We start from the raw sequence: 115343 nt of genomic DNA, 5'->3' as shown, positions 1-115343 counted from the left end.
AGGAAGAGCTTTATTTGTATGAAAAGGATTTCTTGCAAAAGGGGTTTATCACTATGAGTTTTGATGGCCCTGGTCAGGGAGAGACGTTTATGGTGAATGGTGTAATCGGAACAAGAGCCAGATGGGAGAATTTTATTCATCAAGTGATCGATCATGCTAAGAAAACCTATCCTCATCTGCCTATCTATTTATTTGGAACAAGCCTAGCAGCATCATGGGTGCTATACGGGAGCTCTAATAAAAATGTAGATAAAGTTGTAGCTGTTAGTCCAGCAGTAGAACTAGAGCGGATGAATATGCCTAGTTATTTCATGAAACGTATGGAATGTTCATGCATAGTAGATGACAAAGACGAAGAGGAAACAGAAAGATCGATTCCAAAATTCGATGACATCAAGTATAGAGCACCTGTACTTGTTTTTTACGGAAGTCAGGATATGATGATCACCAAAAATGAGTTTAGCAGACTTTATGAAAATATTTCGTCTGAAAAATGGTTGGTTGAATATAAAGAAGAAGGACATGTATGCAATCACAAGCTAAAAGAAATAAGAGACATTGCCTGTAGCTGGTTTTCAGGAGAATTCAACATGAAAGAGGAGCAATGATGAAAGGTAAAAAGATCACCTTAAGGAAACAATTCCTAATAAAAGTGCTTTCCATTTTGTTTATCATCGCCATCATATCTGGACTAGCACAACTTTACTATATGAAAGAGCAAATCGTTAAACAGTCACATATTCAGGCGACAGCAGTAGCAAATACAATGATAAGAGGGTTAGAACAAACGGACTTGGCAACATCTACAATCGAAAACCAGATTGATTCAAAGTTGGTTTCTTATGCGAGTCATATCGGTACTCTTTTAAAGGGGAAAAAGGCAAAAGAAATCAAACAAGATGAATTAAATCGAATTAAAAAAAAGCTCGGATTAGCTGGAATTTCAATTTTAAAAGAGACACCAGACGATTTTGTTGCCATTCAATCGACCCAGAAAGCAGAGATTGGCTTTAGTTTTAAAGAATATGGGTACTTCGAAGTTGGAAAGCTCTTGATGAGCGGTAAATTACCTGAAGTACCGGGAGCTACGTATACCAATCCATATACACTTGTATTGCCAATTGCCAAATCAGCTTCTCACACTGATCAATCAAAGTTTTTCAAATATGCATACTACTATGAAGAGGGAACTGATTTTATTATTAACCCGTTTATAGAAGCGAATGAAGTCAATCACTACATGGAGAATGTGGGACCTGACACAGAAATCAAGAAATTGGTGAAAGACAGTGAATTTGTTGAAGAAATTGGCGTCTTGAATCCCAAAGTAATTGCTAACCCTTCTCTTGAAAAGCAAATATATCCTCCATTAAAAAAAATCGAAGCTGGAAATTTTAAATTTGCCACAGAGAAAGATACGCAAATGCTGACACAATCCAATTTGAAAACGCAAACTTTAATTGAGACTGTGAAAGATAAAAAATTGTATAAAATGTTTATCCCTTTGAATGAAAATCGTGTTATTTATATTGCACTTGACTATAACAAAATGAGTGGACCTCTTTACCGTTATTCAATCATTCTCATTATTTCCGGTCTTGCATCACTTGTCGTGCTCTTCCTTTTAACAGCTAGATTTTTTAACCGAATATATGAAAATATTCAAAAGATTGAAAAGCAGATTGCCTCACTTAAAGAAGGGGATTTGACGGTGAAAAGTGAGATCAAAGACGGCAGTGAACTAGAGGTTTTATCTAAAAGCACGAATCGGATGGTAGATAAACTTAATAAACTGATCACTGACACCCGAGAACAAGCTAACAAGACTCAACGACTATCTGTGATGCTTGAATCGGAAGCGTCTAATTCTGTAGAAAAAATGTATACATTATCGACGGAATCAACGATTAAGTCCAGAGAACAGCTAAATGAAATCATGAATTTCCTTGATGAAATAGGAACTTTTATGAAAAATGCACCTCAACAAGGAAATGTAAAAGAGATACTAGATAAAGTGGATGAGCTTAAGAAAATCGCAAAAGATAAAACGGCAGCTACAACAGATATGACAATTACACTTTCTGACCTTATTCAATCGCTGCATGAACAGGCGAGTGAGTTATCAGATATTTCTAGGTCACTACTTGATTATATGGGCAAATTTAAATTATAAGGAGGAGATACTGGTGACCGGATTACAAATTAAAAAAGAAGTGCATGAATCGACGACTACTTTGTATTTACACGGTATATTGGACATCTCTACGACAGGTTCGATTGACCCTTTCTTAGAGGATATGACAATGGTTAAACTGCTAGTGATTGATTTCAGTGGGCTAGATTTCATTGATTCTACTGGAATAGGTTCAATCATGAATGCGATATATCTATCACAAGAAAAAGATTTTACTTTGCGGCTACAAGGTGTTGATGAACTCACACATCAAGTGTTTGAAATGGTCGGGCTGTATCAGATTCTAGAAGCCCTCAACGGGGAGGTTGTTTAGTCGTATATGAATAAACTAAAAAGCTCCCATAAGAAAAAAGAGCAAGATGCTGAAGATCGAACGCTCCAGCGTGAAATAAATATGGCGCGAAACATTCAATCGACTCTCCTCAATGGGGAGGTTCCTTCTTTCGCAGGAGGAAAAGTAGTTGGTTCAACGGTACCTGCACGGCTAATAGGCGGTGATTATTATGATTTTTATCCGCTATTGAATGGGAAAATAAGAATTGTGATTGGAGATGTGATGGGAAAAGGCATTCCCGCAGCAATGCTCATGATTCTAACTCGTGGTGCTTTTCGAAGTGCTGCCGAAAGAACTCAAGGACCAGGTGATAACCTTACGGCGATGAATCAGGCAATTTATAAGGATTTACGTGCTCTAAAGTCATTTGTTACGTTATTTTGTGCAGATTGGAATCCGAATACGAGAATACTGACGTATGCGAATGCTGGTCATAATATTCCGTTATGGATAAGTGCTAAAACAAAAAAGGTCTCTGAACTTCCGAGAACAAAAGGAATAATGGTTGGAGGCCTTCCGAATCAAGTGTACCAAGAAGAATCTATAAAACTTGGTGACCACGATACGATCTTTTTTTATACAGATGGAATTGTAGAAGCCCAAAATGGTAGCAGTGAGCAGTATCAGATCGAACGATTGATTGAAACGTTAACTGAGAATCAGAAAAAGCCTGTGAGTGAGATAGAGAAATGCGTGATGAATTCAATTCATCAATTTACTAATGGTACGCAGCAGAAAGATGATATCACAATGGTCATTTTAAAAGTTGAAAGAGAACAATCAGACAATCCCAGTCTGAATGCATCTAAATGTAGGAAATAAACGGGGGTGATTTTGTGCAAAACATCATATCAAAAGGGAAAAATATAAAGGAAGCAATATCGATTGGGCTCGAACTAATGGATGCGACAAAACAAGAAGTGAATATTGAAATACTTCAGCAAGAGACCAAGGGGTTCATGGGCATTTTAGGAAAACAAGCTGTTGTCAAATTGACACGGATGACCGCAAAAACCCCGAAACCTGAACTGAATGTGTTGGATGAGTTTGAAAAAATGATTGAAAATGAACAGTCTCCGTTACCGGAATTTGAAAAGGGAATTGAGGAGGAATCATCTCCATTATCTGAGCTTGAGATATATAGAAAGAGAAAACTTCAAATGGAGGAATTATCAGGAAAAGTATGGGTGGAAGAAGGTCAACTTAAATGCAAATCTTCCCCTAACAATTTTCCAATGGTTACCATTGGAGAAGGTATTCAATTATTTAAAGATAATCAACTTGTAAAAGACAAAACACTCATTGTTTCAGAAGCGAACAACTATGCTGTGAAAGTGGAAGATGAAGCAAGAGAAACCCGCTGGTCCATCAAGATGGATGCTAGTAAATTAATAGTAGAATTGAAGATAGATCCTGGATATACGCTTAGAAGATCAATTAAAGATACTGCGCCCGAACAACATATTGATCTTAAGGTAGAAGAAAAGAAAGAGATTGTCAACACTCTACAATATGCTGATATTATGAAGAAGCTTGAAGAACTACGAGTGATCCATGGTTTTTATCAAGATGAAATCATCAAAGCAACTCAGACCAATACTGAAGGAACGTTTCTCATTGCTGAAGGGATTAAAGCACAGCCAGGAAAAGATGGTTGGGTTGAGTTAAAAGTGAATGTAGACGATATAGATGAAGGACCTAAGGAGACAACAGGTGGTCGAGTAGATTTTCGTGAAACCAAGACGCTTTCAAGTGTGGAACGAGGACAGGTGGTGGCAATCATCCATCCTCCTGAACCTGGAAAAATGGGTTATACCGTTACCAATGAGCCGCTTCCGGCAAAACAGACACATCCAATTACCGTGCGTGCGGGTAATGGTATAAACGTGGTAGATGACAAAATAGTCGCGACTTTATCCGGACGTCCTCTGTTAGAAAAACGGGGTAAATTGGTTCGAGTAGCTATTCTTCCAAAACTGATTCATAAAGGGAATGTCGATTTGGCATCAGGGAATATTCGGTTTAAAGGAGACGTTGAAATTTTTGGTGAAGTGGATGAACGGATGGTTGTGAAAGCAGAAGGGGACGTAACGGTTCATAAGACCATCACAAACGCTACAATCACTTCCGCTGGAGCGATCGTCACTTATAGTAACATCATTAGTTCCGAAGTTTCAGCGGGCAAAAACAATCTTTTAGTAGTTGAGCTAGGCGATTTGCTAGGAATTCTTTATCGAGATACAGAACAGATTATTTCTGTCATCAAGCAGCTAACCTTATCACCAGGATTCAAATCAAGTGATTTCGCAAGAGGTGGATTGCAGCCATTGATTCGTATACTGCTCGAAAAGAAGTTTAAGAATTTTCAGTTGAGAGCTAAAAATTATGTCGAGATGGTACGCCAAAATGAAAATGACCTGTTCGATGATGACTGGAAAGAGGTATCTTTGGCGATGACGCAGTTATTTCTGTCAATCACCAAAGAAGTGATATCTATAGATAGAATAAAAGATTTAACATTAAAAATGAAAGAACTCTACGAACAAAGTCAGGACACAGTAGATTCTAACACGTATATTGCGATTCCTAATGTTTTAAACAGCCAATTATATTGTAGCGGCAATATCATGGTACATGGACAAGGAACGGTGAACTCCAAAATTCATTCAGGAGGCAAATTAATGATCAGCGGTAATATTCGTGGAGGGGAGGCCTATGGAAGATTGGGAGTAGAAGTGAATGAAGTCGGTGCAGAAAGTGGAAGACCAACTCTTATTTCTGTTCCAGACGATCAAACAATCATCATCAAAAAGGCCATGGAAGGCACCGTCATTCAACTTGGAACCATGAAACACATTTTTAATCAAACAACTGACAACGTTTGTGCTCGACTGGATAGAGATGGAAAGCTCGTACTACATTATTAATTAGTTCTTGGAGGAATGCGTCATGATTATATATTCAACAGAAGAAAAAAATGGGGATCTTGAAGTCAAAATTCAGGGGGATCTTGACATTGATAGTACCGAAATTTTTGATGAGCAACTTCTCCCGCTTTTAGAAACTTATCAAACAGTTAACTTAAACTTCGAGCAAGTACCTTTTGTTGACTCGTCTGGTATTGGACTTTTAATGAATACAGTCCAATCACTTGGAGAAAAAGGGACAAAAGTTACCATTTCTCATGTTCAGAAAGAAGTGAAAGATATCTTCGAACTTCTTCAAATTCCAGATATTTTTGGTGAAGGTGTCGTTTTATAATGTATTTATATTTACAGAATATAAAAAGCAGCCTCTAGTGAAGTGCACCCCAAATATTAGACACAGTCTAACATTTGGAGGTGCTTTTCTTTTGGCTAAATTTACAATTGAAGATAAAATCAAAGCGGTAAAACGATACCTTATTGACGGCGAACCCCTGCTTGGAATTGCAAAACAGATTGGCGTGCACAAAAGTATACTTCAATATTGGGTCAGAAAGTATCAATATCATGGCGAAAAAGCTTTTTCAAAGTCATATACAAATTATCCAGTCCAATATAAACTAGACGTACTTGATTATATGAATGAACATGGGACGTCTATCCTGGAAACAGCTGCACTCTTTAATCTGCCTTCTGATACCACGCTTTGGAACTGGAAGCGCATCTTGGAAACACAAGGAGTAGACGCCCTTCAATCTAAGAAAAAGGGGCGTCCGTCTATGAAAAAGAAAACCGGAAAACAAGAAATAACGAAAGGATCAATGGAAGCGTTACAGGCAGAAGTAGAACATTTACGCATGGAAAATGAGTATTTAAAAAAGTTGAATGCCTTAGTTCAAAACAAGGAACAATCACCAAACAAGACAAAGCGCAAGTAGTCTATGATTTAAGGCATCAATATCCGGTGAAATCACTTCTTAAGCTCGCATGTATTCCGCGCAGTACCTACTATTACTTGATCAAGCATTTAGATCGTCCTGATCAGGATATCGAACTGAAAAAGATGATTCAAACCATTTATCAGGAACATCAAGGACGTTATGGATATCGCCGGATTCGTGATGAACTAATCAACCGAGGACAAAAGGTGAATCACAAAAAAGTCCAGCGCATCATGAAAGCTCTAGGGCTAAAATGCATGGTTCGAGTGAAGAAATATCGTTCATACAGAGGCACAGTGAACAAAATAGCGCCTAATATTTTGGCTCGTCATTTTCAAGCTGATAGGCCAAATGAGAAATGGGTCACAGATATAACGGAGTTCAAATTATTTGGTCAGAAGCTCTATCTTTCGCCCATATTAGATCTATTTAATGGTGAAATCATTACCTATACAGTCGGTTCAAGACCTGTTTATTCTCTCGTCTCAACGATGCTTCATCAGGCGTTCAACCGTTTAGATGAAGAGGAGAAACCAATGATACATTCTGATCAAGGATGGCATTACCAAATGAAGCAATATAGACAAGCCTTAAAAAAGCGTGGGATTACACAGAGTATGTCCCGAAAAGGTAACTGTTACGATAACGCAGTTATCGAGAACTTCTTCGGTATCTTAAAGTCTGAATTTCTATACCTAAAAGAATTTGAGAACGTCGAACACTTCAAGCAAGAACTTGAACAATACATTGACTACTACAATCACACACGTATAAAGACCAAACTAAAAGGCATGAGTCCGATACAATATCGAACTCATGCCTCGAAAGCTGTCTCATAAAAACCCGTGTCTAAATTTAGGGGGTCACTTCACTAGTGGGTTGTTTTTTTATGATATTGATCAAGTCAGGATAACCTTTTAATTTTTTTTGAAAAGATGTTGACTTCAAATAAGATGATATGATATATTAACTCTTGTCGATACGGAGGAATACCCAAGTCCGGCTGAAGGGATCGGTCTTGAAAACCGACAGGGGTGTCAAAGCCCGCGGGGGTTCGAATCCCTCTTCCTCCGCCATATTGATTTTACCTTAGTTGAATTGAAACGCAAGCATAAAAATTGGAAATTGTCAAACCGCTGCATTCGAAATGCAGCGGTTTTTTATTTTGTTTTAGAACGATTTTTTTGAATAACAGAAGCAATTTCGTGAAGAATGGGATCAAGTGAGCTTTCATCATGAAATAAGTCATAATCTTCGATATTAATTTTAATCACTGGGCACAGATCAAATTGTTCAATCCATTCTGTATATCGAGTGTACATTTCTTCCCAATATGCTCGATCGGTTTGAGTTTCCATTTCTCTTCCGCGCTCTTCGATACGATGCAATATATGATCTAAATCCCCATGCAAATAAATAAGGACGTCAGGATGAGGGAAATAAGGCGTCATCACCATTGCCTCAAATAGACTCGTATACGTTTCATAATCTACCTCTGACATTGTGCCTTTGTCAGCATGCATTTTAGCAAAAATGCCAGTGTCCTCATAGATGGACCGATCTTGTACATATCCTCCACCCGACTCAAAGATTCGCTTCTGCTCCTTAAAGCGTTCAGCTAGGAAATAGACCTGTAAATGAAAGCTCCATCGTTGGAAATCTGAGTAGAAAGGCTCTAAGTATGGATTATCATCTACTTTCTCAAGAGAGGTTTGAAATCCTAGCTTGTCCGCTATTGTTTTCGTCATGGTTGATTTTCCGACACCGACTGTCCCGGCAATTGTAATGACCGCATCTTTTGGAATTTCGATATTTTTCATAGCACTTGCTCCTTTATGTTCTGTAAAATTTGCTGGTAATCTTGCTGTGAGGAAACGAAGTCTGTATGATCTCCTTCAATTGTAATGATAGGAAGCTCTGGCTCAGTTTGTTTTAAATGTTCAATGGCCAGCTCATAATCTTCAATCAGGGTCTTTAAATACGCTGGGTCAATGTCTTCTTCAAAAGAGCGTCCTCTCATCTTTATTCTATTCAGTAAGGTGGGAAGGCTGGCTTTTATATAGATCATGGCATTGGGTTTAGGAAGATCATCTGTTAGCAAGTGATAGATCTTTCTGTATTTATCCATGTGTTTTTTTGATAAGGTTCTTTCTGCAAATATCATATTTTTATAGACATGATAATCAGTGACGATCGGCTGCTGTTTTTTCACATAGTTTTCTTCTATAGATTCTAACTGTTTAAACCGATTGCATAGAAAGAACATCTCAAGCTGAAAGCTCCATTGCTCCATATCTTCATAAAATTTATCTAAGAATGGATTTTCTTCTACAATCTCTTTCACTAAAGGGAATTGAAATTCCTTCGAAAGCATTGTAGCCAAAGTTGTTTTTCCGGCTCCGATTGGGCCTTCCACTGCAATAAAAGGGGCAGGATACATAGGCGTTCTCCTCTATCTGTAAAGTTGTCAAACCAATGTATATTGTACCATACCCCTTCTGAGAGATAGAGCGAATGAATTACGTTGTCGTTCTTTTTTCAATATTAAATTGATCTGATAACAAGAGCCAGTTTTGTGGGAAAGATAGACCTAATTTCCAATAAGCTATCCCATTTAAGTTTAACTCTTTGATGAGATTAAACTTGGCTTGAATGGACCTTGCGTCTTCGAACCAAACCTCATGCTCTTTGTTGTTGGCATCGGTATAGCGGAAATAAGGTGCTTGTGCTGTTTCGTCGTATAGAATGGATACATTATTCTCTCTAGCAATTGCGATTGCTTGTTGAGGGCTGACAGCTTTGGCGATAGGGCCACCCTGAACATAAGGAAGAGTCCAATCATACCCATATAAATTCTGACCCATCACAATTTTATTGGCTGGGATGACAGTCAGTGCATATTCAATGACTTGACGGACAGGTCCAATCGGAGAAACGGCTTGTGCAGGCCCGCCGCTGTATCCCCACTCGTAGGTCATTAACACAACATGATCGACGATCTTACCGATCGCTTCATAGTCATGAGCCTCATACCACTTTCCCTTCTGTTCACTACTTGTTTTAGGGGCAAGTGCAACGGAAATGGTCCATCCCTGTTGGTGAAAACGAGTGGTTGCCTCTCTTAAAAATTGAAGATAGGCATCTTTTTCAGCAGGACGTAAATATTCAAAGTCAAAATGGATTTCTTTTAATTGATACTTTTGAGCAACGCGGACGATTTCATTTAAAAATGTCGTTTTGACAGATTGGTTTGTTAAAAGAATTCGTCCAAGTTCATCACTAAATTTTTCATTCTCTAGATTTGTGACCACCATGGATAATACAGTTCTGTTTTGAGTGGCAATCTGAGGTAGTTGATCTAACGGCGGTTCTCGAAGTGTTCCGTCTCTTTGCGCTTGAAAACTAAAGGCGCCTAGGTGCGTTAAATATGGAGATGCCTCTCTGGCTGCTTGTTTTAAATTCTCGCTCACTTGATTTCCACGTGGTTCAATATAAGCATTAGAATTAATGTTTCTTTTCGGTCTTTGTGGAATATAAAGCAAGAAACGAATAGGCAGTATCGCTTCAGGTCGAATCCGATTCACTCGTGCCAATTCTTCCACTGAAATTTGAAATTTCTTCCCAATTTGATAAAGTGTGTCATTTTGTTTAACTTCGTAGAATTGACCTCTAATTGGAATTACAATTGTTTGTCCAACGACAAGTTGATTAGGTGTTTCGATGTCGTTGGTACGGATAATTTCATTTACTGTTGTTTTATAGCGCATGGCAATTTCATTTAAAGTATCTCCTCTTTTGACAACATAAATTTGAATAGTCAACGCCCCCTTTGTTATTGCTAACAATTTATGAGGGTGATGGATAAATCATGTTTGATTTTCATTCGTGATCTCTTTAGCAGTTGTGATATTTGCAAGAAGAACGTTCTCCATCATCGTTAAAGCGTACTCGTTATCTCTCTCATCGTTTGAAGCAATACAATCTTTAGGTACAATCATGTTATATTCTCGCATGTAAGCGTCATTTGCGGTGAACAGAACGCAAATGTTTCCAGCAATTCCAGTTAAAATAAGATCTTGAATACCTAGTTCATTTAGGAGTGTCTCTAGTGCTGTACCATAGAAGGCAGAGTGTTTAGGTTTTATTAAGAAGTAATCATCGTTTGATGGTGCCATTTGCTCTAAAATAGGGGCGCTTCTTTCGTTTTTACATGTTTGTATGACAGCTTGAATATCAGCCTTCCAGAGTCCGTAGTGATCGTTGATATAGATGATTGGCCAATTTTTCTTGAAAGCGTGCTGTTTAAGGGCTAAAATTTTATTGGTCATATGCTCTGTTTTTTCAGCGAGCACATGTCCCATGTCAAAATCAAAATTATTGATCATGTCGATAATAAGCAGCGCCTTTTGGTGCTTTGACAATATAAGACCCCCTTCAAAAGATTGTGGTAATATGTTAACCTCAATATCCTTTAAAAAAACATGAAAAGAGAGCTGTGCCATGACGAAAGATGAACAGTTTATGCAAGAAGCCATTTCTGAAGCTTTGAAAGCAGGACAAATAGGAGAAGTGCCAATCGGTGCCGTTATCGTTCTTGATGATCAAATTGTTAGCCGTGCTCACAATTTAAGGGAAAGTGAGCAGCGATCCATTGCCCATGCAGAATTACTTGCCATAGATAAAGCGTGTAAAACGATCGGAAGCTGGCGTCTAGAAGATGCTGTACTTTACGTTACGCTTGAACCATGCCCAATGTGTGCAGGCGCTATTGTACTTTCTAGAGTGAAAAAGGTCGTTTTTGGTGCATATGATCCTAAAGGTGGATGTGCAGGTACTTTAATGAATTTATTGGATGATGAGCGGTTCAATCATCAGTCTGAAGTCGTTGGTGGTGTGCTTGAAAATCAATGTGGTGAGCTGTTAAGTCAGTTCTTTCGAGACCTCCGTCAGCGTAAGAAGCAGGCGAAAAGTAAATGAATGGATGTCGTTTGCAATTTCAGCAGTAAGAAGGTATACTTATGTCTGCGTCATTAACAATTTAATATTCATTTTGCCGTGCTAAGCGGGGAGGTAGCGGTGCCCTGTACTCGCAATCCGCTCTAGCGAGGCCGAATCCCTTCTCGAGGTTCGTTTACTTCAAGGTCTGCCTTAAATAAGTGGTGTTGACGTCTGGGTCCTGCGCAATGGGAATTCATGAACCATGTCAGGTCCGGAAGGAAGCAGCATTAAGTGAAATCTCTCATGTGCCGCAGGGTTGCCTGGGCCGAGCTAACTGTTTAAGTAACGCTTGGGGTAGCGAATCGACAGAAGGTGCACGGTAAATCAATATTAAATGTAACTCATCTAGTTTATCTAGGTGAGTTTTTTGTTGCTGTTGAAAGAATACATCTTTTGCTTTGTTTAAACAAATAGCGAAAAAGTCTTTTTTGAAGTGAGCTATTTTTTCAACAACCACAAAGAGAACTGGTGTTCTTGTTGGTCTGACGAGTCATGTCAGAAATTTGGAAAATACGTTTTTCATTCGAGAAAAGTAAAGAATCTTTACATGGAACGCCCTTTTTCGTTTATTAGAAAATAAAGGTGTACTTTTGAATTGATCGTTGCTTCATGTATAATGAAAATGATGATAAATGGAGGAGGGCGTATTTGTGAGTTATCAAGCTTTATACCGAGTGTTCAGACCTCAAGTTTTTGAGGATGTTGTTGGACAAGAACACATCACAAAAACGTTGCAAAATGCCCTTTTGCAGAAAAAGTTTTCTCATGCTTACTTATTTTCAGGTCCTAGAGGAACAGGTAAAACAAGTGCTGCCAAGATCTTTGCAAAGGCAGTGAACTGTGAAAAGTCACCTGTTAGTGAACCGTGTAATGAATGTGATGCTTGTAGAGGAATTACAAACGGTTCGATTTCAGACGTGATTGAAATAGATGCTGCCTCGAATAATGGGGTAGATGAAATCCGAGATATACGTGATAAAGTGAAATTTGCTCCTTCAGCGGTTACATATAAGGTTTATATTATAGATGAGGTACATATGCTCTCTATTGGGGCATTTAATGCACTCCTTAAAACGCTAGAGGAACCGCCAGCTCATTGTATCTTTATTTTGGCTACCACAGAGCCTCATAAGATTCCTCTTACCATCATATCAAGGTGTCAGAGATTTGATTTCAAACGGATTACGACAAAAGATATTGTTGGAAGAATGGAGAAAATTGTAGATGCAGAAAGCCTAAATGTACAAGAGGGTTCACTCGAGATTATTGCTAGTGCAGCAGATGGTGGTATGCGTGATGCACTAAGCCTCTTGGATCAAGCGATTTCATTTAGTGGTGAACAGCTGACAATTGATGATGCACTACTCATTACAGGTGCTGTATCTCAGCATTTCATTAGTCAGCTTGCTGAAGCGATTTTCGAACAAAATATCGCGATAGCGTTAGATACATTAAATGAATTGCTTCAACAGGGGAAAGATGCTGCAAAATTAATAGAGGATATGATCTTTTACTTTAGAGATATGCTTCTTTATAAAACAGCACCAGACCTTGAAGGTGTCCTTGAAAAAGTCAAGGTCGACGAAAAGTTCGTTTCGCTTTCAGAACGTGTGACACCTCAGTTTCTTTATGAGACGATTGAAGTACTGAATAAGAGCCATCAAGAAATGAAATGGACAAATCATCCAAGAATTTTCTTTGAAGTTGCTGTTGTGAAGCTTTGCCAGTCAACGGCTGGTGCGACACCATCTTATGCTGATTCTGATTTAACAGCGTTAACGGATAAAATAGACAGACTGGAACAGGAGCTCTCTAGGCTAAGAGCTGAGGGTGTACCGATGTCTCAGGCTCAAAGCCCTCAAGAAAAAAGGGAAGCCCCTCGACCGCAAACGAGTAACAAAAATGGCTATCGTGCACCTGTCGGCCGCATTCATGAGATTTTAAAAGAAGCGAAGCGGCCGGAGCTAGAAAAAATAAAAGGCAAATGGGGAGAGCTTCTTGCCCAATTGAAACAGCAAAATAAGGTATCTCACGCTGCGCTATTAACAGACAGTGAACCTGTTGCGGCTGCATCTCATGCCTTTGTTTTAAAATTTAAGTTTGAAATACATTGTAAGATGGTGGCTGAAGATAAAAGTGGTGTTCGGACCAACCTTGAGCAACTGCTAGAATCTATGCTAGGAAAAAGAGTGGAATTAGTTGGCGTTCCTGACGCTCAATGGGGTAAAATAAGAGAAGAATTTTTAAGAGATCATCAGCCGGATGAACAGGCAGATGGTCAGGCCGCTTCTGCTGAAGAGGATCCATTAATTGCGGAAGCAAAGAAGTTAGTAGGAACCGATTTGATTGAAATTAAAGATTAACAAATTGAAAGAGAGTGGTGTTCATATGCGCGGTGGAATGGGAAATATGCAAAAAATGATGAAACAAATGCAAAAAATGCAAAAGGATATGGCTAAGGCTCAAGAAGAGCTTGCAGAAAAAGTCCTTGAAGGTACGGCAGGTGGCGGTATGGTCACTGTAAAAGTGAATGGACAAAAAGAAGTCGTGGATGTAGCAATTAATGAAGAAGTTGTTGATCCTGAAGACATCGATATGCTTCAAGACCTTGTGCTTGCAGCGACAAATGATGCATTGAAAAAAGTTGATGAGCTAACAAATGAAACAATGGGTCAATTCACAAAAGGAATGAACATGCCAGGTTTATTCTAGGAGGAATAACTGAAAATGCAATATCCTGAACCAATATCAAAGCTGATTGATAGCTTTATGAAATTGCCAGGAATCGGACCTAAAACCGCGGTCCGTCTGGCTTTTTTTGTTCTTAGTATGCAGGAAGATGTCGTACTAGATTTTGCGAAGGCGCTTGTAAATGCAAAGCGTAATTTAACTTATTGTTCTGTTTGCGGCCATATCACTGATCAGGATCCTTGCTATATTTGTGAAGATACAAGAAGAGATCAATCGGTTATCTGTGTAGTACAGGATCCAAAAGATGTGATTGCAATGGAAAAAATGAAAGAATACAACGGCTTATATCATGTGCTTCATGGTGCCATTTCACCAATGGACGGGATTGGACCAGAGGATATTAAAATCCCTGATCTATTAAAAAGATTGCAAGACGATCAAGTAACAGAGGTCATTCTTGCAACCAACCCAAACATTGAAGGAGAAGCGACAGCCATGTATATCTCTAGATTGTTGAAACCATCAGGAATTAAACTCTCTCGTATTGCTCACGGACTCCCAGTAGGTGGAGATTTAGAGTATGCGGATGAAGTCACACTTTCTAAGGCTCTAGAAGGCAGACGTGAGATGTAGGAAGGAGAAGTACGGTACATGGGTTTTCTTCGCAGAAAATCAATTCGAAAAGAATTCGATGAGAAATTAATTCAACAGCTTTTTAAGCAAAAGGAAGAATGGAACAGACAAAAAAAGCTTGTCGCAAACAGCGTTGAGCCTTCACCGGACATTCTATTCGAATTAAAGCTTGCTCAAGCAAAGTACTTTTTCTATCTTAGAGAAGCGAAAAAGAGGAATATACGTTTAAACAACTGGAGATAGCAGGTCTATTTTACATAGTCCTCTCATATGCTTGTACTATTCATATGAAGAGGAGATGAGAGGATTATGGAACCTGTTATTGTGATTGGTTCAATTCTGCTAGCTGTATTATTGTTGTTTATGTCAGGTGTTCAAGCGAATCCATTCAAATGGTTAGGACTTATCGGAGTTAAATTTGTAGCAGGTGCTCTTTTTTTATTTTGCCTCAATTTATTCGGTGAGAGCTTAGGGCTTCATGTCTCCATTAATCCTGTAACGAGCGGAATTAGTGGTTTATTGGGCGTTCCAGGCGTAGCGGCTTTAGTCGTAATTGAAAAGTTTATTATTTAATGCGAAATATTGTTGACTTTGATTATATATGGTGGTAAATTAATATACGTCGCTGATGACGAAGAAACAAAAAAACATAATAACAAAAAAAGTTGTTGACACTAACAATTTGGAGATGTTAAGATGTTCTAGTCGCTTCTGAAGCGGTAAACAAGTTCTTTGAAAACTAAACAAGACAAAACGTACCTGTTAATTCGAGTTTTAATAAAAAAATCCTATGAAACATCATAGGTAGTCAGTCAAACTGACGAGGCAGGAAATGATCACATGCTAAGTTCGCTACATCGTGTAGCAACGCATGTGTGATATGCATCCTGCATACCTCGGAGAGTTTGATCCTGGCTCAGGACGAACGCTGGCGGCGTGCCTAATACATGCAAGTCGAGCGGACAGAAGGGAGCTTGCTCCCAGATGTTAGCGGCGGACGGGTGAGTAACACGTGGGTAACCTGCCTGTAAGACTGGGATAACTCCGGGAAACCGGAGCTAATACCGGATAGTTCCTTGAACCGCATGGTTCAAGGATGAAAGACGGTTTCGGCTGTCACTTACAGATGGACCCGCGGCGCATTAGCTAGTTGGTGAGGTAACGGCTCACCAAGGCGACGATGCGTAGCCGACCTGAGAGGGTGATCGGCCACACTGGGACTGAGACACGGCCCAGACTCCTACGGGAGGCAGCAGTAGGGAATCTTCCGCAATGGACGAAAGTCTGACGGAGCAACGCCGCGTGAGTGATGAAGGTTTTCGGATCGTAAAGCTCTGTTGTTAGGGAAGAACAAGTGCAAGAGTAACTGCTTGCACCATGACGGTACCTAACCAGAAAGCCACGGCTAACTACGTGCCAGCAGCCGCGGTAATACGTAGGTGGCAAGCGTTGTCCGGAATTATTGGGCGTAAAGGGCTCGCAGGCGGTTTCTTAAGTCTGATGTGAAAGCCCCCGGCTCAACCGGGGAGGGTCATTGGAAACTGGGAAACTTGAGTGCAGAAGAGGAGAGTGGAATTCCACGTGTAGCGGTGAAATGCGTAGAGATGTGGAGGAACACCAGTGGCGAAGGCGACTCTCTGGTCTGTAACTGACGCTGAGGAGCGAAAGCGTGGGGAGCGAACAGGATTAGATACCCTGGTAGTCCACGCCGTAAACGATGAGTGCTAAGTGTTAGGGGGTTTCCGCCCCTTAGTGCTGCAGCTAACGCATTAAGCACTCCGCCTGGGGAGTACGGTCGCAAGACTGAAACTCAAAGGAATTGACGGGGGCCCGCACAAGCGGTGGAGCATGTGGTTTAATTCGAAGCAACGCGAAGAACCTTACCAGGTCTTGACATCCTCTGACAACCCTAGAGATAGGGCTTTCCCTTCGGGGACAGAGTGACAGGTGGTGCATGGTTGTCGTCAGCTCGTGTCGTGAGATGTTGGGTTAAGTCCCGCAACGAGCGCAACCCTTGATCTTAGTTGCCAGCATTCAGTTGGGCACTCTAAGGTGACTGCCGGTGACAAACCGGAGGAAGGTGGGGATGACGTCAAATCATCATGCCCCTTATGACCTGGGCTACACACGTGCTACAATGGACAGAACAAAGGGCTGCGAGACCGCAAGGTTTAGCCAATCCCACAAATCTGTTCTCAGTTCGGATCGCAGTCTGCAACTCGACTGCGTGAAGCTGGAATCGCTAGTAATCGCGGATCAGCATGCCGCGGTGAATACGTTCCCGGGCCTTGTACACACCGCCCGTCACACCACGAGAGTTTGCAACACCCGAAGTCGGTGAGGTAACCTTTATGGAGCCAGCCGCCGAAGGTGGGGCAGATGATTGGGGTGAAGTCGTAACAAGGTAGCCGTATCGGAAGGTGCGGCTGGATCACCTCCTTTCTAAGGATATATGGAGCAGTGTGCGTTTTGGTCTTGTTTAGTTTTGAAGGAACTTGGAAAAGATCCTACAACATCATATCTTCGATATGAAAGATGGGCCTGTAGCTCAGCTGGTTAGAGCGCACGCCTGATAAGCGTGAGGTCGGTGGTTCGAGTCCACTCAGGCCCACCATCTTCTATAAATCGGGGCCTTAGCTCAGCTGGGAGAGCGCCTGCCTTGCACGCAGGAGGTCAGCGGTTCGATCCCGCTAGGCTCCACCAACGTGTTCTTTGAAAACTAGATAACAATAAGTAATACATTCACATTGAATGCAATGCAAAGTTCATCACACATAGTGATTCTTTCTAAAGTAAGAAATGGTTAAGTTAGAAAGGGCGCACGGTGGATGCCTTGGCACTAGGAGCCGATGAAGGACGGGACGAACACCGATATGCTTCGGGGAGCTGTAAGCAAGCTTTGATCCGGAGATTTCCGAATGGGGAAACCCACTGCTCGTAATGGAGTAGTATCCATACTTGAATACATAGAGTATGAGAAGGCATACCCGGGGAACTGAAACATCTAAGTACCCGGAGGAAGAGAAAGCAAATGCGATTCCCTGAGTAGCGGCGAGCGAAACGGGAACAGCCCAAACCAAGAGGCTTGCCTCTTGGGGTTGTAGGACACTCTATACGGAGTTACAAAGGAATGATATAAGCGAAGAGGTCTGGAAAGGCCCGCCAGAGAAGGTAACAGCCCTGTAACTGAAATGTCATTCTCTCCAGAGTGGATCCTGAGTACGGCGGAACACGTGAAATTCCGTCGGAATCCGGGAGGACCATCTCCCAAGGCTAAATACTCCCTAGTGACCGATAGTGAACCAGTACCGTGAGGGAAAGGTGAAAAGCACCCCGGAAGGGGAGTGAAATAGATCCTGAAACCGTGTGCCTACAAGTAGTCAGAGCCCGTTAACGGGTGATGGCGTGCCTTTTGTAGAATGAACCGGCGAGTTACGATCCCGTGCAAGGTTAAGCAGAAGATGCGGAGCCGCAGCGAAAGCGAGTCTGAATAGGGCGCATGAGTACGTGGTCGTAGACCCGAAACCAGGTGATCTACCCATGTCCAGGGTGAAGTTCAGGTAACACTGAATGGAGGCCCGAACCCACGCACGTTGAAAAGTGCGGGGATGAGGTGTGGGTAGGGGTGAAATGCCAATCGAACCTGGAGATAGCTGGTTCTCTCCGAAATAGCTTTAGGGCTAGCCTCAAGGTAAGAGTCTCGGAGGTAGAGCACTGATTGGACTAGGGGCCCCTACCGGGTTACCGAATTCAGTCAAACTCCGAATGCCGATGACTTATCCTTGGGAGTCAGACTGCGAGTGATAAGATCCGTAGTCGAAAGGGAAACAGCCCAGACCGCCAGCTAAGGTCCCAAAGTATACGTTAAGTGGAAAAGGATGTGGAGTTGCTTAGACAACCAGGATGTTGGCTTAGAAGCAGCCACCATTTAAAGAGTGCGTAATAGCTCACTGGTCGAGTGACTCTGCGCCGAAAATGTACCGGGGCTAAACGTATCACCGAAGCTGCGGACTGTTCTTACGAACAGTGGTAGGAGAGCGTTCTAAGGGCTGTGAAGCCAGACCGGAAGGACTGGTGGAGCGCTTAGAAGTGAGAATGCCGGTATGAGTAGCGAAAGACGGGTGAGAATCCCGTCCACCGAATGCCTAAGGTTTCCTGAGGAAGGCTCGTCCGCTCAGGGTTAGTCGGGACCTAAGCCGAGGCCGAAAGGCGTAGGCGATGGACAACAGGTTGATATTCCTGTACCACCTCCTCACCATTTGAGCAATGGGGGGACGCAGGAGGATAGGGTAAGCGCGGTAATGGATATCCGCGTCCAAGCAGTTAGGCTGGGAAATAGGCAAATCCGTTTCCCGTGAAGGCTGAGCTGTGATGGCGAGCGAAATATAGTAGCGAAGTTCCTGATTCCACACTGCCAAGAAAAGCCTCTAGCGAGGTGAGAGGTGCCCGTACCGCAAACCGACACAGGTAGGCGAGGAGAGAATCCTAAGGTGATCGAGAGAACTCTCGTTAAGGAACTCGGCAAAATGACCCCGTAACTTCGGGAGAAGGGGTGCTTCTTAGGGTGTTAAAGCCCCGAGAAGCCGCAGTGAATAGGCCCAGGCGACTGTTTAGCAAAAACACAGGTCTCTGCGAAGCCGTAAGGCGAAGTATAGGGGCTGACGCCTGCCCGGTGCTGGAAGGTTAAGAGGAGCGCTTAGCGTAAGCGAAGGTGCGAATTGAAGCCCCAGTAAACGGCGGCCGTAACTATAACGGTCCTAAGGTAGCGAAATTCCTTGTCGGGTAAGTTCCGACCCGCACGAAAGGCGCAACGATCTGGGCACTGTCTCAACGAGAGACTCGGTGAAATTATAGTACCTGTGAAGATGCAGGTTACCCGCGACAGGACGGAAAGACCCCGTGGAGCTTTACTGCAGCCTGATATTGAATGTTGGTACAGCTTGTACAGGATAGGTAGGAGCCTTGGAAACCGGAGCGCTAGCTTCGGTGGAGGCATCGGTGGGATACTACCCTGGCTGTATTGACCTTCTAACCCGCTGCCCTTATCGGGCAGGGAGACAGTGTCAGGTGGGCAGTTTGACTGGGGCGGTCGCCTCCTAAAATGTAACGGAGGCGCCCAAAGGTTCCCTCAGAATGGTTGGAAATCATTCGCAGAGTGTAAAGGCACAAGGGAGCTTGACTGCGAGACCTACAAGTCGAGCAGGGACGAAAGTCGGGCTTAGTGATCCGGTGGTTCCGCATGGAAGGGCCATCGCTCAACGGATAAAAGCTACCCCGGGGATAACAGGCTTATCTCCCCCAAGAGTCCACATCGACGGGGAGGTTTGGCACCTCGATGTCGGCTCATCGCATCCTGGGGCTGTAGTCGGTCCCAAGGGTTGGGCTGTTCGCCCATTAAAGCGGTACGCGAGCTGGGTTCAGAACGTCGTGAGACAGTTCGGTCCCTATCCGTCGCGGGCGCAGGAAATTTGAGAGGAGCTGTCCTTAGTACGAGAGGACCGGGATGGACGCACCGCTGGTGTACCAGTTGTTCTGCCAAGGGCATCGCTGGGTAGCTATGTGCGGACGGGATAAGTGCTGAAAGCATCTAAGCATGAAGCCCCCCTCAAGATGAGATTTCCCATTCCGCAAGGAAGTAAGATCCCTGAAAGATGATCAGGTTGATAGGTCTGAGGTGGAAGCGTGGTGACACGTGGAGCTGACAGATACTAATAGATCGAGGACTTAACCTATATTTAATGTGAAGCATGAACATTGTTATCTAGTTTTGAGAGAACATTCTCTCCATCAGGTTTGGTGGCGATAGCGAAGAGGTCACACCCGTTCCCATACCGAACACGGAAGTTAAGCTCTTCAGCGCCGATGGTAGTTGGGGGTTTCCCCCTGTGAGAGTAGGACGCCGCCAAGCTTTTCTAAGGATCAGTTCCGTTTGGAACTGGTCTTTTTTGTGTTTTAAAAAAGGAACAAACACTCGATCTAGTATGGATACATATACTAAACTACCATCTAAAACATTCTTAATTTTGTATACAATTGAAAGCGCTAGGGCATACTGAAGCTATAAGTGGAGGTGTCACAATGAGCAAAAAAGAGCGAGAAGCGATTTGTTTGATTTGTGAAGAGAAAAAAACAAAGGGAATTTATTTATATCATCAGTTTTTGTGCCAAGATTGTGAGCGAAAGTTAATTTCTACATCGACCTCGGATCCTAGCTATGCCGACTATGTAAGAAAGCTTAAAAATCTTCATACACCGCCTTTGTATTCATAGACCATTAGATGGTCTTTTTTTATGACCTATGGAGGATGGGGCCTGTTTTTTGGAACTTAGTTTGGACATCAACCGTAATAAATAATAAGATAAACAGAGAGCCTGATTATTCATAGGAGTCGATGAACATGAAATCAATTTTTTATACATTTATATGGGCCGTTCTCTCTACTTTTTTTTCGCTGGTGATTTTAACTGTCAGTATTGCGGTTTTCCATCACCATGTTGGATTGTCGATACTGTATGCGATGATTGGGTGGGGTGTGATGTTTGCAGGGAGTCGATGGGCTGCCTTCCAGTTATTTTTGAAGAAACATGGATTGTCTCGCAGTGATTATGTATATATTAAACAGCACTTGAAAGAAGCAGGGCAAAAGCTGGTTCGTTTGAAGAAAGCTTTATTTGCTGTGAAGAACGTACAGACGATCAAACATAATTATGAAATCCTTCGGCTTGCGCGCCGCATTTATACGATAACCAAAAAGGAGCCGAACCGATTTTATGATGCTCAGCGATTTTATTTCGAAAGTTTGGATTCTGTTGTTGAATTAACTGAAAAATATGCACTGCTGTATAATCAGCCTAATCGCAGTCATGAGCTTGAAATGACACTAAGCCAGACTCGAGTCACACTGACCGAGCTGCAAAAACAATTGACGAATGATTTACAGCAAATTTTAGGAAGAGACATAGAAGCACTTCATATCGAACTTGAAGTGGCCGATAAAATGATCAAAAAATAGATGAAAGGAGTCAAACTCAGATGAAACCAGAAGATCCAGTCACACCACCATCACCATCTACTACAGATCTTCAGTTTCGGGTGTTTGATACCTTATCTGATGAGGAAAAACAGGAGGCTTTACAGCGTGCTGAAAAGATTCCTGATCATCCACAAAAACTGCTTTTCTATGGCACACGTGTGCAGGAACGATTATTAGAACAATCAAAGCAAATGATGCAATATGTTGAGAAAAAAGATATTGATCAAATAGGAGACATTCTTGAGGCTTTTTTACAGCAGCTGCATTTAGTGGAACCAGAGGATTTGCTGCCAAAGAAACGGGGCTTTTTTTTAAGGCTGTTTCAGCGAGAAAGACGTTCTACACAGGAGATCATTTCTCGATATAAACAAGCCGAAGCACAGATAGAGAGATTGTCAGCGAGACTCCGATACGCAAGGGGCGTATTGATTTCCGACCATAAGTTATTAGAGCGTTTATTTGAAGAAAATCAATCATATTTTCAAGAGATGACGTTACAGGTTGCAGCAGTTGAAGCAAAATTGGCACTTTTAGAGCAGCAGCAGGCCCTATCAGGAACGAAACGGTCAAATGATCGGACATTAGAGGAGCAATTGATGAGTCAGGAAGTCAATGAGGAAGAATATATGGAGAGATTGAAAGAAAGGAAGTATGATTTGCTGTTAAGCCGTCAAATTGCTCTGCAATGTAATGCTCAAATTCGAATGATACAGCATACAAACCATACATTAGCCAACCATATTCAATCAACTGTCTCCGCATCGATTCCTTTATGGATCAACCAAATGTCGATTGCGTTTACTCATATTCAGCAGCGAGCCAATTCAGCGCTTGAGCAGCGTATTCAGCAAACGTATGAAAAGGTCTCGAAGCAGCAAGGACAGCTTCTTGAAGACGCATCATTAACGCCGATAGATGCGCTGAAAAAGGTTCAGCTCCAATTAGCCGAAACATTACAGGAAACGTTACAGGTGAAAGAACATGGAAGCCAAGAGCGAGCTCAATTAAAAAATAGCATGTACGAGGCAGAGCAGAAGCTGGTGAATCATAAACCAATAAAGGAATGAGAATCCACCTTTCAGTTCACTTGTTTGAACGTTATAATAGACATAAGATATCGTTTAAGTGAAAAGGGTCGATTTGTTTGAAAACACCTTTATATACAGCATTATCACAACATGCGGAAAAGAAGCCCTATTCTTTTCACGTTCCAGGACATCACAATGGAGATGTCTTTTTTGATGAGGCACGGTCCTACTATGCATCCATTCTTCAGCTGGATGTAACGGAGCTTGAAGGTCTAGATGACCTCCATCACCCGACTGGTGTGATAGAAGAGGCAGAGGACTTGTTGGCAAAGTTATATGGGGCAAAACAAAGTTTTTTCCTTGTGAATGGTACAACAGTTGGAAATTTGGCGATGGTGATGGCGGCATGCCGTACTGGAGACGAGATTTTTGTTCAGCGAAATTGTCATAAGTCTGTTTTCCATGCGATTGAGCTTGCAGGAGCAACGCCTATTATAGTAGAAACTGAGAGCGATCCATACTTGCACGTCCCAACCCATGTTACTGACAAAACAGTCGAAAAAGCCATTGCGCAACATCCTAACTGCCGAGCAATCGTTTTGACATATCCGAACTACTACGGACATGCAGCTGATTTATCAAAGCTGATTCAAATGTGTCATGAAGCGGGCATCCTTGTTTTGGTTGATGAGGCGCATGGCGCGCATTTTGTATTAGGCGGTGCCTTTCCTCCATCTGCCCTTTCCTACGGAGCAGACGTGGTGGTACAATCAGCACATAAAACCCTGCCTGCGATGACGATGGGTTCTTATCTCCATCTTCAAGGAGATCGGATCGATGCGAAGCGTATGAAGACATTGTTAACGATGCTTCAAAGCAGTTCTCCATCTTATCCAATTATGGCCTCGTTAGATCTGGCGAGAGCTTATGTGGAGGAGATCAAGGGAAAAGGGAATGTGGACGGAATCATAAGAGGGCTGACAAGGCTGAAAGAACAGTTTAACAGGATACCTAGTCTCGAAGTGGTCGAGTCTGACTCGTTATCTACTGATCCATTAAAATGCGTCATTCGTTCAACAAAAGGGCTGACAGGCTATGAACTAAAAAAGGTGCTTGAATCGGTGGATGTTCATCCAGAGCTTGCGGATGAACATCAAGTCTTACTCGTTTTTGGTCTAGGACAGACAAAGGATATTCCTTTTACAACCATAAAGCGGGCTCTTCAGCAAAGTGATTTATTGCTTGAAAAAAAAGAGCAGCTTCAAAAGGGATCGGCCTTAATAGACGACGATCAGCAAAAGCAAGGTGTAGAAGTCGTTCCTTTCGAAAAAGCAGCAGGCCGGATCAGTGCAGAATCGGTCATTCCTTATCCGCCTGGCATTCCTTTGATGATTAAGGGAGAACCGATTGAATCAAATCAAATTGCGACGTTAAGCCGTTTGCTAGGGCATCAAGTTCATGTGCAAGCAAGTCAGGTGATTCACCAAAGAAAATTATATGTTTATATAGAAGAGGAGACACTATGAGCGGTATGTTTATTACGTTTGAAGGGCCGGAGGGTGCTGGAAAAACGACAGTGATTCGAAAAGTATACGAAGAAATGGAACGCCAAGGATATGCAGTGATGGCAACACGTGAGCCGGGCGGTATTGACATTGCAGAGCAGATTCGTGAAGTCATTTTAAATGAAAACAATACAAAAATGGACGCAAAAACAGAGGCATTGCTTTATGCAGCAGCCAGAAGGCAGCATTTGGCTGAGAAAGTAGAACCGGCATTGCAGCGCGGGGACACTGTCTTATGTGATCGTTTTGTAGACAGCTCCCTTGCTTATCAAGGCTATGCGAGAGGGCTTGGAATTGAAGAAGTCAAATCAATTAACGAGTTTGCCATTAATGGCACGATGCCGCAAATGACCATTTACTTTTCCATTACACCGGAGGAAGGTCTAAAGCGAATTAACGCCAATCAAGGAAGAGAAAAAAATCGATTAGATTTGGAGACGCTGAATTTCCACCAGCGGGTCAGAGAAGGTTATGAATTGCTCATTGCGCAATCACCAGAACGTTTCCGTGTAGTAGATGCGTCTCGGCCGATACAGGATGTCTTTGAAGAAGTCCTTCAGTTGATTCAGGACACATTAAAGAAAAATCAAATATGACCTGATTCCCAATCGTTGTTATAATATAGAGGAAGACATCGGCATGTCACCTGTGCCTAAAACGAAGGAGGCCAATCAAATGAAATTAATTGTTGCCGTTGTACAGGACCAAGATAGCAGCAAGTTGTTGAAGATATTGACTGAACATCAATTCGGCGTGACAAAATTAGCTTCAACTGGCGGGTTTTTAAAGTCTGGAAATACGACTTTTATCATTGGTTGTGATGATGTCAGAGTAGATAAAGCATTGCAGCTTATCAAGGAAAATTGCCGTAAACGTGATCAAATGATCGCACCTGTATCGCCAATGGGTGGAAATGCTGACTCATACGTACCATACCCTGTTGAAGTTGAAGTTGGTGGAGCCACAGTCTTTGTTCTACCAGTTGAACAATTTCATCAATTTTAAGGATGGGTTGCTGTGAAAATTAATCAAGATATGCGGCTGCTTTTGGAAAAACGTGAACTTCAGGCGATGAAAGGAAGCCAAACTTCCTCTTCATTTAAATCATCTATGGAAACACAAAGCGGAAAAATGCGTTTAGAGCAGCTGACCGTCATGCTGAGTGATATCGAAGTGTTCGGTAAAAAGCTGACAAAGTCACGAAATCTAAAGGATTTAGCCAGATTTAAAGGGCTGGTGAAGCGCTTTGTGAAAGAGACAGTCGATAATGGATTAAATATAGAGACATCAAGGAGCTTTGACCTTTATGGCAACACGCGAACACTTGCTTTAGTCAAAGCATTAGATGAAAAACTCATTGAATTAACAGAGGATATGATGAATCAAGAGAAGCCCTCTCTTGATTTGCTTGAACGTATTGGAGAAATAAAAGGTTTATTGATTAACCTTTACACATAGAGAGTGATAACATGGCAATTAGCTGGGATGACATGAATGATTTGCAGCCGCGCGTCATGCGGCTGATTTTTAATAGTATTGATAAAGACCGACTGGCTCATGCTTATTTATTTGAAGGGAAGAAAGGGACAGGAAAGCTAGATGCTGCGCTGCTTTTGGCTAAGAGCTTTTTTTGCTTGGAAGCAGGAGTGAAACCATGTGAGTCCTGTCAAAACTGCAAAAGGATTCAGTCTGGTAACCATCCAGATTTACATCTAGTGCAGCCTGATGGCCAATCAATTAAGAAAGCGCAAGTGCAGGCTTTGCAGGAGGAATTTACAAAAGCAGGTGTAGAGTCGCACCGAAAAATGTATATCATTCTTCATGCGGACAAAATGACGGTCAATGCCGCGAACAGTTTATTAAAGTTCCTAGAGGAGCCTAACCGGGAAACGATGGCGGTTTTAATCACTGAGCAATCGCATAAAATGCTGGATACGATTATTTCAAGGTGTCAGATGCTTAGCTTTCAGCCGCTTCAGCCACAATCCTTAGAGCAGCAGCTTTTACAGGAAGGTGTATCTCAGCATCTTGCAAGGCTTTTGTCGAATTTAACCAATAATTTGGCAGAAGCACTCGAATTAAGTCGAAATGATCAGTTTGCAGAGTCTAGAGCGAAAGTGATAAAATTGTATGAAGTCTTACACCAGCGAAAAGAACATGCATTTTTTTATATACAAGATCAATGGGTGCCTTTTTTCAAAGAGAAAGACCTTCAAGAAACAGGTCTGGATATGCTTTTATTTATATATCGTGATGTATTGTCGATTCAAATAGGAAATGAAGATAAAGTCATTTATCAAGACTTATTCCAGACAATGAAGCAGCACGCGCTGCATTCCACACAGCAGATGGTGACGAATCAGATCCTCGCTGTATTAGAAGCGAAAAAGAGACTTCAATCCAACGTGAATGCCCAAGGGCTAATGGAGCAATTGGTGTTGATGTTGCAGGAGGGATAAGCTTGTACAACGTAATTGGTGTTCGCTTTAAAAAAGCGGGCAAAATCTATTATTTCGATCCTAATGGATTTCATATAGAAAATGATAGTTGTGTCATTGTAGAAACGGTCAGAGGTGTTGAGTACGGACAAGTGGTCATCGCGAATAAAAAAGTAGATGAACATGATGTGGTGCTCCCTTTGCGTAAGGTGATTCGTGTAGCTGATGAACGTGACCGGCTCATCGTTGAGGAGAACAAAGAAGCAGCGATGGCAGCCTTTGATACATGTCTTCAGAAGGTCAGTGAACACGGCCTGGAAATGAAGCTAGTCGATGTCGAATTTACATTTGACAGAAACAAGGTCATCTTCTATTTCACAGCGGACGGCAGAGTCGATTTCCGTGAGCTGGTGAAGGATCTTGCATCTATCTTTAAGACGCGAATTGAACTTCGCCAGATCGGTGTAAGAGACGAGGCGAAAATGCTGGGTGGTATTGGTCCTTGTGGACGAATGCTTTGCTGTTCAACATTCTTAGGAGATTTTGAACCTGTGTCCATTAAAATGGCAAAAGATCAAAACCTCTCGTTAAACCCTACGAAAATTTCAGGGCTTTGCGGCCGTTTGATGTGCTGCTTGAAATATGAGAATGATGAGTATGAAACAGCAAAAGAACAATTACCGGATATCGGTGAAACGATTCAGACGTCTAATGGCTCTGCAAAGGTAGTAGGGCTCAATATTTTAGAACGAATTTTGCAAGTTGAATTAACCGGGCAAGAAAAAGTGATAGAATATACTTGGGAAGAATTATTACAAGAAGGCGTTGTATCTGCACAAACAACTGAGTAACGAGGTGTGCCACCTTGGATAAAAAGGAACTATTTGATACGGTGATTAATCTAGAAGAACAAATCGGTTCTCTTTATCGACAGCTAGGTGATTTGAAAAATCATATCGGTGAAGTGATTGAAGAAAATCATCAGCTTCAGATGGAGAATCAGCATTTGCGTGAACGTCTGGATCAATCCGATCGAGACAAATCGTCTGAGGCGGGAGATGATCCTGCCCAGAAGCCAAGTCATTCTGATATAGGAGAAGGTCATGATAACCTGGCTCGGTTATATCAGGAGGGCTTCCATATTTGTAATGTACATTATGGGAGCATTCGCAAAGAGGGAGACTGTTTGTTCTGTCTGTCATTTTTAAATAAAAAATGAGAAAAGGCTTCCGCTGAATCGGGAGCCTTTTTCACAGGAAAAGAAAGGATACATCATGGTTTCGTTAAGAGAAGATGAACGTTTAGACTACTTGCTTGCAGAAGATATGAAAATTATTCAAAGTAAAACAGTGTTCGCCTTTTCATTGGATGCGGTATTATTAGCAAAATTTGCGTATGTGCCGATTCAAAAAGGGGAGATCATCGATCTTTGTACAGGAAATGGCATCGTTCCATTGCTGCTCTCGACTCGATCTAAAGCTTCTATTACAGGGGTTGAAATTCAAGAGCGCCTTTTTGATATGGCCAAGAGGTCTGTTGAGCATAATCAACTAGAGCATCAGATTGAATTGATTCATGGTGATTTGAATGATATGCCAAAACGGTACGGAAACCACAAAGTAGACGTGATTACATGTAACCCACCATATTTTAAAACGCCTTCTAAGGATGAAATCAATGAAAATGAGTATTTGGCGATCGCACGACATGAGATTCATTGTACATTAGAGGATGTCATTCGTGTTTCTTCCACGCTGCTGAAGCAAGGGGGCAAACTGGCAATGGTTCACCGCCCTGGACGGTTGCTTGAAATTGTTGAAATGATGAAGAAATACCGAATTGAGCCAAAACGAATTCAATTTGTTTATCCTAAACAAGGAAAAGAAGCCAATACCATCTTAGTAGAAGGCATAAAGGATGGAAAACCAGATTTGAAAATCCTGCCACCGCTTTTTGTTTATGGAGAAGACCAAGAGTATACAGAAGAAATCAGGACGATACTGTATGGAGAAGCATAATCATTACTTCTATGTATTGAAATGTGCAGATGGCAGTTTGTATGCTGGGTATACAAATGATCTACAAAAAAGACTGACTACCCATAATAGCGGAAAGGGTGCAAAGTATACAAGAGCGAGACGGCCGGTCGAGCTTTATTACCATGAATGCTTTCCAACCAAAAGAGAAGCCATGCAGCAGGAATATCGTTTTAAAACTTGGACACGTCGAAAGAAAGACATGTATATAGAGGACATGCGAATGAAAAAGGAGGCGGCACATGAACAAGACACAGAAAAGCTTTGATGGTCAATCAGAGATGGGCATTCTTTATCTCGTTCCAACCCCGATTGGGAACTTAGAAGATATGACGTTTCGAGCGATACAAACGTTAAAAGATGTAGACTATATTGCCGCAGAAGATACGAGACAAACGAAAAAGCTTTGTCACGTCTATGAAATTGATACACCGTTAACGAGTTATCATGAGCATAATAAAGAGAGCAGCGGCCACAAGTTAATCGAATGGTTAAAAGAAGGAAAAAATATTGCACTCGTGAGCGATGCGGGTTTACCGACGATTTCTGATCCAGGAGCTGAAGTGGTTCGAGACTTTACAAGCATCGGAGGCTATGTCATTCCGTTACCTGGTGCAAACGCAGCACTAACGGCGCTCATTGCATCAGGGATCGCACCACAGCCATTTTTCTTTTACGGTTTTCTTGATCGACAAAAAAAGGAAAAGAAAAAACAACTGGAAGCATTGAAGAAACGAAAAGAAACGATTATTTTCTATGAAGCGCCCCACCGGTTAAAAGAAACGCTGACTGTGATGAAGGAAGTATGGGGAAACCGAAATATTGCCATTACGAGAGAACTGACGAAAAAATTCGAAGAGTTTATTCGTGGAGATTTAGAATACGTGCTGACATGGGCGGCGGAGCATCAAATCCGAGGTGAGTTCTGTCTTGTTGTACAAGGGAATGATCAGGATGAAGAAGAGCTGAATGAAGAAGCCTGGTGGAAGTCCTTATCTGAAAAAGAACACGTGATCCATTACATAGAGGAAGGATTAACGTCGAAGGAAGCCATAAAACGTGCAGCAGTCGAACGTGGTGTGCCAAAGCGCACACTATACGATGCTTATCATATTGAACAATAAAGAAAGGTTCTTGCAAACGGTGCAAGAACCTTTTTATATGAAACTTATTTTTGTGATTGAAGTTGATTTTGGATTTCGTTAATGATTTGCTCTGCACCTTCACGGCTAAGAACTAATTTACCATTAGCAAGTTTAAGGTTATCGTCTGATACTTCACCTGTTACTTGGCAAGTCATATTTGGCTTATATTTTTTTAGGATAATTTTTTCATCATCAACATAGATTTCCAAAGCGTCTTTTTCAGCAATTCCTAACGTACGGCGAAGTTCGATTGGAATCACCACGCGCCCTAATTCGTCAACTTTACGTACAATACCTGTAGATTTCATCTTCATTCTCCTCCCAAAAAGTTCTTATTCTTAATATAATATTATCTTCGTCATTATTCGACAAATTCCTTACATTCCTAGCATAACAAGGTTTCCATAAATCGTCAATCATTTTGTTTACTATTGTTTGTAAAATATGACTCTTAAAGTTAAAGGACCGTGAAACTCTTGGTTTATAAGGATTTTTTGAACTTCATCAATAAAAATATGATAAATGACGATAACAGATTAACGAGACTTTTGCCCTAATTTAGACAATTGTAAATCTGGAAATAGATATCATACGACAATATTCGACAAAATGTCGAGCGGTTTGTCGTTTTTTTCGAAAAACTCATCTTTTTCGATCATTTCATTCTCTTCTATGTATATATGCTTGATCTTAAAGGCTAAGATGGTATCATAGAGAAAGCACAAGTTCAAAACATAATGAAATGATCTGCCGCATTTTAATCAAGTAATGATAACCGCTCTCGTCCATTGGGCGGGAGTTTTTGACATTTACACACGCAGGAGGTTCCGACATGCCGGAAAAGAAAAAAACGTTTTATCTGACAACACCTATTTACTATCCGAGCGGAAAATTACATATTGGACATGCCTATACGACGGTGGCAGGGGATGCCCTGGCTCGTTATAAACGTCTTCAAGGCTATGATGTGATGTATTTAACTGGTACAGATGAGCACGGACAAAAAATTCAGCAAAAAGCTGAAGAACAAAATATTACACCGATTGAGTATTTAGATCCAGTCGTTGCAGATATTAAATCTTTATGGAAGAAACTCGACATTTCAAATGATGATTTCATTCGTACAACGGAAAAAAGACATACGAAAATCATTGAACAAGTCTTCCAAAAGCTGCTTGATCAAGGAGATATCTATTTAGATCAATATGAGGGCTGGTACAGTATTCCTGATGAAACGTTCTATACGGAAACACAGCTTGTTGATATTGAGCGAAATGAGAAAGGGGAAGTCATTGGCGGGAAAAGCCCAGACAGTGGACACCCTGTTGAATTGATTAAAGAGGAGTCATATTTCTTCCGTATGAGTAAGTATGCGGATCGTTTACTGGACTATTATGAAAAGAACCCATCGTTCATTCAGCCTGAATCAAGAAAGAATGAAATGATCAATAACTTCATTAAACCGGGATTAGAGGATTTAGCTGTATCAAGAACAACCTTTGATTGGGGCATTAAAGTACCTAATAATCCGAAACACGTCATCTATGTATGGATTGATGCGCTATTCAACTATTTAACAGCGATTGGCTATGGAACCGACCAGGATGAAAAATATAAAAAATATTGGCCTGCCAACGTGCACCTTGTAGGGAAAGAAATTGTACGTTTCCATACCATTTACTGGCCGATTATGCTGATGGCACTTGATCTGCCGCTGCCGAAACAAATTTTCGCACACGGCTGGCTTCTGATGAAAGATGGCAAAATGTCTAAATCAAAAGGGAACGTCGTAGATCCGGTCACATTAATTGACCGCTATGGTCTTGATGCCCTTCGTTATTATCTGCTTCGTGAAGTCCCATTTGGCGCTGACGGTGTGTTTACACCCGAAGGATTCGTGGAACGTGTAAACTATGACCTTGCCAATGATTTAGGCAACTTGCTTAACCGCACAGTGGCGATGGTGCAAAAATATTTTGACGGTACATTAAGCAGCTATAAGGGTCCTATCAATGAGTTTGATGAAGAACTGAAGGCTGTGGCTGAACAAACGGTGAAAGCTTATGAAGAAGCGATGGAGAACCTCGAATTCTCGGTGGCTCTTTCAAATGTTTGGACATTAATCAGCAGAACGAATAAATATATTGATCAAACAGCTCCATGGGTGTTAGCGAAGGATGAAACGAAACGAAAAGAACTACATTCTGTGATGTACCATTTAGCAGAGTCCCTTCGAATGACAGCAGTGCTATTAACACCATTCTTAACAAAAACACCAGAGAAAATCTTCTTCCAGCTTGGAGTTGAAGATGAAAAACTCAAAAGCTGGGAAAGCATTCTTTCTTTCGGTGCGATCCAAAAAACGACGGTGCAAAAAGGTGAGCCATTGTTCCCTCGTTTAGAGGTTGAAGAAGAAGTGGCATACATTAAAGAGAAAATGCAAGGAAGTGCACCTAAGGTAGAAGAAGAGAAGGTTGAAATAGAAGAAACAGAATTACCAGAGCTGGGAGCTGAAATTGCATTTGATGATTTTTCGAAAGTCGATCTCCGGGTCGCACAAGTATTGGAAGCAGCCCCAGTTAAAAAAGCTGATCGTCTCTTAAAGCTTCAGCTTGATTTTGGATTTGAAAAAAGACAAATTGTTTCAGGGATTGCCAAGCATTATCAGCCAGATGAATTGGTAGGGAAAAAGCTCGTTTGCGTAGCGAATCTCACGCCGGTTAAGTTGAGAGGGGAAATTTCCCAGGGAATGATTTTAACCGGAGAAACTGGTGGTAAATTGCAGGTTCTTGAAGTGGATCAATCTCTAGCAAATGGAACAAAAATTTTATAAATCAACAAAGGTGTTCCACGTGTAACATTTCGTCGAACACCTTTTGTTTTTTAGGGGAATTGTCGAAAGGAGCCATCAACGATGTTATTTGATACACATGCCCATTTAAATGCTGAACAATATAAAGAAGACTTAGAACAGGTGATTGAAAGAGCAAAAAGTGAAAAGGTAGAGAAAATCGTGGTAGTCGGGTTTGATCGACCAACCATTACGAGAGCGATGGAATTAATTGAGGCGTATGACTTTATTTATGCTGCTATCGGCTGGCATCCCGTTGATGCCATTGATTTGACAGATGAAGATTTGGCTTGGATCAAAGAATTATCTCAACATGAAAAGGTCGTAGCCATTGGAGAGATGGGTCTAGATTACTATTGGGACAAGTCGCCAAAAGATGTGCAAAAAGAAGTCTTTAGACGTCAAATTGCTCTTGCAAAGGAAGTGAACTTGCCAATCATCATTCATAACCGTGACGCTACGGAAGATGTGGTGACGATCTTAAAAGAAGAGGGAGCAGCGGAAGTTGGAGGTATTATGCACTGCTTTACAGGAAGCCTTGAAATTGCAAAAGCGTGTATGGAAATGAACTTTTATATTTCATTCGGTGGACCTGTGACATTTAAAAATGCCAAAAAACCGAAGGAAGTTGTAAAGGACATACCAAGTGATCGTCTATTGATTGAAACAGACTGTCCGTATTTAACTCCGGCGCCATTTAGAGGGAAACGCAATGAGCCGAGCTATGTGAAATATATCGCAGAACAAATTGCGGAATTACGAGACATCAGCTTTGAAGAGCTTGCTGAATTGACAACAGAAAATGCGAAAAAAGTTTTCCGTATAAACTGACAGTATATGATGTCAATCCTTGTTTAAGCTTGTCCATTGGTGAAACATAACCAAAAAGTTCTACACGTTTGCGCCTCCTCATAGGATAAGTTGTCGATAAGTCTTTCTTCCCTTCCTTCCATAAATCTCCCATAATAGGTTTACAATCGTGCATTTTTGTACAGTGGGTGGAAGGGTTGACAGGTTTTGAGATACTCTATATAATCTCTCCGAGGAGAAGGAGGCGTTTTTCATCGTACAAAAAATGAAAAATCTGTTTTCTGTCAGGCTAGGAAAAAGCAAGGTTTTATTGTTAGTCGCTTGCTTGCTTTTAGCTGGAACTGGGACGGCTTACGGTGCGCATGAGTTCACTAAGCAGTCTATTACCATTTCAATCAATGGCAAAGAGAAGACAATTCGTACACATGAAGAGACAGTAGCACAGCTGCTTTCAGACCTTGGAATAAGGACCAGGGCGGAGGATCATATCTCTCCAAGTCTAAATACAAAGATTAAAGACAACATGAACATTGTGTATGATGCGGCTATACCGGTTCATCTTACCCTAGATGGGAAAAAGAAAACGATATGGACAACAGATCAGACGGTTGGAGCATTATTGAAGAATGAGAAGATAGATATTGGGGAGCACGATCAAGTCACTCCAGGAAAGAATGACAAGATTAAAAAGAATATGGATCTTGTGGTTCAGCAGGCCTTTCAGGTCAGCTTAAATGATGGAGGGAAGGATAAAAAAGTGTGGACCACTTCGACTACGGTCGCTGACTTTTTAAAGCAACAAGAGCTGAGGCTCAAGAAGCACGATAAGATCAAACCTGCGTTACATAGCAGTCTTTCTAAAAAAAGCGCAGATGTTCAGATCACTCGGGTGGAAAAAGTCACCGATGTAGTGGAAGAGAAAATTGCTTTTGATACCAAACATAAAAAGGATCAATCTCTAGAACAAGGAAAAGAGAAGGTACTTGAAAAAGGTGAAGAAGGTAAATTGAAGAAGCACTATGCCATTGTGAAAGAAAACGGCAAAGTGGTGTCTAAAGAATTAATGAAAGAAGTAACTGAAAAAGACAGTAAGGATCGTTTAGTGGCCATTGGTACACAAGTGGCCAAGAAGGAGCCTAAAGCGTCCCCTGCGGTTTCAAGAAGTAATGAATCGTCAGGAAAAGAGTTTTATGTGGCGTCAACAGCCTATACAGCGAGCTGTGCTGGATGTACGGGCAGAACGTCTACAGGTTATAATTTAAAAGCAAATCCAGGTGCAAAGGTTATAGCAGTTGATCCGAGTGTCATTCCGCTAGGCTCTAAAGTGTATGTGGAAGGCTATGGATATGCCATTGCGTCAGACACTGGATCTGCTATAAAAGGAAATAAAATTGATGTGTTCGTCCCAAGTAAGTCGGCAGCTTATCAATGGGGAAATAAACGAGTGAAAATTAGAGTGCTCAAATAAACACATCAAATCATTTATATGAACAGAGGGCTTTGCGCACCCTCTGTTTTTTTGGTTATAATAGAAGCACTGTTTTCTAATTAATTAGACGCAAAAACAGCATGGAAGGTTTCATTTTTTGACAAAAAAATGTAGATTGTTTTTGCAAGCGGAGGAATAAATGAAAATCAAAGAAATTATTGTGGTGGAGGGTCGTGATGACACTGCTAGAGTGAAGATGGCGGTTGATGCAGATACGATCGAGACAAACGGATCTGCCATTGGCGATGCCGTCATTCAACAAGTGCGCCTTGCTCAAAAGACGAGAGGGGTCATTATTTTAACAGATCCTGATTTTCCTGGTGAGAAGATCCGTAAAACCATCGCAGAAGCGGTTCCTGGCTGTAAGCACGCTTTTTTGCCAAAACACCTTGCAAAAGCGAAGCGGGACAAAGGAATTGGTGTCGAACATGCTTCCTTGGACAGTATTCGGGATTGTCTTGCCCATGTCCATGAGGAAATGGAAGAATCCGAGAGCGACATTACATTAGACGACTTATTTGACGCAGGCCTTATCGGAAGCGATGCATCGAAACGTCGCCGTGAACGACTAGGTGTGCTTTTAAATATAGGATATACCAATGCGAAGCAGCTGCAAAAGCGCCTTCACATGTTTCAAATAACCAAACAGGATTTTATTGCGGCCTTAAAGACCGTCATGCAGGAGGAAGCCGATGAATAAAGATATTGCGACACCCATCAGAACGAAGGAAATACTGAAGAAGTACGGTTTCTCTTTTAAAAAGAGCTTAGGACAGAACTTTTTAATAGATACGAATATTTTGGATCGCATTGTCGATCATGCAGAGATTACGGATGAGACCGGCGTGATTGAAATTGGGCCTGGTATCGGTGCATTGACAGAACAGCTCGCTAAGCGGGCAAAAAAAGTCACAGCGTTCGAAATTGATCAGCGCCTATTGCCGATTTTAAACGACACGCTTTCTCCATATGATAATGTCACCATCATTCATCAAGATGTGTTAAAGGCGGATGTAAGAAAGGTGATGGAAGAACAGTTTGCTGACTGTAAAGAAGTCATGGTCGTAGCAAACCTTCCATATTACGTGACAACACCGATTATTATGAAACTGCTTGAAGAAAACCTTCCATTAAAAGGGATTGTGGTCATGCTGCAAAAAGAAGTAGCAGATCGGATGGCAGCTGCCCCTTCATCAAAGGAATATAACTCGTTGTCTATTGCGGTTCAATTTTATACGGAAGCGAAAACAGTGATGGTTGTGCCGAAAACGGTTTTTGTCCCACAGCCAAATGTGGATTCAGCTGTTATCAAACTAACCGTTCGTGAAACACCTGCTGTCTCAGTAGACAATAATGCGTTTTTCTTTCAATTGATTCGTGCGAGCTTTGGCCAGCGCCGGAAAACATTGATGAATAATCTGATGAACAATCTGCCTGATGGTAAGAAGCATAAAGCCATCATTGAAGAAGCGCTACAAACAGCCGAGATTGATGGAAAGCGCCGCGGTGAATCATTGTCCATTGATGAATTTGCCCGTTTATCGAACGTTCTACACAAAGCCCTATTTTAAGGGCTTTTTTCTTTTGGTTTTCACCACTTCAGCTGTTCGGGCATAGGCTAGAAAGAACAACACACATGAAAGACGAACATGTTTAGCGCAAGACGATACCAACAGGATATGAGCCTGATTGTGGAGTGAAAAGCATGCAATTTCAAATAGGAGATATGGTGACGAGGGCATCCTATCAGATGGATATTATGTTTCGTATTATTCGAATTGATGAGACAGACCAGCACGAAGCCACCGCCATTTTGCATGGGAATGAAGTAAGGCTGATTGCGGATGCAAAGATGTCAGACTTGGTCTTGATTCAAAAAGAGGAGCAGCTGACAAGAGAGAAGGACGATGAACGGAAAATTAACGAATCGCTCGACTTACTCAGGCAGGATTATCAGCTGCTTCGTGAAAAACAAGAGTATTATACGTCTGGACAATATCAGCATCAGGAACAGTATTTTCACATGCCAGGAAAGGTCCTTCATTTAGATGGAGATGCTTCATACTTAAAGAAATGCTTAGATGTATATGAGAGAATTGGTGTACCTGTGTATGGTGTGCATTGCCACGAGAAGAAAATGCCAAGCATGATTGACTCGTTAATTGATCAATATCGACCTGATATTTTGGTCATCACAGGACATGATGCATATTCCAAGCAAAAGGGCGGCGTACAAGATATCGGTGCATATCGTCATTCTCGTCATTTTGTTGAAACGGTTCAAAAGGCAAGAAGGAAGGTTCCACATTTAGATCAGCTCGTGATCTTTGCAGGAGCCTGTCAATCTCATTTTGAATCATTAATCCAAGCTGGTGCTAATTTTGCAAGCTCACCCTCACGTGTTAACATCCATGCACTCGATCCCGTCTATATTGTTGCGAAGATCAGCTTCACTCCATTTGTAGATCGAATCAACGTGTGGGATGTGCTCCGAAATACGTTAACAAGAGAAAAAGGCCTCGGAGGAATTGAAACGAGGGGTGTTTTAAGGGTAGGTATGCCATATAAAAGAGACCATGAATCGACATAACCTGACTGATTTCAGTCTGGTTTTTTTTATGTTCTAAAAGAAATTTCATATCAATACATAATTCACCGGAATTTGAGAAAAATAGGGAGAAGAAAAGGTAGAAGTTTGTCAAAAATATTTTGTTGACAATGGCTCGTGTTGGTTGATATAATTTAATTTTTATTTGACAAAAATGGGCCGTTGTTGTATAATTATCTCAGTGAGGTGGATGCAATGGCGAAGACTTTGTCCGACATCAAAAGATCGCTTGATGGTAACTTAGGTAAACGTTTGACGTTAAAGGCTAACGGAGGCCGCCGAAAAACAATTGAGCGTTCGGGCATTTTAGCTGAAACGTACCCTTCTGTTTTTGTGATTCAATTAGATCAAGATGAGAATTCGTTTGAAAGAGTTTCTTACAGTTATGCAGATATACTGACTGAGACGGTCGAATTAACGTTCGATGATACCGCTAGCTCAGTCGCCTATTAATGGGCAGTGAACTTCTTGTTTACTGCTTTTTGTTTTGCCTTTTTTCGTATGGGACTCTGTCCATTATTTGAAAGGGGTAAAAGAAAGGGTTCGATACAAAATAAGAAAGCCACGACCTCAGTGGCAATGATTCGAATTCTCGACTAAAGGGGCTGTTTCGTTTGGGTAGACGCCGAGGCATTATGTCAGAAGAGTTCAAATACGAGCTGGCGAAGGATCTTGGATTTTATGATACCGTCAAAAATGGGGGCTGGGGAGACATTCGCGCGCGTGACGCAGGTAATATGGTCAAACGTGCCATCGAATTAGCTCAACAGCACATGGCTCAGGATGAGAATCAACGATAAAGAACTGGTCAGGGATACCTTGGGTGTCTCTGGCCTTTTTTGTTGAAAATGAAGTTTGCTAAGGCGTAAAAGCCAATATTCATCAGAACCATCAAATGTGATACAATATTGATACTTATGTTTAGATGGAGAAGTAGGTGAAATGTTTGCGTATTTTAGAAAAAGCACCGGCAAAAATTAATCTCTCACTTGATGTTCATGGAAAAAGACCGGATGGATATCACGAAGTGGAGATGGTGATGACAACAATAGATCTTGCAGATCGACTAGAGCTGACGGAGCTGGACAAAGACGAAATCCGTGTATCATCTCATAATCGGTTTGTGCCAGATGATCAACGGAATTTGGCTTATCAGGCGGCTAAATTACTAAAAACGAGATTCGGTATCCAAAAAGGCGTATCGATTGTCATCACAAAAGCAATTCCTGTCGCAGCAGGTTTAGCTGGGGGCAGCAGTGATGCCGCTGCAGCACTTCGCGGCTTAAACCGTTTGTGGAAGTTAAATCTTACGTTAGATGAACTAGCTGAGCTTGGAGCGGAGATCGGCTCAGATGTCTCTTTTTGTGTACACGGAGGGACAGCGCTAGCAACAGGACGTGGAGAGAAACTGAAACATATTGCGACACCACCGCATTGCTGGGTGATTTTAGCGAAGCCGGTGATAGGGGTATCTACAGCTGAGGTCTACAGACAATATGACGCAAGCAAAGTAGAACACCCAAATGTACAGCGTATGATTGAAGCCATTGAAGCGAAAGATTATAAAGAGATGTGTAACTCACTCGGTAACGTTCTGGAATCTGTAACATTAAAGATGTATCCAGAAGTCGATATGATTAAGAGACAGATGAAACGTTTCGGAGCAGATGCTGTATTAATGAGTGGTAGCGGACCCACTGTGTTTGGCTTGATTCAATATGAATCGAAGGTGCAAAGAATATATAACGGACTGAGAGGATTTTGTGATCAAGTTTACGCTGTCCGATTGATCGGCGAACAAAATGCCCTTGATTAAATCCGTATATTAAGTTATATTATTCATAAATTATTCGGATTCTGGGGGTAAGTTCATGAAGTTTCGTCGAAGCGGCAGATTGGTGGACTTAACAAATTATTTGCTAACAAACCCGCACGTACTAGTGCCGTTAACATTTTTTGCAGAACGATATCAATCTGCGAAGTCCTCCATTAGTGAAGACTTAACGATTATCAAACAGACCTTCGAGCAGCAGGGAATAGGAACTTTGCTTACTGTACCTGGTGCTGCTGGCGGAGTGAAATATATTCCAAAGATTCACCTAGAAGAAGCAGACGAAGTAGTAAACGATATCGGAGAGGCTTTATCAACTCCTGAACGTGTGCTTCCCGGCGGTTATTTATATTTAACCGATGTTTTAGGCAATCCATCAATTCTTGCGAAAATCGGTAAGCTTTTTGCGACCATCTTTGCGGATCGTGCGATTGATGTGGTCATGACCGTTGCGACGAAAGGCATTCCAATTGCCTATTCTGTTGCAGGTTATTTAAATGTGCCTGTTGTGATCGTGAGAAAAGACAATAAGGTAACCGAAGGATCGACTGTTAGTATTAACTACGCATCAGGTTCTTCTAACCGTATTCAAACCATGTCACTTGCAAAGCGAAGCTTAGATAAAGGATCGAATGTCCTGATCATTGATGACTTTATGAAAGCGGGCGGAACCATTAATGGCATGATGAATTTGCTTGAGGAATTTAATGCGAATGTTGCAGGGATCGGTGTTCTTTTAGAAGATGAGGGCGTAGATGAACGCCTGGTTGATGAATATGTATCGCTATTAAAACTTTCAACGATTGATATGAAGCAGAAGATCATTGAGATCAATGAAGGCAATTTTCACGAGTTTTTTCATTCGAAAGCTTAAGCATTAAATCAAACATGTATTTGAATGGGAGAGATTGATATGACAAAAGTTGTTCAAACGAAAAACGCACCAGCAGCCATTGGACCTTACTCTCAAGGAATCATCGTCAATAACATGTTTTACAGCTCAGGCCAAATTCCATTAACGCCAGCTGGAGATTTTGTGAATGGAGATATTAAAGAACAAACACATCAAGTGTTCCATAATCTTAAAGCCGTCCTTGAAGCAGCGGGTGCTTCCTTTGAAACAGTCGTGAAAGCAACGGTTTTCATTAAGGATATGGAACAATTCGCTGAAGTGAATGAAGTGTACGGTGAATACTTCCATACGCATAAGCCAGCTCGTTCATGTGTAGAAGTAGCAAGACTTCCAAAGGATGCGCTTGTAGAAATTGAAGTGGTCGCATTAGTGAAATAAACAGGCAGTCTCAATAAAAGCCGCTTGGTTTGATTTTATGCACGAAAAGGCATCATCATGATGTCTTTTTTTGCACAGAAAATGTAAGCGCCGTCATCAAAATGACAAAAAATGTATAAATATCCCGATATTTCAAAAAAAGTTTAAAAAAAGAGCAGGAGAATCACTACAATCGTTGAATACCTAATTAATGCTTTTATATTGGGAAAAGGTGGTGAACTACTGTGGAAGTTACTGACGTAAGATTACGCCGCGTGAATACCGATGGTCGCATGAGGGCGATTGCATCCATCACGCTGGACCACGAATTTGTTGTTCATGATATTCGTGTGATTGATGGAAATAATGGGTTGTTTGTTGCAATGCCTAGCAAACGCACGCCTGATGGAGAGTTTCGTGATATTGCACATCCAATTAACTCAAGCACTCGGGGTAAAATCCAGGATGCTGTTTTAAATGAATATCATCGCTTAGGCGAAGAAGAAGAAACAATTGAATATGAAGAAGCTGGGGCTTCTTAATCATATGTGAATCTAAAAAGACAGCTTTAAGAGAAAATGGAATGTTTTCTTTTAAATGCTGTCTTTTTTGCGTTTTTCCTCATATTTCTTCTGGTTTTGAACCGTTAGAAAATTATTGTACTTCCTCTTGTATCCTTGAAATCAGTCCTTATTTAGGATATATTTTTCTATGGATAATAGGGATATTGGAGGCCAATCAATGGATAAGCGGTTCGCAGTGATTTTAGCAGCGGGAAAAGGAACAAGAATGAAGTCAAAGCTATACAAAGTACTTCATCCAGTTTGCGGAAAGCCAATGGTCGAGCATGTGGCTGATGAAGTGTTAAAGCTTTCTTTAGCCAAGCTAGTGACGATTGTCGGTCATGGGGCAGAGGACGTCAAAGAGCAGCTTGGGGATAGAAGTGAATATGCACTTCAAGAAGAACAGCTGGGAACAGCACATGCCGTCAAACAAGCAAAGTCGTTTCTCGCAAAGGAAAAGGGAACAACCATTGTCATTTGTGGAGATACGCCATTATTGACAGCGGAAACAATGGAAGCCATGCTAAGCGAGCATCAAAAGCATCAAGCGAAAGTCACTATTTTAACAGCGCGTGCGGAAGACCCGACAGGTTATGGTCGTATTATTCGTGATGAAACCGGTGCTGTTGTGAAAATTGTGGAGCATAAAGACGCAAATGATGCGGAACGTCAAGTGAATGAAATTAATACCGGGACCTATTGCTTTTCAAATGAAGATCTCTTCCGTGTGATTGAGCAGGTGTCAAATGAAAATGCACAGGGTGAATACTATTTGCCGGATGTCATTGAGATTTTAAAAAATGAAGGGCAAACAGTTGCAGCTTATCAAACACCGCATTTTGAAGAAACACTTGGAGTCAATGATCGTATCGCTCTATCACAAGCAGAGCAATTCATGAAGCGCCGTATTAATCATCAGCATATGAAGAATGGTGTGACCTTGATTGATCCTGAGAACACGTATATCTCGCCAGATGCTGTCATCGGTGAAGATACAATCATTTATCCTGGGACGGTTATCAAAGGGAATGTAAAAATTGGTACAGACGCCACAATTGGGCCGAATACTGAAATTGTTGATAGCATAATCGGAGATCGGACAGTGATTAAGCAATCTGTTGTCTGCGATAGTGAAGTTGGAGTAGATGTGACAATTGGACCGTTTGCTCATATTCGCCCATTGTCGAAAATTGGCAATGAAGTGAAGATCGGGAATTTTGTCGAAATCAAGAAAACGGTTTTCGGTGACCGAAGCAAAGCGTCTCACCTAAGCTATATTGGAGATGCAGAGGTCGGAACGGATGTAAACCTTGGCTGTGGATCCATTACAGTTAATTATGATGGGAAGAACAAATTCTTAACAAAGATTGAAGATGGCGCCTTTATTGGCTGCAATTCAAATCTCGTTGCACCAGTCACTGTCGGAAAAGGGGCATATGTTGCAGCCGGTTCAACGGTAACAGAAGATGTTCCGCAGGATGCACTGTCTATTGCTAGAGCAAGACAAGTCAATAAAGAAGATTATGTGAAAAATATTCATAAAAAATAATCCAAATACCCGGAGGTTTACCATGTCTAATCGTTATGCTGATGCGAATTTAAAGATTTTCTCTTTGAATTCAAACCCTGAACTTGCTAAAGAAATTGCCGAGCGTATCGGAGTTGATCTAGGAAAGAGCTCTGTTAAACGTTTTAGTGACGGTGAAGTCCAAATTAATATTGAAGAAAGTATTCGCGGCTGTGACTGTTATGTCATTCAATCAACAAGTGCGCCAGTGAATGAGCACATTATGGAACTGCTTATTATGGTTGATGCCCTAAAACGTGCGTCTGCGAAAACTGTCAACATTGTCATCCCTTATTATGGATACGCACGTCAAGATCGTAAGGCAAAACCTCGTGAGCCGATTACTGCGAAGCTTTTTGCAAACTTACTAGAAACAGCAGGTGCTACACGTGTGATTGCACTTGACCTGCATGCGCCGCAAATCCAAGGTTTCTTTGATATTCCAATCGATAACTTAATGGCAGTGCCAATCTTAACAAACTATTTCGAACAGAAAAACTTGAATGATATCGTCGTCGTGTCTCCAGACCACGGTGGTGTGACGCGTGCACGTAAAATGGCAGACCGCCTGAAAGCGCCAATCGCCATTATCGACAAACGCCGTCCGAAGCCAAACGTTGCTGAAGTGATGAACATCATTGGTAACATCGAAGGCAAAACAGCGATTCTCATTGATGATATCATTGACACAGCTGGAACGATTACACTAGCAGCAAATGCGCTCGTTGAAAATGGAGCGGCTGAAGTATATGCTTGCTGTACTCACCCAGTATTGTCTGGACCAGCGGTAGAACGCATCACAAACTCTAAAATCAAAGAATTGGTTGTCACCAACAGTATTCACTTAACAGATGACAAGAAAGTAGATAAATTCATTCCACTTTCAGTTGGGCCTTTGCTTGCAGAAGCCATCATCCGTGTGCATGAAGAAGAATCTGTTAGCTACCTTTTCAGCTAATTCTCTTATCAAAAAGGCCCTAGGGATAAACTTAGGGTCTTTTTGCTTTAATAAATGAAAGCCAAACATGTTTAAAATGATTCAGTTATGGGTATTTATGAAAGTAGTGACAAAAAAGAAATAGGATGGTGCTGAATATGGCAACTTTAAAAGCAAATAAAAGAACTGATTTCAAACGTTCCACACTGCAAAAAATCCGTCATTCAGGACATGTTCCTGGTGTCATATACGGAAAAAATACAGACAACCTAGCTGTTTCATTAGACAGCATTGATTTATTAAAGACATTACGTGATGAAGGGAAAAATACAATCATCACATTAGATGTTGGCGGTGAAACAAAATCTGTGATGGTCACAGAATTACAAACAGATCCGCTTAAAAATGAGCTCGTCCACGCCGATTTCCAAGTGGTCGACTTACAGCAGGAAATCGAGGCAGATGTACCGGTACAACTCATTGGTGAATCCAAAGGTGTAAAAGATGGCGGTGTGCTTCAGCAGCCACTATTTGAGTTATCTATTACAGCGAAACCAAAGGATATCCCGCAAAATATCGAAGCTGATATTACAAACTTAGAAGTAAATGACGTACTAACAGTCGGTGATCTGCCTGTTCAGTCTACGTATCAAATTAATAATAATCCAGAAGAAGTTGTTGCTTCTATCTTACCGCCTCAGCAATCCAAGGTTCCAGAGCCAGATAGCGAAGATGAAACGCAAGAGCCTGAGGCAATTAAAGAAAAAGACGACAACGAAGAATAACTGGTCAATTAGAGACGTAACCCTCCCGCGGTTGCGTCTTTTGTGCTAGAATGAAAAGAATTCATACGTTTTTGGATGAGGCAATCACATTGGCTCATTTTTTAGGCGTGTGCATGTGCGACAAAGGAGGTTGTTGGTTTCATGATTGCGTTCGTCGGATTGGGCAATCCAGGAAGAGAATATGAAAAAACAAGACATAATGTCGGGTTTATGACAATAGATGAACTATCAAAAAAATGGGACATCCCATTAAATCAATCAAAATTCCATGGACAATATGGAACTGGGTTTGTTTCGGGGCAAAAGGTTCTACTTGTTAAGCCTCTTACATATATGAACTTATCAGGGGAATGCGTGCGTCCGCTGATGGATTATTATGATATTCCCCTTGAGAATTTGAAGGTCATCTATGATGATCTTGATTTGCCAACTGGGCGGATTCGTTTGCGTACAAAGGGAAGTGCAGGCGGACATAATGGAATCAAATCGTTGATTCAGCATTTAGGTTCACCTGAGTTTGACCGATTTCGCATTGGCATTGGCCGGCCGCAAAACGGCATGAAGGTCGTCGATTACGTACTAGGACGATTCTCTGATGAGGAACAGCCTGACATCTCATCAGCTATTCAAGCGTCTGTTGAGGCTTGTGAGGCGGCTTTAACAAAGCCATTTTTAGAAGTGATGAATGATTTTAACAAGAAGGTATAAGAATGATAAGCAAAGCACATACTGATCATAAAATCTCAGCATGGGAGGATCACGTATGGCTTTGCACTATTACTGCCGGCACTGTGGTGTAAAGGTTGGCAGTCTAGATGAATCTGCTGTCCAAAGTGAAGCACTTGGATTTCATCACTTAACAAATGAGGAAAGAAACGATATGATTTCTTATAGGGAAAATGGTGATTTACATGTACAAACCATTTGTGAGGATTGCCAAGAGGCGCTCGAAAGAAATCCTGATTACCATCAGTATCATACCTTTATTCAATAAAAAAGCTTTGGTGTAGATATTAGACCAAAGCGTTTTTCTGTTTTAAACAAGCAGGGAGGAGGAGCCAAATGAAAAACATACAAACATTTATCAAACAAAGTGATGATTTTCAGTCCATTTTTAATGGGCTAAAGGAAGGGTTAAAAGAACAGCTGCTCGCCGGATTATCAGGCTCCGTCAGATCTTTATTTACAGCCACCATATCAGACGAACTAAAGCGGCCGATGTTTATTGTGACCCACAACTTATATCAGGCGCAGAAGGTGACAGATGATCTCACAAGTGTGATGCCGGATCGCTCAGTTCTTCTTTATCCTGTCAATGAACTTATTGCATCTGAGATTGCTGTGGCAAGTCCTGAGCTTAGAGCACAGCGTCTTGATGTCCTGAATCGGCTTGCAAATGGAGAAAACCCGATCGTCGTTGCTCCGGTAGCCGCGGTGCGTAGAATGCTTCCGCCAGTTGAACTCTGGAAGGAGAGTCAGATCCATTTAAAGATCGGTGAAGAAATTGATTTGGAGGCGTTTTCAAAACAGCTTGTTCAAATTGGTTATGACCGGACATCTATGGTTGCTGCGCCTGGAGATTTTAGTGTGCGCGGAGGAATCATTGACATTTATGCGTTAACGGAAGATCATCCGATTCGTATTGAGCTGTTTGATACAGAAGTGGACTCTATTCGGACCTTCCACTCTGACACGCAGCGTTCACTGGAGTCCCTTCAGGAAATCAATATTGGTCCAGCGAAAGAGCTGATTGTAAGAGGTCCAGAACGAGTGAGAGCGATTGAACAGCTTGACGAAGGACTTGCGAAAAGCTTAAAGAAATTCAACTCTGATAAACAAAAAGAGCTGCTACATCAAAATATTTCTGCTGATCGAGAGAAGCTGCTAGAAGGCATTGTGACACAAGAAATGACGAAGTACCTGTCCTATTTCTATGAAAAGCCTGCTAGTTTGCTAGATTATACATCGCAGGATACGATTATTATTCTAGATGAAATCAGCAGAATTCAGGAGATGGAAGAACAGCTTGAACAGGAAGAAGCAGATTGGACAATTGGTCTGCTTGAAGAAGGAAACATTCTGCATGATTTAACACTTTCCTTCCCATTCCAAGAGCTGATCAATCAGCAATCAAGATCGATTCTGTACTATTCCTTGTTTTTGAGACATGTTCAGCAGACGAATCCGCAAAATATCGTCAATGTATCTAGTAAGCAAATGCAGAATTTCCATGGGCAGATGAATGTGCTTGCAAGCGAAATCGAACGCTACAAAAAGCAGAATTATACGGTTGTCTTTTTAGGTGCGGATGAAGAGCGCACAGAGAAGCTGTCATCTGTCTTACATGATTATGACATTGAAGCGGCTCTTGCCAAACCGGACGCTGAGCTTGTAAGCGGGCAAGTGTATATTTTACAAGGTGAGCTGCAAACAGGCTTTGAACTGCCTTTATCAAAAATTGCAGTCATCACAGAAGGTGAGCTTTTCAAGAAACGTGTGAAGAAGCAGGCACGCAAGCAAAAGCTGACGAACGCAGAGCGAATCAAAAGCTACTCAGAGCTTCAAGTGGGCGATTATGTGGTGCACATTAACCACGGGATCGGTAAGTATTTAGGAATTGAAACGCTTGAAATCGGCGGCATTCATAAGGATTATTTAAATATTCATTATCAAGGAAGCGACAAGCTTTATGTACCGGTTGAACAAATTGATCAGGTGCAGAAGTATGTAGGATCTGAAGGAAAAGAGCCCAAGCTGTACAAATTGGGCGGCAGTGACTGGAAACGCGTAAAGAAAAAAGTGGAATCATCTGTTCAGGACATTGCAGATGATCTCATTAAGCTGTATGCAGAACGTGAAGCGAGCAAAGGGTATGCCTTCTCGCCTGATCATGAGATGCAGCGCCAGTTTGAATCTGCGTTCCCTTACCAAGAAACAGAAGATCAAATTCGTTCGATTCATGAAATCAAACAAGACATGGAGCGGGAGCGTCCAATGGATCGCCTGCTTTGTGGAGATGTGGGATATGGAAAAACAGAGGTGGCGATTCGAGCGGCCTTCAAAGCCATTGCAGACGGGAAGCAGGTAGCACTCCTTGTACCAACAACGATCTTAGCGCAGCAGCATTTTGACACGATTATGGACAGATTCCAAGACTACCCTGTCAAAATCGCTCAACTTAGCCGCTTCCGTACACGAAAAGAAACAACAGAAACATTAAAAGGGCTGAAAAACGGAACGATTGATATGGTCATCGGGACACACCGTCTTCTTTCAAAAGACATCGTCTACAAGGATTTAGGGCTGTTGATCATTGATGAAGAGCAGCGCTTTGGTGTGACGCATAAAGAGAAAATTAAGCAAATGAAAGCCAATATTGATGTACTGACATTAACGGCAACGCCCATTCCGCGTACGCTCCATATGTCAATGCTTGGCGTACGTGACCTATCCGTTATCGAAACGCCGCCTGAAAACCGTTTCCCTGTTCAAACCTATGTTGTCGAGTACAATGGCGCTTTAGTCAGAGAGGCGATAGAGCGGGAACTAGCACGAGGTGGCCAAGTGTATTTCCTTTACAACCGTGTGGAGGACATTGAACGGAAAGCGGATGAAATCTCAATGCTCGTTCCAGACGCGAAAGTTAGCTATGCACATGGGAAAATGAGTGAGAACGAGCTGGAATCCGTCATGATCAATTTCCTTGAAGGTGAATCGGATGTACTCGTCAGTACAACGATTATTGAAACGGGCGTAGACATTCCAAATGTGAACACGCTCATTGTACATGATGCAGATAAAATGGGACTTTCTCAGCTGTACCAGTTAAGAGGACGAGTTGGGCGCTCGAATCGTGTTGCTTATGCTTATTTCACTTATCGAAAAGACAAAGTGCTTTCTGAAGTAGCAGAGAAAAGACTTCAGGCCATTAAAGAATTCACTGAGCTTGGATCAGGATTTAAGATTGCGATGCGTGACTTAACGATTCGTGGAGCAGGTAACTTACTTGGTGCACAGCAGCATGGATTTATTGATTCTGTTGGATTCGATCTTTACTCTCAAATGCTGAAAGAAGCGATTGAAGAAAGAAGGGGCGATACGACTGCTCAAGAAAAATTTGAGCCGGAAATTGACCTCCAAATTGATGCCTATATTCCAGATAGCTATATTTCGGATGGTAAGCAAAAGATCGAGATGTATAAACAGTTTAGAGCGATTAGTTCCATTGAAGAACGGAAAGAGCTTCAAGAAGAAATGATTGACCGATTCGGTGAATATCCGCAAGAAGTGGCTGATTTGTTCACGATCGCGACGATGAAAGTGTACGCTGTGCAAGAACGTGTCGAGCTGATCAAGATGGAGAAAGGGATTGTCAGACTCACCCTTGATGAGAAAGCAAGCAGTGAAATCGATGGTCAAAAATTATTTGAGCTCGGCAGCCAATATGGACGTGATATCGGTCTTGGAATGGAAGGCAGCAAGCTGATTATTTCTGTCCAAACGAAAGGGAAGAAAACCGAGGAGTGGCTTGAGATGGTTCTTCGTATGCTTCGAGGTCTTCAAGATGTGAAAAAAGAAACCATTCCATCTTCATAAAATTTTGTTGGTCTCTCATGTATATTACGTTTGATGTGACGGATACTAAACTCAGGGTCAAGTGGTGAATGTTGCATAAAGTGGACGCTTTTGTTCCATTCACCCAACACATCATCAAACGAAAGAGAGGCAGCAGTGAATGAAAGCAACTGGAATTGTACGCCGTATCGATGATTTAGGTAGAGTGGTTATACCGAAGGAAATTCGCAGAACATTGCGTATCCGGGAAGGAGATCCGCTTGAGATTTTTGTCGACCGCGATGGAGAAGTGATTTTGAAGAAGTATTCACCGATTAGTGAGCTAGGAGACTTTGCGAAGGAATATGCTGATGCATTATTCGACAGTTTGGGCCATTCCATCCTCATCTGTGATCGTGATACGTATATTGCTGTATCTGGCAGTTCGAAAAAAGAATACTTAAACAAATCCATTAGTGACTTAATTGAACGAACTATAGATCAGCGAAATTCTGTGTTAGAGGACAGCAAGAAAGAGATTCAACTTGTCGATGGTATTGATGATGACGTATCTGCTTATACCATTGCACCTATTGTTGCAAACGGAGATCCAATTGGCGCCGTCGTCTTATTTTCTAAAGAGCGTTCAATGGGGGAAGTGGAGCATAAAGCGGCAGAAACGGCAGCTGGCTTCTTAGCCCGTCAAATGGAACATTAGGTCTAATAATTCTATATCATTTTGATGAAACGAAGAATGCCGATAAAATCATTTGATTTTATCGGCGTTTTTTATATAGGTGAAACAAAAAGGCGAATGTGTCGTCTACTCCTTAGAAAGAAACGGCTTGTGATTGACGTATGATATAATGAGTGCGTTTAAATGCAGATCTATTTTTTGATTGAACATAAAGGAGTCATCCATGAAAAATGCTGTGAATCAGTCGCATCGGCTTTTACAAGGTGCGGTGATTTTAACCATCGCAGGCTTGTTATCAAAGGTACTAAGTGCCGTATATCGTGTCCCTTTTCAAAACATCGTAGGAGACACAGGTTTTTATATTTATCAGCAGGTGTATCCCTTTCTTGGCATTGCGATCATGCTCGGAACAACAGGGTTTCCTGTCATGGTGTCCAAGCTCTTGAGCGAGCATGGTGAAGAGAATCGCCGAATCATTACAAGGGTATCCTTGGTGTATATCACTTTCCTGAGCTTGGTCTTATTTCTTTGTCTATACATAGGAGCAGGCAGCATTGCGAACCTCATGGCAGACAGCCAATTAATTTTGCTCATCCAGATGAGTGCGTTTGTTTTTCTATTTTTGCCGCTTACCGTTATGCTGAGGGGTGTTTTTCAGAGTGACGGCATGATGCTTCCCACTGCGGTCTCCCAATTGGTTGAGCAGCTAATCAGAGTAGGCGTCCTGCTTGTTTTATCCTTTTATTTTGTGAGACACGGCTATTCGCTTTATGAAACAGGAGCGGGTGCGGTGTTCTCCTCTATAGCGGGAAGTGCGGCCTCACTCATTCTCCTTCTTTTCCTTTGGCTGATCTATCGAAAGCGGTCTGCAACGGGCAAGATATTCAAACAGGCTGCGCTGCGGAAAAAAGATGTGCTGAAGAGTTTGGTGCTGTATACATTGACGATTTGTGTGAGTGGTTTGCTTATCCTATGGATGCAAATGATTGATGCCTTTCACCTCTATGCTTTGCTGCGCAGCGAGGGATTGAGTGAAACGGCTGCAAAGGCGGCAAAAGGCGTGTATGACCGAGGTCAGCCATTTTTGCAACTAGGGACGGTGTTTGCGATTAGTATCGGAACCTCTCTTGTTCCATTTTTGTCGTCAGCTTTGAGGAAAGGACAGCACGAAGCGATTCGTCAAAAAGTTCGTACGTCGTTTAAGACAACGTCGGTGCTGGGAATTGGTTCGGCCGTCGGGCTTATTTGTATTTTATCGTCAGTCAATACAATGCTTTTTCGTAATGACTTAGGGACAGGCGCACTGCAAATATTTTGTATATCAATCGCATTTACGTCGATTGCGATCACGCAAACAGCTTTACTTCAAGGACTAGGGCATACCGTGTATCCAGCTGTTGTGGTGATTCTGAGTGTGATGGTGAAATGGGGGCTGACGCTTGCCCTTGTCCCGGTATTCGGTATTTACGGTGCTGCATGGTCAACTGTCTGTGGTTTTTTCGCCGCGGCTGTGCTCAATGCGGTTTATTTGAAGCATAAAGGATGGATTTCAATCAGAGAGCTGTTTCCGGTAAAAATTCTTTTATCAGCGGCTTTTATGGCCATCGTTTTAATAGGATATCAGGTATTGTTTTCTTGGGTCATTCCCTTTGAAAAACGTCCGTTTTCCGTTTTGGAGAGTCTGACATCAGTTTTTATTGGTGGTTTCGCCTTTTTATATAGTATTCTTAAGCTAGAAGTATTTACGGACGAGGAATGGAGACTCATTCCATTAGGAGAAAAGATTTTATATTTTAAACAGATGAGAGGGAATCAAAATGGCAGGTAAGATGACAGTCGTCGGTCTTGGGGCAGGCGACATGGATCAGCTGACGCTCGGTGTATATAAGCAGTTGAAGCAGGCGAAAGAAGTATACATGAGAACACAGGATCATCCGCTCACAGCAGAGTTGATGCAGGAGGTCCCGTCTCTGATCTTTTTTGACGAGATTTATGAAAAACACGATGAGTTTGATTCGGTGTATGAGGAAATCACAGATATTCTATTCGCAGAGGCTGCGGAAAAAGATATTGTCTATGCAGTACCAGGACACCCGTTTGTAGCGGAAAAGACAGTGCAGCTGCTCGTCTCGCAGCAGAAGGAGCGCGGGGTTGAGGTGTATGTTGCTGGTGGACAAAGTTTTCTAGATGCGACCTTTAATTTACTGCAAATTGACCCGATTGAAGGGCTGCAATTTGTTGATGCAGGGGATATGAAAGCGGATGATCTGAAGTTCACCCAGCACGTGCTGATCTGTCAGGTGTATGATCAAATGACAGCTTCCAATGTGAAGCTCACACTTATGGAAAAATTGCCAGACGATTATGAAGTCTACATCGTGACTGCGGCGGGAAGCAGTCAGGAGCAGCTGAAAGCTGTTCCTTTATTTGAACTTGATCGAGATGTGTCGATAAATAACTTAACGAGTGTTTATGTACCTCCGATTCAAGATGAAAAGCTGCTCTATCAACAATTTGACACTTTCCGTGAAGTCATTCGTACATTAAGGGGACCAGGCGGCTGTCCGTGGGATCAAAAACAAACCAATGAGTCGCTCAAGCCTTACTTAATTGAAGAATGCTATGAGCTGCTTGAAGCCATAGATGAAGACGACCCAGATCATATGGTAGAGGAGCTTGGAGATGTGCTGCTTCAAGTTTTACTCCATGCTCAAATTGGTGAAGATGATGGCTATTTCTCAATTGATGACGTCATCCAGCAGGTGACAGAAAAGATGATTCGACGACATCCGCATGTGTTTGGTGATACGAATGTGTCTGAAGCATCAGATGTGGTAGCCAACTGGGAAAAAATTAAGCAGCAGGAGAAGCCGGAGCGGGCAACATCTATTTTGCAGTCCATCCCAGCGACACTTCCCGCTCTAACAAAAGCCTATAAGCTCCAAAAGAAAGCTGCTAAGGTGGGCTTCGATTGGACAGAAGTAGAAGATATTTGGAACAAATACGAAGAAGAAAAGCAGGAATTCCTTGTGGAAGTGGCAGAGAAGACGCAGGAAGGTGCAACAAAGCACATGAAAGATGAATTTGGAGATCTTTTGTTTGTTCTCGTCAACATAGGTAGGTTCTATCAGCTAGAGCCTGAAACGGCTCTCTCATCTGCTAACACAAAATTCATGCGGCGCTTTCAGCATATCGAACAAAAAGCAAAGGACATGGGACGTTCACTAGAGGATATGACGCTAGAAGAAATGGACGAACTGTGGAACGATGCCAAACGCATTGAAAGAGGTGAACACACGTGAGACTAGATAAATTTTTAAAAGTGTCTCGTTTGATCAAAAGAAGAACATTGGCAAAAGAAGTAGCCGATCAAGGTAGAATTTCCATTAATGGAACGCAGGCGAAAGCCAGCTCTGACGTCAAAGAAGGGGACGAGCTTCAAATCCGTTTTGGTCAAAAGCTTGTGACCGTTAAAGTCAACGAGTTAAAGGACACAACGAAAAAAGAAGAAGCTGCTGGCATGTATACCGTGCTGAAAGAAGAGAAAACAGCAGAATAGGGCTTGTTCTAAATATCCCGCCTGTCACATACAATGCAGTAACAATGCAAGTATGAGATATGGGGGATGTATAAATGAATCAATATTATAATCAACCTCAAGGCACGAAGCTGTCATCAGAAGCGGAGCACAATATCACAATGCGCAACAGAAAGCATTTAGATATTACCGGGGTCAAACAAGTAGAAAGCTTCGATAATGAAGAGTTTCTGCTTGAGACGGTCATGGGGGTTCTCGCCATTCGCGGAGAAAATCTGCAAATGAAAAACTTAGACGTAGAAAAAGGTGTAGTGTCCATCAAAGGGCGTGTCTTTGACTTAATCTATGTAGATGAACAGCACGGGGAGAAAGCTAAAGGGATTTTTAGCAAGCTGTTTAAATGACGCTGACAGTCCAGTTTTATACGATGCTTTCGATGGCGGCGATGGGCATCTGGCTGGGCGCATCGCTGGATACGTACAAGCTGTTTGTGAATCGGGAAAAAACAGCAAAATGGCTTCTGGTCATTCACGATCTCATTTTTTGGATGGTGCAGGGGCTCTTATTCTTTTATGTGCTGCTGCTCACAAATGAGGGAGAATTCAGGTTTTATATTTTTCTAGCTGTTGCTTTAGGTTTCTCGATGTACCAGGCATTGATGAAACAGCTGTATATCAGCATCCTCAAGTTTATGATGATGTGTATAAATCAGACTGTTCTCGTCTTGAAAAGGCTGATCATGTTGATCGTCTTCCAGCCAATTCGCTGGATCGTTACATTGGTCATAAGTGCTATTCTGTTCTTGTTCCACTCGCTCTTACGTCTTGTTCATTTTACATTTCGACTCGTGTGGAAGGTGCTGTCAATTGTTTGTTATCCGCTTATTTGGTTACTCAATGTGACCATTATTCATCGGATTCCCGAAAAATGGCGAACATCATTAAGGTTGTTTTTCTCAAAAGGAGCAGGAATTTTACAAGGGATCAAGAAATTATCTCGTATCATCAAAACGAAATGGAAACAATTCTGGACAAAGTAAGAGAGGAGGCCTTCATCCTTGAACGAGAGAAAAAGAAATATCGCACAAATTCAAAACGATTATCAAAAACAAATGGAACAGCAAGCACAGCGCCTAAAACGCAAACGCCGAGGACTCCTTAGAAGGCTGACCGTGTTTGGTGTGATCGTGCTCATGTTTGCTGTCTTGGTGACAAGTGCCCTCTGGTCGCAATCGTCTGCATTGAAAGAAAAAGAAGAGAAGAAGGTTGCGCTAGAAAAAGAATTGAAGCAATTACAAACAAAGCAGGAAGATATTTCTGATGAAATTAAGAAGCTGAAAAGCAAAGAATACGTACTCGAACTGGCACGACGGGACTATTATATGTCCAAAAAAGGCGAAAAAATCTTTGATGTGGGCAATAAGAGCGATTAGCCTTGTTGACACTTAAAATTCAGTTTATGTATAATTGAACAAATGAGATTTTTTTATAAGTCTAAGGAGGAGCACTTTTTTTATGTCGATTGAAGTTGGCAGCAAGTTACAAGGGAAAGTTACGGGCATTACAAATTTTGGAGCTTTTGTGGAGTTGCCAGGCGGTTCAACTGGTCTCGTTCATATCAGTGAGGTAGCCGATAACTATGTAAAAGATATTAATGAGCATTTAAAAGTCGGTGAACAAGTTGAAGTGAAAGTGATTAACGTTGAAAAAGACGGTAAAATCGGCTTGTCCATTAAAAAAGCAAAAGATCGTCCTCAACAACAATCAAGACCGAGCAGAAATGATTTCCGTCCGAAGGAATCGTTTGAGCAAAAAATGAACAAATTCTTAAAAGATAGCGAAGATCGCTTAACATCTTTAAAACGAAACACGGAATCAAAACGTGGGGGGCGCGGAGCAAGAAGAGGTTAACTTGTTGCTGCTTTCTATATATTTTTCACAACAAAGCACCTGCTGTTCAGTGGGTGCTTTTCTTTCGATACAAATACAACGTTTTTTGAGATTTCGCCATTTAATTTAAAACTTTCTATTGACGGACAAGCGAATCCTTTGTATTATAGTTCTTGTGCTTCTTAGCGCATATTTCATTATGGCGGTGTAGCTCAGCTGGCTAGAGCGTACGGTTCATACCCGTGAGGTCGGGGGTTCGATCCCCTCCGCCGCTATCCTTTTAAATAGAACATTAAGCAAGGCCCGTTGGTCAAGCGGTTAAGACACCGCCCTTTCACGGCGGTAACACGGGTTCGAATCCCGTACGGGTCATCTTCAAAACAGCTTTCTATAGAAAGCTGTTTTTTTGTGCTTCCGTAAGATTCTGATGAAAGACATCGACTTTCATGAAAGTATGCCTCTTTGACGAATAAAGCGTCGAACGTTTTATGGAAACGACAACTTCTTTTGACAAAATTTCTTTTTCACCTTCGCTATAATGACAAGCAACGAATATTAGGTGGGGGATGAGAAGATGGAAAAACTAGAAAGAAGAACTGATTTAACTGGAGCCGGGTTTGAAAGAATCAGTGCAGGTTTGAAAAAGATGAAAAACCTGTTTCTTCATCATACACATTCTCTTTTTTTCTATAAAGGGTTTATTTATGTTGTTCTTGGCTTTTTATTAGGACGAGCCTTTATCTTATCTGAAATTATGCCGTTTGCTTTGCCTTTCTTTGGCTCCATGCTGCTCATTAAAAGAGATAAGGCCATGCTTGCCTGTCTTGCTTTACTCGCTGGGGCGATGACGATATCACCTCAAAATGCACTATTCGTGTTTGCGTCATTGATCGTGTTCCTGATCATGTCGAAAGTGGCGTCTTTCATCATCAAAGACCCGGTGAAAACATTACCGGTTGTGATTGTGCTTTCGATGCTGATGACTAGGGGAGCTTTTGTTTACTTAGAGCAGGGTGCTGTACAAAGCTATGACTATGTGATGGCTGGGGTCGAAGCAGGACTAGCCTTCATCCTGACACTGATTTTCCTGCAAAGTCTCCCTATTTTTACAGTCAGGAAAATAAAACACTCTTTAAAGGTCGAAGAAATCATTTGTTTTATGATTTTAATTGCATCGGTTTTGACAGGCCTAGCAGGCATTACCTATCAAGGGATGCAGGCAGAGCATATTTTGTCGCGATATGTAGTACTGACTTTTGCCTTTATTGGCGGGGCCAGTATTGGTTGTACGGTGGGGGTGGTCACTGGTTTAATTCTCGGTCTCGCCAACATCGGCAACCTTTATCAGATGAGTCTTCTTGCCTTTTCAGGCTTATTAGGCGGATTATTAAAAGAAGGAAAGAAGGCAGGAGCAGCCATTGGCTTAATTGTAGGTTCTTTACTGATCTCCCTCTACGGAGAAGGGTCAGCGGGGCTCATGACTACGCTATATGAATCACTCATCGCAGTTGCGCTGTTTCTGCTCACACCGCAGTCGGTGACGTCCAAGGTGGCAAAATATATTCCTGGTACGGTAGAGCATGTGCAGGAACAGCAGCAATATGCCAGAAAAGTACGAGATGTGACAGCCAAAAAAGTAGATCAATTCTCTCATGTATTTCATGCGCTGTCTGAGAGTTTTGCGACATTTTACGAGTCCATTCCTGAGGAGAAGAAGCAGGAGGAGGATGTAGATCTTTTTTTAAGTACGATCACAGAACGATCCTGTCAAACGTGCTATAAGAAAAATAAATGCTGGGTGCAGAACTTTGATACAACCTATGAACTCATGAAACAAGTTATGCATGAATCTGATGAAAAAACGTACGAGCATAACCGGAAGTTAAAAAAGAAATTCAGTCAGCACTGCTCAAAATCAAAGCATGTCGAAGAATTGATTGAAGAGGAGATCGCTTACTACAAAGCGAACCAGACCTTGAAGAAAAAGGTCCAAGACAGCAGGCGTCTTGTGGCAGAACAGCTTATGGGGGTCTCACAAGTCATGGAGGATTTTTCCCGGGAAATAAAACGAGAAAGAGAACAGCATTTTATTCAGGAAGAGCAGATGATAGAAGCACTTCAGCATTTTGGCATTGAGATTCAGCAAGTAGAAATCTATAGCTTAGAGCAAGGGAATGTCGATATAGAAATGAGAATCCCGTATTGCCAAGGTCATGGGGAATGCGAAAAAATCATCGCCCCAATGCTTTCAGATATTTTAGAAGAACAGATTTTAGTGAAAACAGAGCAATGCGCCGAGCATCCAACAGGCTATTGTCATGTTGTATTTGGTTCAGCTAAATCGTATCGAGTGGCTACAGGCGTAGCGCATGCAGCGAAAGGCGGAGGGTTAGTATCTGGAGACAGCTACAGTATGATGGAGCTGGGGGCAGGTAAATATGCCGCAGCGATTAGTGATGGGATGGGAAATGGAGCAAGAGCTCACTTTGAAAGCAATGAAACGATCAAGCTGTTAGAAAAAATCTTGGCGTCTGGTATCGATGAAAAAGTGGCGATTAAAACGATTAATAGCATTTTATCTTTACGGACGACAGATGAAATCTACTCAACGTTAGATTTATCAATCATTGATTTACAGGATGCAAGCTGTAAGTTTCTAAAGATTGGTTCAACCCCTAGCTTTATTAAACGGGGTGATCAAGTGATGAAAGTACAAGCCAGCAACTTGCCTATTGGCATTATTGATGAGTTCGAATTAGAGGTTGTGAGTGAACAGATGAAGGCTGGAGATCTGCTCATCATGATGAGCGATGGTATTTTTGAAGGGCCAAAGCATATTGAAAATCATGATTTATGGGTCAAACGAAAAATGAAGAGTTTTAAAACAGAGGATCCACAAGAGATTGCTGATTTATTAATGGAGGAAGTCATTCGAACAAGATCAGGTCAAATTGATGACGATATGACGGTTGTCGTCATTAGGCTCGACCATAACACACCAAAATGGGCATCCATTCCGACAGGTACATTCTATCTGGAGAAACAAGAGATTTCTTAACATATCGTATAATATGAATTTCTTCTGGCGATGATGGGGATATAAGCATTCAGTTACAATCCCAGGAGGAATGAAGATGCGAAAAGGTCACGTAAACCAAATCTTATTGATTACAGATGGCTGCTCAAATCATGGGGAAGACCCACTTGCGATTGCCGCATTGGCAAAGGAACAAGGGATCACAGTCAATGTCATTGGCATTATGGAAGAAAACAGACACGATCATGAAGCGATGAAAGAAGTAGAGGGGATCGCTCTCGCAGGCGGAGGCATCCATCAGGTTGTCTACGTCCAGCAATTGTCTCAAACGGTACAAATGGTCACAAAAAAGGCGATGACACAAACGTTACAAGGTGTTGTGAATAAAGAATTGCAGCAAATTCTTGGCAAAGATACTGAAATTGAAGAGCTTCCGCCAGATAAGCGTGGAGAAGTGATGGAAGTTGTCGATGAGTTAGGTGAGACTGTTCATCTTCAAGTGCTCGTGCTTGTAGATACAAGTGCAAGTATGAAACCGAAGCTGCCAACTGTCAAAGAAGCACTGATTGATCTCTCTATTAGTTTAAATTCGAGAATTGGTGAAAATCAGTTTGGGATGTGTGTATTTCCCGGGAAACACTCAGATGCAGAAATTGTGTTGAACTGGACGCCTCGGTTCGATTCGTTATCATCTATTTTTCCAAAGCTGACTACCGGAGGGATTACACCAACTGGGCCAGCAATCCGAGAAGCACTTCAGCATTTCAAATCAGTTCGTTCACGTAAAGGGCTGCTTGAAGCAAAGGAAGAGCATGATGATGAATTCGGCTTCTAACATCCCGCTAGGTACGATGATCAAAGGGAAATGGCATCACCATCATTACCGCATTGTAAAAGAGCTGGGAAAAGGGGCGAACGGTGTTGTCTATCTGGCCGAATCGCCAAATGGGCAAGTGGCCCTTAAAGTGAGTGATGACAGTATGCTCATTGCATCTGAAGTCAATGTATTAAAATCCTTTTCAAAGGCTCCTGTGAAAACCATGGGGCCTTCTTTTTATGATATGGATGATGCCCTTTATCCTGGCATGTTACAAAAGTGTTCGTTTTATGTGATGGAGTATGTCAGAGGACCGTTACTGCTCGAATTTGTGAAACAAAAAGGCGATGAGTGGATCATTGTTCTTATGATTCAACTGTTGTCTAACCTGTCTCACCTACATAAAGAAGGCTGGATATTCGGTGACTTGAAACCTGATAATCTCATCGTTTCAGGTCCCCCAGCCACGATTCGATGTATTGATGTTGGAGGAACAACGAAGGCAGGAAGGGCAATTAAGGAGTATACAGAGTTTTTTGACCGCGGCTACTGGGGATTCGGTACAAGAAAAGCAGAACCATCTTATGATCTATTTGCCTTAAGTATGGTCATGGTGAACTGTGCCTATAAAAAAGAATTCAAAAAAGGGGCAGAACCAGAAAAACAGCTTTATCGGGCCATTGAAGGACATCCTTTATTAAAGCGATATGAGAGGGTGTTAAAGGCTGCTCTTCAAGGTAAATATCCATCAGCGGAAGATATGAAACGTGCGATGCTGAGAGAAGGCCAGCTGCTTGCTTCAAGCAAAACACGCCAAAAGAAGCAAACGCAGCCAAACAGACAAAAGCCTGCTGTTCATCAAAACCAGCAGGTGACTTCACGATCGAGAGTGGCTTCGTCGAAAAGAACATCAGTACGCAAAAAATCAGGCGGACTTTTTGAAACCATTCTCATCGTTTGCAGTGTACTTGCTCTTTACTGTGCATATGTGGTTTTATTCCTGTTGTAGAGCTGTAAAAAAGCAGGCTTCTTCTTTGCTTGGAGCTACTGAAAGTGATAGGATATGTATATCTTTAAATTACCTGCTCTTTGTGAGGAGGAAGTTGTGAATAGAATTGAATCTTTTTTGAAAAAACATGATGTTTCCCTTGAAAATACGACAGTCATTGTCGGGGTTTCTGGCGGACCAGATTCTATGCTCTTGCTGCATGAACTAAACAAGCGTCAAAAAGGTTCCTTTCAGCTGATTGCAGCCCATGTAGATCACATGTTCAGAGGAGAAGAATCCTTTGCTGATTTGGCATTTGTTGAAGCGTACTGTAAAGAGCATGAGATCCTTTTTGAATCGGCACGCATACAGGTCACCCAATATGCAAAAGAAAACCGCTTAAACAAACAGGCAGCTGCAAGAGAGTGCAGATATGCTTTCTTTCGTCAATTGATGGAACAGTACAACGCTCAATTTATAGCGCTTGCACATCATGGAGACGATCAAGTAGAAACAATGATGATGAGGCTGACAAGAGGGACTGTTGGAATAGGGCTCGCAGGTATTCAAGCAAAACGTCCTTTTCAAGAAGGTTGGCTCATTCGTCCGCTCATTGGATATTCTAAGGACGACGTGCTCACAGCTTGCGAAAAAGAACATGTTCCCTATGTCATTGATCAAAGCAATCACACAGATGACTACTTGAGAAACCGGATAAGAAGACACATTCTTCCCGTGTTAAAAGAAGAGGCACCTCATGTGCATGAAAGCTTTCAGTTTGTAAGTGACATGCTGACTGAGGATGAGCATTACTTGCAGGCATTAACAAAGGAGCAAATGAACCAAGTCATTACGAGTCAAACGCCTAAGCAAATTGAGATCAAAACGAAGCCTTTGCTTGACCTGCCTTTGCCTTTACAAAGAAGAGGCATTCAACTAATATTAAACTATCTTTATGAAAACACTCAATCAGCGTTTTCAAACCAGCATATTCTAGGGACTTTGGACTGGTTATCTCATACTGATCAACCGTCTGGATCATTAGATCTGCCAAAAGGTTTACAAGCTGTCAAATCTTATGATCACTGTATGTTTACCTTTGAACGCTCGCTAGTCATAGATCAGTCTTATGCTCATCTTTTAAAGGGTGAGATCGGCGAAGAACTTTTTCTCCCGAATGGACAGTCTATCGTGGTATCAAATCATGTTCCGAAGGATGCACGGAACGGGAACCATTTTTTCTTGCTTCAAAAAGATCATGTTCGATTCCCTTTGATCATTCGCTCACGAAAAAAAGGTGATCGAATCAAACTTAAAGGGATGAATGGATCAAAAAAGGTGAAAGATATATTTATTGATAAAAAAGTGCCTCTTGCAGAAAGAGACAGCTGGCCGATCGTCACTGACTCGGATCATCAAATCATCTGGATCCCAGGTCTGAAAAAATCCGTTTTTGAAGAAATTGATATGACAAACAGCGATCTCATTGTATTACAATATAGACAGCACGAAAATTTGTAGGGGGCAAGCAAAAGCATGAAACAAGATATTGAAAAGATTTTGATCTCAGAAGAAGAGATCCAGCAAAAAGTAAAGGAACTGGGCGCAACATTAACCAGCGATTATGATGGTAAATTTCCCCTGGCTATTGGTGTTTTGAAAGGGGCTCTTCCATTCATGGCAGACCTGATCAAACACATTGATACATATTTAGAGCTCGATTTTATGGATGTATCTAGCTACGGAAAATCTACCGTATCTTCTGGAGAAGTGAAGATCATTAAGGATTTAGATACTTCTGTTGAAGGAAGAGATATTCTAATTATGGAAGATATCATCGACAGTGGGTTAACTTTGAGCTATCTGGTAGAGCTTTTCCGATACCGTAAAGCAAACTCCATCAAAATTGTGACGTTGCTTGATAAACCAAGCGGCCGCAAAGCAGACATCAAAGCAGATTATGTTGGGTTTGAAGTACCAGATGCATTTGTTGTCGGCTATGGATTGGATTTCGCTGAACGTTACCGAAACCTCCCGTATATTGGAGTGTTAAAACCATCTGTTTACGAAGGCTAATCAGCATACGTATACATGAGGTTATTGGTTGTGTTGGAATGATTTTCTATGATACTATTGAACATAGTTGTGCTTACTGTGGGAGGAGGTAAGGAATGAATCGGGTTTTTCGTAATACGATTTTTTATATACTTATTTTATTACTTGTGATAGGGGTTGTGAGTTATTTAGGGTCCCCTAATCAAAAGCCTGAGAACATGTCTTACAGCAAATTTTCGCAAAATCTAAGTGCGGGAAAAGTGGAGAGTATCTCCATCCAGCCTGTAAGAGGGGTTTATGAAATTCGTGGTCAATTAAATGGCGCGAAAAAAGATGAATACTTCATTACCCATGTTCCAGATGGTCAAGGTGTTGACCAAATTTACAGTGCGCTGAAGAATACAGATGTAAAAGTAGAACCAGCACCTGAAACAAATGGATGGCTGCAAGTTCTGACAACCATCATTCCGTTTATCATCATCTTTATCCTGTTCTTCTTCTTATTGAACCAAGCTCAAGGCGGTGGAAGCCGTGTCATGAACTTTGGTAAGAGTAAGGCAAAGCTTTACACAGAAGAAAAGAAACGTGTGAAATTTAAAGATGTTGCCGGTGCGGATGAAGAAAAGCAAGAGCTCGTAGAAGTGGTTGAATTCCTGAAGGATCCTCGTAAATTTGCGGAGCTTGGCGCAAGAATCCCTAAAGGGGTTTTACTAGTAGGACCTCCAGGTACAGGTAAAACATTGCTTGCGAGAGCATCTGCAGGAGAAGCAGGCGTTCCTTTCTTCAGCATCAGTGGTTCTGACTTCGTCGAGATGTTCGTCGGTGTCGGTGCATCACGTGTACGTGATTTGTTTGAAAATGCGAAAAAGAATGCACCTTGCTTAATCTTTATTGATGAGATTGATGCAGTAGGTCGTCAGCGTGGAGCAGGTCTTGGCGGTGGTCATGATGAGCGTGAACAAACGCTTAACCAGCTTCTTGTTGAAATGGATGGTTTTAGTGCTAACGAAGGTATTATTATCATTGCTGCGACGAACCGTGCAGATATCCTAGATCCTGCGTTGCTGCGTCCGGGACGTTTTGACCGTCAAATTACGGTTGACCGCCCAGATGTCATTGGCCGTGAAGAAGTACTGAAGGTTCATGCGAAAAACAAACCGCTTGATGATACAGTTAACTTGAAAGCCATTGCAAGCAGAACACCAGGGTTCTCTGGAGCAGATCTTGAGAACTTACTAAACGAAGCAGCGCTCGTTGCTGCCCGTCAAAACAAAAAGAAAATCGATATGCGTGATATCGACGAAGCGACTGACCGTGTCATCGCTGGGCCGGCGAAGAAAAGCCGCGTCATTTCGAAGAAAGAACGTAATATCGTGGCATACCATGAAGCGGGTCATACCGTCATTGGACTTGTCCTTGACGAAGCAGACATGGTGCATAAAGTAACGATCGTTCCTCGTGGTCAGGCAGGCGGATATGCGGTCATGCTTCCGAAAGAAGACCGTTATTTCCAAACGAAGCCAGAGCTTCTTGATAAAATTGTCGGCTTGCTCGGCGGGCGTGTTGCAGAGGAAATTACGTTTGGTGAAGTAAGTACAGGCGCACACAACGACTTCCAGCGTGCAACAAGCATTGCAAGAAGAATGGTGACAGAATTTGGTATGTCTGATAAACTTGGTCCGCTGCAATTCGGTCAATCACAAGGAGGTCAAGTATTCCTTGGCCGTGATTTCAACAACGAGCCGAATTATAGTGAAGCGATCGCTTACGAAATTGACCAAGAAATTCAGCGTTTCATTAAAGAAAGCTACGAACGTGCGAAACAAATTCTCACTGAGAATAAAGATAAGCTAGAAATCATCGCACAAGCTCTTCTAGAAGTTGAAACATTAGATGCTGAGCAAATTAAATCTCTTTACGAAACTGGAAAGCTTCCAGAGCGTGTATACGCAGATGACGAAGAGAAAAACGATCATGTGAAAGTCAACATCAAGAAAAAAGAAGATGAGGAGATCTAATCTCCTTCTGTGAAAGCTGCCGGGATCACCGGCGGCTTTTTTTATTTCGATTCATGAATGGATCGGTTTCGAATTGTTTACAAATGGAACTCAATTCGTGTATGGTATGATAGAAAGTCGAAAAATGCTCTTTTTGAGAAACTATTCAAAGTGGTGATGAAGTTGTTACTCGTGATAGATGTAGGAAACACAAATACCGTTTTAGGTGTTTATCATAATGGCGAATTGAACTACCATTGGCGAATTGAAACAAGCCGTCATAAAACAGAAGATGAATTTGGTATGTCGATCAGGTCCTTATTCGACTATGTAGGGCTGATGTTTGACCAAATAGAAGGGATTATCATCTCATCTGTTGTACCGCCAATGATGTTTGCACTAGAAAGAATGTGTGAAAAGTATTTTCACATTACACCCCAAATCGTAGGGCCTGGAATGAAGACGGGATTAAACATCATGTGTGACAATCCAAAGGAAGTCGGCGCCGATCGAATTGTCAATGCGGTAGCAGCCATTCATCTATATGGTGCACCTCTCATTGTGGTAGACTTTGGAACAGCGACAACTTACTGCTATATCAATGAACAAAAACAATACATGGGTGGAGCCATTGCACCGGGTATTACCATCTCAACTGAGGCTTTATATACAAGAGCGGCTAAGCTGCCAAGAATTGAAATCGTCCGCCCGGATCATATCGTTGGAAAAAACACCATCAGTGCGATGCAATCAGGTATTCTATATGGATACGTTGGCCAAGTCGAGGGAATAGTGAAACGGATGAAGCAGCAAGCCAAACAAACACCGAAAGTTATTGCAACAGGCGGTTTGTCTACATTGATTGGAAAGGAATCAGACTGTATTGATGTTGTCGATCCGTTCCTAACATTAAAAGGACTTCAATTAATTTATGAACGTAACCGTGTCGGTGTAATATAGGAGGTTTAATCGAAATGGATTACTTAGTTAAAGCGTTAGCATATGACGGGAAAGTCCGTGCATACGCTGCAAACACAACAGATACAATCAACGAAGCACAGAGAAGACACCATACGTGGCCAACTGCCTCAGCAGCAATTGGCAGAACCATGACAGCTACAGTCATGATGGGAGCTATGCTGAAAGGCGAGAATAAGCTAACTGTCAAAATTGAAGGCGGTGGACCAATCGGAGCCATCATCGCTGATGGAAACGCAAAAGGTCAGGTGCGCGGATATGTCTCAAACCCACAAGTTCACTTTGACTTAAATGAACATGGTAAACTGGATGTCAGACGTGCTGTTGGAACAAATGGAACATTGAGTGTTGTCAAAGATATCGGAATGAAGGAACACTTTACAGGACAAACAGAAATCGTTTCAGGTGAAATTGGAGATGACTTCACTTATTACCTCGTCTCATCTGAGCAAGTACCGTCCTCTGTAGGTGTAGGTGTTCTTGTAAATCCAGATAACTCGATCCTCGCAGCAGGCGGTTTCATCATTCAATTGCTGCCTGGAACAGAAGACGCTGTCATTGATAGACTCGAACAGCGATTATCGACCATCGAACCGATCTCTAAACTCATTGAAAAAGGAATGACCCCCGAAGAAATTTTAGAAGAAGTGCTCGGTGAAAAACCTCAAATCTTAGAAACTGTACCTGTCGAATTCTCTTGTAACTGCTCAAAAGAACGGTTTGCTAATGGCATTATCAGCCTAGGACAAAACGAAATTGACGATATGATTGAACAAGACGGACAAGCAGAAGCTCAATGCCATTTTTGTAACGAAACGTATGTATTTACAAAAGAAGAGCTAGAAGAGCTACGTGAAGAAATGACCCGCTAAGCTCTAAGCAGCGGGTTTTCTTTTTAGAATGGAAAGGAGACGAAAGATGAGACTGAAAGCAAGAGTGGTATGGACATTTATCCTCGTTTTGCTCATGATCAATGCCGTTGTCATTGCATATGTATTAACAAAGTCACAAATGTCGCAGGCTTCTTCAAGCGGCAAGAGCGGTGAAGAAATCGCGTCCATTGGAAAAGAGAAGGTAACACGTCAAGAATGGTTAAAGAAAATGGAAGACCGCTATGGAAAGGCAACACTTGAACAAATGATTAATCAGAAGGTAGTCAATCAGCTTGCGAAAGAAAACAAGCTGGAGGTGTCTTCAAAAGAGATCAATCGTGAGTTGTTGATGCTTAAAGCGGTGTCTAATAATTTCTACGAAGATGGTCATACGAGTGAAAAGGAATGGAAAGAGCAGATTCGTTATCAAATTTTATTAGAGCAGCTCTTAACAAGAGATGCGGTCGTCTCTGAAAAAGAAGCCAAATCCTTTTATGAAAAAAATAAGGACTTATATCAATATGATGACTCATACCGTATTCGCCATATTGTCGTGAAGACAAAGGACGAGGCAGAAAGTGTATTGAAGGATTTAAAAGGAGGATCTAGCTTCGAAGCTGTGGCAGCTGAACGATCCATCGACCGATATACCTCTCCTTACGGTGGAGATCTTGGGTTTGTGACAGAAGAACAAGAGAGCATCCCGGCCCTATACATACAAGAAGCCCAAAAGCTTCAACTAGATGAATGGACGAAAGAGCCAATAAAGATCAAAAATGGCTATGCCATCATACAATTAAAAGAAAAATTAAATGGCCGCTCCTTCTCTTATAAAGAGGTCAAAGATCAGATCAAAAGACAGATCGCAATGGAAGATCTAGGTGAAAAGGCGAATGTCAAAACCCTGTGGAAAGAAGCAAACGTCACATGGTTTTACGATGGAGAGCAGGACTAAAAGCATTGACAAAATTTTTCGAAATTGATAATTTAATATTAATACAATAAAATTACTCGGAGATAGAGGTGTTAGTGATGGCTCGTATTGCAAATTCAATTTTTGAACTTATAGGAAATACACCAGTCGTTAAATTAAACCGTATAGTAGATGAAGACAGTGCGGATGTCTACTTGAAACTCGAATATATGAATCCGGGCAGCAGTGTAAAGGATCGTATTGCGTTAGCTATGATCGAGGATGCTGAAGCGAAAGGTAAATTAAAAGCTGGCGACACGCTCATTGAGCCAACAAGTGGAAACACAGGAATTGGCCTCGCAATGGTAGCCGCAGCGAAAGGAATCAATGCGATTTTGGTTATGCCTGATACCATGAGTCAGGAGCGCCGCAACCTATTACGTGCTTATGGTGCAGAGCTTGTATTAACACCAGGTGCTGAAGGAATGAAAGGTGCGATCAAAAAAGCAGAGGAACTCGCTGAAGAGCATGGTTATTTCATGCCGCAGCAGTTTAGCAACGAAGCTAATGCTGAAATTCACCGCCGCACAACGGGGAAAGAAATTCTTGAACAGTTTGATGGCGAGCTTGATGCATTTATTGCAGGAGTTGGTACGGGCGGAACAATTACGGGTGCTGGTGAAGTTCTGAAAGAAGCCATCCCATCTATTCAGCTTTATGCGGTAGAACCAACAGATTCCCCTGTATTATCAGGAGGAAAGCCAGGTCCGCATAAAATCCAAGGAATTGGAGCAGGATTTGTGCCTTCCATCTTGAACACGGAAATTTATGACGGCATTATCCAAGTGAAAAACGAAGATGCATTTGAGCTTGCAAGAAAGGCAGCAAAAGAAGAAGGAATCCTTGGCGGTATTTCTTCAGGAGCAGCCATTTACGCAGCGCTTCAAACAGCGAAGAAGCTTGGTAAAGGGAAAAAGGTTCTAGCGATCATCCCAAGTAACGGAGAGCGTTACCTCAGTACTCCTCTTTATCAATTCGATTAAACGATACACCCCAGCATTTGCTGGGGTTTTTTCATGAATTCTGAAGATGGAAAGCAAATACTATTTTCTAAATAAATAGGATTGCATTACAATAAGATTAATGAAAATGAAAAAGGATGATAACATGACACAACGCAGGCCGATGGGCATCAAAATTCCTTTTACGAAAGATGCATTCTTGAAAAGATACGAACAATTAACGGCGCGTGAAACGCACCATGTTCTTCTTGAAAGTGCACGTGGCGGAGCATACAGTATTGCTGGCATTCACCCGATCGCTAAAGCGAAAGGGAAAGATGGAATGACAACCATTCATTATCAAGATGAGGTTCTGTTCAAAGAAGGCGACCCATTTAGAGCCTTTGCAGATTGGTTTCAAACCCTTCAAACGGAAACGAATGAGGAATATCCTGACTTTCAAGGCGGAGCGATTGGGTTTTTAAGCTATGATTATGCAAGATATATCGAGCATTTTAAAATGCTGTCAATTGATGATCTCAAAACACCGGATCTGTATTTTCTCGTGTTTAATGATGTTGCGGTCTTTGATCATAAAGAAAACGTGCTCTGGCTGATCACTCATACAGAGGGAGACGAACCTGTGAGTGAAGTTCATCAAAGACTAGAAGAATGGAAGCGAAGCTGGACAAGCACATCAGAAGAATCAGCACATCATTCACCTGTCAACGTGTCTTCTTCGGAATTTGTACCGGCTGCGCCTTTTACTGAAGAAGCTTTCGGGGAAGCTGTAGAGAAAATTAAGCAATATATCGCTAGCGGTGATGTGTTCCAAGTGAACCTGTCCATTAGACAAGATGAACAGCTTCATACGCACCCATATCATTTATACAAAACATTACGTCAAGTGAACCCATCTCCTTATATGTCCTATCTGCACACGCCAGATTTCCAGATTGTTTGTGGATCTCCAGAGCTACTTATTAAGAAAAAAGGCACTCATCTAGAAACAAGACCGATTGCTGGCACAAGATCACGAGGCAAGGACGACGCAGAGGATCAAGCGCTGGCAAAAGAACTCATTGAAAATGAAAAAGAACGCGCAGAACATGTCATGCTTGTTGATCTTGAGCGGAATGACCTTGGCCGAGTGTCTACTTACGGCTCCGTACAGGTGAACGAATTCATGGCCATTGAGAAATATTCACACGTGATGCACATTGTCTCAAATGTACAAGGGGAACTCCGTGATGATTGTGATGCGGTCGATGTCATGAGAGCTGTATTCCCAGGCGGAACAATCACAGGTGCGCCAAAAGTGAGAACAATGGAAATCATAGAAGAACTTGAGCCAACAAGACGTGGGCTTTATACTGGATCTATAGGCTGGTTTGGATTCAATCAAGATATGCACTTCAATATCGTCATTCGTACGGCTTATTGTACAGAGGGCAAAGCCTTCATGCAGTCAGGTGCGGGCATTGTCATTGATTCTGTAGCAAAACACGAGTTTAAAGAATCCATTAAAAAAGCCTATGCAGTGAAAAAAGCATTACAGTTGAGCAAAGAAGAGACTATTTTGAGTTAGAGGTGAGCAGAGTATGATATTAATGATTGATAACTATGATTCATTTACGTACAACCTGGTCCAGTATTTAGGTGAGCTTGGAGAAGAGTTGATTGTGAAACGAAATGATCAAGTCACCATTCAAGAAATCGAACAGCTTAAGCCAGACTTTCTGATGATTTCTCCAGGACCATGCAGTCCGGATGAAGCGGGAATTAGTATGGAAGCGATTAAGCATTTTGCTGGGAAGATTCCGATTTTTGGTGTGTGTTTAGGTCATCAATCCATTGCACAAGTATTTGGTGGAGATGTGGTTCGCGCAGAGCGGTTAATGCACGGAAAAACGTCAGAGATTGAACATGACGGCAAAGGAGTTTTCACTGGACTCCAAAATCCACTCGTCGCAACGAGATATCATTCATTAATTGTCAAAGACGAGACGCTGCCTGAGTGCTTTATCAGAACAGCCAGCACAAAGGAAGGCGAACTCATGGCCATTCGCCATAAAGAACTGCCAATTGAAAGTGTTCAGTTCCATCCCGAATCGATTATGACGTCCTTCGGTAAAGAAATGCTCAAGAATTTCATTGAAACCTATCGTAAAAAGGGGAATGAAGTAAACGCATGATCATTTACCTGAACGGTCAGTATATAGAGGAGAAAGACGCGACTCTTTCTCCTTTTGATCATGGTTTTCTATATGGCATCGGTGTATTTGAAACATTTACCAGCCTGGCGGGACAAGTCTTCCTGTTAGATTGGCATCTTGAAAGGCTCAATCAAGCATTACTCGACCTTTGCATCGAATCCACAATAGAGAAACCATTTGTACTCGACATCATTCATACATTATTAACTCAAAATCGTATAGCCGATGGTCATGCGAGGATTCGCTTCAATGTTTCTGCGGGCAGAGGTAATGGCTTTTCTGCAGACCCTTATAAGGAGCCTGTCATTTTTGTAATGATCTCTCCATTCCGGCCTGAATCTATATTAGATGAAAAGCAGGGAGTCACTCTTGACACAAGAAGAAACACACCAGAAGGTCTAAGGCGGCTTAAGTCGCATCATTACATGAACAACTTGCTGGCTAAAAGAGAAGTAGGGAATGATCCATCGGTAGAGGGCATCTTTTTAACAAAAGAAGATGATGTGGCAGAAGGGATTACGTCGAATCTATTTTGGCGAAAAGAAGATGCGGTGTATACACCTTCACTTGATACAGGTATTTTAAATGGGATCACCCGCCGGTATTGTATCGAAACACTGCACGCTTTGGGGATTCCGCTAATAGAAGGAAGGTTTACACTCTCACACTTGCTGTCAGCTGATGAGGCGTGGATGACCAATTCGGTTCAAGGAATTGTGCCCTTTAAGAGTATCGGAGACATCATCCTGCCAAAAAACAAGCGAACGATCTCAACAAAGCTGAGAACACAATATACAAAAGAACGTCTAGAACATAAAGAGTAGGTGGACACAATGACACAACAAGTGATAAAACAGCCTAAAATCATACAAGCCAAGCACCATACCCTTAGTTATGAAGAGAAGACATTGGTCATGGGCATTTTAAATGTCACACCTGACTCTTTTTCAGATGGAGGAAAATTCAATCAAATCGATAAAGCGCTGGCTCATGCTAAGCAGCTGGTGGAAGATGGGGCGCATATTATTGATATTGGCGGAGAATCGACTCGGCCGGGAGCGTCGCTTGTCTCAGAGCAAGAGGAGCTTTCAAGAGTAATTCCTGTCATTGAGAAGATCACAGAAGAATTAGATATACCTATATCCATCGATACGTATAAAGCCCATGTCGCAGATGAGGCGGTGAAAGCAGGAGCCTCTATCATTAATGATGTATGGGGAGCAAAAGCCGATCCTCAAATGGCGCATGTGGCAGCGAAGCACAATGTACCCATCATCTTAATGCACAATCGACCTGAGCGAAACTACACACATTTGATTTCAGATATGATCGCAGATTTGAAGGAAAGTGTTCAAATCGTCAAACAAGCGGGTGTCCGTGATGACATGATTATATTAGACCCAGGTGTAGGATTTGCGAAAAATAAAACAGACAACCTGATGGTCATGAATGAACTTGAACATTTTTGCCGCCTTGGCTATCCACTGCTTCTAGCAACATCTCGAAAACGATTTATAGGGGCAGTCTTAGACCTTCCGCCTGAAGAACGTACTGAAGGAACGGGGGCAACGGTCTGTCTAGGGATTCAAAAGGGCAGTGCAATGGTCCGAGTACATGATGTGAAAGAAATCGCAAGAATGGCAAAAATGATGGATGCCATGCTGAATAAGGGAGGCGCTTATCATCGATAAAGTATATGTAAACGGAATGGAATTTTACGGCTATCATGGCGTATTTGCAGAAGAGAATAAACTAGGCCAGCGCTTTCGTGTGGACCTGACAGCTTCACTTGATTTAAGTAAGGCAGGACAAACGGATGACCTGAATGAGACCATTAACTATGCTGAGCTCTACAACATCTGCAAAAACATTGTAGAAGGTGAGCCGGTGAACCTCGTTGAAACGCTGACAGAAAGAATTGCAAACCAAGTGTTAACAGACTTTCCAGCAGTTCAGGAATGTACAGTAAAAGTGATTAAGCCAGATCCGCCAATTCCAGGACACTATCAGTCCGTTGCCATTGAAATGACGAGATCACGCGCATGAACAACACAGCATATATCGCCTTAGGCTCAAACATAGGAAAAAAAGAAACCTACCTAAAAGAAGCTGTCAAAAAACTTCACGAACATCCGGATGTTCAAGTGGAATTAATTTCATCTATATATGAGACAACACCCGTAGGCTACGAAAATCAAGATGACTTTTTAAACATGGCAGTGAAGATTTCCACCTCGCTTCGTCCAAATGAACTCTTGGCTTTGACTCAAAAAATCGAACAAGAGTTAGGTAGAACAAGAGAAGTGAGGTGGGGTCCACGAACGGCTGACCTTGACATTTTACTTTATAATCGTGAAAATATTGAAACAGAACAACTTGTGATTCCACATCCTAGAATGTACGAACGTTTATTCGTTCTTGTTCCGATGAGTGAGATTTGCCCAGAAATCGGCGAAGTTCAGATAAACGCCGTAACAGACCAAGAAGGTGTAAGCATATGGAAAAAGACATGTGGGGTAGAAGAATTCGTGCATACCGTAAGCTAAAAGGGTATACTCAGGAAGGGTTCGCCAAAAGACTGGGTATCTCTGTCTCTGTCTTAGGAGAAATTGAGCGAGGCAATCGATTACCAACAAACCAAATGGTTGGTCAAATAGCAGATGCTTTAAATATAACGGTGGAAGAACTTTCACCAATAATTGAAGAGGAAAGGAGGGGACATGATGTTTAAAATCGGAGATATCGAGATTAAAAACAAAGTGGTGCTCGCACCGATGGCTGGTGTGTGTAACTCTGCTTTCAGACTCACTGTGAAAGAGTTTGGAGCGGGCTTAGTCTGCGCTGAAATGGTCAGTGATAAAGCGATCTTGATTAATAATGCCAGAACGATGGGTATGCTGTACATTGATGAACGTGAAAAGCCGTTGAGCCTTCAGATATTTGGAGGAGAAAAAGACACACTTGTAGAAGCGGCAAAGTTTGTCGACCAGCATACAACGGCAGACATCATTGATATCAACATGGGCTGTCCTGTACCGAAGATCACGAAATGTGACGCAGGAGCAAAATGGCTGCTTGATCCAAACAAGATTTATGAAATGGTATCTGCTGTCGTAGAAGCTGTAGATAAACCTGTTACTGTCAAAATGAGAATGGGCTGGGACGAAGACCATGTTTTCGCTGTCGAAAATGCCCGTGCTGTTGAGAGAGCAGGCGGACAAGCCGTTGCACTTCACGGACGGACCCGTGTGCAAATGTACGAAGGAACAGCAAATTGGGATATCGTGAAAGAAGTAAAACAATCTGTTTCAATTCCTGTTATCGGGAATGGAGACGTCAAAACCCCTCAAGATGCAAAACGTATGCTTGATGAAACCGGTGTGGATGCTGTGATGATCGGAAGAGCCGCACTAGGAAACCCGTGGATGATTTACCGGACGGTTCATTATTTAGAAACGGGAGAACTGAAAGAAGAACCAAACATACGTGAAAAAATGTCAGTGTGCAAACTTCACTTAGACAGACTCATTGATCTGAAAGGTGAGCATGTCGCTGTCAGAGAAATGAGAAAGCATGCAGCATGGTACTTAAAAGGTGTGCGAGGCAATGCAGACGTAAGAAACCAAATCAATCAAAGTGAAACGAGAGCGGAGCTTGTACAAGTTCTTGATGACTTTACGATCGAAGCCGAGGCAAAAGAGCTTCAAAGAATAAAAGTAGGATAACTCTATCTTTCTTTTTGTAGCTCACTGCTAGTGCATACTGGCAGTTTTTCTGCTTTTCTCTGCAAAATACATTATTGGAGTGATATAAATGAGTAATGAAGGGCTTAATAACGAAGAATTAAATGACCAATTTCAAGTTAGACGTGACAAAATGAATAAAATGAGAGAAGAAGGTATCGATCCATTCGGTGAACGATATGACCGTTCTCATCAATCTGCGCAAATTATTGCTGAATATGACGAGTTTTCAAAAGAAGACCTAGAAGAAAAAGCGGTTCAAGTCACAATCGCAGGTCGTATGATGACAAAGCGCGGAAAAGGGAAAGCTGGCTTTGCGCACATTCAAGACTTAGAAGGACAAATTCAAATCTATGTGCGTAAAGATAGTGTAGGGGAAGAAGCTTACGAACTATTCAAGAGCTCAGACCTAGGCGATATCATCGGTGTGACAGGAACAGTATTTAAAACGAATGTGGGAGAACTTTCAATTAAAGCAACCGGATTTGAGATTCTCACAAAAGCACTTCGCCCGCTTCCTGATAAATATCATGGCTTAAAAGATGTAGAACAACGCTATCGTCAGCGCTACCTTGACTTAATTGTCAATCCAGAAAGTAAGCAGACGTTCATCATGCGAAGCAAAATCATTCAATCAATGAGAAGATACTTAGATTCTAAAGGATACCTAGAAGTTGAAACACCAACAATGCATAGCATCCCTGGCGGTGCATCAGCTCGTCCTTTCATTACTCATCACAATGCACTTGATATGCCGCTTTATATGCGTATTGCGATCGAGCTGCATTTAAAACGTCTCATTGTCGGCGGCCTAGAGAAAGTATACGAGATTGGCCGCGTATTCCGTAACGAAGGGGTATCTACTCGTCATAACCCGGAATTTACAATGATCGAGCTGTATGAAGCATACGCAGACTATAAAGACATCATGAACTTAACCGAAAACCTGATTGCTCATATTGCCCAAGAGGTGTTAGGGACAACAACGATTCAATATGGTGAAGATGAAATTGATCTAAAACCAGAGTGGAAGAGACTTCATATGGTTGAAGCGGTCAAAGAAGCAACAGGTGTAGACTTCTGGCAGGAGATGTCTGTAGAAGAAGCGAAACAGCATGCTGCTGATCACGGTATTGAAATCACGAAAAACATGACAGTAGGACATATTATCAATGAGTTCTTCGAGCAAAAAGTAGAAGAAACGCTGGTTCAGCCTACCTTTATTTACGGACACCCAGTCGAGATTTCTCCATTAGCTAAGAAAAACCCTGAAGATCCGCGCTTCACGGACCGCTTTGAGCTATTCATTGTGCGCCGTGAACACGCAAATGCATTCACAGAGCTGAACGATCCAATCGATCAAAGAGAACGCTTTGAAGCTCAATTAAAAGAACGTGAAGAAGGAAATGACGAAGCGCATCTCATGGATGACGATTTTGTTGAAGCATTGGAATATGGAATGCCGCCAACCGGCGGACTAGGAATCGGTATCGACCGATTAATCATGCTACTAACAAACTCTCCATCAATCAGAGATGTACTGCTTTTCCCTCAAATGAGAAACCGTTAATACATCAACAAAAGCGCCATTTTAACTGTGGCGCTTTTTATTTTTCATAAAATGAAACTTTTTTCATAAAAACTATTGCAAGAAGAGAATCCAGGTGGTATATTATTATTCGTTGCCGCAAAACAGCAACAAGGTTAAAAAAGAAATTGAAAAAACTTCTTGACTTTAACCAAGACAAAATGATAAGATATTAAAGTCGCTTACGAGCGATAACGAAAATGATCTTTGAAAACTAAACAAGACAAAACGTACCTGTTAATTCGAGTTTTAATAAAAAAATCCTATGAAACATCATAGGTAGTCAGTCAAACTGACGAGGCAGGAAATGATCACATGCTAAGTTCGCTACATCGTGTAGCAACGCATGTGTGATATGCATCCTGCATACCTCGGAGAGTTTGATCCTGGCTCAGGACGAACGCTGGCGGCGTGCCTAATACATGCAAGTCGAGCGGACAGAAGGGAGCTTGCTCCCGGATGTTAGCGGCGGACGGGTGAGTAACACGTGGGTAACCTGCCTGTAAGACTGGGATAACTCCGGGAAACCGGAGCTAATACCGGATAGTTCCTTGAACCGCATGGTTCAAGGATGAAAGACGGTTTCGGCTGTCACTTACAGATGGACCCGCGGCGCATTAGCTAGTTGGTGAGGTAACGGCTCACCAAGGCGACGATGCGTAGCCGACCTGAGAGGGTGATCGGCCACACTGGGACTGAGACACGGCCCAGACTCCTACGGGAGGCAGCAGTAGGGAATCTTCCGCAATGGACGAAAGTCTGACGGAGCAACGCCGCGTGAGTGATGAAGGTTTTCGGATCGTAAAGCTCTGTTGTTAGGGAAGAACAAGTGCAAGAGTAACTGCTTGCACCATGACGGTACCTAACCAGAAAGCCACGGCTAACTACGTGCCAGCAGCCGCGGTAATACGTAGGTGGCAAGCGTTGTCCGGAATTATTGGGCGTAAAGGGCTCGCAGGCGGTTTCTTAAGTCTGATGTGAAAGCCCCCGGCTCAACCGGGGAGGGTCATTGGAAACTGGGAAACTTGAGTGCAGAAGAGGAGAGTGGAATTCCACGTGTAGCGGTGAAATGCGTAGAGATGTGGAGGAACACCAGTGGCGAAGGCGACTCTCTGGTCTGTAACTGACGCTGAGGAGCGAAAGCGTGGGGAGCGAACAGGATTAGATACCCTGGTAGTCCACGCCGTAAACGATGAGTGCTAAGTGTTAGGGGGTTTCCGCCCCTTAGTGCTGCAGCTAACGCATTAAGCACTCCGCCTGGGGAGTACGGTCGCAAGACTGAAACTCAAAGGAATTGACGGGGGCCCGCACAAGCGGTGGAGCATGTGGTTTAATTCGAAGCAACGCGAAGAACCTTACCAGGTCTTGACATCCTCTGACAACCCTAGAGATAGGGCTTTCCCTTCGGGGACAGAGTGACAGGTGGTGCATGGTTGTCGTCAGCTCGTGTCGTGAGATGTTGGGTTAAGTCCCGCAACGAGCGCAACCCTTGATCTTAGTTGCCAGCATTCAGTTGGGCACTCTAAGGTGACTGCCGGTGACAAACCGGAGGAAGGTGGGGATGACGTCAAATCATCATGCCCCTTATGACCTGGGCTACACACGTGCTACAATGGACAGAACAAAGGGCTGCGAGACCGCAAGGTTTAGCCAATCCCACAAATCTGTTCTCAGTTCGGATCGCAGTCTGCAACTCGACTGCGTGAAGCTGGAATCGCTAGTAATCGCGGATCAGCATGCCGCGGTGAATACGTTCCCGGGCCTTGTACACACCGCCCGTCACACCACGAGAGTTTGCAACACCCGAAGTCGGTGAGGTAACCTTTATGGAGCCAGCCGCCGAAGGTGGGGCAGATGATTGGGGTGAAGTCGTAACAAGGTAGCCGTATCGGAAGGTGCGGCTGGATCACCTCCTTTCTAAGGATATATGGAGCAGTGTGCGTTTTGGTCTTGTTTAGTTTTGAAGGATCATTCCTTCAAAACATGTCTCTAGCGAGACAGGATTGTTCTTTGAAAACTAGATAACAATAAGTAATACATTCACATTGAATGCAATGCAAAGTTCATCACACATAGTGATTCTTTCTAAAGTAAGAAATGGTTAAGTTAGAAAGGGCGCACGGTGGATGCCTTGGCACTAGGAGCCGATGAAGGACGGGACGAACACCGATATGCTTCGGGGAGCTGTAAGCAAGCTTTGATCCGGAGATTTCCGAATGGGGAAACCCACTGCTCGTAATGGAGTAGTATCCATACTTGAATACATAGAGTATGAGAAGGCATACCCGGGGAACTGAAACATCTAAGTACCCGGAGGAAGAGAAAGCAAATGCGATTCCCTGAGTAGCGGCGAGCGAAACGGGAACAGCCCAAACCAAGAGGCTTGCCTCTTGGGGTTGTAGGACACTCTATACGGAGTTACAAAGGAATGATATAAGCGAAGAGGTCTGGAAAGGCCCGCCAGAGAAGGTAACAGCCCTGTAACTGAAATGTCATTCTCTCCAGAGTGGATCCTGAGTACGGCGGAACACGTGAAATTCCGTCGGAATCCGGGAGGACCATCTCCCAAGGCTAAATACTCCCTAGTGACCGATAGTGAACCAGTACCGTGAGGGAAAGGTGAAAAGCACCCCGGAAGGGGAGTGAAATAGATCCTGAAACCGTGTGCCTACAAGTAGTCAGAGCCCGTTAACGGGTGATGGCGTGCCTTTTGTAGAATGAACCGGCGAGTTACGATCCCGTGCAAGGTTAAGCAGAAGATGCGGAGCCGCAGCGAAAGCGAGTCTGAATAGGGCGCATGAGTACGTGGTCGTAGACCCGAAACCAGGTGATCTACCCATGTCCAGGGTGAAGTTCAGGTAACACTGAATGGAGGCCCGAACCCACGCACGTTGAAAAGTGCGGGGATGAGGTGTGGGTAGGGGTGAAATGCCAATCGAACCTGGAGATAGCTGGTTCTCTCCGAAATAGCTTTAGGGCTAGCCTCAAGGTAAGAGTCTCGGAGGTAGAGCACTGATTGGACTAGGGGCCCCTACCGGGTTACCGAATTCAGTCAAACTCCGAATGCCGATGACTTATCCTTGGGAGTCAGACTGCGAGTGATAAGATCCGTAGTCGAAAGGGAAACAGCCCAGACCGCCAGCTAAGGTCCCAAAGTATACGTTAAGTGGAAAAGGATGTGGAGTTGCTTAGACAACCAGGATGTTGGCTTAGAAGCAGCCACCATTTAAAGAGTGCGTAATAGCTCACTGGTCGAGTGACTCTGCGCCGAAAATGTACCGGGGCTAAACGTATCACCGAAGCTGCGGACTGTTCTTACGAACAGTGGTAGGAGAGCGTTCTAAGGGCTGTGAAGCCAGACCGGAAGGACTGGTGGAGCGCTTAGAAGTGAGAATGCCGGTATGAGTAGCGAAAGACGGGTGAGAATCCCGTCCACCGAATGCCTAAGGTTTCCTGAGGAAGGCTCGTCCGCTCAGGGTTAGTCGGGACCTAAGCCGAGGCCGAAAGGCGTAGGCGATGGACAACAGGTTGATATTCCTGTACCACCTCCTCACCATTTGAGCAATGGGGGGACGCAGGAGGATAGGGTAAGCGCGGTAATGGATATCCGCGTCCAAGCAGTTAGGCTGGGAAATAGGCAAATCCGTTTCCCGTGAAGGCTGAGCTGTGATGGCGAGCGAAATTTAGTAGCGAAGTTCCTGATTCCACACTGCCAAGAAAAGCCTCTAGCGAGGTGAGAGGTGCCCGTACCGCAAACCGACACAGGTAGGCGAGGAGAGAATCCTAAGGTGATCGAGAGAACTCTCGTTAAGGAACTCGGCAAAATGACCCCGTAACTTCGGGAGAAGGGGTGCTTCTTAGGGTGTTAAAGCCCCGAGAAGCCGCAGTGAATAGGCCCAGGCGACTGTTTAGCAAAAACACAGGTCTCTGCGAAGCCGTAAGGCGAAGTATAGGGGCTGACGCCTGCCCGGTGCTGGAAGGTTAAGAGGAGCGCTTAGCGTAAGCGAAGGTGCGAATTGAAGCCCCAGTAAACGGCGGCCGTAACTATAACGGTCCTAAGGTAGCGAAATTCCTTGTCGGGTAAGTTCCGACCCGCACGAAAGGCGCAACGATCTGGGCACTGTCTCAACGAGAGACTCGGTGAAATTATAGTACCTGTGAAGATGCAGGTTACCCGCGACAGGACGGAAAGACCCCGTGGAGCTTTACTGCAGCCTGATATTGAATGTTGGTACAGCTTGTACAGGATAGGTAGGAGCCTTGGAAACCGGAGCGCTAGCTTCGGTGGAGGCATCGGTGGGATACTACCCTGGCTGTATTGACCTTCTAACCCGCTGCCCTTATCGGGCAGGGAGACAGTGTCAGGTGGGCAGTTTGACTGGGGCGGTCGCCTCCTAAAATGTAACGGAGGCGCCCAAAGGTTCCCTCAGAATGGTTGGAAATCATTCGCAGAGTGTAAAGGCACAAGGGAGCTTGACTGCGAGACCTACAAGTCGAGCAGGGACGAAAGTCGGGCTTAGTGATCCGGTGGTTCCGCATGGAAGGGCCATCGCTCAACGGATAAAAGCTACCCCGGGGATAACAGGCTTATCTCCCCCAAGAGTCCACATCGACGGGGAGGTTTGGCACCTCGATGTCGGCTCATCGCATCCTGGGGCTGTAGTCGGTCCCAAGGGTTGGGCTGTTCGCCCATTAAAGCGGTACGCGAGCTGGGTTCAGAACGTCGTGAGACAGTTCGGTCCCTATCCGTCGCGGGCGCAGGAAATTTGAGAGGAGCTGTCCTTAGTACGAGAGGACCGGGATGGACGCACCGCTGGTGTACCAGTTGTTCTGCCAAGGGCATCGCTGGGTAGCTATGTGCGGAAGGGATAAGTGCTGAAAGCATCTAAGCATGAAGCCCCCCTCAAGATGAGATTTCCCATTCCGCAAGGAAGTAAGATCCCTGAAAGATGATCAGGTTGATAGGTCTGAGGTGGAAGCGTGGTGACACGTGGAGCTGACAGATACTAATAGATCGAGGACTTAACCTATATTTAATGTGAAGCATGAACATTGTTATCTAGTTTTGAGAGAACATTCTCTCCATCAGGTTTGGTGGCGATAGCGAAGAGGTCACACCCGTTCCCATACCGAACACGGAAGTTAAGCTCTTCAGCGCCGATGGTAGTTGGGGGTTTCCCCCTGTGAGAGTAGGACGCCGCCAAGCTTTTCTAAGGATCAGTTCCGTTTGGAACTGGTCTTTTTTGTGTTTCTTGAAATTTGCTTCTGTATCTATTGAAAAGTGACAGGTTTCTCATTGCATTCTTGATAAATATTATTTCTTCCTCTACACTTTGATTTCAAAGCGGATAACATTGTTTTTAGCATCTAAGCCCGCAGTTCAACTTGTTAATGGTCAATCTCAAAAATATAAAATGTCTAAAAAGGATTCTCCCGTTCGGCAGCCAGACAAAGAAAACGGCAGTATAGTGCCAATAGAACATTAAGTTCCTCAAAGAGAGCACAGGTCATCTATTAATGAGAGGAGGCACAGGATGAGTTCGTACTAGCTTGTATCTCATGTTAAAACTTTAATAATGGTGCAAGTCCATCCAGCATTTGATGGAACAGAAAAAATGAGATAAGACGGTCTTTTGAAACCTAGTGATGGCGATCATCATTGATACGAAAATATTTTCTCGGAAAAATAAAATAATAAAAGAAATTGATCGCTGAGTCTGCTATATGCGAGGATATTCTGAATAGAAACAAACATATGACAGCTTTTGAAATGATGTTTTGACAACGGCAGAGCCTCATCAGAGCAAAAAAACATAAAAAAATGAAAAAAAGACTTTTAAAATGATAAGACAAGTGGTAAACTTCTTTAGGTGCCTTAACGAAGAGATGAAAGAAACAACTTTAAAATAAATTCAAAAATTATTTTAAAAAAGTCTTTACAAACAATATCTTATCGTTATATAATACTATTTGTCAGATCGAGAGACATTCGAAACGACACAATATGGAGGATTAGCTCAGCTGGGAGAGCATCTGCCTTACAAGCAGAGGGTCGGCGGTTCGAGCCCGTCATCCTCCACCATATTTATTCTTACATAATGTTAGGATAGATAAAGCCGGTGTAGCTCAACTGGTAGAGCAACTGACTTGTAATCAGTAGGTTGGGGGTTCAAGTCCTCTTGCCGGCACCACTTTCATATGGTAAGATAGACAAGTCGCTTTAAAAGCGAGCCATTAGCTCAGTTGGTAGAGCATCTGACTTTTAATCAGAGGGTCGAAGGTTCGAGTCCTTCATGGCTCACCATGTTCATGCGGGTGTGGCGGAATTGGCAGACGCGCTAGACTTAGGATCTAGTGTCTTTATGACGTGGGGGTTCAAGTCCCTTCACCCGCATAGCCAAATAACATAAAGAAATCCTGTAATGCGGAAGTAGTTCAGTGGTAGAACACCACCTTGCCAAGGTGGGGGTCGCGGGTTCGAATCCCGTCTTCCGCTTATACCATCCACGCCGGGGTGGTGGAATTGGCAGACACACAGGACTTAAAATCCTGCGGTAGGTGACTACCGTGCCGGTTCAAGTCCGGCCCTCGGCATTATGAAATAAGCGCCCGTAGCTCAATTGGATAGAGCGTTTGACTACGGATCAAAAGGTTAGGGGTTCGACTCCTCTCGGGCGCGCCATTAAGATCGGGAAGTAGCTCAGCTTGGTAGAGCACTTGGTTTGGGACCAAGGGGTCGCAGGTTCGAATCCTGTCTTCCCGACCATCTTTTTATGGGGCCTTAGCTCAGCTGGGAGAGCGCCTGCCTTGCACGCAGGAGGTCAGCGGTTCGATCCCGCTAGGCTCCACCAATATGATCTTTGAAAACTAAACAAGACAAAACGTACCTGTTAATTCGAGTTTTAATAAAAAAACCCTATGAAACATCATAGGTAGTCAGTCAAACTGACGAGGCAGGAAATGATCACATGCTAAGTTCGCTACATCGTGTAGCAACGCATGTGTGATATGCATCCTGCATACCTCGGAGAGTTTGATCCTGGCTCAGGACGAACGCTGGCGGCGTGCCTAATACATGCAAGTCGAGCGGACAGAAGGGAGCTTGCTCCCGGATGTTAGCGGCGGACGGGTGAGTAACACGTGGGTAACCTGCCTGTAAGACTGGGATAACTCCGGGAAACCGGAGCTAATACCGGATAGTTCCTTGAACCGCATGGTTCAAGGATGAAAGACGGTTTCGGCTGTCACTTACAGATGGACCCGCGGCGCATTAGCTAGTTGGTGAGGTAACGGCTCACCAAGGCGACGATGCGTAGCCGACCTGAGAGGGTGATCGGCCACACTGGGACTGAGACACGGCCCAGACTCCTACGGGAGGCAGCAGTAGGGAATCTTCCGCAATGGACGAAAGTCTGACGGAGCAACGCCGCGTGAGTGATGAAGGTTTTCGGATCGTAAAGCTCTGTTGTTAGGGAAGAACAAGTGCAAGAGTAACTGCTTGCACCATGACGGTACCTAACCAGAAAGCCACGGCTAACTACGTGCCAGCAGCCGCGGTAATACGTAGGTGGCAAGCGTTGTCCGGAATTATTGGGCGTAAAGGGCTCGCAGGCGGTTTCTTAAGTCTGATGTGAAAGCCCCCGGCTCAACCGGGGAGGGTCATTGGAAACTGGGAAACTTGAGTGCAGAAGAGGAGAGTGGAATTCCACGTGTAGCGGTGAAATGCGTAGAGATGTGGAGGAACACCAGTGGCGAAGGCGACTCTCTGGTCTGTAACTGACGCTGAGGAGCGAAAGCGTGGGGAGCGAACAGGATTAGATACCCTGGTAGTCCACGCCGTAAACGATGAGTGCTAAGTGTTAGGGGGTTTCCGCCCCTTAGTGCTGCAGCTAACGCATTAAGCACTCCGCCTGGGGAGTACGGTCGCAAGACTGAAACTCAAAGGAATTGACGGGGGCCCGCACAAGCGGTGGAGCATGTGGTTTAATTCGAAGCAACGCGAAGAACCTTACCAGGTCTTGACATCCTCTGACAACCCTAGAGATAGGGCTTTCCCTTCGGGGACAGAGTGACAGGTGGTGCATGGTTGTCGTCAGCTCGTGTCGTGAGATGTTGGGTTAAGTCCCGCAACGAGCGCAACCCTTGATCTTAGTTGCCAGCATTCAGTTGGGCACTCTAAGGTGACTGCCGGTGACAAACCGGAGGAAGGTGGGGATGACGTCAAATCATCATGCCCCTTATGACCTGGGCTACACACGTGCTACAATGGACAGAACAAAGGGCTGCGAGACCGCAAGGTTTAGCCAATCCCACAAATCTGTTCTCAGTTCGGATCGCAGTCTGCAACTCGACTGCGTGAAGCTGGAATCGCTAGTAATCGCGGATCAGCATGCCGCGGTGAATACGTTCCCGGGCCTTGTACACACCGCCCGTCACACCACGAGAGTTTGCAACACCCGAAGTCGGTGAGGTAACCTTTATGGAGCCAGCCGCCGAAGGTGGGGCAGATGATTGGGGTGAAGTCGTAACAAGGTAGCCGTATCGGAAGGTGCGGCTGGATCACCTCCTTTCTAAGGATATATGGAGCAGTGTGCGTTTTGGTCTTGTTTAGTTTTGAAGGATCATTCCTTCAAAACATGTCTCTAGCGAGACAGGATTGTTCTTTGAAAACTAGATAACAATAAGTAATACATTCACATTGAATGCAATGCAAAGTTCATCACACATAGTGATTCTTTCTAAAGTAAGAAATGGTTAAGTTAGAAAGGGCGCACGGTGGATGCCTTGGCACTAGGAGCCGATGAAGGACGGGACGAACACCGATATGCTTCGGGGAGCTGTAAGCAAGCTTTGATCCGGAGATTTCCGAATGGGGAAACCCACTGCTCGTAATGGAGTAGTATCCATACTTGAATACATAGAGTATGAGAAGGCATACCCGGGGAACTGAAACATCTAAGTACCCGGAGGAAGAGAAAGCAAATGCGATTCCCTGAGTAGCGGCGAGCGAAACGGGAACAGCCCAAACCAAGAGGCTTGCCTCTTGGGGTTGTAGGACACTCTATACGGAGTTACAAAGGAATGATATAAGCGAAGAGGTCTGGAAAGGCCCGCCAGAGAAGGTAACAGCCCTGTAACTGAAATGTCATTCTCTCCAGAGTGGATCCTGAGTACGGCGGAACACGTGAAATTCCGTCGGAATCCGGGAGGACCATCTCCCAAGGCTAAATACTCCCTAGTGACCGATAGTGAACCAGTACCGTGAGGGAAAGGTGAAAAGCACCCCGGAAGGGGAGTGAAATAGATCCTGAAACCGTGTGCCTACAAGTAGTCAGAGCCCGTTAACGGGTGATGGCGTGCCTTTTGTAGAATGAACCGGCGAGTTACGATCCCGTGCAAGGTTAAGCAGAAGATGCGGAGCCGCAGCGAAAGCGAGTCTGAATAGGGCGCATGAGTACGTGGTCGTAGACCCGAAACCAGGTGATCTACCCATGTCCAGGGTGAAGTTCAGGTAACACTGAATGGAGGCCCGAACCCACGCACGTTGAAAAGTGCGGGGATGAGGTGTGGGTAGGGGTGAAATGCCAATCGAACCTGGAGATAGCTGGTTCTCTCCGAAATAGCTTTAGGGCTAGCCTCAAGGTAAGAGTCTCGGAGGTAGAGCACTGATTGGACTAGGGGCCCCTACCGGGTTACCGAATTCAGTCAAACTCCGAATGCCGATGACTTATCCTTGGGAGTCAGACTGCGAGTGATAAGATCCGTAGTCGAAAGGGAAACAGCCCAGACCGCCAGCTAAGGTCCCAAAGTATACGTTAAGTGGAAAAGGATGTGGAGTTGCTTAGACAACCAGGATGTTGGCTTAGAAGCAGCCACCATTTAAAGAGTGCGTAATAGCTCACTGGTCGAGTGACTCTGCGCCGAAAATGTACCGGGGCTAAACGTATCACCGAAGCTGCGGACTGTTCTTACGAACAGTGGTAGGAGAGCGTTCTAAGGGCTGTGAAGCCAGACCGGAAGGACTGGTGGAGCGCTTAGAAGTGAGAATGCCGGTATGAGTAGCGAAAGACGGGTGAGAATCCCGTCCACCGAATGCCTAAGGTTTCCTGAGGAAGGCTCGTCCGCTCAGGGTTAGTCGGGACCTAAGCCGAGGCCGAAAGGCGTAGGCGATGGACAACAGGTTGATATTCCTGTACCACCTCCTCACCATTTGAGCAATGGGGGGACGCAGGAGGATAGGGTAAGCGCGGTAATGGATATCCGCGTCCAAGCAGTTAGGCTGGGAAATAGGCAAATCCGTTTCCCGTGAAGGCTGAGCTGTGATGGCGAGCGAAATTTAGTAGCGAAGTTCCTGATTCCACACTGCCAAGAAAAGCCTCTAGCGAGGTGAGAGGTGCCCGTACCGCAAACCGACACAGGTAGGCGAGGAGAGAATCCTAAGGTGATCGAGAGAACTCTCGTTAAGGAACTCGGCAAAATGACCCCGTAACTTCGGGAGAAGGGGTGCTTCTTAGGGTGTTAAAGCCCCGAGAAGCCGCAGTGAATAGGCCCAGGCGACTGTTTAGCAAAAACACAGGTCTCTGCGAAGCCGTAAGGCGAAGTATAGGGGCTGACGCCTGCCCGGTGCTGGAAGGTTAAGAGGAGCGCTTAGCGTAAGCGAAGGTGCGAATTGAAGCCCCAGTAAACGGCGGCCGTAACTATAACGGTCCTAAGGTAGCGAAATTCCTTGTCGGGTAAGTTCCGACCCGCACGAAAGGCGCAACGATCTGGGCACTGTCTCAACGAGAGACTCGGTGAAATTATAGTACCTGTGAAGATGCAGGTTACCCGCGACAGGACGGAAAGACCCCGTGGAGCTTTACTGCAGCCTGATATTGAATGTTGGTACAGCTTGTACAGGATAGGTAGGAGCCTTGGAAACCGGAGCGCTAGCTTCGGTGGAGGCATCGGTGGGATACTACCCTGGCTGTATTGACCTTCTAACCCGCTGCCCTTATCGGGCAGGGAGACAGTGTCAGGTGGGCAGTTTGACTGGGGCGGTCGCCTCCTAAAATGTAACGGAGGCGCCCAAAGGTTCCCTCAGAATGGTTGGAAATCATTCGCAGAGTGTAAAGGCACAAGGGAGCTTGACTGCGAGACCTACAAGTCGAGCAGGGACGAAAGTCGGGCTTAGTGATCCGGTGGTTCCGCATGGAAGGGCCATCGCTCAACGGATAAAAGCTACCCCGGGGATAACAGGCTTATCTCCCCCAAGAGTCCACATCGACGGGGAGGTTTGGCACCTCGATGTCGGCTCATCGCATCCTGGGGCTGTAGTCGGTCCCAAGGGTTGGGCTGTTCGCCCATTAAAGCGGTACGCGAGCTGGGTTCAGAACGTCGTGAGACAGTTCGGTCCCTATCCGTCGCGGGCGCAGGAAATTTGAGAGGAGCTGTCCTTAGTACGAGAGGACCGGGATGGACGCACCGCTGGTGTACCAGTTGTTCTGCCAAGGGCATCGCTGGGTAGCTATGTGCGGAAGGGATAAGTGCTGAAAGCATCTAAGCATGAAGCCCCCCTCAAGATGAGATTTCCCATTCCGCAAGGAAGTAAGATCCCTGAAAGATGATCAGGTTGATAGGTCTGAGGTGGAAGCGTGGTGACACGTGGAGCTGACAGATACTAATAGATCGAGGACTTAACCTATATTTAATGTGAAGCATGAACATTGTTATCTAGTTTTGAGAGAACATTCTCTCCATCAGGTTTGGTGGCGATAGCGAAGAGGTCACACCCGTTCCCATACCGAACACGGAAGTTAAGCTCTTCAGCGCCGATGGTAGTTGGGGGTTTCCCCCTGTGAGAGTAGGACGCCGCCAAGCTTTTCTAAGGATCAGTTCCGTTTGGAACTGGTCTTTTTTGTGTTTTTGGAAGGTTTGGCACCAGATAAATGTGGAAATAATATTGTTAGTTGAGCGATTATCTTGAAAAATCGACCGAAAAAATTTATAGTAAGATTAAAGTCAAATATAGTCAAAGTCAATGGAGGAGGAGGCGGAGTGGCACAAAATATTTCTGATATCATCGAACAGTATTTGAAGGAAGTCTTGGATCAGAATGGTCGAGAAATATTAGAAATTAAACGCAATGAGATTGCAGATAAGTTTCAATGCGTACCTTCACAAATTAACTATGTTATCAATACACGCTTTACGAGCGAAAGAGGTTATATCGTCGAAAGTAAGCGTGGCGGCGGTGGCTATATCCGAATCATTAAAGTCAAAATGAATGATGAAATCGATTTATTGAACAACATCATTTCCCAAATACGTCATCGTTTATCACAGGCTGCATCTGATCATATCATCATGCGTCTTGTTGAAAACAACATTTTATCCGAAAGAGAAGCAAAGATGATGATTAGTGTCATGGACCGTTCTGTTCTACACATTGATTTACCTGAACGAGATGAACTGCGGGCTAGGATGATGAAAGCGATGTTAAATGCTTTAAAATTAAAGTAAAGCGGGTGAAAAGATTGATTTGTCAAGAATGTAATGAGAGACCAGCCACTTTTCACTTTACGAAAGTTATAAATGGAGAAAAACAAGAAATGCACATATGTGAACAATGTGCAAAAGAAAACAGTGATTCATATGCTATGAGTGGAAACCAAGGTTTCTCGATTCACAACTTATTATCGGGCTTGTTGAATATTGATCCTAGCTTTACCACAAGTGCTAATAAAGGATCATCTATTTTTCAAGAAGCGAGAGAAGTGGATCAATGTCCTAAGTGTGGCTTAACCTTTCAGCAGTTTAGAAAAACAGGCCGTTTTGGCTGTTCAGAATGTTATGGAACATTTGATCAGTATTTAAATCCTGTTCTGCGAAAAGTCCATAGTGGAAATACAGTCCATAATGGAAAAATTCCTAAACGGATTGCCGGCAGTCTGCATGTTCGCCGGAAACTTGAGTTAATGCAGCAAGAGCTAAAGCAGCTGATTGAACAGGAAGAGTTCGAAAAAGCAGCGGAAGTTCGAGATCAAATTCGTGCATTAGAGCATGAGCAATCTCAGCAGAGGGAGGGAGAATAACGACATGTCGCTCCAACATTTTATTCAAGACGCATTAAGTCAGTGGATGAAACAAAAAGGACCAGAAAGTGACATTGTTCTAAGCAGTCGTATTCGGCTGGCACGCAATCTAGAGCATGTTCGTTTCCCAACTCAGTTTTCTCAGGAGGAGGCTGAAACTGTTCTCCAGCAATTCGAGCAAAAGTTTGCGAGCCAGAAAGTGAAGGACATTGGACATTTTGTTCTGATTCGAATGAATGAAACGCAGCCTTTGGCCAAGAGGGTACTTGTTGAAAAGCATTTGATTAGCCCACATTTAGCTGAATCAAGATTTGGCGGCTGTTTGCTTTCAGAAAATGAAGAAATCAGTGTGATGCTGAATGAAGAAGACCATATTCGTATTCAATGCTTGTTCCCAGGATTCCAGCTGGCTAATGCACTAAAAGTGGCTAATCAGATAGACGACTGGATTGAAGAGCAAGTCGATTATGCGTTTTCTGAGAAGCGAGGATACTTAACGAGCTGTCCGACCAATGTAGGTACAGGTATTAGGGCTTCAGTCATGATGCACCTGCCGGCATTGGCTCTGACAAGACAAATGAATCGTATTATTCCTGCAATTAATCAATTAGGTCTTGTGGTCAGAGGAATTTATGGTGAGGGTAGCGAAGCAATAGGGAACATCTTTCAAATTTCAAATCAGATGACACTTGGTCAATCAGAAGAAGATATTGTCGATGATTTGAATAGTGTGACGGCACAGCTTATTGAGCAAGAGCGATCTGCACGAAAAGCATTATATCAAACGTCTAAAATTGAACTTGAGGACAGAGTGTACCGTTCCTTGGGGATTTTGGCCAATTGCCGCATGATTGAATCCAAGGAAACGGCGAAGTGTTTGTCAGATGTGCGGCTTGGAATAGATTTAGGTATCATTAAGGGGCTTTCAAGTAATATACTGAATGAACTCATGATTTTGACACAGCCTGGCTTCCTGCAGCAATATTCAGGTGGAGCCTTGGAACCAAATGAAAGAGATATAAAACGAGCAGCCATTATTAGAGAAAGGCTGCGCCTAGAAATGCATAGGAATGGACAGGAGGATGAAACGATATGATGTTTGGAAGATTCACTGAAAGAGCTCAAAAGGTATTAGCACTTGCACAAGAAGAAGCCATTCGCCTTGGCCATAAGAATATTGGAACAGAGCACATTTTACTTGGTCTTGTACGTGAAGGTGAGGGCATCGCCGCAAAAGCATTAGAAGCACTGGGCCTTGTTTCAGATAAAATCCAAAAAGAAGTCGAGAGCTTGATTGGAAGAGGGCAAGAGGTGTCTCAAGCGATTCCTCATTATACGCCTAGAGCGAAGAAGGTCACTGAGCTTTCTATGGATGAAGCAAGAAAGCTTGGTCATTCCTATGTAGGGACAGAACATATTCTTTTAGGTCTTATTCGCGAGGGAGAGGGTGTAGCTGCCCGTGTCTTAAATAACCTCGGAGTGAGCTTAAATAAAGCACGCCAGCAAGTATTGCAGCTTCTTGGCAGCAATGAAACGGGTGCATCTGCGGCAGGATCTAATAGCAATGCAAATACACCAACTTTAGATAGTCTGGCAAGAGACTTAACGGCTATTGCGAAAGAGGACAGCTTGGACCCTGTCATTGGACGAAGCAAAGAAATTCAACGTGTTATTGAGGTTTTAAGTAGAAGAACAAAGAATAACCCTGTGCTGATTGGGGAGCCTGGTGTTGGTAAAACAGCCATTGCAGAAGGTCTGGCGCAGCAAATTATTCACAACGAAGTGCCTGAAATCCTTCGTGATAAACGAGTGATGACACTTGATATGGGAACCGTAGTTGCGGGAACGAAATATCGCGGGGAATTCGAGGATCGTTTGAAAAAAGTCATGGACGAAATTCGTCAGGCTGGAAATATCATTCTCTTCATTGATGAGCTTCATACACTGATCGGTGCAGGTGGAGCAGAGGGTGCGATTGACGCGTCTAATATTCTGAAACCATCCTTGGCACGTGGTGAGCTTCAATGTATCGGGGCTACAACGTTAGATGAGTACCGTAAATACATTGAGAAGGATGCTGCGCTTGAACGCCGATTCCAGCCAATTCAAGTCGATCAACCGTCTGTTGAAGAAAGTATTCAAATCTTAAGAGGGCTTAGAGACCGTTATGAAGCACATCACCGTGTGTCGATTACAGATGAAGCCATTGAAGCGGCGGTAAAGCTTTCTGACCGTTATATCTCTGATCGTTTCCTTCCAGATAAGGCGATTGATTTAATTGATGAGGCAGGTTCGAAAGTCCGTTTGCGTTCTTTCACAACACCGCCGAACCTAAAGGAACTTGAGCAAAAGCTGGATGAAGTTCGTAAGGAAAAGGATGCGGCTGTTCAAAGTCAGGAATTTGAAAAAGCAGCTTCTCTTCGTGATACAGAGCAGCGCTTGCGTGAAAAAGTAGAAGTGACAAAGAAATCGTGGAAAGAAAAGCAGGGACAAGAGAATTCAGAGGTATCTGTAGATGATATTGCGATGGTTGTCTCTAGCTGGACGGGAGTGCCTGTTTCAAAAATTGCCCAAACGGAAACAGATAAGCTTCTGAATATGGAACAATTGCTCCACTCCCGCGTCATTGGACAGGATGAAGCGGTTGTCGCTGTAGCAAAAGCAGTGAGACGTGCCCGTGCTGGTCTAAAAGATCCGAAGCGTCCGATTGGCTCCTTTATTTTCTTAGGTCCAACAGGTGTTGGTAAGACTGAGCTTGCAAGAGCACTCGCCGAGTCTATTTTCGGTGATGAAGAAGCGATGATCCGTATTGATATGTCTGAATACATGGAAAAACACTCTACTTCAAGACTTGTTGGATCACCTCCAGGCTATGTTGGCTATGATGAGGGCGGCCAGCTGACTGAAAAAGTGAGAAGAAAGCCGTATTCTGTCGTGCTGTTAGATGAGATTGAAAAGGCGCATCCTGATGTGTTTAATATCTTACTGCAAGTGTTAGAAGATGGCCGTCTCACTGATTCTAAAGGACGTACTGTTGACTTTAGAAATACAATTTTGATCATGACTTCAAACGTTGGAGCTAGTGAATTGAAGCGCAATAAATATGTTGGCTTTAACGTGCAGGATGAAGGTCAAAATTACAAAGATATGAAAGGCAAAGTGATGGGCGAGTTGAAACGTGCGTTTAGACCAGAGTTCATCAACCGTATTGATGAAATCATTGTCTTCCACTCACTTGAAAAGAAACATCTAAAAGAGATTGTGTCTCTCATGTCTGATCAATTAACAAAACGATTAAAAGAGCAAGACCTTTCAATCGAATTGACGGAAGCAGCAAAAGCGAAGATTGCTGAGGAAGGCGTAGACCTTGAGTATGGTGCTCGTCCGTTAAGAAGAGCGATTCAAAAGCACGTTGAGGATCGACTTTCTGAGGAATTGCTGAAGGGCAATATTGAAAAGGGTCAACATATTGTATTAGATGTAGAAGATGGGGAAATTGTCGTAAAAGCTACGGCTGCTACGAACTAATATAGTAAGAAAAAAGCGTGAGGCATACCAGTAAATTGTATGCCTCCCTTTACTTATTTTCTGACCAGTATAAGGAGTTGTATTCTTCAATCTATGGCTAAGACAAAATCAAAATTTATATGCCAATCGTGCGGTTATGAGTCAGCCAAATGGATGGGGAAATGTCCAGGCTGCGGCACGTGGAACAGTATGACAGAAGAGGTCGTTCGTAAAGAGCCGGCAAACCGTCGAAGTGCTTTTAATCATTCTGTTCAAACCATTCAAAAACCTTCACCTATATCTGCCATTGAAACATCCGAAGAACCCCGAATTAAAACGAATTTAGAAGAATTTAACCGAGTATTAGGAAGTGGAATTGTCAAAGGCTCTCTCGTTCTTATTGGCGGTGATCCTGGGATTGGAAAGTCCACACTATTATTACAAGTTTCAGCACAGCTCTCAGACAAGAATCAGAATGTGTTGTACATATCTGGTGAGGAATCGATTAAACAAACGAAGCTTAGAGCGGACCGCCTTGGCATTGAAAGTGCCTCTTTACATGTTTTGGCTGAAACCGATATGGAGTATATAACGTCTGCTATACAAGAGATGAAACCCGCTTTTGTGGTGGTGGATTCAATTCAAACCGTTTATCAAAGCGATATTACGTCAGCACCTGGATCTGTTTCTCAGGTGAGGGAATGCACAGCACAGCTGATGAAAATTGCTAAGACGAATGGTATTCCGATTTTTATCGTTGGTCACGTGACCAAAGAAGGCTCGATTGCAGGCCCGCGCCTGTTAGAGCATATGGTGGATACGGTTCTTTATTTTGAAGGGGAGCGGCACCATACGTTTCGCATTTTACGAGCGGTAAAAAACCGTTTTGGTTCAACGAATGAATTAGGGATTTTTGAAATGAGAGAGGAAGGGCTCTCAGAAGTTTTAAACCCATCAGAAATCTTCTTAGAAGAGCGGTCAGCAGGTGTATCTGGATCGTGTGTTGTTGCCTCAATGGAAGGAACAAGACCCGTTCTTGTGGAAATACAAGCATTAATTTCACCGACAAGCTTTGGAAACCCGCGGAGAATGGCCACAGGCCTTGATCATAATCGTGTGTCATTGCTCATGGCTGTGTTAGAAAAACGTGTAGGGCTGCTTCTGCAAAATCAAGATGCATATTTAAAGGTCGCAGGTGGTGTAAAGCTTGACGAACCAGCGATTGATTTGGCCATTGCCGTCAGTATTGCATCAAGCTTTAAAGACGCAGCGCCGCACCAAGCGGATTGCTTTATAGGAGAAGTTGGTCTGACGGGAGAAGTCAGAAGAGTTTCAAGAATTGAACAGCGTGTGCAGGAAGCTGCTAAACTAGGATTTAAGCGAATGTTTATTCCTCAGGCGAATATAGATGGATGGAAAAAGCCGAGAGGGATTGAGTTAGTCGGTGTAGAAAATGTAGCGGAGGCACTTCGTATTTCACTAGGGGGAGCATAGAAATGGAAAAAGAGAAAAAAGGAGCGAAAGAAGTCGATCTCTTAGATATCGTACAGTTTGTGGCACCAGGGACACCTTTGCGAGCAGGGATTGAAAACGTCCTGAGAGCCAATACTGGTGGACTGATTGTTGTTGGTTATAACGACAAAGTAAAAAGTGTGGTAGATGGAGGATTTCATATTAATTCCGCATTCTCCCCAGCACATTTATATGAATTGGCGAAGATGGATGGGGCCATTATTTTAAGCGATTCTGGTCAAAAAATCTTGTATGCGAATACACAGCTGATGCCAGATGCAACCATTCATTCATCAGAAACCGGCATGAGGCACCGAACAGCTGAGCGTGTAGCCAAGCAGACAGGTTGCTTAATCATTGCCATTTCTGAACGGAGAAACGTCATTACCTTATACCAAGGGAATCGTCGTTATACGCTGAAAGATATTGGTTTTATTTTAACAAAGGCCAATCAAGCCATACAAACGCTTGAAAAATATAAAACCATTTTAGATCACGCCATTTCTGCGTTAAGTGCCCTTGAATTTGAAGAGCTTGTGACCTTTGGTGATGTATTATCTGTATTGCATCGCTATGAAATGGTGCTTAGAATCAAAAATGAAATCAATATGTATATCAAAGAGCTCGGAACAGAAGGACACTTGATTCGTCTGCAGGTCAATGAGCTGATTACAGATATGGAGCAGGAAGCGGCCTTATTTATTAAAGATTACGTGAAAGAAAAAATCAAAGATCCATATGTTTTGCTTAAACAGCTCCAAGATATGTCTAGCTTTGAACTTTTAGATGATGCCATTTTGTACAAGTTACTCGGCTATCCAGCATCTACAAATATTGACGATTATGTGTACACAAGAGGGTACAGATTACTTCACAAAATCCCTAGACTGCCTATGCCAATCGTTGAAAACGTGGTTGAAGCGTTTGGTGTGTTAGATCGAATTATGGAAGCAGATGTGCAAGAATTGGATGAAGTAGAAGGAATTGGAGAAGTAAGAGCGAAAAAGATAAAAAAAGGATTAAAAAGACTGCAAGAAAAACATTATATCGACCGTCAGCTATAAAACGAGAAATTTTTCTCAATCACGGTTAAAAATGGATGAATATGGGTATATTAATGATGCTTTTTGTTTTCTGTTTATCATAATAGGAAACTTAAACATATATCAATGTCAGGTGAAGGTGGATTGACAGATGGAAAATAAAGGAGGTGAAGGTATGTTAAAAAGAATCGTTCAGGCGTTTTTTATCATTTTCGGTGCAGTTGTGGGGATTTTTATTATTCCAGAGTTATTTCTACTGTTAAATGTAAAGGACATACCTTTCGTAACAAATGCTTACTCTTCAGCACTAATAGGAGCCGCTGTGTTTTTTATCATCGGTAAATGGTGCACAGACTATGTTGTTAATTGGGTGAAATGGATCGAGGATTCTCTATTGAAGGCGCCTCTTCCTGATCTTATATCTGGAAGTTTCGGTTTAGTATTTGGACTTATTCTAGCATATCTTATTGTAAACGTGATCCCGCTAAACAATATCCCATATCATATTTTTGGTACCATTATTCCGATTTTCCTGGCTTTCTTTTTAGGATACCTTGGATTTCAGGTAGGGTTTAAGAAGAAGGATGAAATGATGGGGCTGTTCTCTCGATCTGCAAAGGTCAGCAAGAAAAAAGGAGCGGCTGATGACGAACCTGAAATAGAAGATAAAAAGCTGAAAATTTTAGACACAAGTGTTATTATTGATGGAAGAATCGCAGATATTTGCCAAACTGGATTCTTAGAAGGAGTCATGGTCATTCCTCAATTTGTGCTAGAGGAATTGCAGCATATTGCAGACTCATCTGATGTATTAAAGAGAAATAGAGGCCGAAGAGGGCTTGATATTTTAAATCGTATTCAAAAAGAATTGGATATCAAAGTTGAAATTTACGAGGGTGACTTCGAAGACATTCAAGAGGTTGACAGCAAGCTTGTGAAGCTCGCTAAGTTAACTTCAGGTGTTGTTGTGACAAATGATTTTAATTTAAATAAAGTATGCGAACTTCAAAAAGTAGCAGTGTTAAACATCAATGATCTAGCCAATGCGGTCAAACCGGTTGTGTTGCCTGGGGAAGAAATGAAGGTACAGGTCATTAAAGATGGAAAAGAGCATAACCAAGGTGTTGCTTACTTAGATGACGGTACGATGATTGTGGTTGAAGAAGGGCGCAATTACATTGGGAAAGACATTGATGTGCTGGTCACAAGTGTGCTGCAAACTGCTGCTGGAAGAATGATTTTTGCGAAGCCAAAACTTCTGGAGAAGGCGCTCTAAAGGGAGAACGAACATGTATTATGAAGTAGTTATTCCGGCTGCGGGGCAGGGGAAGCGAATGAAGGCCGGCCGCAATAAGCTTTTTATTGAATTGAAAAGAATGCCGGTCATCATCCACACACTGAAGGTGTTTGACGCTCACGCGCAATGCAAACGCATGATCTTAGCGATCAATGAAGAGGAGCGTCGTGACTTTGAAAGGCTACTAAAGGTACACGCTTTTCAAACGCCTGTTTCACTTGTCACTGGCGGTGAAGAACGGCAACAAAGTGTATATGAAGGATTGAAGGCTGTGCAAGATGCGGACATCGTGCTTGTTCATGATGGTGCAAGGCCTTTTATTAAGCATACACAGATTGATTTGCTCGTTAAAGCAGCGATTGAAAAAGGATCCGCAGTCGTAGCGGTACCAGTGAAAGACACAATCAAACGCGTTCAAGAAGGCAGAGTGGAACAAACCATTGAACGTCAGAGCTTGTGGGCAGTCCAGACCCCACAAGCTTTTCGTCATTCTATTTTAAAAGAGGCGCATGAATATGCGGAGCGGACAGGCTTTCTTGGAACAGATGACGCCAGCCTTGTTGAACAATTACACGGTGAGGATGTGTATATTGTTCAAGGAGACTATACCAATATTAAACTGACAACACCGGATGATTTATTGGTTGCCAAGGCAATTATGGATGCGGAAAGAGGGTACTAAATCATGTTTAGAATAGGACAAGGCTTTGATGTACATCAATTAACAGAGGGAAGGCCTCTTATTATCGGCGGTGTGACCATTCCTTATGAAAAGGGACTGCTTGGGCATTCAGACGCTGATGTACTGCTTCATACTGTGGCAGATGCCTGCCTTGGTGCGATTGCTGAAGGAGATATCGGTAGACATTTCCCAGACACGGATCCAGAGTTTAAGGATGCAGATTCTTTTAAGTTACTTCAGCATGTATGGGCACTTGTGAAAGAAAAAGGCTATACACTTGTGAATATCGATTGTACCATTATGGCGCAAAAGCCAAAGATGGCACCATACATTCAGCCAATGTGTGAGAAAATCGCGGAAGCCCTTGAGGCGGATGTCACACAGGTGAATGTCAAAGCAACAACGACAGAGAAACTTGGATTTACAGGAAGAGGCGAAGGAATTGCCTCTCAGGCAACAGTGCTTCTTCAGAAAAAGTAAAATCCATTTTGATGAGAATGGGTTTTGATGATAAAATACGTTTATAAAAAATGGTGTCAGGCAACATGATGCAGATGAAAGGAAGTTAAACTCATGGGAAATGAAGTGCGTGTTCGTTATGCACCGAGTCCAACTGGTCATTTACATATTGGGAATGCTAGAACGGCTCTTTTCAACTATTTGTTCGCACGCAACCAAGGCGGCAAATTTATTATTCGAATTGAAGATACAGATCAAAAGCGTAATATAGAAGGCGGAGAAGAAAGCCAGCTTCGTCATTTGCAGTGGCTCGGTATTGATTGGGATGAAAGCATTGATAAAGATGGCGGCTACGGTCCTTATAGACAATCAGAGCGTAATGACATTTACAAAAAATATTATGATGAGCTGCTAGAGAAGGATTTGGCGTATAAGTGCTATTGTACGGCTGAAGAACTAGAAGAAGAGCGTGAAGCACAAATCGCCCGCAGTGAAATGCCTCGATATTCTGGTAAATGCAGTCATTTATCAAAAGAAGAAGAGGACAAGCTCATTGCTGAAGGAAGAGAGCCAAGCATTCGCTTCCGTGTTCCAAAAGGAGAAATGATCAAATTTAACGACATGGTCAAAGGTGATATTTCGTTTGAAACTGACGGCATTGGTGACTTTGTCATTGTGAAGAAAGATGGTACACCGACTTATAACTTCGCTGTAGCAGTGGATGATCATTTGATGAAAATGACTCACATTCTTCGCGGAGAGGATCATATTTCGAATACACCTAAACAAATCATGGTCTTCAATGCATTTGGCTGGGATGTTCCGCTGTTCGGACATATGACGCTGATTGTAAACGAGAACCGCAAGAAATTAAGTAAGCGTGATGAATCCATTATTCAATTCATCGAGCAATATAAGAACTTGGGCTATTTACCAGAAGCTCTGTTTAACTTCATTGCATTACTTGGATGGTCTCCAGTCGGCGAAGAAGAATTATTTACAAAAGAGCAATTCATCGATATTTTTGATGTCAATCGACTTTCTAAGTCACCAGCTCTATTCGATATGCATAAACTAAAATGGGTGAATAACCAATATGTGAAAGCACTTGATCTCGATCAAGTTGTGGCATTAACACTTCCACATCTTCAAAAGGCAGGCAAAGTAAGCGAGCAGCTGACAGAAGAAGAAAACACATGGGTACGCAAACTCATTTCTCTATATCATGAGCAATTGAGCTACGGAGCAGAAATTGTTGAGTTAACAGAGTTGTTCTTTAAGGAGCAAATTGAGTATAATCAAGAGGCAAAGGAAGTTCTTGCAGAGGAGCAGGTGCCAGAAGTGATGGCCTCGTTTGCAGGTCAGCTTGAACGTCTTGAGTCTTTCACATCTGATGAAATCAAAGCGGCCATTAAAGCGGTACAAAAAGAAACCGGGCATAAAGGCAAGAAACTATTCATGCCAATTCGTGTGGCTGTCACAGGACAAACGCATGGCCCAGAGCTTCCACAAAGTATTGAACTGCTAGGTAAAGAAACGGTATTAAACCGTATTAAACAAATATAAGGAAAATCGTTGCGAGGGAGAAGTACAATGTTTTCGTCCATCACAGAAAGAGTCTTCATCGGCTGAAAGAGACTTATGGGCAGACGTTGGAAATGCACCCTCAAGACCCTTGAGGAACACGCAGGTTAGTATGCAAGGGCGGTACCCTCCGTTATGGGATTGAGTTGAGAAAGCTTGTGATAAGAGGCTTTCTAAACAGAGTGGAACCGCGTTTTCAAAACGTCTCTGTCATATGGCAGAGGCGTTTTTTTATTTGTCCAAAAAAAGAGAGCAAGTCCTAAGAGAGATTGATGGGGAAGAACGGGGGGAGCATGTGTTTTTCAAAATGCTGAAAGAAGATATTGATACTGTGTTTGATCAAGATCCTGCTGCTAGAAGCTATATTGAAGTAGTGCTAACCTATTCAGGGCTTCATGCGATTTGGGCTCATCGTATCGCGCACGCATTTTATAAGCGTAAGCTCTATTTTATTGCGCGGGTCATTTCTCAGGTCAGCCGGTTTTTCACAGGGGTTGAAATTCATCCAGCAGCGACAATCGGCAGACGGTTCTTCATTGATCACGGCATGGGCGTCGTGATTGGAGAAACATGTGAAATTGGCGATAACGTCACCGTTTTCCAAGGCGTGACCTTAGGGGGAACAGGGAAAGAAAAGGGAAAGCGTCATCCGACCATTTTAGACGATGCCCTGATTGCGACTGGTGCTAAGGTGCTTGGTTCCATTACCGTTGGAAAAGGGTCCAAGATTGGTGCGGGGTCTGTTGTGTTAAAAGACGTCCCAGACCATTCCACCGTTGTAGGTATACCTGGGCGAGTGGTCGTTCAAAATGGAAAGAAAATCAATCGTGATCTCAATCATCAAGATTTGCCAGATCCAGTTTCTGATCGTTTCAAAGAATTGGAGCGAGAAATGGAAAAGCTAAAACGTGAGCTGGCTTCATTGAGCAGAAAGGAAGAACAATCATGACAATCAATATTTATAATACATTGACACGTAAGAAGGAAGCGTTTGTCCCGCTTGAACCAGGAAAGGTCAAAATGTATGTGTGCGGACCAACCGTCTACAACTACATTCATATCGGGAATGCCAGACCGGCCATTGTATATGACACAGTACGTAAGTATTTAGAATACAGCGGCTATGATGTGCACTTTGTATCAAACTTTACGGATGTGGATGATAAACTCATCAAAGCAGCCAATGAATTAGGGGAAGATGTTCCAACGATTGCTGATCGATTTATTCAAGCATACTTTGAGGACGTCAGTGCACTCGGCTGCAAAAAGGCAGACCTTCACCCGCGAGTGACGGAAAATATGGATGATATCATTGCGTTTATCGCTACGTTGATCGAAAAAGGATACGCCTATGAAGCGGATGGTGACGTATATTACAGCACACGTTCTTTTGAAGGCTACGGAAAGCTTTCTCACCAATCAATTGATGAACTGAAGACGGGTGCTCGCATTCGTGTAGGTGAAAAGAAAAAAGATGCACTGGACTTTGCTTTATGGAAGGCTGCAAAGGATCAGGAAATCTCGTGGGATAGCCCATGGGGCAAAGGACGTCCAGGCTGGCACATTGAGTGCTCGGCCATGGTCAAAAAATATTTGGGCGATACGATCGACATTCATGCGGGCGGACAGGATTTAACGTTCCCTCACCACGAGAATGAGATTGCGCAATCCGAGGCTTTGACAGGGAAACCTTTTGCGAAGTATTGGATGCATAACGGGTATATTAATATTGAGAATGAAAAAATGTCAAAATCGCTTGGTAACTTTGTGCTGGTGCATGACATTATTAAAGAACAGGATCCAGATGTGCTTCGCTTCTTTATGTTATCTGTTCACTATCGTCATCCCATTAATTACTCAATTGATTTATTAGAAAGTACAAAGAGTGCGTTTAACAGACTGAAAACATCCTATGCTAATCTGCATCACCGCCTTGAGAGCAGTACCAATTTAACAGAGGATAACGCCGAATGGCTGACAAAGATTGAAGAACAGCGTGCGACATTTATTTCTGAAATGAATGATGACTTCAATACGGCAAATGCCATCTCTGTTTTATTTGAACTAGCGAAGCAGGCGAATTACTACATGGAACATGATCATACTTCTGAAGAAGTGATCAAAGCATTTATTGGCTTGTTCCAAGAAATCACATCCGTCCTTGGATTTTCATTAGAAGAAAAGCACACGCTTGACGAAGAGGTAGAAGCGTTAATCGAGAAGCGGAATGAAGCTAGAAGAAATCGTGACTTCGCATTGTCTGATCAAATTCGTGACCAGTTAAAGAGCATGAATATTGTATTGGAGGATACTCCTCAAGGTACGCGCTGGAAAAGAGGAGAGTAGGTCATGTTGAATTTTGAAAAGCTGAAAGACGGAAAACAGTTGAACGGACTGGCGCTTGCTTATATGGGTGATGCCATTTTTGAAGTATATGTGAGGCATCACCTCCTCCAAACGGGGGCGACCAAACCAAATGAACTTCATAAACGAGCAAGTAAGATCGTTTCAGCTAAATCTCAGGCCGCCATTTTATTTGAGCTGCAGCAGAAGGGCTTTTTCACAGAAGCGGAAGAAGCGGTGCTGAAAAGAGGAAGAAATGCAAAATCAGGCACAGTGCCTAAAAACACAGACGTTCAAACGTATCGTTATAGTACAGCGTTTGAAGCGCTCATGGGTTATTTGTTTATTGAAAAGCAGGACGAACGCTTAGAAGAGCTGATTAGTCAGGCGATTGAAATCGGAACGTCAGGGAGGAAGACAAATGAGTCAGCAACATGATTATGTGATTGGGAAAAATGCAGTGATTGAAACACTGAAGTCAGATCGAGAGTTGTACAAGCTCTGGATGGCAGAAAACACTGTAAAAGGACAAGCCCAGCAGGTCATTGAACTCGCTAAAAAGCAAAATATCACCATTCAGTATGTTCCGAGGAAAAAGCTTGATCAGATGGTATCAGGACAGCACCAGGGAATCGTTGCACAAGTAGCAGCATATGAATATGCGGAATTGGACGATCTGTATCAAATTGCCGAACAGCGTAACGAACAGCCATTTTTCATTATTTTAGATGAAATTGAAGATCCGCATAATTTAGGGTCGATTATGCGTACGGCAGATGCTGTTGGTGCACATGGGATTGTCATTCCAAAACGACGAGCGGTTGGCTTGACGACAACTGTTGCGAAGGCATCCACTGGGGCCATTGAACATATCCCTGTCGCGAAAGTAACCAATCTTTCAAGAGCTCTTGATGAGATGAAAGAAAGAGGAATCTGGGTCGCAGGAACAGATGCGTCTGCTAAGCAGGACTACAGACAATTTGATGGCACCATGCCTCTCGCCCTTGTGATTGGCAGTGAAGGAAAAGGAATTGGCCGATTGATCAAGGAAAAATGTGATTTTCTGATTAAATTGCCAATGGCCGGGAAGGTCACTTCATTAAACGCATCCGTTGCAGCTAGTTTATTGATGTATGAAGTTTATCGAAAACGTTATCCGTTAGGAGAATAGAGATGGACATCCTCTTAGTCGATGGGTACAACATGATAGGTGCATGGCCTCGTTTGCAGCACTTAAAGGAAAACAGCTTTGAAGAAGCCAGAGACGTGCTGATTCAACATTTAGCAGAATATCAAGCATATACAGGGTATCGAGTCATTGTTGTATTCGATGCCCATATGGTCAAAGGGATCGAAAAAAAGCGGACAAACCACCGAGTAGAGGTCATCTTTACGAGAGAGAATGAAACGGCTGATGAGCGGATTGAAAAGCTGGCCCAAGATTTGAATAATATTCGGACGCAAATTCATGTGGCGACCTCTGATTATACAGAACAATGGGCCATTTTTGGACAGGGTGCACTTCGTAAGTCGGCTCGAGAGCTTTTAAGAGAGATAGAAGTGATTGAACGAAAGATTGAAACGCGTGTCAAAAAGATTACGTCGGATAAACCTTCATCCAAAATTGAATTGTCAGAAGATGTATTGAAAACGTTTGAAAAATGGCGGCGGGGGAATTTGGAATAGCTTGACGATATTTCAACCATTATTGTATAATATTGCTATCTAGGTGCGGTCGGGGGGATCGAAGTGAATCTAAACAACAGCAAGGGTAAGTCCATCAGAGAGCAATTTTGCCAGTTGGAAGATGAACAAGTCATTGAAAGGGTTCATGTCGGAGATAGTGATGCGCTAGATTATTTAATTACGAAATACCGCAACTTTGTACGTGCGAAAGCAAGATCTTATTTCTTGATTGGAGCGGATCGAGAGGACATTGTCCAAGAGGGAATGATCGGACTTTATAAGTCTATCCGCGATTTCAGAGAGGACAAGCTTACTTCATTTAAGGCTTTTGCAGAATTATGTATTACCCGCCAAATTATCACCGCAATTAAAACAGCTACTCGCCAAAAACATATCCCGTTAAATTCCTATGTATCATTAGACAAGCCGATATACGATGAAGAATCGGACAGAACATTATTGGACGTCATTTCCGGCGCTAAAGCGCTTAACCCAGAAGATTTAATCATTAGCAAAGAAGAATTTGATGATATTGAAATGAAAATGGGTGAATTACTAAGCGAGCTGGAAAGAAAGGTACTTGTGCTTTATCTTGATGGCAGATCTTATCAGGAGATTTCTGAAGATTTAAACCGTCATGTGAAATCAATTGATAACGCACTTCAAAGAGTAAAGAGAAAATTAGAGAAATATTTAGAACTGCGCGAGATCAGTCTCTAATCAAACCTATATTGACAGCTTTTTCGACACTGTGATAAGGTACTAAGGAAATGATGTCGAGAAAATAGGTGTAAATATGAGGAAAAAGATTACTCTAGCCTGTAAAGACTGCGGAAGCCGCAATTATACGACAATGAAAAGTGTTGCTTCAGCAGCTGAAAGATTAGAAGTGAAGAAATATTGCAAGACTTGTAATTCACATAAAACACATTTAGAAACGAAGTAGGATTTGCGTTCTTTAATCTGTGGAGGTCTTTTACATGCGTATTATCAGTTTCTTAAAAAGTGTCGGGAAAGAAATGAAAAAGGTCAGCTGGCCAAAGAAAAACGAAATGGTCCGCTACACGATCACTGTTATTCTAACAGTCGTATTTTTTGCCATCTTTTTCTCTTTTCTTGATATAGGAATCTCACAATTAATCGAATTAATTCATTAATACTTGAATAATGGTCTGCTGAACGTGCTATAATAGATCATAATATGACTTGCCAAAAAACCCGTTTTACGGGTTTTTTCAATTGCTTGAAAATATTTACTGTTACTCGATATTTGTCAAATAGACATTATGAAATGTGGGGAGGGAAGGACTGAATAGTCCTGAACGAAAATGGAAAAGAATTGGTATGTTGTGCATACGTACTCTGGCTATGAAAACAAAGTAAAAGCAAATCTGGAAAAGCGTGTTGAATCAATGGGCATGCAGGATAAAATCTTCCGCGTAGTCGTACCAGAAGAAGAAGAAACGGATTTTAAAAACGGTAAGAAAAAAGTCGTCAAAAAGAAAGTATTCCCTGGATATGTGCTAGTAGAAATCGTCATGACTGACGACTCTTGGTATGTCGTTCGTAATACACCAGGTGTGACAGGATTCGTTGGATCAGCTGGCTCAGGCTCAAAGCCGACTGCGCTGCTGCCAGGCGAAGCGGAAACCATTCTGAAGAGAATGGGTCTAGAAGAACGCAAAACAGAAATCGACTTTGAACTAAAAGAAACAGTTAAGGTGATCGATGGACCATTTGCTAACTTCACAGGCTCTATCGAAGAGATTGATTACGATAAAAGCAAAGTCAAAGTATTCGTTAATATGTTTGGTAGAGAAACACCTGTTGAACTTGAGTTCACACAGATCGATAAATTGTAATTCAAAAGAGCTTGAAATGAGTGTATAGAAGTGGTAATATAGCAAAGGTACGTCTTGAGTTCGCTCAAGATCGCTAGCTAGTTATTTCGTCATTCATATAAAGAATGAAGTTGTTGAGTGGGAGGGGGATTCCCCTATTACCACATCACGGACTTTAAGGAGGTGTGTCTCGTGGCTAAAAAAGTAGTAAAAGTTGTTAAATTGCAAATTCCTGCTGGAAAAGCTAACCCAGCTCCACCAGTTGGACCTGCACTAGGTCAAGCCGGTGTTAATATCATGGGATTCTGTAAGGAGTTTAACGCTCGTACAGCTGACCAAGCTGGTCTTATCATTCCTGTTGAAATTTCGGTTTTTGAAGACCGTTCATTTACATTTATTACTAAAACTCCACCTGCTGCAGTATTACTTAAAAAAGCAGCTGGTATTGAGTCTGGTTCTGGTGAACCTAACCGTAATAAAGTGGCAACTGTTAAGCGTGATAAAGTACGCGAAATCGCGGAAACAAAAATGCCTGACTTAAACGCTGCTAGCGTTGAATCAGCTATGCGCATGGTTGAAGGTACTGCACGCAGTATGGGTATTGTCATCGAAGATTAATTTTTTGTCTTGTTGGGTTGCGAGTTTGGTTTTGACAAGTTCGCAACCCTTATTCGTGGGAGGTTATTCCGCTAAAACCACATAAGGAGGATTTTTATAATGGCTAAAAAAGGTAAAAAGTATGTAGAAGCTGCTAAGCTAATCGATCGTACAAAAGCGTATGATGTAGCTGAAGCCGTTTCTCTTACAAAAAAAGCAAATACAGCGAAATTTGATGCGACTGTAGAAGTTGCTTTTCGTTTGGGCGTAGACCCTCGTAAAAACGATCAACAAATCCGCGGTGCAGTTGTACTTCCTAACGGAACTGGTAAAACTCAACGTGTTCTTGTGTTCGCTAAAGGCGAAAAAGCAAAAGAAGCAGAAGCTGCTGGAGCAGACTACGTTGGAGATTCTGATTACATCGCTAAAATCCAACAAGGTTGGTTCGATTTCGATGTCATCGTTGCGACACCTGACATGATGGGTGAAGTTGGTAAGATCGGTCGTGTACTTGGACCAAAAGGTCTTATGCCAAACCCTAAAACAGGAACTGTAACATTCGAAGTAGAAAAAGCAATCAATGAAATCAAAGCTGGTAAAGTTGAATACCGCGTTGATAAAGCTGGTAACATCCACGCGCCAATCGGAAAGGTTTCTTTCGAGGACGAAAAGCTTGTTGAGAACTTTGCAACAATCTATGACACAATCCTTAAAGCAAAACCTGCAGCGGCTAAAGGTGTATACGTGAAAAACGTTTCTGTTACATCTACTATGGGCCCTGGCGTGAAAGTGGACCCATCTTCTTTCTCTGCTAAATAATTCTTGACTTATCACAACCATTTTGATAATATCAAAATGTTGTAAAATAAAATAATGTCCATTTATACCGTAGACAGCAGGGGCCTTATGGCTTAAATAACCCGCCGAGGTGTATATGTCACAGTCTTACGTTAACGTATGCTTGTATATACAGCCTCCATGTCTTAATGGAGGCTTTTTATATGGAGAACCGTTCGTTAGGAACGTGATGGCCTGATCGGTATAAGTGTTACACAAAGAATGTACAGGAGGTGTAACCATGAGCAATGCAATCGATACTAAAAAAGTTGTCGTTGATGAAATTACTTCTAAATTTAAAGACAGTGTGTCTACTGTAATCGTAGATTACCGCGGTCTTTCAGTTTCTGAAGTGACTGAACTTCGTAAACAGCTTCGTGAAGCTGGCGTAGAATTCAAAGTTTACAAAAACACTATGACTCGCCGTGCAGTTGAACAAGTTGAACTAACGGGTTTAAACGATTTCTTAACAGGTCCAAACGCTATCGCATTCAGTAACGAAGATGTTATCGCACCTGCGAAAATCATCAACGATTTTGCGAAAAGCCACGAAGCTTTAGAAATCAAAGCTGGTGTTATCGAAGGAAACGTAGCGACTGTAGAAGAAGTGAAGGCTCTTGCGGAACTTCCGTCTCGCGAAGGCTTACTTTCTATGTTGCTTAGCGTTCTTCAAGCTCCAGTTCGTAACCTTGCTCTTGCTACTAAAGCAGTTGCAGAACAAAAAGAAGAACAAGGCGCTTAATGCGTACTTGACGTAAAAAAACTTAAAATGGAGGAATTACAAATGGCTTTAAATATCGAAGAAATCATTGCTTCAGTTAAAGAAGCAACTGTACTTGAGTTAAACGACTTAGTAAAAGCAATCGAAGAAGAATTTGGCGTAACTGCTGCTGCTCCTGTAGCTGTAGCTGCTGGTGGCGGTGCTGCTGCTGAAGAAAAAACTGATTTTGATCTAGTACTTGCTGGTGCTGGAGACCAAAAAATCAAAGTTATCAAAGTGGTTCGTGAAATCACTGGTCTTGGCTTGAAAGAAGCTAAAGAACTTGTTGACAACACTCCAAAACCACTTAAAGAAGGTATTGCTAAAGAAGAAGCTGAAGAACTTAAAGCTAAGCTTGAAGAAGTTGGCGCTTCTGTAGAAGTTAAGTAATCTTCGCCTAATCTTTTGGGAAAGCTCGCTTTTACTGGCGGGCTTTTTCTTTTCTAATCTCCTGAAACGATTGAATCCAGAGGAGGTCCATTCACCATGAGTGACCACTATTATACGGAAAAGCCATCAGTGAAAAGCGATAAACAGACATGGGACTTCACCTTGAGAAACCGTACCTTTACTTTTACAAGTGACAGTGGAGTGTTTTCTAAGAAAGAAGTCGACTATGGTTCAAGGCTTTTAATTGAAGCTTTTGAAGAACCTGACTTGGATGGCGATGTCTTAGATGTCGGTTGCGGTTATGGACCGATCGGGCTATCGTTAGCAAACGAAATGACAGGCCGCACCATTCATATGATTGATGTGAACGAAAGAGCAGTCGAACTTTCAAAGGAAAACGCTAAACATAATCGCATTGATAATGTCCGCATCTATCAAAGTGATTTGTTCTCGAATGTTCATTCATCAGCTGCTTTTGCCTCTATACTGACCAATCCCCCAATACGGGCAGGGAAAAAAGTTGTACATGCGATCTTTGAAAAAAGTGCTGATCATTTATTGCCGGAAGGTGAGTTGTGGGTGGTTATTCAAAAAAAGCAAGGTGGACCATCTGCGATTGAGAAATTAGAACAGCTTTTTGGAGAAGTCGAAATTGTATTGAAAAAAAAGGGCTACTATATTATCAAAGCTAAAAAAGTTTGACGCAGTTTCCTAGCTGTGTTAACATTATAAAATGCCAATGTGTATATTTTGCTTGATAGGCTTAAAAAATAACTATTTTGTATAAATTATGCATACTTGGGAAAACTAATAAAATCGGTATTTGTTTTTGGATGTGGTTTTCTTATTTTAGAAACCCTTTTTTCTTTTGTCTTGTAAAAGTATTTCTTTACTGACATTTGAAAGACAGAAATACTTTTTACACATATAATACGCATGATTTGAGGGGTGAATCAGTTGACAGGTCAACTAGTTCAGTATGGACGACACCGCCAGCGCAGAAGCTACGCACGCATAAGCGAAGTGTTAGAATTACCAAATCTCATTGAAATTCAAACCTCTTCTTATCAGTGGTTTCTTGATGAGGGTCTTAGAGAGATGTTTCAAGATATATCCCCAATTGAGGATTTTACTGGTAACCTTTCTCTTGAATTCATTGATTACAGCCTAGGGGAACCTAAGTATCCTGTAGCAGAATCAAAAGAACGTGATGTAACTTACTCTGCTCCACTAAGAGTAAAAGTTCGTTTAATTAACAAAGAAACTGGAGAAGTAAAAGACCAAGATGTGTTTATGGGTGATTTCCCAATCATGACAGACACAGGTACTTTTATCATTAACGGTGCGGAACGTGTAATCGTTTCTCAGCTAGTACGTTCTCCAAGTGTATATTTCAGTGGTAAAGTAGACAAAAACGGTAAAAAAGGTTTTACTGCGACTGTCATTCCAAACCGTGGCGCATGGTTAGAATACGAAACTGATGCGAAGGATGTAGTCTATGTACGCATCGATCGCACACGTAAGTTGCCGGTTACGGTTCTTTTGCGTGCTCTCGGCTTTAGCTCTGATCAAGAGATTCTTGACCTCATTGGCGAGAATGAATACTTACGCAACACGTTGGAAAAAGACAATACAGAGAATGCTGATAAAGCACTTCTCGAAATCTACGAGCGTCTTCGTCCTGGAGAGCCGCCAACTGTTGAAAATGCGAAAAGCTTGCTAGACTCGCGCTTCTTTGATCCGAAGAGATATGACCTAGCAAATGTTGGACGCTACAAGATTAATAAGAAGCTTCATATTAAAAATAGACTATTCAATCAAAAATTGGCTGAAACGCTAGTTGATCCTGAAACAGGTGAAATCCTAGCAGAAAAAGGTCAAATTTTAGATAGAAGAGTGCTTGATAAAGTTCTTCCATACTTAGAAAACGGCATCGGATTTAGAAAGCTATATCCGAATGGCGGCGTAGTAGAGGATGAAGTAGAACTTCAATCTATCAAGATTTATGCACCGACTGATCAAGAAGGCGAACAAGTGATCAACGTGATCGGAAATGCATATGTAGAGGAAACTGTGAAAAATATCACGCCTTCTGACATCATTGCATCGATCAGCTACTTCTTTAACCTTCTTCATGGAGTAGGTGACACAGATGATATCGATCACCTTGGTAATCGTCGTCTGCGTTCTGTAGGTGAGCTTCTGCAAAACCAATTCCGTATTGGTTTAAGCAGAATGGAGCGTGTTGTTCGTGAAAGAATGTCAATTCAAGACACAAACACGATCACGCCTCAGCAGCTGATCAACATTCGTCCTGTGATCGCTTCTATCAAAGAGTTCTTTGGTAGCTCTCAGCTTTCTCAGTTCATGGATCAAACAAACCCGCTTGCTGAATTGACGCACAAACGTCGTCTGTCAGCGCTTGGACCGGGTGGTTTGACACGTGAGCGTGCAGGAATGGAAGTTCGTGACGTTCACTATTCTCACTATGGCCGTATGTGTCCAATTGAAACACCAGAGGGTCCAAACATTGGTTTGATCAACTCTCTATCTTCATTTGCGAAAGTGAATCGTTTTGGCTTTATTGAAACACCTTACCGCCGGGTTGACCCTGAAACAGGTAAAGTGACACCGAGAATTGATTACTTAACTGCTGATGAAGAGGATAACTACGTTGTAGCACAAGCGAACGCTCAGTTAGCTGAAGATGGTTCGTTTATCGATGATAACATTATCGCTCGTTTCAGAGGGGAAAACACCGTTGTGCCTCGAAACCGCGTTGACTACATGGACGTTTCGCCTAAGCAGGTTGTTTCTGCAGCGACAGCATGTATCCCATTCTTAGAAAACGATGACTCTAACCGTGCTCTAATGGGAGCGAACATGCAACGTCAGGCTGTGCCTTTGATGCAGCCGGAATCACCGATTGTTGGTACAGGTATGGAGTATGTATCAGGTAAAGACTCTGGTGCTGCTGTTATCTGCCGTTACCCAGGTGTTGTAGAACGTGTTGAAGCGAAGAATATTTGGGTTCGCCGCTATGAAGATGTTGACGGACAAAAAGTCAAAGGAAACCTAGACAAATACAGCTTGCTGAAATTTGTCCGCTCTAACCAAGGGACTTGCTACAACCAGCGTCCAATCGTAAGTGTTGGAGATGAAGTCGTGAAAGGAGAAATCCTTGCAGACGGTCCTTCTATGGAAAAAGGTGAATTGGCTCTAGGGCGTAACGTCATGGTCGGCTTCATGACTTGGGACGGTTACAACTATGAGGATGCGATCATTATGAGTGAGCGCCTTGTAAAAGATGACGTCTACACGTCTATTCATATTGAAGAATATGAATCAGAAGCTCGTGATACAAAGCTTGGACCAGAAGAAATTACGCGTGATATTCCAAACGTTGGGGAAGATGCTTTACGCAACCTTGACGAACGTGGAATTATCCGTATTGGTGCAGAAGTAAAAGACGGAGACCTTCTTGTAGGGAAAGTAACGCCTAAAGGTGTAACAGAACTGACAGCTGAAGAACGTCTATTACATGCAATCTTCGGTGAAAAGGCTCGTGAAGTGCGTGATACGTCTCTACGTGTACCACACGGCGGCGGCGGAATCATTCACGATGTCAAAGTCTTTAACCGTGAAGATGGAGATGAATTACCTCCAGGTGTAAACCAGTTAGTCCGCGTATACATCGTTCAGAAACGTAAAATTTCTGAAGGTGACAAAATGGCCGGACGACATGGTAACAAAGGGGTTATCTCTAAAATCCTTCCAGAAGAAGATATGCCGTATCTTCCAGATGGAACACCGATTGATATCATGTTAAACCCTCTAGGGGTACCATCTCGTATGAATATCGGTCAGGTACTTGAGCTTCATATGGGTATGGCTGCACGTTACCTAGGCATCCACATTGCGTCACCAGTATTTGATGGTGCTCGTGAGGAAGATGTGTGGGAAACGCTTGAAGAAGCAGGTATGTCCCGTGATGCGAAAACAGTCCTTTATGATGGTCGAACTGGTGAACCATTCGACAACCGTGTATCTGTCGGAATCATGTATATGATCAAACTGGCTCACATGGTTGACGATAAACTTCACGCACGTTCAACTGGACCATACTCACTTGTTACGCAGCAGCCACTTGGTGGTAAAGCACAGTTTGGCGGACAGCGTTTCGGAGAGATGGAAGTATGGGCACTTGAAGCTTACGGTGCAGCATACACACTTCAAGAGATCTTAACTGTTAAATCGGATGACGTTGTGGGTCGTGTGAAAACATACGAAGCCATCGTCAAAGGGGATAACGTACCTGAACCAGGTGTCCCTGAATCATTCAAAGTATTAATTAAAGAACTTCAAAGTTTAGGTATGGATGTGAAAATCCTATCTGGCGATGAAGAAGAGATAGAAATGAGAGATTTAGAAGACGATGAGGAAACGAAGAAAGCAGACGGATTAGCGTTATCTAATGACGAAGATGCTGCAGACCTCGCACCTGTCGATCTTGAACGTGACGCAGTCACAAAAGAATAGCAGAAACGATTAGAGCAAGTGACTAGGGTATAACCCGAAGATTAAAAGGGAGGTAGGCCCCTTGCTAGATGTGAACAATTTTGAGTATATGAACATCGGTCTCGCATCACCTGATAAAATCCGTTCTTGGTCTTTTGGTGAAGTGAAAAAGCCTGAAACGATTAACTATCGTACACTGAAACCTGAAAAAGATGGTCTCTTTTGTGAACGTATCTTCGGACCGCAAAAAGACTGGGAATGTCATTGTGGAAAGTATAAACGCGTTCGTTATAAGGGTGTTGTATGTGACCGTTGTGGTGTAGAAGTAACACGGGCAAAAGTCCGTCGTGAGAGAATGGGGCATATTGAACTGGCTGCCCCAGTTTCCCACATTTGGTATTTCAAAGGTATCCCAAGCCGTATGGGTCTTGTTCTTGATATGTCACCACGTGCGTTAGAAGAAGTGATTTACTTCGCTTCTTACGTCGTGACAGATCCGGGCAACACTCCGCTTGAGAAGAAACAACTTCTTTCTGAGAAAGAATTCCGTGCTTATTTAGATAAATACGGTAATACGTTCCAAGCAGCTATGGGCGCAGAAGCGATTAACAAACTTCTTCAAGACATTGATCTTGTGAAAGAAGTAGATACACTCAAAGAAGAGCTGAAAACAGCTCAAGGACAGCGTCGTACACGTGCGATCAAACGCCTTGAAGTGTTGGAAGCCTTCCGTAACTCAGGAAATAAGCCATCTTGGATGATCCTTGATGTACTTCCGGTGATTCCACCAGAATTACGTCCAATGGTTCAGCTTGATGGTGGACGTTTTGCTACTTCTGACCTGAACGACCTTTATCGTCGTGTCATTAACCGTAACAATCGTCTGAAGCGTTTATTAGATCTTGGCGCGCCAAGCATCATCGTACAGAACGAGAAGCGTATGCTTCAAGAAGCTGTCGATGCCTTGATTGATAATGGACGTAGAGGCCGACCAGTAACAGGACCAGGAAATAGACCATTGAAATCTCTTTCTCACATGCTGAAAGGGAAACAAGGACGTTTCCGTCAAAACTTGCTTGGTAAACGTGTTGACTATTCTGGACGTTCCGTTATCGTCGTAGGACCACATTTGAAAATGTATCAGTGTGGACTTCCGAAAGAAATGGCTCTTGAATTATTTAAACCATTCGTGATGAAGGAGCTTGTTGAAAAAGGATTAGCTCACAACATTAAGAGTGCGAAGCGTAAGATTGAGCGCGTGCAGCCGGAAGTTTGGGATGTTTTAGAATCAGTGATTCGTGAGCATCCAGTCTTACTAAACCGCGCACCAACTCTTCACAGACTTGGTATTCAAGCGTTTGAACCTACACTTGTGGAAGGCCGCGCAATTCGTCTGCATCCACTTGTATGTACAGCCTACAACGCTGACTTTGACGGTGACCAAATGGCGGTTCACGTACCATTATCTGCTGAAGCTCAAGCTGAAGCTCGTATCTTAATGCTTGCTGCTCAAAACATTTTGAACCCGAAAGATGGAAAACCTGTTGTTACGCCATCTCAGGATATGGTGCTTGGTAACTACTACCTCACACTTGAGCGTAAAGGTGCTATCGGAGAAGGTATGGTCTTCAAAGATACTGACGAAGCCCTTCTAGCCTATCAAAATGGATATGTACATCTTCATACACGTGTAGCTGTTGCAGCTAGCTCGTTGAAGAATGTCACATTCACTGATGAACAGCGTTCTAAATTGTTGATTACAACAGTTGGAAAACTGATCTTTAACGAAATTTTACCGGAATCATTCCCATACATGAATGAGCCGACTAAGAGCAATATTGAAGAAAAAACGCCTGATCGTTTCTTCCTTGAAAAAGGTGAGGATGTCAAAGCTGCGATCGAGAAGCAAGAAATCAATGCGCCGTTCAAAAAAGGTATTTTAGGAAAAATCATTGCGGAAATCTTTAAGAGATTTCATATCACTGAGACATCTAAAATGCTTGACCGCATGAAAAATCTCGGTTTCAAATATTCTACTAAAGCCGGTATTACGGTTGGTGTATCTGATATCGTCGTATTAGATGATAAACAGCAAATCCTTGAAGAAGCACAAGCGAAAGTAGATAACGTCATGAAGCAATTCAGACGTGGTTTGATTACAGAAGAAGAGCGTTATGAGAGAGTAATTTCAATCTGGAGTTCTTCTAAAGATGTCATCCAAGGTAAACTGATGAAGTCCCTTGATGAAGTCAACCCGATCTACATGATGAGTGACTCTGGAGCGCGTGGTAACGCATCTAACTTCACTCAGCTGGCTGGTATGCGTGGTCTGATGGCCAACCCGGCTGGACGTATCATTGAACTTCCGATTAAATCTAGTTTCCGTGAAGGTTTAACCGTATTGGAATACTTTATTTCCACTCACGGAGCGCGTAAAGGTCTTGCCGATACAGCCCTTAAAACAGCTGACTCAGGTTACCTCACGCGTCGTCTCGTTGACGTTGCACAGGATGTCATTATCCGTGAAACAGATTGCGGTACAGACCGCGGAATCTTGGCGAAGTCCATTAAAGAAGGAAATGAAATTATTGAGAAACTTGAAGAACGTCTCATCGGACGTTTTGCAAGAAAACCAATTGTTCATCCTGAAACGGGCGAAGTCATTGTTGGCGAAAACGAACTAATTGATGAAGATAAAGCACTTGAAATAGTCGAAGCAGGTATCGAGGAAGTATGGATTCGTTCTGCATTTACATGTAACACGCCTCATGGTGTATGTAAACGATGCTACGGCCGTAACCTTGCAACTGGTACTGACGTTGAAGTTGGTGAAGCAGTTGGAATCATCGCTGCACAATCAATCGGTGAACCTGGAACACAGCTTACAATGCGTACGTTCCATACTGGTGGGGTAGCAGGAGACGATATCACACAAGGTTTACCTCGTATCCAAGAGCTATTTGAAGCGCGTAATCCGAAAGGGCAGGCAACCATCTCTGAAATTGATGGTGTCGTTGCTGAAATTAACGATGTTCGTGACAAGCAGCAGGAAATTGTGGTTCAAGGCGAAGTTGAAACTCGTTCTTACACAGCTCCTTACAATGCACGTCTGAAAGTTGTTGAAGGTGACAAAGTCACTCGTGGTCAAGTACTGACAGAAGGCTCAATCGATCCGAAAGAACTTCTTAAAGTGACTGACATGACAGCTGTTCAAGAATATCTGCTTCATGAAGTACAAAAGGTATACCGTATGCAAGGGGTAGAAATTGGAGATAAGCACGTAGAGGTAATGGTTCGCCAAATGCTTCGTAAAGTGCGTGTCGCTGATGCAGGGGATACAGACGTATTGCCAGGCACACTTCTTGATGTACACCAATTCACTGAAGCGAACAAAAAGGTACTATTTGAAGGCAAACGTCCTGCAACAGGCCGTCCAGTTCTTCTTGGTATTACAAAAGCATCGCTTGAAACAGACTCATTCTTGTCTGCGGCATCCTTCCAAGAAACGACTCGTGTCCTAACAGATGCGGCGATTAAAGGAAAACGTGATGAACTGCTTGGCTTGAAAGAGAATGTTATCATCGGTAAACTTGTTCCTGCTGGAACGGGAATGCCAAACTACCGTAAAGTTAAGCCGGTTTCGCAAGTGCAACCGTCTG

The 115343-nt window shown here is 42.8% G+C and carries 101 protein-coding genes, 14 tRNA genes, 9 rRNA genes, 1 other RNA gene, 1 pseudogene and 2 other annotated features (2 of these 128 running past the window's edge); of the genes and pseudogenes, 121 read left to right on the top strand and 5 right to left on the bottom strand.

All coding sequences use genetic code 11. The features are described 5' to 3' along the window. The 8 genes from BK049_RS08165 to BK049_RS08125 form a co-directional block, all read left to right on the top strand. Positions 1 to 608, top strand: partial view of an alpha/beta hydrolase gene (locus tag BK049_RS08165; protein WP_083381102.1) — the 3' portion only. It extends 490 nt beyond the left edge of the window; 608 of the gene's 1098 nt are visible here — the last part of the coding sequence; the start codon falls outside the window, past its left edge; it ends in the stop codon at positions 606 to 608. Then, a complete protein-coding gene (locus BK049_RS08160) occupies positions 608 to 2173 on the top strand; it encodes a methyl-accepting chemotaxis protein (RefSeq protein WP_008360312.1) in 1566 nt (521 codons plus the stop codon). Before BK049_RS08165 ends, BK049_RS08160 begins: the two co-directional genes overlap by 1 nt. 13 nt (positions 2174 to 2186) lie before the next feature. Then, on the top strand, positions 2187 to 2507 hold the full coding sequence (locus BK049_RS08155) for an STAS domain-containing protein (protein ID WP_008360310.1): 321 nt from the start codon (positions 2187 to 2189) through the stop codon (positions 2505 to 2507). Positions 2508 to 2513: 6 nt separating this feature from the next. Next, positions 2514 to 3350 carry a PP2C family protein-serine/threonine phosphatase gene (locus tag BK049_RS08150; protein WP_008360307.1) on the top strand — a complete coding sequence of 279 codons (837 nt, stop codon included), beginning with the start codon at positions 2514 to 2516 and terminating at the stop codon, positions 3348 to 3350. A 14-nt stretch (positions 3351 to 3364) separates the two neighbouring features. Then, positions 3365 to 5455, top strand: coding sequence for a FapA family protein (locus BK049_RS08145; protein ID WP_071168260.1), 2091 nt, complete (start codon positions 3365 to 3367; stop codon positions 5453 to 5455). Between the two features lie 22 nt (positions 5456 to 5477). Further along, on the top strand, positions 5478 to 5789 hold the full coding sequence (locus tag BK049_RS08140) for an STAS domain-containing protein (protein ID WP_008360304.1): 312 nt from the start codon (positions 5478 to 5480) through the stop codon (positions 5787 to 5789). 91 nt (positions 5790 to 5880) lie between these two features. Then, positions 5881 to 7232 (top strand): IS3 family transposase gene (locus BK049_RS18845; protein WP_145939401.1). Its coding sequence is split into 2 segments (ribosomal slippage): positions 5881 to 6325 and positions 6325 to 7232, totalling 1353 coding nucleotides; the frame shifts between segments, so codons are not numbered across the junction. 144 nt (positions 7233 to 7376) lie between these two features. Continuing rightward, a tRNA-Ser gene (locus BK049_RS08125) sits at positions 7377 to 7469 on the top strand. Positions 7470 to 7553: 84 nt separating this feature from the next. Here BK049_RS08125 and BK049_RS08120 read toward each other — a convergent pair. From BK049_RS08120 to BK049_RS08105, 4 genes are all read right to left on the bottom strand, one after another. Next, on the bottom strand, positions 7554 to 8213 hold the full coding sequence (locus tag BK049_RS08120) for a deoxynucleoside kinase (RefSeq protein ID WP_008360303.1): 660 nt from the start codon (positions 8211 to 8213) through the stop codon (positions 7554 to 7556). Then, complete coding sequence (locus BK049_RS08115; RefSeq protein ID WP_008360301.1) at positions 8210 to 8833, bottom strand: deoxynucleoside kinase; 624 nt, start codon at positions 8831 to 8833, stop codon at positions 8210 to 8212. The genes BK049_RS08120 and BK049_RS08115 overlap by 4 nt, the downstream gene beginning before the upstream one ends. 79 nt (positions 8834 to 8912) lie before the next feature. After that, positions 8913 to 10160, bottom strand: coding sequence for a glycoside hydrolase family 18 protein (locus tag BK049_RS08110; RefSeq protein ID WP_244887392.1), 1248 nt, complete (start codon positions 10158 to 10160; stop codon positions 8913 to 8915). A gap of 99 nt (positions 10161 to 10259) precedes the next feature. Next, positions 10260 to 10814, bottom strand: coding sequence for a cysteine hydrolase family protein (locus BK049_RS08105; RefSeq protein WP_071168257.1), 555 nt, complete (start codon positions 10812 to 10814; stop codon positions 10260 to 10262). A 79-nt stretch (positions 10815 to 10893) separates the two neighbouring features. On the opposite strand from BK049_RS08105, the gene tadA reads away from it, so the two are divergent. From tadA to rsmI, 25 genes are all read left to right on the top strand, one after another. Beyond that, positions 10894 to 11370 carry a tRNA adenosine(34) deaminase TadA gene (gene tadA, locus BK049_RS08100; protein ID WP_071168256.1) on the top strand — a complete coding sequence of 159 codons (477 nt, stop codon included), beginning with the start codon at positions 10894 to 10896 and terminating at the stop codon, positions 11368 to 11370. A 76-nt stretch (positions 11371 to 11446) separates the two neighbouring features. After that, an RNA gene (gene ffs / locus BK049_RS08095) (signal recognition particle sRNA large type) lies at positions 11447 to 11711 on the top strand. Positions 11712 to 12041: 330 nt separating this feature from the next. Further along, positions 12042 to 13754, top strand: coding sequence for a DNA polymerase III subunit gamma/tau (gene dnaX, locus BK049_RS08090; protein WP_008360290.1), 1713 nt, complete (start codon positions 12042 to 12044; stop codon positions 13752 to 13754). Positions 13755 to 13779: 25 nt separating this feature from the next. After that, a complete protein-coding gene (locus tag BK049_RS08085; protein ID WP_008342011.1) occupies positions 13780 to 14103 on the top strand; it encodes a YbaB/EbfC family nucleoid-associated protein in 324 nt (107 codons plus the stop codon). 15 nt (positions 14104 to 14118) lie between these two features. Further along, on the top strand, positions 14119 to 14715 hold the full coding sequence (gene recR, locus BK049_RS08080) for a recombination protein RecR (protein WP_003218094.1): 597 nt from the start codon (positions 14119 to 14121) through the stop codon (positions 14713 to 14715). A gap of 18 nt (positions 14716 to 14733) precedes the next feature. Further along, positions 14734 to 14958 carry a YaaL family protein gene (locus tag BK049_RS08075; protein ID WP_008360288.1) on the top strand — a complete coding sequence of 75 codons (225 nt, stop codon included), beginning with the start codon at positions 14734 to 14736 and terminating at the stop codon, positions 14956 to 14958. 66 nt (positions 14959 to 15024) lie between these two features. Then, the gene (locus BK049_RS08070; protein WP_008360286.1) at positions 15025 to 15288 is read left to right on the top strand and encodes a pro-sigmaK processing inhibitor BofA family protein; all 264 of its coding nucleotides are present in this window, start codon (positions 15025 to 15027) and stop codon (positions 15286 to 15288) included. 320 nt (positions 15289 to 15608) lie between these two features. Then, positions 15609 to 17157, top strand: a 16S ribosomal RNA gene (locus tag BK049_RS08065). Positions 17158 to 17252: 95 nt separating this feature from the next. Continuing rightward, positions 17253 to 17329: transfer RNA gene (locus BK049_RS08060), tRNA-Ile, on the top strand. 13 nt (positions 17330 to 17342) lie between these two features. Next, a tRNA-Ala gene (locus BK049_RS08055) sits at positions 17343 to 17418 on the top strand. Between the two features lie 98 nt (positions 17419 to 17516). Beyond that, positions 17517 to 20447 (top strand): 23S ribosomal RNA (locus tag BK049_RS08050). Positions 20448 to 20507: 60 nt separating this feature from the next. Beyond that, positions 20508 to 20623: ribosomal RNA gene (gene rrf, locus BK049_RS08045) — 5S ribosomal RNA — on the top strand. The 16S, 23S and 5S rRNA genes sit together here with 2 tRNA genes alongside, the layout of an rRNA operon. 170 nt (positions 20624 to 20793) lie before the next feature. Further along, positions 20794 to 20985, top strand: coding sequence for a sigma factor G inhibitor Gin (locus tag BK049_RS08040; RefSeq protein WP_008357486.1), 192 nt, complete (start codon positions 20794 to 20796; stop codon positions 20983 to 20985). 128 nt (positions 20986 to 21113) lie between these two features. After that, the gene (locus BK049_RS08035; protein WP_008357484.1) at positions 21114 to 21728 is read left to right on the top strand and encodes a 5-bromo-4-chloroindolyl phosphate hydrolysis family protein; all 615 of its coding nucleotides are present in this window, start codon (positions 21114 to 21116) and stop codon (positions 21726 to 21728) included. A gap of 20 nt (positions 21729 to 21748) precedes the next feature. Next, on the top strand, positions 21749 to 22816 hold the full coding sequence (locus BK049_RS08030) for a toxic anion resistance protein (RefSeq protein WP_071168255.1): 1068 nt from the start codon (positions 21749 to 21751) through the stop codon (positions 22814 to 22816). A 77-nt stretch (positions 22817 to 22893) separates the two neighbouring features. After that, on the top strand, positions 22894 to 24303 hold the full coding sequence (locus BK049_RS08025; RefSeq protein ID WP_071168254.1) for an aminotransferase class I/II-fold pyridoxal phosphate-dependent enzyme: 1410 nt from the start codon (positions 22894 to 22896) through the stop codon (positions 24301 to 24303). After that, the gene (gene tmk / locus BK049_RS08020; protein ID WP_008357479.1) at positions 24300 to 24938 is read left to right on the top strand and encodes a dTMP kinase; all 639 of its coding nucleotides are present in this window, start codon (positions 24300 to 24302) and stop codon (positions 24936 to 24938) included. The genes BK049_RS08025 and tmk overlap by 4 nt, the downstream gene beginning before the upstream one ends. A 79-nt stretch (positions 24939 to 25017) precedes the next feature. Further along, on the top strand, positions 25018 to 25347 hold the full coding sequence (locus tag BK049_RS08015; RefSeq protein WP_071169204.1) for a cyclic-di-AMP receptor: 330 nt from the start codon (positions 25018 to 25020) through the stop codon (positions 25345 to 25347). A 12-nt stretch (positions 25348 to 25359) separates the two neighbouring features. Next, positions 25360 to 25800: a YaaR family protein gene (locus BK049_RS08010; RefSeq protein WP_008357474.1), complete on the top strand. Its 441-nt coding sequence runs from the start codon at positions 25360 to 25362 to the stop codon at positions 25798 to 25800. A gap of 11 nt (positions 25801 to 25811) precedes the next feature. Further along, entirely contained in the window at positions 25812 to 26801 is a 990-nt protein-coding gene (holB, locus tag BK049_RS08005) for a DNA polymerase III subunit delta' (protein ID WP_008357472.1), read from the top strand. 2 nt (positions 26802 to 26803) lie between these two features. Continuing rightward, on the top strand, positions 26804 to 27631 hold the full coding sequence (ricT, locus tag BK049_RS08000; RefSeq protein ID WP_007496230.1) for a competence/sporulation regulator complex protein RicT: 828 nt from the start codon (positions 26804 to 26806) through the stop codon (positions 27629 to 27631). Positions 27632 to 27645: 14 nt separating this feature from the next. Next, the gene (gene yabA, locus BK049_RS07995) at positions 27646 to 27999 is read left to right on the top strand and encodes a DNA replication initiation control protein YabA (protein WP_008357468.1); all 354 of its coding nucleotides are present in this window, start codon (positions 27646 to 27648) and stop codon (positions 27997 to 27999) included. 55 nt (positions 28000 to 28054) lie between these two features. Then, positions 28055 to 28798 carry a tRNA1(Val) (adenine(37)-N6)-methyltransferase gene (locus tag BK049_RS07990; protein ID WP_071168253.1) on the top strand — a complete coding sequence of 248 codons (744 nt, stop codon included), beginning with the start codon at positions 28055 to 28057 and terminating at the stop codon, positions 28796 to 28798. Continuing rightward, positions 28785 to 29084: a GIY-YIG nuclease family protein gene (locus BK049_RS07985; RefSeq protein WP_008357464.1), complete on the top strand. Its 300-nt coding sequence runs from the start codon at positions 28785 to 28787 to the stop codon at positions 29082 to 29084. The genes BK049_RS07990 and BK049_RS07985 overlap by 14 nt, the downstream gene beginning before the upstream one ends. After that, entirely contained in the window at positions 29059 to 29940 is an 882-nt protein-coding gene (gene rsmI / locus BK049_RS07980; protein WP_071168252.1) for a 16S rRNA (cytidine(1402)-2'-O)-methyltransferase, read from the top strand. The genes BK049_RS07985 and rsmI overlap by 26 nt, the downstream gene beginning before the upstream one ends. A gap of 44 nt (positions 29941 to 29984) precedes the next feature. Here rsmI and BK049_RS07975 read toward each other — a convergent pair whose 3' ends face one another. Next, positions 29985 to 30275, bottom strand: a complete 291-nt coding sequence (locus tag BK049_RS07975) for a transition state genes transcriptional regulator AbrB (protein WP_087975202.1) — start codon at positions 30273 to 30275, stop codon at positions 29985 to 29987. 518 nt (positions 30276 to 30793) lie between these two features. Between BK049_RS07975 and metG the strand changes: the two genes are divergently transcribed. From metG to rpoC, 88 genes and pseudogenes are all read left to right on the top strand, one after another. Next, complete coding sequence (gene metG, locus BK049_RS07970; protein ID WP_008357460.1) at positions 30794 to 32794, top strand: methionine--tRNA ligase; 2001 nt, start codon at positions 30794 to 30796, stop codon at positions 32792 to 32794. A gap of 81 nt (positions 32795 to 32875) precedes the next feature. Continuing rightward, a complete protein-coding gene (locus BK049_RS07965; RefSeq protein WP_071168251.1) occupies positions 32876 to 33643 on the top strand; it encodes a TatD family hydrolase in 768 nt (255 codons plus the stop codon). A gap of 244 nt (positions 33644 to 33887) precedes the next feature. Next, positions 33888 to 35090 carry a G5 and 3D domain-containing protein gene (locus BK049_RS07960; protein WP_008357455.1) on the top strand — a complete coding sequence of 401 codons (1203 nt, stop codon included), beginning with the start codon at positions 33888 to 33890 and terminating at the stop codon, positions 35088 to 35090. A 160-nt stretch (positions 35091 to 35250) separates the two neighbouring features. Further along, positions 35251 to 35811, top strand: a complete 561-nt coding sequence (rnmV, locus tag BK049_RS07955) for a ribonuclease M5 (RefSeq protein ID WP_008357453.1) — start codon at positions 35251 to 35253, stop codon at positions 35809 to 35811. Continuing rightward, positions 35804 to 36682, top strand: a complete 879-nt coding sequence (gene rsmA, locus BK049_RS07950; RefSeq protein ID WP_071168250.1) for a 16S rRNA (adenine(1518)-N(6)/adenine(1519)-N(6))-dimethyltransferase RsmA — start codon at positions 35804 to 35806, stop codon at positions 36680 to 36682. Before rnmV ends, rsmA begins: the two co-directional genes overlap by 8 nt. A gap of 134 nt (positions 36683 to 36816) precedes the next feature. Next, positions 36817 to 37701, top strand: coding sequence for a sporulation peptidase YabG (yabG, locus tag BK049_RS07945; RefSeq protein ID WP_008357449.1), 885 nt, complete (start codon positions 36817 to 36819; stop codon positions 37699 to 37701). 213 nt (positions 37702 to 37914) lie between these two features. Beyond that, on the top strand, positions 37915 to 38172 hold the full coding sequence (veg, locus tag BK049_RS07940) for a biofilm formation stimulator Veg (protein WP_003217979.1): 258 nt from the start codon (positions 37915 to 37917) through the stop codon (positions 38170 to 38172). Positions 38173 to 38333: 161 nt separating this feature from the next. Further along, positions 38334 to 38519, top strand: a complete 186-nt coding sequence (locus BK049_RS07935; protein WP_008357447.1) for a small, acid-soluble spore protein, alpha/beta type — start codon at positions 38334 to 38336, stop codon at positions 38517 to 38519. A 146-nt stretch (positions 38520 to 38665) separates the two neighbouring features. Next, entirely contained in the window at positions 38666 to 39535 is an 870-nt protein-coding gene (gene ispE, locus BK049_RS07930) for a 4-(cytidine 5'-diphospho)-2-C-methyl-D-erythritol kinase (protein WP_008357445.1), read from the top strand. A gap of 55 nt (positions 39536 to 39590) precedes the next feature. Then, positions 39591 to 40424: a pur operon repressor gene (gene purR / locus BK049_RS07925; protein WP_008357442.1), complete on the top strand. Its 834-nt coding sequence runs from the start codon at positions 39591 to 39593 to the stop codon at positions 40422 to 40424. A gap of 39 nt (positions 40425 to 40463) precedes the next feature. Then, complete coding sequence (ridA, locus tag BK049_RS07920) at positions 40464 to 40841, top strand: 2-iminobutanoate/2-iminopropanoate deaminase (protein WP_008341860.1); 378 nt, start codon at positions 40464 to 40466, stop codon at positions 40839 to 40841. A 224-nt stretch (positions 40842 to 41065) separates the two neighbouring features. Then, on the top strand, positions 41066 to 41362 hold the full coding sequence (spoVG, locus tag BK049_RS07915) for a septation regulator SpoVG (protein ID WP_008357439.1): 297 nt from the start codon (positions 41066 to 41068) through the stop codon (positions 41360 to 41362). A 199-nt stretch (positions 41363 to 41561) separates the two neighbouring features. Further along, on the top strand, positions 41562 to 42932 hold the full coding sequence (gene glmU, locus BK049_RS07910) for a bifunctional UDP-N-acetylglucosamine diphosphorylase/glucosamine-1-phosphate N-acetyltransferase GlmU (RefSeq protein WP_071168249.1): 1371 nt from the start codon (positions 41562 to 41564) through the stop codon (positions 42930 to 42932). A gap of 22 nt (positions 42933 to 42954) precedes the next feature. Continuing rightward, a complete protein-coding gene (locus tag BK049_RS07905) occupies positions 42955 to 43908 on the top strand; it encodes a ribose-phosphate diphosphokinase (RefSeq protein ID WP_008357434.1) in 954 nt (317 codons plus the stop codon). 137 nt (positions 43909 to 44045) lie between these two features. Continuing rightward, the gene (locus BK049_RS07900) at positions 44046 to 44672 is read left to right on the top strand and encodes a 50S ribosomal protein L25/general stress protein Ctc (protein ID WP_008357431.1); all 627 of its coding nucleotides are present in this window, start codon (positions 44046 to 44048) and stop codon (positions 44670 to 44672) included. Positions 44673 to 44813: 141 nt separating this feature from the next. After that, complete coding sequence (gene pth, locus BK049_RS07895; protein ID WP_008357429.1) at positions 44814 to 45380, top strand: aminoacyl-tRNA hydrolase; 567 nt, start codon at positions 44814 to 44816, stop codon at positions 45378 to 45380. A gap of 55 nt (positions 45381 to 45435) precedes the next feature. Beyond that, positions 45436 to 45666, top strand: a complete 231-nt coding sequence (gene fin / locus BK049_RS07890; protein ID WP_003217967.1) for an anti-sigma-F factor Fin — start codon at positions 45436 to 45438, stop codon at positions 45664 to 45666. A 68-nt stretch (positions 45667 to 45734) separates the two neighbouring features. Continuing rightward, a complete protein-coding gene (mfd, locus tag BK049_RS07885) occupies positions 45735 to 49268 on the top strand; it encodes a transcription-repair coupling factor (RefSeq protein ID WP_008357426.1) in 3534 nt (1177 codons plus the stop codon). Between the two features lie 139 nt (positions 49269 to 49407). Continuing rightward, positions 49408 to 49944, top strand: coding sequence for a stage V sporulation protein T (gene spoVT / locus BK049_RS07880; RefSeq protein ID WP_008357424.1), 537 nt, complete (start codon positions 49408 to 49410; stop codon positions 49942 to 49944). Between the two features lie 202 nt (positions 49945 to 50146). Then, a complete protein-coding gene (locus BK049_RS07875; protein ID WP_071168248.1) occupies positions 50147 to 51751 on the top strand; it encodes a putative polysaccharide biosynthesis protein in 1605 nt (534 codons plus the stop codon). Next, positions 51741 to 53225 (top strand): bifunctional methyltransferase/pyrophosphohydrolase YabN, encoded by a 1485-nt coding sequence (yabN, locus tag BK049_RS07870; protein ID WP_071168247.1) that lies wholly within the window; start codon positions 51741 to 51743, stop codon positions 53223 to 53225. Before BK049_RS07875 ends, yabN begins: the two co-directional genes overlap by 11 nt. Beyond that, the gene (locus BK049_RS07865) at positions 53222 to 53482 is read left to right on the top strand and encodes an RNA-binding S4 domain-containing protein (protein ID WP_071168246.1); all 261 of its coding nucleotides are present in this window, start codon (positions 53222 to 53224) and stop codon (positions 53480 to 53482) included. The genes yabN and BK049_RS07865 overlap by 4 nt, the downstream gene beginning before the upstream one ends. A gap of 74 nt (positions 53483 to 53556) precedes the next feature. Then, positions 53557 to 53865, top strand: a complete 309-nt coding sequence (yabP, locus tag BK049_RS07860) for a sporulation protein YabP (protein WP_008357415.1) — start codon at positions 53557 to 53559, stop codon at positions 53863 to 53865. Continuing rightward, the gene (gene yabQ, locus BK049_RS07855) at positions 53862 to 54500 is read left to right on the top strand and encodes a spore cortex biosynthesis protein YabQ (RefSeq protein ID WP_071168245.1); all 639 of its coding nucleotides are present in this window, start codon (positions 53862 to 53864) and stop codon (positions 54498 to 54500) included. The genes yabP and yabQ overlap by 4 nt, the downstream gene beginning before the upstream one ends. 18 nt (positions 54501 to 54518) lie before the next feature. Then, a complete protein-coding gene (locus tag BK049_RS07850; RefSeq protein ID WP_007496186.1) occupies positions 54519 to 54893 on the top strand; it encodes an FtsB family cell division protein in 375 nt (124 codons plus the stop codon). A gap of 82 nt (positions 54894 to 54975) precedes the next feature. After that, positions 54976 to 55371: a S1 domain-containing RNA-binding protein gene (locus BK049_RS07845; RefSeq protein ID WP_008357409.1), complete on the top strand. Its 396-nt coding sequence runs from the start codon at positions 54976 to 54978 to the stop codon at positions 55369 to 55371. 180 nt (positions 55372 to 55551) lie between these two features. After that, a tRNA-Met gene (locus BK049_RS07840) sits at positions 55552 to 55625 on the top strand. Between the two features lie 25 nt (positions 55626 to 55650). After that, positions 55651 to 55722: transfer RNA gene (locus BK049_RS07835), tRNA-Glu, on the top strand. 202 nt (positions 55723 to 55924) lie between these two features. Further along, entirely contained in the window at positions 55925 to 58408 is a 2484-nt protein-coding gene (spoIIE, locus tag BK049_RS07830; RefSeq protein WP_071168244.1) for a stage II sporulation protein E, read from the top strand. Positions 58409 to 58484: 76 nt separating this feature from the next. Further along, a complete protein-coding gene (locus BK049_RS07825; protein ID WP_071168243.1) occupies positions 58485 to 59222 on the top strand; it encodes a vWA domain-containing protein in 738 nt (245 codons plus the stop codon). Next, on the top strand, positions 59206 to 60213 hold the full coding sequence (locus BK049_RS07820) for a protein kinase domain-containing protein (RefSeq protein WP_083381158.1): 1008 nt from the start codon (positions 59206 to 59208) through the stop codon (positions 60211 to 60213). The genes BK049_RS07825 and BK049_RS07820 overlap by 17 nt, the downstream gene beginning before the upstream one ends. A gap of 96 nt (positions 60214 to 60309) precedes the next feature. Next, a pseudogene (gene tilS / locus BK049_RS07815) lies at positions 60310 to 61732 on the top strand (tRNA lysidine(34) synthetase TilS). Next, entirely contained in the window at positions 61729 to 62268 is a 540-nt protein-coding gene (gene hpt / locus BK049_RS07810) for a hypoxanthine phosphoribosyltransferase (RefSeq protein ID WP_008357399.1), read from the top strand. The pseudogene tilS and the gene hpt overlap by 4 nt, the downstream one beginning before the upstream one ends. 95 nt (positions 62269 to 62363) lie before the next feature. Next, entirely contained in the window at positions 62364 to 64265 is a 1902-nt protein-coding gene (ftsH, locus tag BK049_RS07805; protein ID WP_071168240.1) for an ATP-dependent zinc metalloprotease FtsH, read from the top strand. Between the two features lie 162 nt (positions 64266 to 64427). Next, positions 64428 to 65204: a type III pantothenate kinase gene (locus BK049_RS07800; protein WP_008357395.1), complete on the top strand. Its 777-nt coding sequence runs from the start codon at positions 64428 to 64430 to the stop codon at positions 65202 to 65204. Between the two features lie 14 nt (positions 65205 to 65218). After that, positions 65219 to 66094, top strand: coding sequence for an Hsp33 family molecular chaperone HslO (gene hslO, locus BK049_RS07795; protein ID WP_008357393.1), 876 nt, complete (start codon positions 65219 to 65221; stop codon positions 66092 to 66094). Positions 66095 to 66140: 46 nt separating this feature from the next. Then, positions 66141 to 67049 carry a peptidyl-prolyl cis-trans isomerase gene (locus BK049_RS07790; protein ID WP_071168239.1) on the top strand — a complete coding sequence of 303 codons (909 nt, stop codon included), beginning with the start codon at positions 66141 to 66143 and terminating at the stop codon, positions 67047 to 67049. 77 nt (positions 67050 to 67126) lie between these two features. Continuing rightward, on the top strand, positions 67127 to 68050 hold the full coding sequence (gene cysK, locus BK049_RS07785) for a cysteine synthase A (RefSeq protein ID WP_008357389.1): 924 nt from the start codon (positions 67127 to 67129) through the stop codon (positions 68048 to 68050). 124 nt (positions 68051 to 68174) lie between these two features. Then, positions 68175 to 69596 carry an anthranilate synthase component I family protein gene (locus BK049_RS07780; RefSeq protein ID WP_008357387.1) on the top strand — a complete coding sequence of 474 codons (1422 nt, stop codon included), beginning with the start codon at positions 68175 to 68177 and terminating at the stop codon, positions 69594 to 69596. A 13-nt stretch (positions 69597 to 69609) separates the two neighbouring features. Continuing rightward, positions 69610 to 70203, top strand: coding sequence for an aminodeoxychorismate/anthranilate synthase component II (gene pabA, locus BK049_RS07775; protein ID WP_008357385.1), 594 nt, complete (start codon positions 69610 to 69612; stop codon positions 70201 to 70203). Further along, positions 70200 to 71048 (top strand): aminodeoxychorismate lyase, encoded by an 849-nt coding sequence (gene pabC / locus BK049_RS07770; RefSeq protein WP_008357383.1) that lies wholly within the window; start codon positions 70200 to 70202, stop codon positions 71046 to 71048. Before pabA ends, pabC begins: the two co-directional genes overlap by 4 nt. 9 nt (positions 71049 to 71057) lie before the next feature. Then, positions 71058 to 71915 (top strand): dihydropteroate synthase, encoded by an 858-nt coding sequence (gene folP / locus BK049_RS07765; RefSeq protein WP_071168238.1) that lies wholly within the window; start codon positions 71058 to 71060, stop codon positions 71913 to 71915. Next, the gene (folB, locus tag BK049_RS07760) at positions 71908 to 72270 is read left to right on the top strand and encodes a dihydroneopterin aldolase (protein WP_034738726.1); all 363 of its coding nucleotides are present in this window, start codon (positions 71908 to 71910) and stop codon (positions 72268 to 72270) included. Before folP ends, folB begins: the two co-directional genes overlap by 8 nt. Further along, complete coding sequence (gene folK / locus BK049_RS07755; RefSeq protein ID WP_008357376.1) at positions 72267 to 72770, top strand: 2-amino-4-hydroxy-6-hydroxymethyldihydropteridine diphosphokinase; 504 nt, start codon at positions 72267 to 72269, stop codon at positions 72768 to 72770. The genes folB and folK overlap by 4 nt, the downstream gene beginning before the upstream one ends. Next, complete coding sequence (locus BK049_RS07750; RefSeq protein WP_008357374.1) at positions 72722 to 72955, top strand: helix-turn-helix domain-containing protein; 234 nt, start codon at positions 72722 to 72724, stop codon at positions 72953 to 72955. Before folK ends, BK049_RS07750 begins: the two co-directional genes overlap by 49 nt. Further along, positions 72948 to 73949, top strand: coding sequence for a tRNA dihydrouridine synthase DusB (gene dusB, locus BK049_RS07745; protein ID WP_008357372.1), 1002 nt, complete (start codon positions 72948 to 72950; stop codon positions 73947 to 73949). Before BK049_RS07750 ends, dusB begins: the two co-directional genes overlap by 8 nt. Positions 73950 to 74037: 88 nt before the next feature. Next, positions 74038 to 75537, top strand: coding sequence for a lysine--tRNA ligase (lysS, locus tag BK049_RS07740; protein WP_008357370.1), 1500 nt, complete (start codon positions 74038 to 74040; stop codon positions 75535 to 75537). 386 nt (positions 75538 to 75923) lie between these two features. Then, a 16S ribosomal RNA gene (locus BK049_RS07735) occupies positions 75924 to 77472 on the top strand. A gap of 182 nt (positions 77473 to 77654) precedes the next feature. Then, a 23S ribosomal RNA gene (locus BK049_RS07730) occupies positions 77655 to 80585 on the top strand. A gap of 60 nt (positions 80586 to 80645) precedes the next feature. Continuing rightward, positions 80646 to 80761: ribosomal RNA gene (gene rrf / locus BK049_RS07725) — 5S ribosomal RNA — on the top strand. A gap of 800 nt (positions 80762 to 81561) precedes the next feature. After that, positions 81562 to 81637 (top strand) — tRNA-Val (locus tag BK049_RS07720). Positions 81638 to 81670: 33 nt separating this feature from the next. Then, positions 81671 to 81746 (top strand) — tRNA-Thr (locus BK049_RS07715). Between the two features lie 37 nt (positions 81747 to 81783). After that, positions 81784 to 81859, top strand: a tRNA-Lys gene (locus BK049_RS07710). 7 nt (positions 81860 to 81866) lie between these two features. Then, positions 81867 to 81949 (top strand) — tRNA-Leu (locus tag BK049_RS07705). 30 nt (positions 81950 to 81979) lie between these two features. Next, positions 81980 to 82051 (top strand) — tRNA-Gly (locus tag BK049_RS07700). 12 nt (positions 82052 to 82063) lie between these two features. After that, positions 82064 to 82149 (top strand) — tRNA-Leu (locus BK049_RS07695). 11 nt (positions 82150 to 82160) lie between these two features. After that, a tRNA-Arg gene (locus BK049_RS07690) sits at positions 82161 to 82237 on the top strand. Positions 82238 to 82244: 7 nt separating this feature from the next. Beyond that, positions 82245 to 82321: transfer RNA gene (locus BK049_RS07685), tRNA-Pro, on the top strand. Positions 82322 to 82330: 9 nt separating this feature from the next. Next, a tRNA-Ala gene (locus tag BK049_RS07680) sits at positions 82331 to 82406 on the top strand. A 170-nt stretch (positions 82407 to 82576) separates the two neighbouring features. Continuing rightward, a 16S ribosomal RNA gene (locus BK049_RS07675) occupies positions 82577 to 84125 on the top strand. Between the two features lie 182 nt (positions 84126 to 84307). Then, positions 84308 to 87238: ribosomal RNA gene (locus BK049_RS07670) — 23S ribosomal RNA — on the top strand. Between the two features lie 60 nt (positions 87239 to 87298). Continuing rightward, positions 87299 to 87414: ribosomal RNA gene (gene rrf / locus BK049_RS07665) — 5S ribosomal RNA — on the top strand. Positions 87415 to 87591: 177 nt separating this feature from the next. Next, positions 87592 to 88056, top strand: a complete 465-nt coding sequence (locus BK049_RS07660) for a CtsR family transcriptional regulator (protein ID WP_008356472.1) — start codon at positions 87592 to 87594, stop codon at positions 88054 to 88056. 14 nt (positions 88057 to 88070) lie between these two features. Continuing rightward, complete coding sequence (gene mcsA / locus BK049_RS07655) at positions 88071 to 88628, top strand: protein-arginine kinase activator protein McsA (RefSeq protein WP_034738425.1); 558 nt, start codon at positions 88071 to 88073, stop codon at positions 88626 to 88628. A 4-nt stretch (positions 88629 to 88632) separates the two neighbouring features. Beyond that, positions 88633 to 89724: a protein-arginine kinase McsB gene (mcsB, locus tag BK049_RS07650; protein ID WP_071168237.1), complete on the top strand. Its 1092-nt coding sequence runs from the start codon at positions 88633 to 88635 to the stop codon at positions 89722 to 89724. Further along, the gene (clpC, locus tag BK049_RS07645; RefSeq protein WP_008356478.1) at positions 89721 to 92156 is read left to right on the top strand and encodes an ATP-dependent protease ATP-binding subunit ClpC; all 2436 of its coding nucleotides are present in this window, start codon (positions 89721 to 89723) and stop codon (positions 92154 to 92156) included. The genes mcsB and clpC overlap by 4 nt, the downstream gene beginning before the upstream one ends. Before the next feature lie 93 nt (positions 92157 to 92249). Continuing rightward, on the top strand, positions 92250 to 93629 hold the full coding sequence (gene radA, locus BK049_RS07640; protein WP_071168236.1) for a DNA repair protein RadA: 1380 nt from the start codon (positions 92250 to 92252) through the stop codon (positions 93627 to 93629). Between the two features lie 2 nt (positions 93630 to 93631). Continuing rightward, positions 93632 to 94711, top strand: a complete 1080-nt coding sequence (disA, locus tag BK049_RS07635; RefSeq protein ID WP_008356482.1) for a DNA integrity scanning diadenylate cyclase DisA — start codon at positions 93632 to 93634, stop codon at positions 94709 to 94711. Between the two features lie 154 nt (positions 94712 to 94865). Beyond that, positions 94866 to 95966, top strand: coding sequence for a PIN/TRAM domain-containing protein (locus BK049_RS07630; RefSeq protein WP_008356484.1), 1101 nt, complete (start codon positions 94866 to 94868; stop codon positions 95964 to 95966). A 13-nt stretch (positions 95967 to 95979) separates the two neighbouring features. Then, the gene (gene ispD, locus BK049_RS07625) at positions 95980 to 96669 is read left to right on the top strand and encodes a 2-C-methyl-D-erythritol 4-phosphate cytidylyltransferase (protein ID WP_008356486.1); all 690 of its coding nucleotides are present in this window, start codon (positions 95980 to 95982) and stop codon (positions 96667 to 96669) included. Between the two features lie 3 nt (positions 96670 to 96672). After that, positions 96673 to 97149 carry a 2-C-methyl-D-erythritol 2,4-cyclodiphosphate synthase gene (ispF, locus tag BK049_RS07620; protein ID WP_007496273.1) on the top strand — a complete coding sequence of 159 codons (477 nt, stop codon included), beginning with the start codon at positions 96673 to 96675 and terminating at the stop codon, positions 97147 to 97149. 93 nt (positions 97150 to 97242) lie between these two features. Continuing rightward, positions 97243 to 98694, top strand: a complete 1452-nt coding sequence (gene gltX, locus BK049_RS07615; RefSeq protein ID WP_071168235.1) for a glutamate--tRNA ligase — start codon at positions 97243 to 97245, stop codon at positions 98692 to 98694. Then, positions 98695 to 98924 (top strand) — a binding site (T-box leader). 83 nt (positions 98925 to 99007) lie between these two features. Beyond that, on the top strand, positions 99008 to 99661 hold the full coding sequence (gene cysE / locus BK049_RS07610) for a serine O-acetyltransferase (protein ID WP_034738454.1): 654 nt from the start codon (positions 99008 to 99010) through the stop codon (positions 99659 to 99661). Next, the gene (cysS, locus tag BK049_RS07605; RefSeq protein WP_071168234.1) at positions 99658 to 101058 is read left to right on the top strand and encodes a cysteine--tRNA ligase; all 1401 of its coding nucleotides are present in this window, start codon (positions 99658 to 99660) and stop codon (positions 101056 to 101058) included. Before cysE ends, cysS begins: the two co-directional genes overlap by 4 nt. A gap of 3 nt (positions 101059 to 101061) precedes the next feature. After that, positions 101062 to 101493, top strand: a complete 432-nt coding sequence (locus tag BK049_RS07600) for a Mini-ribonuclease 3 (protein WP_008345428.1) — start codon at positions 101062 to 101064, stop codon at positions 101491 to 101493. Further along, a complete protein-coding gene (gene rlmB, locus BK049_RS07595) occupies positions 101477 to 102226 on the top strand; it encodes a 23S rRNA (guanosine(2251)-2'-O)-methyltransferase RlmB (RefSeq protein WP_071168233.1) in 750 nt (249 codons plus the stop codon). The genes BK049_RS07600 and rlmB overlap by 17 nt, the downstream gene beginning before the upstream one ends. 2 nt (positions 102227 to 102228) lie before the next feature. Continuing rightward, positions 102229 to 102741: a ribosome-dependent mRNA decay endonuclease Rae1/YacP gene (rae1, locus tag BK049_RS07590; protein WP_071168232.1), complete on the top strand. Its 513-nt coding sequence runs from the start codon at positions 102229 to 102231 to the stop codon at positions 102739 to 102741. A gap of 63 nt (positions 102742 to 102804) precedes the next feature. Beyond that, positions 102805 to 103461, top strand: a complete 657-nt coding sequence (gene sigH / locus BK049_RS07585; RefSeq protein ID WP_008345424.1) for an RNA polymerase sporulation sigma factor SigH — start codon at positions 102805 to 102807, stop codon at positions 103459 to 103461. A 76-nt stretch (positions 103462 to 103537) separates the two neighbouring features. Further along, positions 103538 to 103687, top strand: a complete 150-nt coding sequence (gene rpmG, locus BK049_RS18840) for a 50S ribosomal protein L33 (protein ID WP_008356502.1) — start codon at positions 103538 to 103540, stop codon at positions 103685 to 103687. A 34-nt stretch (positions 103688 to 103721) separates the two neighbouring features. Beyond that, on the top strand, positions 103722 to 103898 hold the full coding sequence (secE, locus tag BK049_RS07580) for a preprotein translocase subunit SecE (protein WP_008345422.1): 177 nt from the start codon (positions 103722 to 103724) through the stop codon (positions 103896 to 103898). 171 nt (positions 103899 to 104069) lie between these two features. Then, positions 104070 to 104603, top strand: coding sequence for a transcription termination/antitermination protein NusG (nusG, locus tag BK049_RS07575; RefSeq protein ID WP_034323246.1), 534 nt, complete (start codon positions 104070 to 104072; stop codon positions 104601 to 104603). A gap of 171 nt (positions 104604 to 104774) precedes the next feature. Beyond that, positions 104775 to 105200: a 50S ribosomal protein L11 gene (gene rplK / locus BK049_RS07570; RefSeq protein ID WP_003216956.1), complete on the top strand. Its 426-nt coding sequence runs from the start codon at positions 104775 to 104777 to the stop codon at positions 105198 to 105200. A 99-nt stretch (positions 105201 to 105299) separates the two neighbouring features. Beyond that, the gene (gene rplA / locus BK049_RS07565; protein ID WP_071168231.1) at positions 105300 to 105998 is read left to right on the top strand and encodes a 50S ribosomal protein L1; all 699 of its coding nucleotides are present in this window, start codon (positions 105300 to 105302) and stop codon (positions 105996 to 105998) included. 49 nt (positions 105999 to 106047) lie between these two features. Continuing rightward, positions 106048 to 106188 (top strand) — a sequence feature (ribosomal protein L10 leader region). 69 nt (positions 106189 to 106257) lie between these two features. Next, on the top strand, positions 106258 to 106758 hold the full coding sequence (gene rplJ / locus BK049_RS07560) for a 50S ribosomal protein L10 (RefSeq protein WP_008356507.1): 501 nt from the start codon (positions 106258 to 106260) through the stop codon (positions 106756 to 106758). 42 nt (positions 106759 to 106800) lie between these two features. After that, positions 106801 to 107166, top strand: coding sequence for a 50S ribosomal protein L7/L12 (rplL, locus tag BK049_RS07555; protein WP_008345418.1), 366 nt, complete (start codon positions 106801 to 106803; stop codon positions 107164 to 107166). Positions 107167 to 107262: 96 nt separating this feature from the next. Beyond that, complete coding sequence (locus BK049_RS07550; RefSeq protein WP_008356509.1) at positions 107263 to 107868, top strand: class I SAM-dependent methyltransferase; 606 nt, start codon at positions 107263 to 107265, stop codon at positions 107866 to 107868. Positions 107869 to 108123: 255 nt separating this feature from the next. After that, the gene (gene rpoB / locus BK049_RS07545; protein ID WP_008356511.1) at positions 108124 to 111705 is read left to right on the top strand and encodes a DNA-directed RNA polymerase subunit beta; all 3582 of its coding nucleotides are present in this window, start codon (positions 108124 to 108126) and stop codon (positions 111703 to 111705) included. A 61-nt stretch (positions 111706 to 111766) separates the two neighbouring features. Then, a protein-coding gene (rpoC, locus tag BK049_RS07540; RefSeq protein WP_008356513.1) for a DNA-directed RNA polymerase subunit beta' crosses the window boundary here: on the top strand, positions 111767 to 115343 show its 5' portion. The gene runs 23 nt beyond the window's last position; only the first 3577 of its 3600 coding nucleotides appear in the window; the start codon lies at positions 111767 to 111769; its stop codon lies off the right edge, out of view.

Origin of the sequence: Bacillus xiamenensis (genome assembly GCF_001857925.1) — a bacterium.
Taxonomy (GTDB): Bacteria; Bacillota; Bacilli; order Bacillales; family Bacillaceae; genus Bacillus; species Bacillus xiamenensis.
Note: the sequence above shows the minus strand (reverse complement) of the source record. Positions and strands in the feature narration are given on the sequence as shown.

What these genes read in the sequence shown, in the direction of transcription:
- BK049_RS07780 (WP_008357387.1), top strand. Translation starts at nt 68,175, where the DNA reads ATGACACAACGCAGGCCGATGGGCATCAAAATTCCTTTTACGAAAGAT.
- secE (WP_008345422.1), top strand. Translation starts at nt 103,722, where the DNA reads ATGCGTATTATCAGTTTCTTAAAAAGTGTCGGGAAAGAAATGAAAAAG.
- pabA (WP_008357385.1), top strand. Translation starts at nt 69,610, where the DNA reads ATGATATTAATGATTGATAACTATGATTCATTTACGTACAACCTGGTC.
- veg (WP_003217979.1), top strand. Translation starts at nt 37,915, where the DNA reads ATGGCGAAGACTTTGTCCGACATCAAAAGATCGCTTGATGGTAACTTA.
- BK049_RS07975 (WP_087975202.1), bottom strand. Translation starts at nt 30,275, where the DNA reads ATGAAGATGAAATCTACAGGTATTGTACGTAAAGTTGACGAATTAGGG.
- ridA (WP_008341860.1), top strand. Translation starts at nt 40,464, where the DNA reads ATGACAAAAGTTGTTCAAACGAAAAACGCACCAGCAGCCATTGGACCT.
- BK049_RS07960 (WP_008357455.1), top strand. Translation starts at nt 33,888, where the DNA reads ATGAAAAATCTGTTTTCTGTCAGGCTAGGAAAAAGCAAGGTTTTATTG.
- yabN (WP_071168247.1), top strand. Translation starts at nt 51,741, where the DNA reads ATGGCAGGTAAGATGACAGTCGTCGGTCTTGGGGCAGGCGACATGGAT.
- BK049_RS07600 (WP_008345428.1), top strand. Translation starts at nt 101,062, where the DNA reads ATGTTGAATTTTGAAAAGCTGAAAGACGGAAAACAGTTGAACGGACTG.
- BK049_RS07905 (WP_008357434.1), top strand. Translation starts at nt 42,955, where the DNA reads ATGTCTAATCGTTATGCTGATGCGAATTTAAAGATTTTCTCTTTGAAT.
- folK (WP_008357376.1), top strand. Translation starts at nt 72,267, where the DNA reads ATGAACAACACAGCATATATCGCCTTAGGCTCAAACATAGGAAAAAAA.
- BK049_RS07985 (WP_008357464.1), top strand. Translation starts at nt 28,785, where the DNA reads ATGGAGAAGCATAATCATTACTTCTATGTATTGAAATGTGCAGATGGC.
- gltX (WP_071168235.1), top strand. Translation starts at nt 97,243, where the DNA reads ATGGGAAATGAAGTGCGTGTTCGTTATGCACCGAGTCCAACTGGTCAT.
- BK049_RS08075 (WP_008360288.1), top strand. Translation starts at nt 14,734, where the DNA reads ATGGGTTTTCTTCGCAGAAAATCAATTCGAAAAGAATTCGATGAGAAA.
- ispD (WP_008356486.1), top strand. Translation starts at nt 95,980, where the DNA reads ATGTATTATGAAGTAGTTATTCCGGCTGCGGGGCAGGGGAAGCGAATG.
- hslO (WP_008357393.1), top strand. Translation starts at nt 65,219, where the DNA reads ATGGATTACTTAGTTAAAGCGTTAGCATATGACGGGAAAGTCCGTGCA.
- tadA (WP_071168256.1), top strand. Translation starts at nt 10,894, where the DNA reads ATGACGAAAGATGAACAGTTTATGCAAGAAGCCATTTCTGAAGCTTTG.
- BK049_RS07965 (WP_071168251.1), top strand. Translation starts at nt 32,876, where the DNA reads ATGTTATTTGATACACATGCCCATTTAAATGCTGAACAATATAAAGAA.
- BK049_RS08110 (WP_244887392.1), bottom strand. Translation starts at nt 10,160, where the DNA reads ATGCGCTATAAAACAACAGTAAATGAAATTATCCGTACCAACGACATC.
- metG (WP_008357460.1), top strand. Translation starts at nt 30,794, where the DNA reads ATGCCGGAAAAGAAAAAAACGTTTTATCTGACAACACCTATTTACTAT.
- BK049_RS07790 (WP_071168239.1), top strand. Translation starts at nt 66,141, where the DNA reads ATGAGACTGAAAGCAAGAGTGGTATGGACATTTATCCTCGTTTTGCTC.
- BK049_RS07990 (WP_071168253.1), top strand. Translation starts at nt 28,055, where the DNA reads ATGGTTTCGTTAAGAGAAGATGAACGTTTAGACTACTTGCTTGCAGAA.
- BK049_RS08115 (WP_008360301.1), bottom strand. Translation starts at nt 8,833, where the DNA reads ATGTATCCTGCCCCTTTTATTGCAGTGGAAGGCCCAATCGGAGCCGGA.
- yabP (WP_008357415.1), top strand. Translation starts at nt 53,557, where the DNA reads ATGAATCAATATTATAATCAACCTCAAGGCACGAAGCTGTCATCAGAA.
- rplJ (WP_008356507.1), top strand. Translation starts at nt 106,258, where the DNA reads ATGAGCAATGCAATCGATACTAAAAAAGTTGTCGTTGATGAAATTACT.
- BK049_RS08070 (WP_008360286.1), top strand. Translation starts at nt 15,025, where the DNA reads ATGGAACCTGTTATTGTGATTGGTTCAATTCTGCTAGCTGTATTATTG.
- spoVT (WP_008357424.1), top strand. Translation starts at nt 49,408, where the DNA reads ATGAAAGCAACTGGAATTGTACGCCGTATCGATGATTTAGGTAGAGTG.
- BK049_RS07845 (WP_008357409.1), top strand. Translation starts at nt 54,976, where the DNA reads ATGTCGATTGAAGTTGGCAGCAAGTTACAAGGGAAAGTTACGGGCATT.
- BK049_RS07820 (WP_083381158.1), top strand. Translation starts at nt 59,206, where the DNA reads ATGAATTCGGCTTCTAACATCCCGCTAGGTACGATGATCAAAGGGAAA.
- cysS (WP_071168234.1), top strand. Translation starts at nt 99,658, where the DNA reads ATGACAATCAATATTTATAATACATTGACACGTAAGAAGGAAGCGTTT.
- ftsH (WP_071168240.1), top strand. Translation starts at nt 62,364, where the DNA reads ATGAATCGGGTTTTTCGTAATACGATTTTTTATATACTTATTTTATTA.
- purR (WP_008357442.1), top strand. Translation starts at nt 39,591, where the DNA reads ATGAAGTTTCGTCGAAGCGGCAGATTGGTGGACTTAACAAATTATTTG.
- BK049_RS07875 (WP_071168248.1), top strand. Translation starts at nt 50,147, where the DNA reads ATGAAAAATGCTGTGAATCAGTCGCATCGGCTTTTACAAGGTGCGGTG.
- rae1 (WP_071168232.1), top strand. Translation starts at nt 102,229, where the DNA reads ATGGACATCCTCTTAGTCGATGGGTACAACATGATAGGTGCATGGCCT.
- BK049_RS07750 (WP_008357374.1), top strand. Translation starts at nt 72,722, where the DNA reads ATGGAAAAAGACATGTGGGGTAGAAGAATTCGTGCATACCGTAAGCTA.
- BK049_RS08150 (WP_008360307.1), top strand. Translation starts at nt 2,514, where the DNA reads ATGAATAAACTAAAAAGCTCCCATAAGAAAAAAGAGCAAGATGCTGAA.
- pth (WP_008357429.1), top strand. Translation starts at nt 44,814, where the DNA reads ATGATTGCGTTCGTCGGATTGGGCAATCCAGGAAGAGAATATGAAAAA.
- BK049_RS08040 (WP_008357486.1), top strand. Translation starts at nt 20,794, where the DNA reads ATGAGCAAAAAAGAGCGAGAAGCGATTTGTTTGATTTGTGAAGAGAAA.
- disA (WP_008356482.1), top strand. Translation starts at nt 93,632, where the DNA reads ATGGAAAAAGAGAAAAAAGGAGCGAAAGAAGTCGATCTCTTAGATATC.
- lysS (WP_008357370.1), top strand. Translation starts at nt 74,038, where the DNA reads ATGAGTAATGAAGGGCTTAATAACGAAGAATTAAATGACCAATTTCAA.
- BK049_RS08015 (WP_071169204.1), top strand. Translation starts at nt 25,018, where the DNA reads ATGAAATTAATTGTTGCCGTTGTACAGGACCAAGATAGCAGCAAGTTG.
- rlmB (WP_071168233.1), top strand. Translation starts at nt 101,477, where the DNA reads ATGAGTCAGCAACATGATTATGTGATTGGGAAAAATGCAGTGATTGAA.
- recR (WP_003218094.1), top strand. Translation starts at nt 14,119, where the DNA reads ATGCAATATCCTGAACCAATATCAAAGCTGATTGATAGCTTTATGAAA.
- holB (WP_008357472.1), top strand. Translation starts at nt 25,812, where the DNA reads ATGGCAATTAGCTGGGATGACATGAATGATTTGCAGCCGCGCGTCATG.
- nusG (WP_034323246.1), top strand. Translation starts at nt 104,070, where the DNA reads ATGGAAAAGAATTGGTATGTTGTGCATACGTACTCTGGCTATGAAAAC.
- clpC (WP_008356478.1), top strand. Translation starts at nt 89,721, where the DNA reads ATGATGTTTGGAAGATTCACTGAAAGAGCTCAAAAGGTATTAGCACTT.
- fin (WP_003217967.1), top strand. Translation starts at nt 45,436, where the DNA reads ATGGCTTTGCACTATTACTGCCGGCACTGTGGTGTAAAGGTTGGCAGT.
- BK049_RS08160 (WP_008360312.1), top strand. Translation starts at nt 608, where the DNA reads ATGAAAGGTAAAAAGATCACCTTAAGGAAACAATTCCTAATAAAAGTG.
- rsmI (WP_071168252.1), top strand. Translation starts at nt 29,059, where the DNA reads ATGAACAAGACACAGAAAAGCTTTGATGGTCAATCAGAGATGGGCATT.
- pabC (WP_008357383.1), top strand. Translation starts at nt 70,200, where the DNA reads ATGATCATTTACCTGAACGGTCAGTATATAGAGGAGAAAGACGCGACT.
- BK049_RS08085 (WP_008342011.1), top strand. Translation starts at nt 13,780, where the DNA reads ATGCGCGGTGGAATGGGAAATATGCAAAAAATGATGAAACAAATGCAA.
- yabG (WP_008357449.1), top strand. Translation starts at nt 36,817, where the DNA reads ATGCAATTTCAAATAGGAGATATGGTGACGAGGGCATCCTATCAGATG.
- mfd (WP_008357426.1), top strand. Translation starts at nt 45,735, where the DNA reads ATGAAAAACATACAAACATTTATCAAACAAAGTGATGATTTTCAGTCC.
- BK049_RS07900 (WP_008357431.1), top strand. Translation starts at nt 44,046, where the DNA reads ATGGCAACTTTAAAAGCAAATAAAAGAACTGATTTCAAACGTTCCACA.
- dusB (WP_008357372.1), top strand. Translation starts at nt 72,948, where the DNA reads ATGTTTAAAATCGGAGATATCGAGATTAAAAACAAAGTGGTGCTCGCA.
- rpmG (WP_008356502.1), top strand. Translation starts at nt 103,538, where the DNA reads ATGAGGAAAAAGATTACTCTAGCCTGTAAAGACTGCGGAAGCCGCAAT.
- BK049_RS07630 (WP_008356484.1), top strand. Translation starts at nt 94,866, where the DNA reads ATGTTAAAAAGAATCGTTCAGGCGTTTTTTATCATTTTCGGTGCAGTT.
- rplL (WP_008345418.1), top strand. Translation starts at nt 106,801, where the DNA reads ATGGCTTTAAATATCGAAGAAATCATTGCTTCAGTTAAAGAAGCAACT.
- yabQ (WP_071168245.1), top strand. Translation starts at nt 53,862, where the DNA reads ATGACGCTGACAGTCCAGTTTTATACGATGCTTTCGATGGCGGCGATG.
- mcsB (WP_071168237.1), top strand. Translation starts at nt 88,633, where the DNA reads ATGTCGCTCCAACATTTTATTCAAGACGCATTAAGTCAGTGGATGAAA.
- BK049_RS08030 (WP_071168255.1), top strand. Translation starts at nt 21,749, where the DNA reads ATGAAACCAGAAGATCCAGTCACACCACCATCACCATCTACTACAGAT.
- cysK (WP_008357389.1), top strand. Translation starts at nt 67,127, where the DNA reads ATGGCTCGTATTGCAAATTCAATTTTTGAACTTATAGGAAATACACCA.
- rnmV (WP_008357453.1), top strand. Translation starts at nt 35,251, where the DNA reads ATGAAAATCAAAGAAATTATTGTGGTGGAGGGTCGTGATGACACTGCT.
- BK049_RS08120 (WP_008360303.1), bottom strand. Translation starts at nt 8,213, where the DNA reads ATGAAAAATATCGAAATTCCAAAAGATGCGGTCATTACAATTGCCGGG.
- hpt (WP_008357399.1), top strand. Translation starts at nt 61,729, where the DNA reads ATGAAACAAGATATTGAAAAGATTTTGATCTCAGAAGAAGAGATCCAG.
- BK049_RS07550 (WP_008356509.1), top strand. Translation starts at nt 107,263, where the DNA reads ATGAGTGACCACTATTATACGGAAAAGCCATCAGTGAAAAGCGATAAA.
- glmU (WP_071168249.1), top strand. Translation starts at nt 41,562, where the DNA reads ATGGATAAGCGGTTCGCAGTGATTTTAGCAGCGGGAAAAGGAACAAGA.
- ispF (WP_007496273.1), top strand. Translation starts at nt 96,673, where the DNA reads ATGTTTAGAATAGGACAAGGCTTTGATGTACATCAATTAACAGAGGGA.
- radA (WP_071168236.1), top strand. Translation starts at nt 92,250, where the DNA reads ATGGCTAAGACAAAATCAAAATTTATATGCCAATCGTGCGGTTATGAG.
- BK049_RS07825 (WP_071168243.1), top strand. Translation starts at nt 58,485, where the DNA reads ATGCGAAAAGGTCACGTAAACCAAATCTTATTGATTACAGATGGCTGC.
- BK049_RS08140 (WP_008360304.1), top strand. Translation starts at nt 5,478, where the DNA reads ATGATTATATATTCAACAGAAGAAAAAAATGGGGATCTTGAAGTCAAA.
- folP (WP_071168238.1), top strand. Translation starts at nt 71,058, where the DNA reads ATGACACAACAAGTGATAAAACAGCCTAAAATCATACAAGCCAAGCAC.
- rplA (WP_071168231.1), top strand. Translation starts at nt 105,300, where the DNA reads ATGGCTAAAAAAGGTAAAAAGTATGTAGAAGCTGCTAAGCTAATCGAT.
- rsmA (WP_071168250.1), top strand. Translation starts at nt 35,804, where the DNA reads ATGAATAAAGATATTGCGACACCCATCAGAACGAAGGAAATACTGAAG.
- BK049_RS08035 (WP_008357484.1), top strand. Translation starts at nt 21,114, where the DNA reads ATGAAATCAATTTTTTATACATTTATATGGGCCGTTCTCTCTACTTTT.
- tmk (WP_008357479.1), top strand. Translation starts at nt 24,300, where the DNA reads ATGAGCGGTATGTTTATTACGTTTGAAGGGCCGGAGGGTGCTGGAAAA.
- spoIIE (WP_071168244.1), top strand. Translation starts at nt 55,925, where the DNA reads ATGGAAAAACTAGAAAGAAGAACTGATTTAACTGGAGCCGGGTTTGAA.